Below are 111,013 nucleotides of genomic sequence, written 5' to 3'. Positions count from 1 at the left end.
TCGGGCTGGATCGTGAGCCCGAAGATCTTCTTGCGATAGGGCATCAAGGCCGGCGGCAGCTGGCGGCGCTCGAAATCTTCCGGAATCAGCGGGTAGTTGGCCGCCTTCAGGCCATGCTGCATTGCCAGATAGAGAGACGTGGGCGTCTTGCCGCTGCGGCTCACGCCCACCAGGATCACGTCGGCACCCTCGAGGTCGCGGTTGCTCTGGCCGTCGTCGTGCGCCAGGCTGAAATCGATGGCTGCAATGCGGGCGTCGTATTCCTTGCTCTTGCTGGCGTCGCTGAAGCGACCGATGCGGTGATTCGACTTGACCGCCAGCTCGATCTCGAGCGGCCGCACGAAGGTGCCGAACATGTCGAGCAGCATGCCTTTGCAGCCGGTTTCGATGACTTCGAGCACCTCCATGTTCGCCAGAGTCGTGAAGACGATGGGGCGCACGCCTTCCAGTTCGGCCGTGTGGTTGATCTGCCGCACCGCCTGATGCGCCTTGTCGACCGTATCGGTGAAAGGCAGCCGGACGTGGCGCGGCTTCATCTCGAACTGGGCCAGCACGGCGTTACCGAAAGTTTCGGCGGTGATGCCGGTACCGTCGGATATGAAGAAAACAGTGCGTGTATGCATGGTGTTGCTCTTGCGGCCTTGTCCTGCGGCGCATGCAACCTCGCCGCGCCTACAATCCGGGCCATTATCGGGAATCCGCTTTCCCTTGCCCCCAATTCTTTCCATGCACACCGCGCCCGCACCCAAAGCAACGAGAACGATCGTGCCGCGCCGCCTGCATGCAGCACCGGTTTCAACTTCTGGAGCTTTCCCATGTCTGCACTTTTCGACGCGACCGCCCTGGTCGTACCGTTTGAAAACCTGAGAATGACCGACGTCGAGTCGGTCGGCGGCAAGAACGCCAGCCTCGGCGAAATGATCTCCCAGCTGCCGCAGGGCGTGCGGGTGCCCACGGGTTTCGCGACCACGGCACACGCGTTCCGCCAGTTCCTGGCCCACGACGGGCTGGCCGACAAGATCAGCAAGCGGCTGGCCGCGCTGGACACGGAGGACGTGCGGGCGCTGGCCGCGGCCGGCGCCGAAATCCGCGCCATGGTCGAGGCCCAGCCTTTTCCGGCCGACTTGCAAAAAGCCATTGCCGAGGCTTTTGCGAAGCTGAGCGCCGGCAACCCGGCGGCTTCGTTCGCCGTGCGTTCCTCGGCCACGGCCGAAGACCTGCCGGACGCTTCTTTTGCCGGCCAGCAGGAGACCTTTCTCAACGTGGTCGGCATCGACGACGTGCTGCACAAGATGAAGGAGGTCTTCGCCTCCCTCTACAACGACCGCGCCATCAGCTATCGCGTGCACAAAGGCTTTGCGCACGACGTGGTCGCGCTCTCGGCCGGCGTGCAGCGCATGGTCCGTTCCGACCTCGGCGCCGCCGGCGTGATGTTCACCATCGACACCGAATCGGGCTTTGAAGACGTGGTGTTCATCACCTCCAGCTACGGGCTCGGCGAGACGGTGGTGCAGGGCGCCGTGAACCCCGACGAGTTCTACGTGCACAAGCCCACGCTGCGCGCCGGCAAGCGGGCGGTGATCCGCCGCAACCTCGGCTCCAAGCTGATCCAGATGGAATTCGCGACGCCCGAAGAGAAAAAGGCGACCGGCAAGCTGGTCAAGACGACCGACGTCAAGGCCGAGCAGCGCAACCGCTATTCGCTCAGCGACGCCGATGTCGAGCTGCTTGCCAAATACGCGCTGGTCATTGAAGAACACTATGGCCGCCCGATGGACATCGAGTGGGGCAAGGACGGCACCGACGGCCAGCTCTACATCCTGCAGGCGCGGCCCGAAACCGTGAAGAGCCAGCAGCAGGGCAAGGCCGAGCAACGCTACAAGCTGCTGGGCAAGGGGACCGTGCTCGCCGAAGGCCGTGCCATCGGCCAGAAGATCGGCACCGGCCCGGTTCGCATCGTGCACAACATCAGCGAGATGGACAAGGTGCAGGCCGGCGACGTGCTCGTCACCGACATGACCGACCCCAACTGGGAACCGGTGATGAAGCGCGCCGCTGCCATTGTCACCAACCGCGGCGGGCGGACCTGCCATGCAGCCATCATTGCGCGCGAACTCGGCATTCCGGCCGTGGTGGGCTGCGGCGATGCCACCGACCTTCTGAAGGAAGGCACCCTGGTGACCGTGAGTTGCGCCGAAGGCGACACCGGCTTCATCTACGACGGCCTGCTCGAGACCGAGGTGACCGAGGTGCAGCGCGGCGTGATGCCGGAGATCGACATCCAGCTGATGATGAACGTGGGCAACCCGCAGCTTGCCTTCGACTTCGCGCAACTGCCTAACCACGGCGTCGGCCTGGCGCGGCTCGAGTTCATCATCAACAACAACATCGGCGTGCACCCGAAGGCGATCCTCGACTATCCGAACGTCGACAACGACCTGAAGAAAGCCGTCGAGTCGGTGGCCCGCGGCCATGCTTCGCCGCGCGCCTTCTATGTCGACAAGGTGGCCGAAGGCATCGCGACCATCGCGGCGGCCTTCTGGCCCAAGAAGGTCATCGTTCGCCTGTCCGACTTCAAGTCGAACGAGTACCGCAAGCTGATCGGCGGCAGCCGCTACGAGCCGGAAGAAGAAAACCCGATGCTCGGCTTCCGCGGTGCCGCACGCTACCTGAGCAAGGATTTCGGCGAGGCCTTTGCCATGGAATGCGAGGCGCTCAAGCGCGTGCGCAACGACATGGGCCTGACCAATGTGCAGATCATGGTGCCTTTCGTGCGCACGCTCGGCCAGGCCGAACGCGTGACCACGCTCCTTGGCGAGCACGGCCTGAAGCGCGGCGAGAACGAACTCAAGCTGATCATGATGTGCGAGGTGCCGAGCAATGCCATCCTGCCCGAGGAGTTCCTGAAGTTCTTCGACGGTTTCTCGATCGGCTCGAACGACCTGACCCAGCTCACGCTCGGCCTCGACCGCGACTCGGGGCTCGAGCTTCTGGCTGCTGATTTCGACGAGCGCGACCCGGCCATCAAGGCGCTGCTGAGCCGCGTCATCAAGGCCTGCAAGGCCGAGGGCAAGTACGTGGGCATCTGCGGCCAGGGCCCCAGCGACCATCCGGACTTCGCGCTGTGGCTGGCGGAACAGGGAATCGAGTCGATTTCCCTCAATCCGGACAGCGTGATCGACACCTGGCAGCAACTCGCCAAGCGTTGACGGGATGGGGGCCATCGCGCCCCTGTCGCGCGGCAGCCACTACCGGCGCCCCCACCGGGAATTCCCGCGCCGGTGCCTGCAAGAATTGAATCAGAATGTGTTACTAGTGCCAGGCCTGTGAATTCATGGGCTGGCCGGTCGCTTGCGGACTGCGCATGGCGAAACCGCTCGTCGCCGCACCCGCCGGCATTTTGCGGAAGAAACCATCATGATTCTTGTCAAGACAGAAGCTGGGCAGCAGGTTCTCAAAGATCGTTCGGTGCCCCTTTCGCCCCGTCAGCGTACCGCGTTCATCCTGTTCGACGGCAAGCGCTCGGTCGACGAGGTGCTTGCCGGAACAGGCATCGCGCGGGAGGAAATCGATCAGCTCGTCACGCTGGGGCTGCTCGGCCCGGCGGCGGGCAGCAAGGCGGCCGTTCCCGCCAAGGCTCCTGAAGCGCCGGCCGCAAACCAGGCAGCACCTGTCTCGCCAACGCCTAAACCAAGGCCAGCCGAACCCGCGCCGTCTTCGGGGCGCAGCAGGCAGCAGCGCTACAAGGACGCCTACCCGATCGCCACCCAATTGACGGGCGCTCTCGGGCTGAAAGGGTTCCGCCTCAACCTGCAGGTCGAGGGGACCGCCAGCTACGAAGATCTGGCGGCGCTGGCACCCAAGATACGTGCCGCCGTCGGCCCCGAGAAGGCCGCCGCGCTCGACAAGGCCTTGAACGACTGACGCTGGACAGGCGCCGCGCCAGCAGTGCTACAATAGCCGGCTTTGCCTTGCCACACTGCGCCCGACGCTGCAGGTGGCTTTTCCTCTTCCACGGAAGAATCCACAAGGAGTGCCATGCGTCACTACGAAATCATTTTGCTGATCCACCCGGATCAGAGCGAACAAGTTCCGGCCATGCTGGAGCGTTACAAGGGCCTCATCACGGCCGGCGGTGGCAAGATCCACCGCGTTGAAGACTGGGGCCGCCGCCAGCTGGCTTACCAGATCAACAAGCTCAACAAGGCGCACTACCTGTGCGTCAACATTGAAGCCGAGCAAACCGTGATGGGTGAACTCGAACACGCGTTCAAGTTCAACGACGCGGTGCTGCGCCACCTGACCGTTCAGAAGAAGAAGGCCGAAACCGGTCCTTCGTCGATGATGAAGACGGTCGAGCGCGAAGAAGCCCGCAAGGCCCAGCAGGCCGAATACGCCGCCAACAACAGCTGATGGCGTGACCGCTGCCGCTGCTGCGGCAACCGGGGTCAACCAGCTTCTGCTGACAGCCTCTGTTGCCGAACTCGGAGCCTTGCGATACACGCCCGCCGGCCTTCCCGCCATCGACCTGAAGCTCGAACACGAGTCGACGCTCCAGGAGGCAGGAAAAGCCAGGCAGGTGAAAACGGCCCTCAAGGCCGTTGCCTTCGGCGCCATCGCCGAACGGCTCGCAACGCAGTCGATGGGAAGCCTCTGGCGTTTTCAGGGTTTTCTCGCGACACCGGGCAACGGCAAGCATCCGGTCCTGCACATCCAGGATTTTCAGCAAGATTAATTTTCGACAAGAGGTCCCCAAATGGCCACGTTCAAGAAATTCAACAAAGACAAGCGCCCGAAGCGCAACACCCAGTCGCTGCTGTTCAAGCGCAAGCGCTTCTGCCGTTTCACCGTCGCTGGCGTCGAGGAAATCGACTACAAGGACATCGACACGCTGCGTGACTTCATCAGCGAAAACGGCAAGATCATCCCCGCACGCCTGACCGGCACGCGAGCGATCTACCAGCGCCAGCTCAACACCGCGATCAAGCGCGCGCGCTTCCTCGCGATGGTGCCGTACAGCGACCAGCACCGCGTCTAAGGAGCCGTACCATGCAAATCATTCTTCTGGACAAGGTTCTGAACGTTGGCGGCCTGGGCGATATCGTCAAGGTCAAGGACGGCTACGCCCGCAACTTCCTGATCCCGACGGGCCGCGCCCGCCGCGCCACCGCTGCCAACAAGGCCGAATTCGAAGCCAAGCGCGCCGAACTCGAAAAGGCTGCGGCCGCCAAGCTGGCCGAAATGCAAGCCCAGGGCGAGAAGCTCGGCGGCACGACCGTCAAGCTGACCCAAAAGGCCGGCGTTGACGGCCGTCTGTTCGGCTCGGTCACCAACGGCGACATCGCCGAAGAGCTCGGCAAGCAAGGCTACAAGGTTGCGAAGTCGCAGGTGCGCCTGCCCAACGGCCCGATCAAGGTCGTCGGCGACAGCACCGTGAGCGTTGCGCTGCACACCGACGTGGTGGTCGACATCACCGTCACGGTCTACGGCGAAACCGCCTGATCGTCCACAGCGCCTTGCGCGCTGCCGCAAAAGCCGCCCTCGGGCGGCTTTTGTCTTTTTGCGCACCGGTTCTCCCGGCCGGTGCACTGAAAGATCACCGCTTATTCACAACCTTGTCCACACACGCCAGCGCGTGTGCGGCTTAGCATGCAGGGTTGCAAGGGAAGTCCATGTCCGCCGTTTTCTCCTATGCCGACAATGACCCGTCGGCCGATCGCCAAGTCGCCCAACTTCGAATTCCGCCTCACTCGATCGAGGCCGAGTCGAGCGTGCTCGGCGGCCTGCTGCTCGACAACGGCGCGTGGGACCGCATGGGCGACCTGCTGGTGGACGGCGACTTCTACCGCCATGAGCACAAGCTGATCTACGCCGCCATCGGCGGGTTGATCAATGCCAGCAAGCCGGCCGACGTCATCACCGTCTACGAGCAGCTGCAGGGCCTTGGCAAGGCCGAGGAAATCGGCGGACTGGTGTACTTGAACTCGCTCGCGCAATACGTGCCGAGCGCGAGCAACATCCGCCGCTATGCGGAGATCGTGCGCGAGCGCTCCATCTTGCGCAAGCTCGTCTCCGCGAGCGACGAGATCGCGACCAACGCCTTCAACACGCAAGGCAAGTCGGTCGACAAGATCCTGGACGAGGCCGAGCAGAAGATCTTCAACATCGGCGAAGAAGGCACGCGGATGAAGCAGGGCTTCCAGAGCATGGATGCCCTGGTGGTCGAGCTGCTCGACCGCGTGACCGAGATGGCGGAGAACCCGAACGACATCACCGGCGTGCGCACCGGCTTCTACGAGTTCGACAAGATGACCTCGGGCCTGCAGCCGGGCGACATGATCGTGCTGGCCGCGCGTCCTTCCATGGGCAAGACCTCGCTGGCCATCAACATCGCCGAGCACGTGGCCCTCAACGAAGGGCTGCCGGTGGCGGTCTTCTCGATGGAAATGGGCGCTTCGCAGCTGGCGGTGCGTATCGTCGGCTCGATCGGCCGCATCGACCAGGGACACCTGCGCACCGGCAAGCTCAGCGACGAAGAGTGGCCGCGCCTGACCGAGGCCATCGAGAAGCTGCGCAACGTGTCGCTGCACATCGACGAGACGCCGGGCCTCACCACCAGCGAACTGCGCGCCAATGCGCGCCGCCTGGCGCGCCAGTATGGCCGGCTCGGCCTGATCGTGGTCGACTACCTCCAGCTCATGAGCGTGTCCAGCAGCATGAGCGACGAGAACCGGGCCACGGCCGTGGGCGAAATCTCGCGCGGCCTGAAGATGCTCGCCAAGGAGCTCAAGTGCCCGGTGATCGCGCTGTCGCAGCTCAGCCGCGGCGTCGAAAGCCGCACCGACAAGCGCCCCATGATGAGCGACTTGCGCGAATCCGGCGCCATCGAGCAGGATGCGGACATCATCATGTTCATCTACCGCGACGACTACTACGACAAGAACAGCAAGGAGCCGGGCGTGGCCGAGGTGATCATCAGCAAGCACCGGAACGGGCCCACGGGCACGGTCAAGCTGGCCTTCCTGAAGCCGCTCACCAAGTTCGAGAACCTGGCCGGCTACGGCAGCGGCGACGACTACTGACGCTGCCTGGTCTATTGCTGCTGCTGTTCGAGCAGCTTCGCTTCCGCCGAGCGGGCCTTCACCTGGCGCAGCATGTCGGCCAGCGTCTTCCCCGCTTCGTCGCGAAAGCGCTCGGGCAGCACGTCGACGGCCTCCATGCGGTCGATGCGAAAGCCCCGGAAGTCATTGCGCAGTTCGCACCAGGTCGAAAGCGTCCAGACCTTGCCCCAGTAGAAACAGCCGAGCGGGCGCACGGTGCGTTCGCTCGCATCGCCTGACACGTCGCGGTAGTGGAGGCGCAGCTTGTGGCGCGCCTCCACCGCTTCGCGCAAGGTCTGCAGCCGGTTGCGCATGGCGTCGTCCAGGCCCAATGCGGGCGCGTAGAGCGCCAGCGCTTCCGCCGAGACCCGCGCCGCCGGGGGCAGCACCGAGAGGATCTTGCCCAGCCCCGTCTCGATGTTGCGCGCCAGCGCCGGATCGACCCAGCTCTGCGCGAGCCGCGCCGCGGCCACGAGCGCTGAAGCTTCCTCCTGGGTGAACATCAGCGGCGGCAGCTCGAAGCCTGCGCCGAGCCGGTAGCCCACGCCAGCTTCGCCTTCGATCGGCACACCCTGGTGCTGCAGATCGGCCACGTCGCGGTACACCGTGCGCTCCGACACCTCCAGGCGCTGCGCGAGGAAGGCGGCCGTGGTGAGCCGGCGGCCACGGATGAGCTGCACGAGCTGGAAGAGGCGGTCGGCGCGGCGCATCAGCGCGCTCCTTCGAATTTGGGGGCGACCTCGCCGGGCCAGCCCTGGGGTGTACTCATGAAACTCCGATGTGGATCGCCACCTTGTCAGGCCCCTCGTAGGCCTCGAAATCGCTGCGGTAGCGGCGCGTGATTTCCGGGTGCGCCTCGAAATACTGCCAGATGCGCTCCCAGGTGGCGATCACCATCCGCGGCATTTCACCCTGGCCCTCAAAGACGAGGTAGTTGCCGGGCTCGATGGCCACGCTGCCCGTTGCGTCCGAGACGGCCACGCCTACCGTCACGTCGAAGGCGCCATGAGCGTCGGATTCGTAGTTGGAATAGACGCCGAAGATGCGGGCGTCGCTCGTGCGGCCGGGCGTCGAGCGGTACGTCTCTTCGCCGAAGAAGCGGTTCCACAGCGCGCCGATGCGGGCGCTCGCGGGATCGTTCTCCTCGCGGTTGGTCGTGCGGGCCGCGAGGCCCGCAACGTGGAAAGCGCCATGATGCTGGCGGACGGGGTTCATCGGGTTTGTCTTCTGCATGGGTGATGTCGGGATTGTGGTGCTCAAAGTGCGAGCGCCTTCAGGTCGGCTTTCATGGTTTGGGCGATCAGCATCATGTCGGCATCGCTGACGTCGAACATGCCGAAGCGAAACTTGTAGCCCCACTGGCTCGGGTTCTCTACGAAGGCAAGGCGTCCGATCAAAGGCGCGATGGGCGCCTCGTGCGAAGCCGCATAGGCCACGTCGCGGCGCCAGGGGACGAAGCCGCCGCCCATGTCGAATTCGTAGGGTTCGCCAGGCTGCACGATGCCGATCGACACGAAGCTCTGCAGCTTGTCCGTGCCGCCGAACGCAGTGGCCGGCGCATAGTAGGCCACGCGGTCGCCCGCCGAAACGCGCTTGAGCGGCCCCGGCTTGCCATGGCCGACCTGCATGAACCCGACCGGCTTGTGGTCGCGCCCGCGCCGGGCGTGCTCGGCGCTGGCAACGGCGATCCAGTTGCGCTGTGCCATTGCGGTTCAGTCCAGGGCGTGAAGGCCGACTTCGTTGCCTTCGGTGTCGCGCAGATGGGCGATGAAACCCATGCCCGGCGGCAGCGCTGACTTGGGCGCCACGATCTGCCCGCCGGCCGCCTCGACGCGCGCGAGCACGGCGTCGATGCTCGGCATGCAGTCGAGATAGATGCGAATGCCGCTGCCCGCGCGTGCGCTGGCGTTCGCACCGGCCTGCAGCGCGCCGCCCGTGGCGGGATCGTCGTAGGGGAACACAGCCAGCGTCTCGCCGCCGAAGTTTTCGCGGCGAAGCTTGCGGCCGAGCACCGTTTCGTAGAAGGCCTGGGCGCGGTCGATGTCGGCGACGGGGATTTCGAACCAGCTGATGGCGTTTTGCATGAGGGACTCTCTTTCGTTTTTGCGTTGGAAGGAGCCTCGATGGTGCGGACCAACTCCTGACACCGTCTTGTCAGGAGCCTGTCACCGCGGCCAAAGAAAAAGCCCGCGATGCTCCGGGGAGCATGCGCGGGCTCGATCGGCCGCAGGCCGCGAAGAGGGCGGTTAGAGCACGTCGCTTGCGAAGTCGGCCAAGCGCGAGCGCTCACCGCGCGCCAGCGTGATGTGCCCGCCGTGCGGCCAGCCCTTGAACTTGTCGACCGCGAAGGTGAGGCCCGAGGAGCCTTCGGTCAGGTAGGGCGTGTCGATCTGTGCGAGGTTGCCCATGCAGATGATCTTGGTACCCGGGCCGGCCCGGGTGATCAGCGTCTTCATCTGCTTGGGCGTCAGGTTCTGCGCTTCGTCGATGATCACGTACTTGTTCAGGAAGGTGCGGCCGCGCATGAAGTTCATGCTCTTGACCTTGATGCGGCTGCGGATCAGCTCGTTGGTGGCCGCGCGGCCCCATTCGCCGGCGCCGCCGCCGTCGCCCTTGGCCAGGAACTCGAGGTTGTCGTCCAGCGCGCCCATCCAGGGGCCCATTTTTTCTTCCTCGGTGCCCGGCAGGAAGCCGATGTCCTCGCCCACGCTCACCGTGGCACGGGTCATGATGATCTCGGTGTAGCGGCGGTCGTCGAGCACCTGCGTCAGGCCCGAGGCCAGCGCCATCAGCGTCTTGCCGGTGCCGGCGGTGCCTGTGAGTGTGACGAAGTCGACTTCGGGGTCCATGAGCAGGTTCATCGCGAAGTTCTGCTCGCGGTTGCGCGTGTTCACGCCCCACACGGCGTTCTTGCCCGAGCTGTAGTCCTTCAGGGTCTTGAAGACCGCGGTCTTGTCGCGGATCTCGGTGACGCGTGCGTACATGCTCGGCTCGCCCGGGGCCTCGAAGTAGACGAACTGGTTGATGTACAGGTTGGGCACCAGCGGCCCGCTGACGCGATAGAAGGTGTTGCTGCCGCTTTGCCAGCTCTCCACCGTCTTGCTCTGGCGCGTCCAGAAATCGGGCGGCAGCGCGAGCGAGCCTGCGTAGAGCAGGTCGCCGTCTTCCAGCGTCTTGTCGTTCTGGTAGTCGTCGGCGGCCAGGCCGAGGGCGCGCGCCTTGACGCGCATGTTGATGTCTTTCGACACCAGCACCACTTCCTGCTTGGGACGGCCGGGCTGGTCCTTGGCGTAGACGTCGCGCAGGGCCTGCACCACGCCCAGGATCTGGTTGTCGGCTTTGCCTTGGGGCAGGCTGATCGGCAGCGAGTAGTCGAGCGGCGCGGTCTGGAAGAACAGCTTGCCGCCGGCCTCGCGGTGGCCCGTGGTGTCGAGCTTCAGGCCCTTGGCGATGTCGGCGTCCTGCGCTGCGGCCAGGGCGTCCAGCGTGCGGCTGGTCTGGCGGCCGTTGCGCGCCACTTCGGTGGTGCCCTTCTTGTGGCCGTCCAGTTCCTCCAGCACGATCATCGGCAGGAAGATGTCGTGTTCCTCGAAGCGGAACAGGCACATCGGGTCGTGCAGCAGCACGTTCGTGTCGAGCACGAACAGCTTGGCCGGACCGTTCGATTTGGCGCGCTTGGCACGGGCCGGAGCCTGCGGCGCCGCAACTTGCGCGGGAGCCGGCACATAGACGGCGGGCGGCGCCTCGGGTTCGCCGCGGGCGGCGGGCCTGTGATCCTGGTTGCGGTCCTGGCTGCGTTCCTGATTGCGGGAGGGCGCAGTTTTCGACCTGCCGCGGGCCGCGGGCGCAGCCTCGGTACTGCCGCCTACCGCCTCTGCGGCGTTGCGGTCGAACAGTTCAAGCGGCTGGGAGCCGCTCGATGAAGCCGAATCGGCGCGCGATTCGCCCGAGCGGCGCGAGCTCCTGTGGGAGGAGCGGGCGGGTGCATCGTGCGCATCCGGCGAGAGCAATGCGGCGCGTTTCGTGGGGGCGGGAGGCAATGGCATGTGTCAGATCGCTCGCAGGAAGTGGAAACCAGAAAACGAAAAAGCCGCCTGTAGACCAAGGCGGCTTTGTTCGGGGGATGCGGTCGTGGAGCTCAACGGCATGAGGCCATTATGCACACCCGCGGCGACACGTCTCGCGCTCTTTGCACAGTCCGTTGGGCATTCCCCACGGGTTGAGGCAAAAGCGCACAGGCCGCGCTTCTTGCAACGGTCAGGCGGCCTTCTTGAGCGCCTTGACGGCCTTGAGCACGTCGTCCACATGGCCGGGGACCTTGAGGCCGCGCCATTCGGCCTTCAGGATGCCGTCGGCGCCGATGAGGAAGGTGCTGCGCTCGATGCCCTTGACCTTCTTACCGTACATGATCTTGTTCTTGACCACGCCGAACATGTGGCACATCTTTTCTTCGGTATCGGCGATGAGTTCGAACGGGAGTTCGAGCTTGGCCTTGAATTCGTCGTGCGACTTCATGTTGTCGCGGGATACGCCGAACACCGTGGCGCCGGCCTTTTCGAAGTCTTTGTAACGATCGCGAAACTGCATGGCTTCGGTCGTGCAACCCGGAGTGTTATCTTTCGGGTAAAAATACATGACCAGCACGTGGCCGAGATGCGAGGTATTCGAGACTTTCAGGCCACCCGTGGCGTTGGCGTCGAATTCAGGAATGGGTTTGTTGACAACGATCGCCATGAAACTTGTTTTCTCCGTTGGTTTCCATTGGATCGAGCGCTTTGAGGCACACTCGACGAAATGGAGGATTGGTCGTTGCTAACTGAGGGCAGCTGGCCTGTTCGCAACCCGGTATTTTACCCCGAAAACCTCCCCCTCAGCCATCGTGGGGCGGTTCGACCAGCAGGGCGGCGATCACGTGGCGGCCTTCGCCGGCCAGGATGTTGTAGGTGCGGCAGGCCGCCGGGGTGTCCATGGTCTCCACGCCGGTGCGTCTGGCCATGAGGGGCTGCAGCCAGGCCGGCTGTGGAAACCGGATGCGGGATCCGCTCCCGAAGATGACCAATTCGGCGCCCAGCGACGCGAGCTGGGCGAAATGTTCGGGCCCCAACTGGTCGAAGCGGGTGCAATTCCACTCGAAGCGCTCGCCGCGCGAGCCGACCACCACGCTGCCCTCGACTTTTTCGTTGTTGATCGCGACCCACCCGGGGCCGTGTGCGGTGAGGGACTGGGCGTCGGATTTGTCGGGCTGGAGCTTCATCGGGGCACTGGGAACTGTGGTCAAATTATAGGTTTTCCCCAGTGACACGAGCCCTGCAAGGGCCTTTCGACATCGAGTAACCCGCGCCCGGGAGGGCCCTTTGAAGCAGTTCAAGAAATCGGCCAAGCTGGCCAACGTGCTCTACGACATCCGCGGCCCCATCATGGAGGCCGCCCAGCGGATGGAGGAAGAGGGCCAGAAGATCATCAAGCTCAACATCGGCAACCTCGCCGTGTTCGGCTTCGATGCGCCCGAGGAAGTCCAGCAGGACATGATCCGCAACCTGCCGGGCTCGGCGGGTTATTCGGACAGCAAGGGCATCTTCGCGGCGCGCAAGGCCGTGATGCACGAGACGCAGAAGCAGGGCATTGCCGGCGTCACGCTGGACGACATCTACCTTGGCAACGGCGCCAGCGAACTGATCGCCATGGCCACCAACGCGCTCTTGAACGACGGCGACGAAATGCTGCTGCCGGCGCCCGATTACCCGCTGTGGACCGCGGTGACCAGCCTGTCGGGCGGCAAGCCGGTGCACTACCTCTGCGACGAGGACAACGGCTGGATGCCCCACCTCGACGACATCCGCGCCAAGATCACGCCGCGCACCAAGGGCATCGTGGTCATCAACCCCAACAACCCGACCGGGGCGCTCTATTCCGATGAGCTGCTCAAGAGCATCGTGGCCATCGCGCGGGAACACCAGCTGGTGATCTTCGCCGACGAGGTCTACGACAAGGTGCTGTACGACCACGCGAAGCACACCGCCATCGCGAGCCTTTCGACCGATGTGCTCACGCTCACCTTCAATTCGCTTTCCAAGAGCTACCGTTCGTGCGGCTATCGCGCGGGCTGGCTCGTGGTGTCGGGCGACAAGAAGCGCGCGGAGGACTACATCGAGGGCCTGAACATGCTCTCGAACATGCGCCTGTGCGCCAATGTGCCCGGGCAATGGGCCATCCAGACCGCCCTTGGCGGCTACCAGAGCATCAACGACCTGGTGGGCGACGGCGGCCGCCTGCGGCGCCAGCGGGACCTGGCCTACGAGCTGATCACGGCCATTCCGGGCGTGAGCTGCGTCAAGCCGACTGCCGCGCTCTACATGTTCCCCAAGCTCGACCCGAAGGTCTATCCGATCGCGGACGACCGGCAGTTCTTTCTCGATCTGCTGAAGGAAACCAAGGTGATGCTGGTGCAGGGCACCGGCTTCAACTGGGCCACACCCGACCATTTCCGGATCGTGTTCCTGCCGCACGAGGAAGACCTGCGCGAGGCGATCCACCGCATTGCCAAGTTCCTGGAGCTGTACCGCTTGCGCAGCCAGGCAGAGCCATGAAATCCGCATGTGCCGCGGCTTTGCCGGCGGCGCCTGGAGCCTGCCGCGCTGCGTGAGCCGCGCCGCGAGCGCGTCGCCTGCCACCCCATTCAAACCATGAACGCGAATCTCCCAATGAAACCCATCCAAGTAGGCCTGCTCGGCGCAGGCACGGTCGGCAGCGGCACCTTCAAGGTTCTGCTGCGCAATCAGGAAGAAATCAAGCGCCGTGCAGGCCGCGGCATCGAGATCACGATGGTGGCCGACCTCGACACGGCGCGCGCACGCGAGGTGGCGGGCGAGGGCGTGAAGGTGGTCAGCGACGCGCGCGACGTCATTGCCAATCCGGATATCGACATCGTCATCGAACTCATCGGTGGCTACGGCATTGCGCGGCAACTGGTGCTCGAGGCGATCGCGGCGGGCAAGCACGTGGTCACGGCCAACAAGGCCCTGCTCGCCGTGCATGGCACCGAGATCTTCGCGGCCGCCCATGCCAAGGGCGTGATGGTGGCCTTCGAAGCCGCGGTGGCCGGCGGCATCCCGATCATCAAGGCGCTGCGCGAGGGCCTCACGGCCAACAGCATCCAGTGGCTGGCCGGCATCATCAACGGCACCACCAATTTCATCCTCTCCGAGATGCGCGACAAGGGGCTGGACTTCGCGACCGTGCTCAAGGAAGCGCAGCGCCTGGGCTACGCCGAAGCCGACCCGACCTTCGACATCGAAGGCGTCGACGCCGGCCACAAGGTCACGCTGATGAGCGCCATCGCCTTCGGTATTCCGGTGCAGTTCGACAAGGCCCACATCGAAGGCATCACCAAGCTGGCCGCGCAGGACATCAAGTACGCCGAACAGCTCGGCTACCGCATCAAGCTGCTCGGCATCACCAAGCGCACCGCGCAGGGCATCGAGCTGCGCGTGCACCCGTCGCTCGTGCCGTCGAAGCGGCTGCTTGCGAATGTCGAAGGCGCCATGAACGCCGTGGTGGTGCATGGCGATGCCGTGGGCACCACGCTCTACTACGGCAAGGGCGCGGGCAGCGAGCCGACCGCCAGCGCGGTGATCGCCGACCTCGTCGACATCACGCGCCTGCACACGGCCGACGCCGCGCACCGCGTACCGCACCTGGCTTTCCACCCCGACGCCATGAGCGACCTCAAGGTGCTGCCGATGGCCGAGGTCGTCACCAGCTACTACCTGCGCCTGCGCGTGGCCGACCAGGCCGGCGTGCTCGCCAAGGTGACGGGCCTGCTGGCCACTGCCGGCATCAGCATCGACGCGGTGCTGCAGCGCGAAGCCGACGAAGTGGGCGGCGAAGGCTCCACCCAGACCGACCTGATCATCCTCACGCACGACGCGCGCGAAGGCACGGTGAATGACGTGCTCGCCGAACTGCAGGCATTGCCCACCGTGCTGCAGCCGATCGTGCGCATCCGCAAGGAAGAGCTGTCCTGAGGGCGGCGCAAGAGAAATACCGTGAACTACCTGAGCACCCGCGGCCACCCCGACCGCAAGCGTTTCTGCGAAATCCTGCTTGAAGGCCTTGCACCCGACGGCGGGCTCTACCTGCCCGATCACTATCCGCAGGTCGACAGTGCCACGCTCGCGAAATGGCGCAACCTTCCGTATGCCGAACTGGCGTTCCAGATTCTGTCGCTCTACATCGACGACATTCCACCGGCCGACCTGAAGGCGATCTGCGCCAAGACCTACACGCCCGAGGTGTTCGGCACCGAAGAAATCGTGCCGCTGCGCGAGCTCGAAGACGGCGTGTACCTCGAAGCCCTGTCCAACGGCCCCACGCTGGCCTTCAAGGACATGGCAATGCAGCTGCTGGGCAACCTGTTCGAGTACGAACTGGCCCGCCGCGGCGCCGAACTCAACATCCTCGGCGCCACCAGCGGCGACACCGGCAGCGCGGCCGAGTACGCCATGCGCGGCAAGAAGGGCGTGCGCGTCTTCATGACCTCGCCCGACGGCCGCATGAGCCCGTTCCAGCAGGCGCAGATGTTCAGCCTGCAGGACGAGAACATCCACAACATCGCGATCACCGGCGTGTTCGACGACTGCCAGGACATCGTCAAGGCGGTGTCGAACGACCTGGGCTTCAAGCGCAAGTACCGCATAGGCACGGTCAACTCGATCAACTGGGCGCGCCTGCTGGCGCAGGTGGTCTACTATTTCGCCGGCTACTTCCAGGCGACGGCAAGCAACGACAAGCCGGTGAGCTTCACCGTGCCATCGGGCAATTTCGGCAATGTCTGCGCCGGCCACGTGGCGCGCATGATGGGCCTTCCCATCCAGACGCTGGTGGTGGCCACCAACGAGAACGACGTGCTCGACGAGTTCTTCCGTACCGGCATCTACCGCGTTCGCGCCGCGGCCGATACGCACGAAACGTCGAGCCCGTCGATGGACATCAGCAAGGCCAGCAACTTCGAGCGCTTCGTGTTCGACCTGGTGGGCCGTGACGCCACCAAGCTGCGCTCGCTGTTCGTGGACGAACTGGGTGGCCAGGGTCGTTTCGACCTGAGCGGCGATCCTGCCTTCAGGCAGGCCGCCGAGCGCTTCGGCTTCAAGAGCAGCCGCAGCACGCACGCCGACCGCCTGGCCATCATCCGCGACACCGACAAGCGCTTTGCCACCTTGGTCGATCCGCACACGGCCGACGGCCTCAAGGCCGCGCGCGAACACCTGGCCCCCGGCGTGCCGATGGTGGTGCTCGAAACCGCGCTGCCGATCAAGTTTGCAGCCACACTGGTGGAGGCGCTCGGCCACGAGCCCGCGCGGCCGGCCAGGTTCGAAGGCATCGAGGCACTGCCCAAGCGGGTCGTCAAGCTTCCGGCCGATGTGGAAGCCGTGAAGGCCTATATCGCCCAGAACTGTGATTGACCTTTGCCGCACGCAGGCACCGCGCATTGCAGTGGCTGCCTCGCATTTGCGTTTGCATTCGGCTGCCGCGTAGACGGCAGCCACAGGAACTCGACATGAAGGTGATCGGCTTTTCCGGGTATTCGGGTTCAGGCAAGACCACGCTGGTCGAGCGCCTGATTCCGGTGCTCAAGCTCCATGGCCAGCGCGTGTCGGTGGTCAAGCATGCGCATCACAAGTTCGACATCGACCATCCCGGAAAGGACACCTACCGCCATCGCGAGGCGGGCGCTTTCGAGGTGGTCGTGGCGTCCGACAAGCGGCTCGCGCTGATCCGAGAATTCGAGCAACCCGCGCAGCTCACCGTGCACGACCTCATTGCCGAGCTCCATGACGGCGTCGACTGGGTGCTGGTCGAAGGCTTCAAGCACAGCGACCTGCTCAAGATCGAAGTCTGGCGCGCCCCCGAGGCAGGCCAGCCGCCCTGGCCGTCGAAGTACATCGACGACGCCTTCGTGACCGCCATTGCCACCAACGCGCCCGCGAACCTGCCGGCGCCCACCAATCTGCCCCTGTTCGACCTCGACGACATCGAGGGCATCGCGCAGTGGTTGATCGACAGCGGCAGCCGCTTCGAATACAACCCCGAACACCATGGCTGATTCCGTGACCCCTGCGCGCCCGCCGCTGATGGCGCTCGACGAAGCGCTGGCAAGCCTGCTCGAGAAGGCGCAGCCAAGGTTGCCGGCCGAAAGCGTCGCCACCTTCGAAGCGGACGGCCGCGTGCTCGCGCAAGACCTGGTGTCCGCGCTCACCGTGCCGCCCCGCGACAACAGCTCTATGGACGGCTATGCGGTGCGCGTGGCCGACTGCACCGCGCCTGGCGCCCTGTTGCAGGTTGCGCAGCGCATTCCCGCCGGTACCGTGGGCACGCCACTGGCGGCCGGCACCGCGGCACGTATCTTCACCGGCGCGCAGATTCCCGAAGGCGCGGATGCCATCGTCATGCAGGAAGACACGCAGGCGTTGCCGCAGGAAGGCACCCTGGGCACGGTGCGCATCCAGACCGTTCCCGCCGCCGGCCAGTGGATTCGCCGCGCGGGCGAAGACGTGGCGTCCGGCGACGTGGTGCTGCGCAAGGGCGAGCGCCTGACGCCCGCCGCGCTCGGGCTTGCCGCCAGCGTGGGTTTCGACCGGCTCCAGGTGGCACGGCGGCCGCGCGTGGCCCTGCTGTCTACCGGCGACGAACTGGTCATGCCCGGCGAAGTCGCGCCCGAGGCCATGAAGCCGAGCGCGATCTACAACTCCAACCGCTTCTTCATGCGCGCCTTGCTGCACCGGCTGGGTTGCGAGGTGAACGACCTCGGCATCGTGCCCGACAAGCGCGAAGCCACCATCGAGGCACTGCGCGGCGCTGCCGAAAGCAGCGACCTGATCATCACCACCGGCGGCGTGTCCGTGGGCGAGGAAGATCACATCAAGGCCGCGGTGCAGACGCTCGGCGAACTGCAGCTGTGGTCGCTCTCCATGAAGCCGGGCAAGCCCTTTGCCTACGGCTCGATCCCGAGGGGCGCGGGCGGCGCGCAAGGCCGCTGCCACGTCACGGGGCTGCCCGGCAACCCCGTGTCCAGCTTTCTGACCTTTCTGCTGCTCGTGCGTCCCTTCCTGCTGACGCTGCAGGGCGCCACGCGCGTGGCGCCCGAGCCCGTGCAGATGCGCGCCGATTTCGACTGGCCGCGCGCCGACAAGCGCCGCGAGTTCCTGCGCGCGCGGCGCAACGCCGCAGGCGGGCTCGACCTGTTCACCAACCAGAGCTCGGGCGTGCTGACGTCGATGGTCTGGGGCGATGGCGTTGTCGACAACCCGCCGGGCCAGGCCATCCAGGCTGGCGACACGGTGAAATTCATCCCCTTGGCCTCGCTGCTGGCCTGAAGCCCACCCATGAAGGTCCAGATCCGTTACTTCGCTTCCGTGCGCGAGGCGCTCGACACCAGCGGCGAAACCGTCGACACCGGCGCCGGCACGCTGGCCGCGCTGCGCGACGAACTCATTGCCCGCGGCGGGGCCTACGCCACGGCGCTTGCGCGCGGCAAGGCCGTGCGCATGGCGCTCGACCAGGCCATGAGCGACGAGTCGGCCGCGCTGCGCGAAGGCTGCGAGGTCGCCTTCTTCCCGCCCGTCACGGGCGGCTGAGCCGGGCGTCCAGCGCCACCAGGCGCTCGCCCAACGCGTCGGATGCGCGGGTCATCGGCGAGCGCAGCTCGTCGCGCATCGACCCGCCATGTGCCAGCAGTGCCTTGAGCGGCCCGGGGTTCGGTTCGGCAAACAGCATCTCGATCAGCGGCTGCAGCGGCTGCCATTCGGCGCGCGCTTCCGCGAGCCGGTTCTCGGCCAGGAGGCGCAGCACCTTCACGAAGCGGCGCGTCTGCACATGCCCGCTCGCCGCGATGGCACCCACGCCGCCCTCGGCCACCGTGCCGAAGATCTGGTGGTCTTCACCGGAGAGGACCTGAAGCCTGCCGTCGGCGATCACGGCGCGTGTCTTGGCCATGTCGCCGCCGCAGTCCTTGATGCCGCGGATGCGCGGGTGCTCGGCCAGGGCCAGCAGCGTTTCGCGCGCGAGGGTTGCGCCGGTGCGGTAGGGAATGTCGTAGACCAGAACCGGCGCGGCGCTGGCATCGGCGATGGCGCAGAACCATTCGAGCAGGCCGGCCTGCGAGGGTCGGATGTAATGCGGCGCGGGCACCAGCAGCCCCGCCAGTGGGCGTTCGGCCAGCCGGCGCACCCAGGCCGTCGTCTTGCCCAGGTGGTAGCCCGACAGGCCCATGACGATCGGCAGCCCCCCGGCGGCGGCCTGCACCGTGTCGAGCGCGGCGAGCTGTTCCGCCTCGTCGAGTGCAGCGGCTTCGCCGGTCGAACCGCAGACGACGAAGCCGGCCACGCCGTCGCCCGCGAGCCGGTGGGTCAGCGCCGAGAGTGCGGCATGGTCGATGGCGCCGCCGCGAAACGGCGTGACGAGAGGAATCCAGAGGCCCGAGAAATCAGGGCGGGAGGAGGGGTGAGATGGTTGCGGCACGCGAGGCTTCCTTAGGGGAATCGACCGATGGAAAAGAACCGTCGTTCGATGCGCGCGCAACCCAATCGGGGGCCAAGGCCTTTGCAGGTTCCGTCGCTCATCCGACGACGGAACCGCAGCTCCGGTCAGACGAGCTTGGGTTTTTTGGCTTTGCTGCCCTGGCGCGCACCGCTGCTTTCAAGGCGCGAAAGCACCGTGGAGAGCGTGGCGAGGCAAGGCATTGCCGAAGTCTAGCGCGGTGCCACAATCCCGGCATGAGTGGTGCACGCGTTTCGATCCAGACAGCCGATTTCGACCTGGGACAGGAGGTCGCCGCGTTGCGTGCCGGCGACAAACGCGTGGGCGCGGTCTGCAGCTTTGTCGGCACCGTAAGGGATCGCAATGACGGCAGCACCATTGCCTCGATGGAACTCGAGCACTACCCGGGCATGACCGAGAAGGCCATCGAGGCGATGATCGACGAGGCACAGAGGCGCTTCGACATCCTGGGCGCACGCGTGATCCACCGTGTCGGCCTGCTGCAGCCGCTCGACCAGATCATGATGGTGGCGGTGGTCTCGGCCCACCGCGGCCAGAGCTTCGAGGCCTGCGAATTCCTGATGGACTACCTGAAGACCCAGGCCCCGTTCTGGAAAAAGGAACAGACGCCCGAAGGCGCCCGCTGGGTGGATGCACGCGTCAGCGATGACGCGGCGCTGGCGCGCTGGGGCATTACGGCAAGCAACACCTGATCTTTTTCCTCTCCCTCTGGGAGAGGGCAGGGTGAGGGCAGCGGCCCTGGTTAAGCACTGCGCTTCATCGGCGGCACAGTGCCCTCACCCCAACCCTCTCCCAGAGGAGAGGGGGCAAGAAAGGTCAGAGGGGCTTGAACCCGCTCGACTGGATGATCCGCTCCCAGGTCTGCGTGTAACTGCGCACGCGGCCCGCGAACTGCCCTTGCGGCTCGTACGCCACGGTGAGGCCCATCGTGGTCAGCTTCTGCTTCACGTCGGGCATCGCCAGCACTTTCTGCAGCGCCTCGCCGTACTTGTCGATGATCGGCTGTGGCGTGCCCACGGGCGCGAAGATGCCGTAGTAGGGCAGGTCTTCAAGATTGGAGAAGCCGAGCTCGGTGAAGGTCGGCACGTTCGGCAGCACGGCCTGGCGCTTGGCGCCGATCGAGGCCACGATGCGGACCTTGCCGGCCTTGTGGTTCTCGATGAAGTCGGGCACCGAGGCGATGCCCGCGGTGATCTGGTTGCCCAGCATGTCCGCCGTCATCGGCGCGCTGCCGCGGTAGGGCGCGGGCTGAACGTCGATCTTGTATTTTTCCGAGATCATCTTCACCAGGAACTCGGGAATCGAGGCCGGCGCCGGGATGCCGATGGTTTCCTTGCCGCCGCGCTGGGTGCGAACCCATTTCACGTACTCGTCGATGCTCTTGGCCGGCGTGCCGCCCGAGACGGCCAGCACGTTGGCGAAAGTGGCGAATCCGGCCACGGGCACGAAGTCGGTCGCGGGGTTGAAGCCTGGGTTCTTCACCACCTGCGGCAGGATGGAAATGGAGTGGTCGTGGGAGAGGAACAGCGTATGGCCGTCGGCCGGCGCCGCCTTGAGCGCCTGCGCCGCGATCTGTCCGCCCGCGCCGGCGCGGTTCTCGACCACCACCGGCACGCCCAGCACGTCCTTGAGTTTTTCGCCGAGTGTGCGTGCAATGGCGTCCGAGCCAGCACCGGCCGGGAACCCGACCAGCAGGCGGATGGGCGTGCCTTGCGCTTGCGCAAGACCCGCAAGGCCCATGGCCGCTACAAAGAGGCCGACGCCGAGCGCCCGGCGAACCGGATGGGCGCGCTGCATTGAAAAAACCATGATCGACTCCATTCGAAATTTGAGCAGGCACAGTGCAATAGCCGTGCCCGAAGCGCCGGACACCTTGAATCGCGCCCGAACAGTCCTATTTTGAGTGCAGGAACACCACCATGCGACAAGACAAACTCACCACCAAATTCCAGGAAGCGCTGGGCGATGCACAGACGCTCGCGCTCGGCAACGACAACGCCTACATCGAACCGGCCCACCTGCTGGTTGCGATGCTGCGCCAGGAAGACGGCCCGCGCGCCTTGCTGGAACGCGCCGGCGTCAACGTCCACGGTCTTGCGAACGCGGCCGAAGCCGCCATCAAGAAGCTGCCGCAGGTGCAGGGCCACGACATCGTGCAGGTCGGTCCCGAGCTCGGCAAGCTGCTGCAGGCTACCGAGAAAGAGGCCATCAAGCGCAACGACCAGTTCATTGCGGGCGAGCTCTTCCTCCTGGCCGTGGCCGACAGCAAGTCGGACATCGGGCGCATCGCGAGGGAAAACGGCCTGACCCGCAAGTCGCTCGAGTCCGCCATCGATGCCGTGCGCGGCGGGCAGGGCGTGAACAGCGCCGACGCCGAAGGCCAGCGCGAAGCCCTCAAGAAATACTGCCTCGACCTGACCGAGCGCGCCCGGCTGGGCAAGCTCGACCCGGTCATCGGCCGCGACGAGGAAATCCGCCGCGCCATCCAGGTGCTGCAGCGCCGCACCAAGAACAACCCGGTGCTCATCGGCGAACCCGGCGTGGGCAAGACCGCCATCGTCGAAGGCCTGGCGCAGCGCATCGTCGCCGGCGAGGTGCCCGAGTCGCTCAAGGGCAAGCGCGTGCTGTCGCTCGACATGGCCGCGCTGCTGGCCGGCGCCAAGTTCCGCGGCGAATTCGAGGAGCGCCTGAAGACCGTGCTGAACGAACTGGCCAAGGACGAAGGCCAGACCATCGTCTTCATCGACGAGCTGCACACCATGGTCGGCGCCGGCAAGGCCGAGGGCGCGATGGACGCGGGCAACATGCTCAAGCCGGCACTTGCGCGCGGCGAGCTGCACTGCGTGGGTGCCACCACGCTCGACGAATACCGCAAGTACATCGAGAAGGACGCCGCGCTGGAGCGCCGCTTCCAGAAAATCATCGTGGGCGAGCCTTCGGTCGAAGCCACCATCGCCATCCTGCGCGGCCTGCAGGAAAAGTACGAGGTGCACCATGGCGTGCAGATCACCGACCCGGCCATCGTGGCCGCGGCCGAGCTGAGCGACCGCTACATCACCGACCGCTTCCTGCCCGACAAGGCCATCGACCTGATCGACGAGGCCGCGGCCAAGATCAAGATCGAGATGGACTCCAAGCCCGAGGTCATGGACCGGCTCGACCGCCGTCTCATTCAGCTGCAGATCGAGCGCGAAGCCGTGCGCCGCGAAAAGGACGAAGCCTCGCAGAAGCGCTTCGGCCTCATCGAGGACGAGGTTGCGCGCCTGCAAAAGGAGATTGCCGACTACGACGAGATCTGGCAGGCCGAGAAGGCGCAGGCGCAGGGCAGCGCGAAGATCCGCGAGGACATCGACAAGATCAAGTTCGAGATCGAGGAATGGAAGCGCAAGGGCGACTTCAACAAGCTCGCCGAACTGCAATACGGCCAGCTGCCGGCGCTGGAAAAGCGCCTGCGCGAGGCCGAGGAAAGCGAGGCGAGCAAGGGCAAGTCGAGCGCGCCCACGCTGCTGCGCACGCAGGTGGGTGCCGAAGAAATCGCCGAGGTCGTGGCGCGCGCCACCGGCATTCCGGTCGCCAAGCTGATGCAGGGCGAACGCGACAAGCTGCTCGTCATGGAAGACAAGCTGCATGAGCGCGTGGTGGGGCAGGACGAGGCCATCGGTGCCGTCGCCAACGCGATCCGCCGCTCGCGCTCGGGCCTGTCCGATCCGAACCGCCCGACCGGCTCCTTCCTGTTCCTCGGCCCCACGGGCGTGGGCAAGACCGAGCTGTGCAAGGCGCTTGCAGGCTTCATGTTCGACAGCGAAGACCACCTCATCCGTATCGACATGAGCGAGTTCATGGAGAAGCATTCGGTCGCCCGCCTGATCGGCGCGCCGCCGGGCTACGTGGGCTACGAAGAAGGTGGCTACCTCACGGAAGCCGTGCGCCGCAAGCCCTACAGCGTGGTGCTGCTCGACGAGGTCGAGAAGGCCCACCATGACGTGTTCAACGTGCTGCTGCAGGTGCTCGACGACGGCCGCCTGACCGACGGCCAGGGCCGCACCGTGGACTTCAAGAACACCGTGATCGTGATGACCAGCAACATCGGTTCGCCCATCATCCAGGCCATGGTGGGCCGGCCGGCGGAAGAGATCAAGGAAGCGGTGTGGGACGAGCTGAAGAACTACTTCCGCCCCGAGTTCCTGAACCGCATCGACGAGACGGTGGTGTTCCATGCGCTCGACGCGAAGAACATCGAATCGATTGCCGCGATCCAGCTCAAGGTGCTGCAGGCGCGTCTCGCGAAGATGGACCTGGGGCTCGAGGTGTCGCCCGCGGCGCTGGCCGAGATTGCCAAGGTCGGCTTCGACCCGGTGTTTGGCGCACGGCCGCTGAAGCGCGCCATCCAGCAGCGCATCGAGAATCCACTCTCGAAGCTGCTGCTCGACGGCAGCTTCGGGCCGAAGGACACGATCGAGGTGAATACCGACCCGATCCGCACCCCTGGCCAGTTCTCGTTCACCAAGGCCGGGGAACCATCGGAGGCCATTGCGGCCTAAAGTCGGATGATGAATTTTATTTTTCGCGTCATTCTTCTGCTCCTGGGGCTGGTTTTCGCGGCCAGCCTGGCGGTGGCGGTCATGCTGCTGGCGGCCGTGTGGGGCGTGCGCTACGCCTGGGGGCGCATCACGGGCAAGCCTGTGACGCCCTGGGTGGCTTCGATGGGCGGGCGCTTCAACCCGCGCTCGGGCTTCGAGCGTTTTCGCAATGCGGCACAACCGGCCGAACCCACTGCCGCGGACATGGCCAATGCGCGTGCGCGCGGCGAATCGGTGCGCAGCCCGCTGGCACTGCGACCCGCGGGCGACGTGACCGACGTGCGGGCGCGGCCTGCGCGCGGCGAGTAAGCACGCGGCGGTCTTCGAGCGCGTTTGAAGGCACACTTGCCTTCATGCTCCGCCCACCCCTCCTGATCGACCCCGACGAGGTCGAGATCAGCGCCATCCGGGCGCAGGGCGCGGGCGGGCAGAACGTCAACAAGGTGTCGAGCGCGGTGCATCTGCGCTACGACATCCACGCGAGCTCACTGCCCGCCGACGTGAAGGAGCGGCTGCTCGCGCTGCGCGACAGCCGCATCACGCAGGAAGGCGTCTTCGTGCTGAAGGCGCAGCAGCACCGCACGCAGGAGATGAACCGGGCCGACGCGTTCGCACGCCTGCAGGCGGTGGTCGACAGCGTGGCCACGCCGCCGCGCGTGCGGCGCGCCACCAAGCCGACCTACGGCTCGAAGCAGCGCCGGCTCGAGGGCAAGAGCCAGCGTTCGCAGATCAAGAACCTGCGCGGACCGGTGCGGGACTGACCGGCTTGCCGCCGCGCAGCCGCCTGATCTGCAGCGTCACGCCGACCAGATACAGCACGCCAAGCACCGCGGTGATCGCCTTGAGTTCAGGCGCGTCGGCGTTCGGCAGCAGGGGCGCGCCCAGGGGCAGGCGGGTCAGGGTTTCGGTGAAGGCCGGAATCCAGTGGAACAGGAAGCTGGCCGAGAACGCCACGGCTTCGACGTAGCGCGAGGCCTGGCCGAAGAAGGCGCCGCGGCCGGCTGCTGCACCCACGGCCAGCGCCGCGAGCGTCAGGATGCCCAGCGCATGCGCCTTGCCGAAGCCGCCGTGCTGGAAGATGCCGAAGCCGGTCAGGCAGGTGAGCACGGTGGTCCACACGAAGACCTGGCCCAGGCCGGTGCGCAGCGTGATTTCCTTGTAGCGGAACAGGGCGACCAGCCCCGCAATGACGGCGATCAGGCTGATCGCGGTGTGAACAATGCCAAGGGACGTAAGTCCCAGCCATCCTGTTGCTGCCATGCGGATCTCCTCAGAGTCGTGGTGGCGCGATTCTGGCCGCGCGTGGGCAATTTGTCTCCATCGTTAAGGCTCCACTAAGCTGGGGGACATGGGGCGCAAGCACAATGGGAGCCATGAGAGCCTTCTTCCGCCGCGCTTTGCCGGCCTTTCTGCTGGCACTGGGCGCGGCTGCCCTGGTGGGCTGCGGCCCGGCTGCCGACACCAGCCCGGCTGCCATGGGCGCGGTGCAGGAACTCAAGTGGGAAGAGCTCGTCCCCAAGAACTGGGACCCGACCAAGCGCTACCGCAACCTCAGCCTGGAGGCGCTGCGCGACAACGACCCGCGCGCGATCCAGATGCTCGACGAGATGCGCGCCGTCTGGGACAACGCGCCGGTCAACGTGGCGCTCGACGGCACGGCGGCGCGCCTGTCGGGCTTCGTCGTTCCGCTCGACAACACGCAGGGCGGCATTCGCGAATTTTTGCTGGTGCCGTATTTCGGTGCCTGCATCCACACCCCGCCGCCGCCCGCCAACCAGATCGTGCATGTGGTTGCGGCCGACACCGTGAAGGGCCTGCATGCGATGGACACGGTGCGCGTCAGCGGGCTGCTGAAGGCGGCGCGCTATTCCTCGGTGGACATGGGCGTGAGCGGCTACGAGATCAAGTCGGCTTCTGTGGAGCCTTTTGTCGCGGCGCGCTGATCCTCTTGCCGCTGTGCCAGCGCCGCCAGCGCCTCGGCGTCGGTGCGGTAGCTGAAAAGCATCGGTCCCGGCCCGAGCAGGCCGGCACGCTCCAGCACCTGCATGGCCGGCAGCTTCAGGCCGCTCAGGTGCAGGCGCACTCCCTTGGCCTCCACCATCCGGCGGATCGAGCCGAACACTTCGGCGCCCGTGATGTCGATGCGGTTGATGGGCTGTGCAAAGAGGCACACGTCCGTCAGGTCGGGGCGCTCGGCCAGCGCAACCGTGAGCGCGCGCTCGAGTGTGGAAGCCGATGCGAAGTCGAGTTCGGCATCCATGCGCAGCGCGTAGAGATGCGGTGCCAGCGGCGGCAACTTCCAGAGGTGGCGGTCGCGCAGGCTGCCGTCGGGATGCAGGCCCACTTCGATGATGCGCGGATGCAGGTGGCGGTACATGTAGTGCGCCATGCTCGCGAGCAGCCCGCCCAGCACGCCCCAGTAGATGCTCGGCGCGGTGGCAATGGTCAGCGCGAAGGTGCTGAATGCGATGCCGGCCTCGATGCGCGACACGCGCCACAGCGCAGCGAAGCTCGCGGGCTTGACCAGCCCGAGGATGGCCGTGACCACCACCGCCGCCAGCACCGCCTGCGGCACGTGATAGAGCAGTGGCATCAGCCACAGCAGCGCACCGGCCACCACCATCACGCTGAACAGAGTGGCCCACCCGGTCTGCGCGCCCGCGTAGAGGGTAATGGCCGAGCGCGAGAAAGACGAACTGGTGGGAAAGGCGCCCGAGAAGCCCGAGGCCAGCTTGGCGAGGCCCTGGCCGATCAGGTCCTGGTTCTCGTTCCAGAGTGTGCCGGCGCGCGCGTTGTCGACCTTGGCGCTCGAGGCGGTTTCGAGAAAGCTCACCAGCGTGATCATCAGCGCGGGCAGCACCAGCGCGCTGAACGTGTGCAAAGGCAGCAGGCCCGGCCAGTAGAAAGAGGGCAGGCCCGAAGGCAGGCTGCCCACCACAGCCCCGCCGCGCAACGCGTAGTTGGCCGTCCAGCTGATGGCCGCGGCGCCCGCCACCAGCGCCATCGTGGTCGGAAAACGCGGCGCCAGCCGCTTGCCCAGCCACAGCACCGCGATGCTGCCCAGCCCGAAGGCAATGGCGACAAGGTCGGGCAGCGGCCCGCCCTGAAGCACCTGCACAATGGTGCGTCCCGTGAAGCCGAGCAAAGCCGGCAACTGCGAAATGGCGATCAGCACCGCCGCGCCCTGCGTGAAACCGATCAGCACCGGCGAATTCACCAGCCGCAGCAGCCAGCCGAAACGTCCCGCGCCCAGCACCATCTGTATGGCACCCGACATCAGCGTGAGCCACACCGCCATGGCCACCCATTCGGTGCTGCCGGGCACCGCCAGGGGCGCGAGCGAGGCGCCCACCAGCAGGCTCGTGAGCGCGGTGGGCCCGACCGACAGCCGCTGCGAGGAACTGAAGATCACCGCAACCAGCGCCGGGAACAGCGCCGCGTAGACGCCGGTGACCAGCGGCATGCCGGCCAGCGCTGCGTAGGCCACGCCCTGCGGAATGACCATCAGCGCCACCGTGATGCCCGCCATCGCCTCGTTGCGCAGCAGCGCGCCGGACGGGCGGGGCCATGCGAGGCAGGGAATCCAGCGCGCGAGGCGGCGGCGCAAAGAAGAAGAGGAGGAGGGGGCTGCCGGATTCATGAAGCGTTACGAGCGCACGGAAGAGAACGGGAGAGCACGTGCGCGGTGCGCCGCGCGCGTGGCACGCAGGCGCGTGGTCAGATCAGCGACGTGGCGTTTTTCAGCACATAGTCGCAGGCCTTCACCTTCAGCTTCGACGAGAGCATCTTGAGGTTGAGCGTCTGGCCGTCGCCGCCTTTCAGCAGACCCTTCGCGCCGCTCTCGAAGTTCTTTTCCTGCTGCTTCTGGCCGGTGATCTTGGCCAGGAGCTTGTCCTTCACCGAGGCCGCATCGCCGCCCAGGTAGTTGTTCTTGACGCAGTACTGCAGCACGCCGGCCGCGCTGCCGATGGTGCTCGAGCCGATGGCGGGCATCTTGAAGCCGAGGTTGCCGAGCGCGGAGCCGCTGCCTTGCGCGCCGGCAGCGGGACCGGCCCGGTCCTTCAGCTCGTCGAGCAGGTTGTTGGCCGCTGCCGAGGCGCCCGCGGCGAGCAGGGCGAGGGCGATGAATGTGGAGCGAGCGTGCATGGTGGTCTCCCGTGGCAGGCGAGGGTGGAGAAGCGCCCACCAGCATACCGGAGAGTCCAGGCCTTGCTCTGCGCGAAACACCGCGGAACCGGCTCCACGGTGCCGCCAGTTGCCTCCCGAGCCTAGTCCCTGCGGGGGGCGCGCTTTTCCAGCAGCGGCGCGCTCGTTCCCTGCACGCCGACCAGGCCCAGCACCGTGACGAGCGAGTTCTGCGCGCCCTTCCAGCCGTCGGTCACGTCGATCCACTCCGACAGCGCATGGAAGCCGCCGGTCTTGCCGCCGGCCCCGATGATGATGGCCGGGATGCCGAGCGACATCGGCACGTTGGCGTCGGTGCTCGCACCCGACAGCAGCGTCTTGTGGCCGAAAGCCGTGTTCGAGCGGATGGCCGCTTCCACCATGACCGAGTCGGAGGGCGTCCGGCCGCCTGGCCGGTCGCCGATCAGCTTGTTGCTTGCGCTGAGCGTCGTCACGTTCCAGCGCTTGTTCTCTTCGGCCACCGCTTCGTCGATGGCCGCGAGGATCTTCTTCTCGGTCTCGAGCAGCGGCGCCATTTCGTCGGAGCGGATGTCGATGGCCATGCGCGCATCGGGCGCAATGGTGTTGACCGAGGTGCCGCCGCCCACGGTGCCGACCGTGAAGGTGGTCTTCGGGAAGCTCGGCGTGCGCACCTCGGCGATCTTGGCAATGGCGCGGCCCATGCCGTGGATTGCGCTGGGCACCTGGCCGAAGGCGCCGAAGCTGTGGCCGCCCGGGCCCTTGAACGTGACTTCGTAGCGGTGGCTGCCCGTGCCGAGCATCAGGACCGTGCCGTCGGCTGCGGGTTCGAGTCCGACCATGCCGTCGATGTCCAGGTGGTTGCGGAAGATCGCCTTCATGCCGCGCAGGTTGCCCAGTTCTTCCTCGCCGACATTGCCGACGAACAGCAGGTCGCCCACCGTCTGCACCTTGTTGTCGTTGAGCACCTTGAGCCACGACAGCAGCACCGAGAGGCCGCGCGTGTCGTCCGAGATGCCGGGTGCGTAGAGCTTGCCGTCGCGCTCCTTCACCTTCACGTCGGTGCCGGCGGGAAACACGGTGTCGAGGTGGGCCGAGATCAGCAGCTTGGGCCCGTTGCCCGTGCCCTTGCGCAGGCCGACCACGTTGCCTTCGGCATCGATCTTCGCGTCGGCGAGGCCCAGCGCCTTCATGCGCGCGAGGAAGGCTTCGGCGCGCTTCTGCTCCTTGAATGGCGGTGCCTCGATCTCGGTCAGCATCTTCAGGTCTTCGACCGCGCGGTCATGGTCGGCCTTGACCGCGTCGAGCAGCTTCTGGATCGCGGGCGCCGCCATCAGCTGGGTGTAGGCCTTGTCGACTTCGGGCCGGACCTGTGTGGGCGTGGCTGCGACGGCGCCCGTCTGGGCGTGGGCGACGCCAGCGGCGCAAGCCAGGGCGAGGACGATCGGGGCAAGGCGAAACGATGCGCGGTGAGGCATGGCGGAGGACTTTTCTTGAAGCTGGGGAAGGAGCGGTGAACGAGGCGCGCCGGCGCGGCGCCGTCAGCAATTCTTCCGGTCATCGTGCGCGCCTGCTCTGGTTTAATCTTTACTCATGTCAGTTTTTCTAACGAGCCAGCCATGCGCCGCCACATCCCCAGCACCCGTGCGCTGCTGATCTTCGATGCGGTGGCCCGCCACCACGGCGTGGGCAAGGCGGCGGAGGAGTTGTGCCTCACCCACAGCGCGGTGAGCCAGCAGTTGCGGCTTCTCGAATCGCAGATCGGCGTGCGGCTGGTGCAGCGCACGGCGCGCGGCACCGAGCTCACCGATGCCGGACGGCGCTACCACGGCCAGATCGCCGGCGATCTGCTGCGGCTGCAGAACCACACGCTCGAAGCCATGGCGCAGCGCGTCGACGGCCTGCGCCTGATCGTGGGTGCGGTGCCGGTGCTGGCGGAGGGTTGGCTGACGCCGCTGCTGCCGCAGTTCATCGCACGGCATCCAGGCTGCAGCCTGCACCTGCAGGTCTTTCCCACCGATCTCTACATGGAGGACATGCCTTTCGACGTGGGCGTGCAGTACGACGACGCGGTGTGGCCCGGTGCCAATGCGCGGCCTCTCATGGACGAGTTCTGCGTCGCGGTGTGTTCGCCCCGCGCGAAGGGCCGGGCCGCGATGGCGCGTGGCGACTTTCGCGCCGCGCCGCTGCTCCAGCTGCGCACCCGCATGGGGGCGTGGGAAGAATGGTTCGGGCAGACGGCGCATGCACGGCCGCCCGAGAATCTGGTGACGGGGCATCGCTTCGATCTCTTCTCATCGCTGGTGGCCGCGGTGCGCGCCGATCTCGGCGTGGGGCTGGTGCCGCACTATTTCGTCGAGCGCGAACTGCGTTCGGGAGAGCTGGTGCTGGCCTGCGCCCACCGGGCGCCGTCGAGCCGGGGCTACAGCGTCTTCATGGCGCCGAACAGGACGGCGGATCCGCTGGCAGAGGCGTTCCTGGCGTGGCTCTGCGAGGCCGGGGCGTCGTCGCAGCGATCGCCGGCTTAGGCGCGGCGAAAGAGCAGCACCGAATTCGTGCCGCCGAAAGCGAAGGAGTTGCTCATGGCCGCTTCGAGCGCAGGCGCGTTCGTGTCGTTCTGCGTCACCAGGTTCAGGCTGCAGGCCGGATCGATCTCGCTGCAGTTGGCATTGGGCGGCAGTTGCCGGCGGTGCAGCGCAAGCACTGTGATCAGCGCCTCGATGGCGCCCGCGGCGCCGAGCATGTGGCCGTGCAGTGCCTTGGTGGAGCTGACGCGCAATTGGTCGAGGTCGTTGCCCCAGACCTCTGCCAGCGCGTTGCGTTCGACCACGTCGCCGATGCGCGTGGCCGTGCCGTGCGCATTGCAATAGCCCACATCGCGCGGCTGCAGCCTGGCCTGGCGCAAGGCGGCGCGCAATGCGCGGGCCTGGCCGGGAGCGTCGGGCTTGGTGAGGTGGGTGGCGTCGCTGCTGAGGCCCCAGCCGGCCAGGGTGGCGTAGCTGCGGGCGCCGCGGTTGCGCGCGCGTTCGGCAGATTCGAGCACCAGGAAGGCCGCGCCTTCGCCCAGCGCGAACCCGCTGCGGTCGCTCGCGAAGGGCCGCACCGCGCCGGCCGCTTCGCCGGGCTGGAAGGCGGCCAATGTCTGCATTGCCTGCCAGGCCAGCACCACGCCCGGCACGATGAGCGCCTCGCTCCCGCCGGCAATGGCCACGTCGACTTCGCCGCGCTGGATGGCCTTGGCGGCCTCGGCAATGGCCACCGACGACGAGGCGCAGGCGACGGAATAGGTGAGCACCGGGCCTTGCACGCGCTGGCGCATGGCCACATGGCCGGCGGGCGCATTGGGCATGAAGGCGGGAATGGTGAGCGGCGACACGCGCCCATTGCCGCGGTAGGCCGCCTCGAGTGCCGCGGCACCGCCCATGCCGCAGCCGGCATAGACGCCCACGCGCTCGGGATCGGCGTCGCTCGTGGCAAGGCCCGCGTCGTGCATCGCAAGGTCGGCCGCCGCCACGGCAAGCTGGCTCACGCGGTCGACACCCGCAAGCTGCAGTTTGGTGAACCAGCGTGTTTCGTCGAAAGCGACCGTGGCCGCGGCGGCGGGCTTGGGCAGGTCGGGAAAGACGGGCTGGATGGCCGATTGGCCGTCCAGCAGGGACTGGAACAGCGTGCCGGGATCGCCGCCATGCGGCGCCACGACGCCCAGTCCGGTGACGCAGACCTCGTGGTTCACGCTGTCTTCGCGGACCTGACCTTGTCGACCAGCAAGGCCAGTTCGCCCAGGGTGTCGATGTTCGCGTCGTCGTCGGGCATGGTGATGCCGAAGTGGTCTTCGATGGCAAACAGGAACTCGGCCAATGCCAGCGAGTCGAGCCCGCCGGTTTCGCGCATCGATGCGTTGGGGTCGAGCTTCGACGGTTCGATACCGTACTTCTCGTGGATCAGGTCCTGCAATTCCTTCAGCGAACTCATCGTGCGATGCCTGTCGTCTAGTACTAGCCGCTGATCGATCGCCGCCCTGGGGGCGCTCCATGGGATCGACCCCTTCCTCGCTCGGCTTGTGGGTCAGTGATGGCCAATGATATCCGCTCCAACCAATGTATTGCCCCGGCTCCTGGCCTCCGGACGCCAGCGCAGCGAAGGGAGTGCAAAGGCCATTCCCAGCAGGGCGCCGGCCAGCGCGTCGAGCACCACGTGCTGCTTGACGGCCAGCGTCGACCAGGCAATGGCGGCAAACCAGGCCCAGTTGGCCAGGCGCAGAAACAACGGCGTGCGCGCCTCGCGCAGCACGTGGTCCAGGCGGATGGCGGTGAAGATGGCCACGGCCACGTGCATCGAGGGGCAGGCGTTGCCCGCGGCATCCACGCCCTGCAGCATGGCAAAGCCGGGAAAGCCCGACACGTCGATGGCAAGCGGCGGTATCTGCGTGGGCCAGAAGTAGAAGAGGCCGAGGCCGGTGAGGCACAGTGCGCCGATCCACAGCCCATAGACCACCAGTTCGCGAAAGCTCAGCTGCAGCCCCGGCGCGATGCCCACGTAGAACCAGAGCGAAAGGTAGGCGCCCAGCGCATAGGGCTGGAACGGAATCAGGCGGTCGAGGGCCGTGAGCGGCATCACCGCGACCGGATAGGCCGGGTTGCGCAGCAGGTGAAAGTAGCCGATGAAGAAAAGCCAGGTGAAGACCGTGGTCCCGATCGCCTTGAGCCAGAAGAGGCGGCGAATCCGCTCGCCGACGTCGGTGGTCCAGGCCTGGGGGCGATGCGATCGGGGAAGGGGCGCCATGGGCAAGTCGGTCGGATGGTCCGTGATTCTTCAGCCCTTCGATCTTGCCAGAGCGCCGTGACGGCTTGGCGCCATTCAGGAGAGGGCGGCGGATCGCTTCCGGTGCTGGAACGAAGTGGGCGAGCGCCCCGTGGCCGCCTTGAACATGGCGCAGAACGCGCTGTCGGTGGCATAGCCGCTGGCCGCCGCCACCTGGCTCACGGCCATGCCGCGCGCCAGCAGCGGCAGCGCGTGCGCCATCACGGCCTGTTGCCGCCATTGCTGCCAGCTCATGCCGAGCTGGTCGCGGAACAGCCGCGCCACGGTGCGCTCGCTGGCGCCGATGGCCGCGGCACGCTCGGCCAGCGTGGCCCGGTCGGCCGGATTGCGCAGCAGCGTTTCGCACAGCTGGCGCAGCCGCTTGTCGGTGGGCAGCGGCACGTCGATGCGGATCTGCGTGGCGCGCTCCAGCTCGTCCACCAGCAGCGGGGCGATCATGCGTTCGCGCTGCGGCGCATGCGGGTCGGCCGGTGGCAGTCCATCGGGCGTGGTGTCGAGCGCGAGCATCAGCGCGCGCAGCAGGGGGCTGATTTCGAGCACCTCGCACTTTTCCCACGGCGGTCCGAGCCAGGCATGCAGGTACACGGTACGCAGCTCCGCGTCTTCTATCAGCATGATGCTGTGCGGCATGTTGGCCGGCACCCAGACCGCGCGCGACGGCGGCACGATGTAGCTGCCGTCCTGCGTGCTGAGCCGGATCACGCCGCGGGTCGAGAAGGTGAGCTGCGGCCACGGATGCTGGTGCAACTCGACGAAAGTGTCGGCGCTCAGGAAGTGTTCCTTCGCGCGCAGCGGCCGCACGGCATCGGGTGCGTAGAGATGCGGCGTGAGCGAGGCCACGCTGGTGACCGGGGAAGGGGTGGAAACGGCGCTTGGCATGGTTTCGACAAATGTTGTCGCTGTATCGCCATTCTGCCGCGCCGAGCGCGCATAGCATCGGTGCCTGCCCCGGTTTTTTGTAGCAATCCATGTCTTCAACTTCTTCTCCGACAGCCGCTTCTTCCACCAACTTGCGCGGCGACGCGCAGCTGATCGGACTGGTCGGCCTGGCCCATGCCATCAGCCACTTCAGCCAGCTGATCCTCGCGCCGCTGTTTCCCTGGCTGAAGGACGCGTTCAATGCCAGCTACACCGAGCTTGGTGCAGTGCTGACGGTGTTCTTCGTGGTCTCCTGCATCGTGCAGGCGGCCTCGGGCTTCATCGTCGACAAGCTGGGGCCGCGGCCGGTGCTCTTCGTGGGGCTCGGTGCGCTGGCGCTGGCGGCTTTCGGCTACGCCCTGGCCCAGAGCTACTGGATGCTGCTGCTGTGCGCCATCGTGGGCGGCATCGGCAACGGCGTGTTCCACCCGGTCGACTACACGCTCTTCAACCGCAAGGTCGCGCCGACGCGGCTCGGCCACGCGTACAGCGTGCACGGCATCACCGGCAGCCTGGGCTGGGCGCTGGCGCCGGCCTTCGTGGTGCCGATTGCCATCGCCTTCTCCTGGCGCGTGGCGCTGGCGTCGGCGGGGGTGCTGGCCATCGTGGTGCTGCTGGTGCTCTGGGCATACCGCAGCGTGCTCGCGCTCGACGTGAAGACGGTGCAGAAGGCCACCGGACACGGCGAGCCGGCGCCCATCGGCGGGGAGTTCGACTTCCTGCGCATTCCCGCCGTATGGATGTGCTTCGGCTTCTTTTTCTTCTATGCCGTCGTGATCAGCGTGGTGCAGACCTTCGCGCCGGTGGCGGCAGGCCACCTGCATGCGGTGCCGGTGGCGCTGGTGGCGGTCTGTCTCACGGTGTACATGGTGGCAAGCGCGGCTGGCATGGTGGTGGGCGGCTTTCTCGCCTCCGACCCGTCGCGCTGCGAACGCATCGTGGGCACCGGCTTCGGCATTGCGGCCGCGTTGGCGCTGGTGCTCGCCTTTGCGCAGTTTCCGCCCGTGATGGTGCCGGTGCTGTTCGGCGCCATGGGCTTCGTCTCCGGCGTGGCCGGGCCTTCGCGCGACTTGCTGGTCAAGCGCTCGACGCCGCCCAACGCCACCGGCCGCGTCTACGGCGTGGTGTACGCGGGCCTCGACATCGGACAGGCCCTGGCCCCGCTGGTGTTCGGCCGCCTCATGGACCACGCGCAGTACACGAGCGTGATCGTCGGCCTTGCACTGGTGCAGGCCGTGCTGATTGCCAGCGCCTTCAACGTGACGCGGGTGCGCCGCACGGCGCTGGTGCCGGCCTCGGCCTGACCCCGGCTCGACGGGCGGTGCACGGGATGCGGCCGATATCATCGGCCGCATGCAGGCCTTGTATGTGTATGTGATCGCCGGCGCCGTGCTGGCGGGTTTTGTGCAGGGCCTGTCGGGCTTTGCCTTCGGAATGGTCGCCATGTCGGTCTGGGCCTGGACCCTGGAGCCGCAACTGGCGGCGGTCCTCGCCCTGTTCGGCGCGCTCACCGGCCAGGTGATTGCCGCCGTCACGGTGCGCCGCACGTTCGACAGGCATGTGCTGTGGCCCTTCCTGCTCGGCGGGCTGGTTGGCGTCCCTTTCGGCGTGTGGCTGTTGCCGCACCTGGACCTCGTGGTCTTCAAGGTCTGCCTCGGTGTGCTGCTGGTGCTGTGGTGTCCTGCCATGCTGATGTCGCAGCACCTGCCGAAAGTCACCTTCGGCGGACGAATCGCCGACGGCATCGCGGGGAGCATCGGCGGTGCCATGGCAGGCATCGGGGGCTTCTCGGGCACCATTCCCACACTGTGGTGCACGCTGCGCGGCTTTCAGCGCGACACACAGCGCGCGGTGATCCAGAACTTCAATCTCTCGATGCTGATGGTGGCGTTCGCGATCCACCTCGCAAGCGGCAGCATCGGCCGCTCGATGGTGCCGCTGCTGGGGCTGGTGGCGCTGGCCGTCGCCGTGCCGGTGCTGCTGGGGGCGCGGCTCTATATCGGCATCAGCGAGACCGCATTCCGCAAGGTGGTGCTGGGCCTGCTGACCGCCTCGGGCGTGGCGATGCTGGCCTCGGGCGTGCCGGCGCTGCTGCAGCGCGGCTGAAGCGCCGGCTCGGCCTACGCCGTGGGCAGGATCTCGCGCACGCGCGCCCAGGGCCGGCACATCAGCGTGCCGCGCGGAGAGACGACGATGGGCCGCTGCAGCAGGATCGGGTTCTCGACGATGAAGTCGAACAACTGGTCGTCGGTCCATTTCGGATCGGACAGCCCCAGCGCTTCATAGGGCGCTTCCTTCGCGCGCAGCAGGTCGCGCGCGCCCATGCCCATGGCCTTTGCCAACTCGCGCAGCTTCTTCTTCGTGGGCGGCGTCTCCAGGTAAAGAACGATCTCGGGTTCCACGCCGCTCTCGCGAATCAAGCCCAGCACATTGCGCGAGGTGCTGCAGTTGGGCTTGTGGAAGATGGTCATCGGGTAGGCGGCGGTCGGGGTGCGTGCGGTCATGTTTCCGGGTCCATCGAAAAAGGAAAGCGGGCCGCCCAGAACTCGGCCAGGCGCGGATCGGCATCGACGCGCCGCACCACGCCGGCCATGCGGGGTGCTTCGCGATAGAAGCGTTTGCGATGCGGGGTCCAGCGCGAGAGCACCGTGACGTACAGGTCGAGCATGCTCAGCTTCTTGCCGAGCAGGTAGGGCGCGGGTTCGTCGATCTGCGTGTCCATCAGGTGCCAGCAGTGCGCAATGCGCTCGGCCGTGCGTTCGAGCATCACGGCCTGCGCTGCCGGGTCGGGCGTGAGGCGCGTGGGTTCGTCGCGCACCCAGTACATCGAATAGATCGCCGCCGGCAAGTAGACCATCCATCGCAGGTAGCGCGCGCGCAGCGGATCGTCCGGCGCCGGGCAAAGCCCCGCTTCCGGATAGCGGTCGCCTAGCCAGATCAGGATGGCCGCGCTCTCTGTCATCACTTCGCCGGACGGCAGCACGAGCGCGGGCACCTGGCGCATCGGGTTGACGCCCGCCACGCGTTCGCGCTCGGACTCGCCCTCCCAGGGGGCCATGTCGACGGTCTCGACCTGCGCGCCGATCAGCGTCAGCGCTGCATGGACGGGCGTGGCGCCCGAACCTGGAGCGCCGTAGAGGGTGTAGTGGTCGTTCGAAGCGGATGCAGAAGCCATCCGCCCAGATTACTGCAGCTGCGTGCCGGTTGTCACGCAGCCAGCAGAGCGTCGACCTTCTTCAGGCCTTCGAGCGTCTTCACGCAGGCTTCGGCCACTTCGGTGCCCTTGACGGCGAAGTGCCGGTGGAAGTATTTGCGGTGCTCCACGTGCTCATGGAAATGGTGCGGCGTGAGCACGGCCGAGAAAATCGGCACGTCCGTTTCGAGCTGCAGCGACATCAGCGTGCTGACCACGGTGCTGGCCACGAACTCGTGCCGGTAGATGCCGCCATCCACCACCAGCGCGCAGCCGACGATGGCCGCGTACTTGCCCGAATTGGCGAGCCGCTTGGCATGCAGCGGGATCTCGAAAGCGCCCGGCACGTCGAACACGTCGATGAGGTCGCGCGCCACGCCGAGCCGTTCCATTTCGGCAAGGAAGGCGTCGCGCGCCTGGTGGACGATGTCGGAGTGCCACTGTGCCTCGACAAAGGCGATGCGCTCGCCGCGCGGATTGCCCGACGCGTTGATGGCGGAAAGGGGAAGGTCGTTGATCTGACTCATGGTGTGCCTCTTGAAAGCAGGTTTCCTGAATCAGGGCGCACGAAACCGCAAGCCAGACCGCGCGCCATTGCAAGAGACTGCAAAGCGCGCGGGCCGGCCCGCATTTCGCGCTCTCTTTCATCCGGACTGTGACCGTCGGCTTCGGAATTGCACCGAAATCTGCTGACCCCGCAGCCCATTGCAGGCCACGGGCGCTCGCGGGCTCGTGCGGTCCCTCTCTCGAAGAAGCCGCCATTACCGCCGGTGGGGAATTTCACCCCGCCCTGAGAACGCTTGCCATCCGGCATGCCGGACGACGGGGCGATTCTAGAAGCGAGCGGCGGCGCGGGTTGTCGCCCGTGCGCCAGACCTTCAGCGGCGCGGGGGTTCTGCCGGGGCGGCTCAGCGGCCGGCGAGGAACTGCGTCATGCGGTGCAGCTCCTCATCGAGCGCTTCGCGAAACGCCGCGTCGCGCGGCTTCTTGTCGACGTAGCCAAAGGCCGGCTGCAGCCGGCCCTCCGGTGCGCTCACGTTGGCCCAGCCGATCACGTGGTCGTGCCAGAGCACCGGCAGCGCGTAATAGCCGAACTGCCGCTTCGGCGCCGGCGTGTAGGCCTCGAACTTGTACGTCCAGCCCCACAGCAGTTCGAAGCGGCGGCGGTCCCACACCACGGGATCGAAGGGGGCGAGCAGGCGCACTGCGTCGTCGGGTGCGTGGCGCTTCGAGGCCGGGTTCTCGCCGGCAGGCCAGTACCAGGCGGTGCCGTCGATCTTGCAACTGGCGAGTTGTTCTTCGCGCGCCAGGCGCAGCGCGGCCTGCGTCTGCGCCGAGAGATGCGGGGCGCCGTAGCGAGCAGCCGCACGAGGTAGGTCAGGCTTGCCGCGGGCAGCGGTGCGTATTTGCGCACCACCAGGTCGATGAGCGCGGCGGCGCGTTGCGCGCGGCCGGCAGGACTCTCGTCGGCGGGCAGATGGGTCACGGCCTCGTAGACGCGCGTGCCGCTGTCGCGCCGCACTACGCGCAGCATGCCGCGGTAGTGCAAGCCGTCGAGCAGGCGCGTGGTGGCGTTGCTCGACCCGCCCCAGTAGTTCGTGACGCGGCCGTGCGCGAAGTGCTGTTCAACTTCGCGCGGATGCACCGGTCCGCGTTCGCGCACGAAGGCCAACACATCGGCAGCCTTGCGGCGGGTGTCCGCATCCCAGGGCTGCCTGGCTTCGCGCGGATGCATCAGCGCCAGGTGCTCGCGCGGCAAGAAGCCGTAGTTCACGAGGCAGTCTTCTTCGACGGCAAGCCGCGTGTAGCGGTTTTCGAGATCGCCCGCGTGGTAGTCCTTCACGCGATGGCGCAAGGTCAGGTCTTGCGCGCGCGCCGGGGCGCGGATCGGGTCGGCCTGGACGAAGCCGAGTTGGCGGATCGCGCTCGGCAGCGTGGTCGGCTTGAACAAGGTGCGCGCTACTGCATAGCGGCGCAGGTCGTCGAGGGTCGGGGTCGCCATGAAGCGAATTGCAGCACAGATGGCGCCGCAACCGGATTCAGACGGCTTGCCTGTGCCGCTCGATGCAGACGTGCAGCGTTTCGCTCCCGGGCCGCTGCCACCAGTTCAGATTCGAGAAGATCTCGACCTCGCTGAACCCCGCAAAGCCCGCATCCTCCACCCAGCCGCGGATCTTCTTGAGTTCGACCACGCCGTCGCCCATCATCCCGCGGTCGGAGAGCAGGTCGCGCGTGGGGGTGAGCCAGTCGCAGACGTGGTACGCCAGCAGGCGCTCTTTGCCGGCGCGGGCGATCTGCCGCTGCAGCTTCGGGTCCCACCACACGTGGTAGATGTCGAGCGCCACGCCGAGCATGCCGCTCCTGCCTGCGTCGAGTTCGTCGCAAATGTCGAGCGCGTGTTCGAGCGTGTTGATGCAGGCCCGGTCGGCGGCTTGCATCGGATGCAGCGGCTCGATGGCCAGCGGCATGCCGACCTCGCGGGCATATTCGAGCGAGGCGGCGATGCCGTCGCGCACCTCGTTGCGGGCGCGGGCAATGTCCTTGTACGCCGCCTTGCCTTCGAGCGCGCCGGGCAGGGCGCCGACCACCAGCACGAGGCAGGGCGCATCGAGCGTCTTCGCCTCGTCGATGGCGCGGCGGTTGTCGTCCAGCGCAGCCTTGAGGCCTGTTGCATCGGCCGCAGGGAAGAAGCCGCCGCGGCAGTAGCCCGAGAGGCCGATGCCATGCGCCTTCAACTGCTTCGCGACCTTGTCGAGCCCGACCGCGGCCACCTGGTCGCGCCAGGGGCTGATCGCGCGAATGCCGTGCTCGGCGCACTGGTCGATGATGCGGTCCAGCGGCACCTCTGCGCCCAGCTGTTTGCGAATGGTCGCGGTGTTGATCGACAGCCAGTCGTGGTTCTGCGAGAAGTCGCGCATGACTAGCCTTCCACGCCGTGCAGGGCCAGCAGCGTCTTCATGCGCAGCACCGCCAGTTCCGGATGTTCCAGCAGGTTGGCCGCGTCGGCCAGGCGGAACAACTCGGCAAAGTGCTGCAGCGAGCGCGTGCTCTGCTGCCCGCCGACCATCGTGAAATGCTTCTGGTGGCCGTTGAGCCACGCCATGAACACCACACCGGTCTTGTAGAAGCGCGTCGGCGCCGCAAAGATGTGGCGCGACAGCGGCACCGTCGGGCCGAGGATCGCGTGGAACTTCTCGGTGTTGCCCTGCGCCAGCGCGCCCAGTGCGGCGCTCGCCGCCGGGGCAATGGCGTCGAAGATGCCAAGCAGCGCATCGCTCTTGCCGTGCGTCGGCTCGCGGCCGTTGCCGTCGCCGGCAATCAGCTCGGCGTAGTTGAAGTCGTCGCCGGTGTACATGCGAACGCCTGGCGGCAGGCGGCGCCGCATCGCGATTTCCTTGTCCTTGTCGAGCAGCGAAATCTTGATGCCGTCCACCTTGTGCGGATGCGCGGCAATGACCGCGAGCGCCGTGTCCATTGCCGCATCGGCGTCCTTGCTGCCCCAGTAGCCCGCGAGGGCCGGGTCGAACATGTCGCCCAGCCAGTGCAGCACCACGGGCTGCTTCGCCTGGCGCAGGATGCGGTCGTACACGCGCTCGTAGTCGGCCGGGCTCCTTGCCACGCGGGCCAATGCACGGCTCGCCATCACGATCAGCTTGCCGCCCAGCGCCTCGATGGCGGCCATCTGCTCTTCGTAGCCGCGGATCACGTCATCGACGCTCTTCACATCGTCGATGTTCAGGTGGTCGGTGCCGCAGCCGGAGGCGACCAGCGCGCCCGGCACGTCCTTGGCCGCATCGAGCGAGCGGCGGATCAGTTCGAGCGAGGTCGGCCAGTCCAGGCCCATGCCGCGCTGCGCGGTATCCATGGCCTCGGCCACGCCCAGGCCCAGCGAGAACAGGTGGCGGCGGTAGGCGATGGTCGCGTCCCAGTCGACCGCGCATTGCAGCCACGGGTCGATCGCGGCCAGCGGGTCGGCCACCACGTGCGCCGCCGAGTAGGCGATGCGGTTGAACTTGACGCCCGCATCGGGCTTCACCGGCGCGGTGCCGCGCAGGGCGTAGGGCGCGAGCGAGCCGCTCGCGGTGGGGAGGTTCAGGGTGAGTGCCATGCCCGCCGCCTCAGATCTTCAGCTGCGGCACATCGATCCAGCGGCGGTCCTTCCACGACTCCAGCGCGGCCTCGACCAGCTGCACGCCCTTGGCGCCCTCGGGCAGCGTCCACTTGTAGGGCTCGTTCTCGACCACGTGGCGAATGAAGTGCTCCCACTGGATCTTGAAGCCGTTGTCGTACACCTGAGAATCCGGAATCTCCTGCCACTGGTCGAAGAAATTCATCATCTGCTTCTCGTCGGGGTTCCACACCGGGCGCGGCGTGGCCACGCGCGACTGGGCGCGGCAGCTCGACAGGCCCGCCACGGCCGAGCCGTGGGTGCCATCGACGTGGAAGGTCACGAGGTCGTCGCGCCGCACGCGCGTGACCCAGCTCATGTTGATCTGCGCGATCACCGGCTCGCCGTTGTGGCCCGTGAGTTCGCAGGTGGCATAGGCCGCGTCGTCGGCGGTGGCTTCATAGGGCTTGCCGGCTTCGTCCCAGCGCTTGGGAATGTGGGTGGCACCCAGGCACGAGACCGACTTCACCTCGCCGAACAGGTTGTCAAGCACGTAGCGCCAGTGGCACATCATGTCCAGGATCATGCCGCCGCCGTCTTCCTTGCGGTAGTTCCAGCTCGGGCGCTGGATGGGCTGCAGGTCGCCCTCGAACACCCAGTAGCCGAACTCCAGTCGCACACTGAGCATGCGGCCGAAGAAACCGGCGCGGCGCAGCATGTCGAGCTTGCGCAGGCCCGGCAAGAAGAGCTTGTCCTGCACGGCGCCGTGCTTCAGGCCCGAGCCTTCCGCCAGGCGGGCAATTTCGACGGCCTCGTTCAGGTTGGTGGCGATCGGCTTCTCGCAATACACGTGCTTGCCGGCGCGGATGGCCTTGGCCAGCAGCGTGGGGCGCATCTGCGTGGTGCCCGCGTCGAAGAAAATCGTGTCGTCCTTGTTCTCGAGCGCCTTGTCGAGGTCGGTGCCCCAGCGCGCGATGTTGTGCGTCTTGGCGAGCGTTTCCATCTTCTCGGCGTTGCGGCCGATGAGGATCGGGTCGGGCATGACCTTGTCGCCATTCGACAGCGTGACACCGCCTTGCGCGCGGATCGCGCAGATCGAGCGGATCAGGTGCTGGTTCATGCCCATGCGGCCGGTGACGCCGTGCATGATGATTCCGAGTCGTTGTGTAGCCATGTCTTCAGCCGAAAAGAGTTGGGGAAAGAGGAGGAGAAAGGAAGGGGGCGGATTACTGCGTCGGCGTCAGGCCGGCAGCCTTGACCAGCGTTGCGTTGGTCTTGATCTCGTCCTTGATGTAGGCGTCGAACTGCTCGGGCTTGAGCGTCCAGGCGTCGGCGCCGAGCTTCAGGAAGCGCTCCTTGACCTCGGGCGAAGCCAGCGCCTTTGCCACTTCGTCGTGCAGCCGGTTGACGATGTCGCGCGGCGTCTTGGCCGGTGCCATCATGCCGATCCAGAAGTTGAACTCGGAGCCGGGCACACCGGCCTCGGTGGTAGTGGGCACGTCGGGCAGGGCGGCCGCGCGCTTGGGCGAACCCACTGCCAGTGCGATCAACTGGCCTTCCTTGATCTGGCCGATGACCGGCGCGATGGGCGAGAAGTAATAGTCGACCCGGCCCGACAGCACTTCCGTCACGGCCTCGGCCGAGCCCTTGAACGGGATGTTGGTGGCGTCGATCTTCGCGGCCAGCTTGAACTTCTCGGCGTTGAGGTGGGTGGCGCTGCCCTGGCCCGCCGAGGCGAAGTTGATGGTGCCGGGCTTGGCCTTGGCCGCCGCAACCAGCTCCTGCAGCGTCTTGATGTTCTTCGAGGGCGAGATCACCAGCGCATTGGGCAGCGACGAAATGGGCGTGACACCGGCGAAGTCGTTCACCGTGTCGAACGGCAGCTTCGCGAAGGTGGAAGGGCTCACCGTGTGCGACGACGAGTGAATCATGATCGTGTAGCCGTCCGGCGCCGCCGTGGCCACGGCCTGCTGGCCGATGGTGCCGCTGGCGCCGCCGCGGTTGTCCACCACCAGCGTCTGGCCCATGCTCTGGCCCATCTTGTCGGCGATGGCGCGGGCAATGATGTCGGTGGTGCTGCCGGCCGCGAACGGCACGATGACGCGGATGGGCTTGTTGGGATACCCGCTCTGTGCCGGCGCCAGGCCCGGCATCAAGGCGGCGAGGCAGGTGAGCGTGGCGAGTGCAGTGGTGCGTACAAGTTGCTTCATGGGTTGTCTCCGTGCGGTCGGGCCGCCTTGTCTTGCCGATTAATTCACCAGTGAGTGAATTGTGGATTCTAGAAAGGCTGCCGCCGCAGCGCAACCGCTGCTGATCGGTAAATACCCGGAGATGCAGGAAGGCGCCCGCAGGCTCAGTGCAGGACGTAGCCCAGCACGAGGTCGGTCATGTGCGAGAGGCGCTGGGCCATCGCTTTGGGCGCGCGCAGGTCACGGCCGAAGACGGCCGAGAGCGTGTGGTTGTTCGAGAGGTAGAAGTAGCACAGCGAGGCGATCGAGATGTACAGCTGCACCGGGTCGACGCCGGCGCGGAACAGCTTGTCGCGCTTGCCGCGTTCGAGCACCGTGTCGAGCAGCTGCACCAGCGGCGAGTTCATTTCCTGGATGCGCTCGGAGCGCTTGAGGTGTTCGGCGCAATGCAGGTTCTCGCTGTTCAGCAGCGTGATGAACTCGGGATGCTCGAGGTAGTAGTGCCAGGTGAACGAGACCAGCTGGCGAATGGCCTCGACCGGGTCAATCTCGTCCAGGTGCAGCTGTTGCTCGGCCTCGCGGATGTCGGCGTAGGTGCGTTCGAGCACTGCCAGGAACAGGTCGTCCTTGCTGCCGAAGTAGTAGTAGATGAGGCGCTTGTTCAGGCCTGCGCGCGCCGCGATGCTGTCCATGCGCGCGCCGGCCAGGCCCCGTTCGGCGAACTCGTCGCGCGCCGAAGCAAGAATCGCGAGTTGCGAGCGGTCGGCGTCGCGCGAGCGCGGCTCGACCGTTTCGGGCGGGAAATCCTTGGAGGCCTTCATGGCGCGAATTTAACCAATTGGTGAATTAACACAAGGCGTTGGGAGCGGACGCACATAATTGCCGGAGACATTTGCAGCTGAGGTTCGACTTCTCATGAGTACATCACAACCCGCCGGCCACCTGATCGTCGAATGCCTGATCGAGCAGGGCATGGAGATCGCGTTCGGTGTTCCGGGCGAAAGCTTTCTGGCGGTGCTCGACGGCTTTCATGCCTACCGCGACCGCGCCCGCTTCATCGTCAACCGGCAGGAGGGCGGCGCAGCCTTCATGGCGGAGGCGCACGGCAAACTCACCGGCCGGCCGGGCGTGTGCTTCGTCACCCGCGGGCCGGGCGCCACCAACGCATCGATCGGCGTGCACAACGCCTTCCAGGATTCGACGCCGATGGTGCTGTTCGTGGGCGACGTGGGCAGCGACTTCCGCGACCGCGAGGCCTTCCAGGAGGTGGACTACGGCAGCTTCTTCGGGCCGAGCACCAAGGGCTTTGCCAAGCGTGTGGAGCGCATCGACGACGCGAACCGCATCCCCGAGTACGTGGCGCGCGCTTTTGCCACGGCGATGAACGGGCGGCCGGGGCCGGTGGTGCTGGTGCTGCCCGAAGACATGCTGCGCGCGCAGACCGCATCGCGGCCGCTGCCGCGCGTCGAAGCCGTTCAGCCCTGGAGCGACCCCGGCGCACTGCGCACCCTGCGCGAACTGCTGCTGAAGTCGCAGCGGCCGCTGGTGATCGCGGGCGGCGGCGGCTGGACGGCGCAGGCCGCGCAGGCGCTGCAGCGCTTTGCCGAGAACTGGCGGCTGCCGGTGGCCAACGCCTTCCGCTTCCAGGACACCTTCGACAACCACCATCCGCTGTACGCGGGCGACGTCGGCATTGCCATCAACCCCAAGCTGGCGCAGCGCGTGAAAGACAGCGACCTGATCATCGCCATCGGTCCGCGGCTGGGCGAGATGACCACCGGCGGCTACACCCTGCTGGAGGCGCCGAAGGCCCGGCAAAAGCTGGTGCACATCCACGCCAGTGCCGAGGAGCTCAACCGCGTCTACCAGGCCGACCTTGCAATCAACGCCGGCATGAGTGCGGCCGCGCGCAGCCTCGAGGTGCTGAGCGCGCCCACCACCCTGCCGTGGGAAGAGTGGGCCGTACAGGCCCATGCCGACTACGAGGCGAACCTGGAGCCGCAGGCGCTGGCTGGCATGCCGGCCGAAACTCCGCGAGGCCTCGTCGACATGGCGGCTGTGGTCGCGCTGCTGCAGAAGCACCTGCCGCCGGATGCGGCCATCACCAACGGCGCGGGCAATTTTGCGAGCTGGGTGCATCGCTACTTTCGCTATCACGGGCTCGCGAAGGGCCACAAGACGCAGCTCGCGCCCACCAGCGGCGCCATGGGCTATGGGGTGCCTGCGGGCATCGCGGCCAACCTGGCCACCGGCCGCGTGGCCTTCACCATTGCGGGCGACGGCGATTTCCTGATGACGGGGCAGGAGCTCGCGACGGCTTCGCAGCACGGCGGCAAGAGCATCATCGTGCTGCTGAACAACGGCATGTTCGGCACCATCCGCATGCACCAGGAGCGTGAATATCCGGATCGCGCGAGCGGCACTGCGTTGCGCAACCCCGACTTCTGCGGCCTTGCGCGGGCCTACGGCTACGTTGCCGAGCGCGTGACGGAAACCTCGCAGTTCGAAGCCGCGCTGCTGCGCGCGCTGGCGGCCGACACCGGCACGCTGATCGAGATTCCACTCGACCCCGAGGTAATCACCACCCGCGGCACGCTCGCGTCGATCACGCGTGCGGCCCAGGCCCGGGCGTGAGAAGACCGGCGGAGGAAGCCGGCATGCGCGCCGGCCGCGGACAAAAAAAAGCCGGCATGTGCCGGCTTTTTGATTCGGGAGCGCGATGGACGCGCAGTGCCCGAGCGCTTACTTGACGTGCTTGCCGATCAGCGCGGCCAGTTCGAACATCGACACTTGCGGCTTGCCGAAGATTTCCTTCAGCTTGGCGTCGGCGTTGATGTTGCGCTTGTTGGCCTTGTCTTGAAGGTTGTTCTTCTTGATGTAGTCCCACAGCTTGCTCACCACTGCGGTGCGCGGCAGAGGCGTCGAACCGACCACAGCGGCGAGTGCCGGGCTGGGGGTCAGGGCCTTCATGAACGCGGCGTTGGGCGTGCGCTTCTTGGCGGGAGCGGCCTTCTTTGCGGGAGCAGCCTTCTTCGCCGGAGCAGCCTTCTTCGCAGGAGCAGCAGCCTTCTTTGCGGGAGCAGCCTTCTTGGCCGGTGCGGCCTTCTTCGCAGGAGCCGCAGCCTTCTTTGCGGGAGCGGCCTTCTTTGCCGGAGCTTTCTTGGCCGGAGCCTTCTTTGCAGTTGCCATGGTTGATTTCCTTTTTTGGTTGAACGTTCACCAATGAAAAACTTGCGTCTCCAGTGGCATTGCGGATGCTAAAGGAGAAAAAACGCGTTTCCAAGGGAAAAAGCGCTTTTTTCATTGGGAGCTGTTGTTTTTTCAGAGGGGAGAACCCGTGGTTTTCAGCTTCGGCGTTCGGGCCACGTCGCCAGCACCACGCCAATGAGCGCAAGCGCGAACGCAATGAGCTGTGCCCAGGAGAGGCTCTCACCGAGCACCAGCACGCCCACGAGGGCCGCGCTCACGGGCAGCATCACCGCGAAAACACCCGCTTGCGCGGCAGGCACGTGGCGCAGGCCCGTCATCCACAGCCACACGGTCCAGATGCTTGCGGCAAGCGCGTAGACCACGAGCAAGGCCCAGGTGCCCAAGCGCACGGCCGAGAAGTCGAACTGCAGTGCGAACCAGATGCCGAAGGGCATCGACAGCACGAAGCCCCACAGGTTGATGAGCGACGAGATCCGCTTGGGGCCGAGGTGGCCGGTGAGCGACTTGCCGATCACCGCGTAGGCCGTTTCGCAAAGCACCGCGCAGAACACGAGCAGGTTGCCGAGCCAGGGCATGGACGAGCGCGCAGAGCCCTCTGCGGTGGCTGGAGCGTGCGCCGGCGTGAGCGCGAGCAGCCCGATGCCGACCGCTGCGCAGCCGATGGCCAGGCCGATGCGCACCGTGATGCGCTCGCGCAGGAAGAGCCAGCTCGCAACCGCCACGGCCGCCGGAATGGACGCCATGATCACGCCGGCCGACACCGCACTCGTGAGGCTCACGCCGAACAGCATGCAGATCGAGAACAGGAAGTTGCCGAGAAACGATTCGAGAAAGACCAGGCCGCGGGTGCGACCGCTCATGGGCGGTTCGCCCGGTGGGCGCTGCAGCCAGTGCGGCATGGCGAGCGCGGCGATGCCGAAGCGAAGCCACGCGAGCAGCAACACCGGAAAGGCGGCGACCAATGGTTTGGAGAGGGCGGCATAACTGCCGACGAGCGACATGCTCAAGGCCAGGCAGCCATAGGCGACGAGCCGGCTGGAGGCGGGGACAGCGGTGTTCAATAGACTCGATGGCTTGTTGCTGGAACGATGGATTCAATGATGCCGCAGTCGCCGAAATCCGATGGCTTGCCAGGTGCACGCACTTCGCGTCACGTGTTTGTCTACGGCACGTTGCGCCGCGGCGGGCGCAACGACATCGCGCGCTTCCGGCCCGAACCATTCCACGTGGCCGATGCCGCCATTGCGGGCACGCTGTACGACCTGGGCGCCTACCCCGGCGTGGTGCTGGGCGGAAAAGGGCGCGTGGTGGGCGAGATCTACCGCATCGAGCCCGAGGTGGAAGCGGCGCTCGACGTGCTCGAAGAAGTTGCCGACGACGACGCCGGCGAATACATCAGGCGCCATGTGACGCTGGAAGCGGGCGCGCAGCAGTTCGAATGCCTGGTCTACGAGATCCATCCGTCGCGCATCGCAGGCCGTGCGGTGATCAGGAGCGGCGACTGGATCGCGCACGCGGCGGCCAGGTAAGGCCAGTCTCGCGGGCCTCGTTTTCACGCCTGAAAGGCCCGTTGCACATCGTGAAATTGGCGACTGCTGCGCCGCAATATTTTTTCTCGATATGAGAAAAATAATTTTGCATTGAGAAATCTATCCGTAAGTCATTGATTTTGCTGTGATAAAAATATGTCTTCTATAAGACATAAGAGTCCGAGATCGGTTTACAGTGACTCCACGGCCGCAGCGCCCATCTTTCAATCAACCTCACGGAGTGACCATGCCCCAGACCCTCACCGAACAACTGAGCCGCGAACAGCAAATTGCCGCCCTCGAGAAAGAATGGGCCACCAATCCCCGCTGGAAGGGCATCAAGCGCGGCTACAGCGCCGCCGACGTGGTGCGCCTTCGCGGTTCGTTCCCCATCGAGCACACGCTGGCACGCCGCGGCGCCGAGAAGCTCTGGGAGCTGGTGAACAACGAGCCCTACGTCAATTGCCTCGGCGCGCTCACGGGCGGCCAGGCCATGCAGCAGGTGAAGGCCGGCGTGAAGGCCATCTACCTGTCGGGCTGGCAGGTTGCCGCGGACGCCAACACCTACTCGGCCATGTACCCCGACCAGTCGCTGTACCCGGTGGACTCGGTGCCGACCGTGGTCGAGCGCATCAACAACACCTTTCGCCGCGCGGACGAAATCCAGTGGTCCAAGAACGTGAATCCCGGCGACAAGGGCTATGTCGACTACTTCGCGCCCATCGTTGCGGACGCTGAAGCCGGCTTTGGCGGCGTGCTGAACGGCTTCGAGCTGATGAAGGCCATGATCAAGGCCGGCGCCGGCGGCGTGCACTTCGAAGACCAGCTCGCCTCGGTCAAGAAGTGCGGCCACATGGGCGGCAAGGTGCTGGTGCCCACCACGGAAGCCGTGCAGAAGCTCGTCGCCGCGCGCATGGCCGCCGACGTTTGCGGTACGCCAACGCTCGTGATTGCCCGCACCGACGCCGAAGCGGCCGACCTCATCACCAGCGACTACGACGAGAACGACAAGCCGTTCCTGACCGGCGAGCGCACCGCCGAAGGCTTCTACAAGACCAGGAAGGGCATGGACCAGGCCATCAGCCGCGCTATCGCCTATGCGTACTACGCCGACCTGGTGTGGTGCGAAACCGGCACGCCCGACCTCGAGTTCGCCCGCAAGTTCGCCGAAGCCGTGCACAAGGTGCACCCCGGCAAGATGCTGGCCTACAACTGCTCGCCTTCGTTCAACTGGAAGAAGAACCTCGACGACGCCACCATTGCCAAGTTCCAGAAGGAACTGGGCGCCATGGGCTACAAGTACCAGTTCATCACGCTGGCCGGCATCCATTCGATGTGGTTCAACATGTTCGACCTGGCCCAGGACTACGTGCAGCGCGGCATGTCGGCCTACGTCGAGAAGGTGCAAGAGCCCGAGTTCGCGGCGCGCGACCGCGGCTACACCTTCGTATCGCACCAGCAGGAAGTGGGCACCGGTTACTTCGACGAGGTGACCACGGTCATCCAGGGCGGCAAGTCCAGCGTCACGGCGCTGACCGGCTCGACCGAAGAAGAACAGTTCCACTGACCCGCTGATCGCCGACAAAGACGATTCGCTGTCACCATCCAGCCCGGCCTAGCGCCGGGCTTTTTTTGTGGGAAACCGCAAAACCCGGCAGCCAATGGGCTCGCACGGGCAGCGGATAGAATTGCGGCTCTCTGCACCCAACAAGAGCGAGAAAGGCACCTTGGTTATGACACCGCGAACTACTCCGCAAGGATCGAGCGGCTTTTTCTTCGTCTTCGAAGGAAAGAGCCGGTAGCCCGCGCTCGCTGGTTTCTGCCAGCTCCCAAACCAAGCAAAGCGCGGCCAGTCACCGCGCTTTTTGTTTTTTCGCCCCGAGGTTTTTCATGATCCAGATCACGCTTCCCGACAACTCGCGCCGCGAGTTCCCCGGCCCGGTTTCGGTGGCCGAAGTTGCCCAGTCCATCGGACCCGGGCTCGCCAAGATGACGGTGGCCGGCAAGGTCGACGGCAAGCTGGTCGATGCCAGCGACGTCATCGACCGCGACGCCAAGCTGCAGATCATCACGCCCAAGGACGACGAGGGCCTGGAGATCATCCGCCACTCGACGGCCCACCTCGTCGGCCACGCCGTGAAGCAGCTCTACCCGACGGCCAAGATGGTCATCGGGCCGGTGATCGAGGAGGGCTTTTATTACGACATCTCGTACGAGCGCCCCTTCACGCCCGAAGACATGGCCGCCATCGAGGCGCGCATGAAGGAGCTGATTGCGCAGGACTACGACGTGGTCAAGAAGATGACGCCGCGTGCCGAAGTCATCGAGGTCTTCAAGTCGCGCGGCGAAGACTACAAGCTGCGCCTCGTCGAAGACATGCCCGACGAGCAGGCCATGGGCCTCTACTACCACCAGGAATACGTCGACATGTGCCGCGGCCCGCACGTGCCGAACACGCGCTTCCTGAAGGTCTTCAAGCTCACCAAGCTGGCCGGCGCCTACTGGCGCGGCGACGCCAAGAACGAGCAGCTGCAGCGCGTCTACGGCACGGCCTGGGCCGACAAGAAGCAGCTCGACCAGTACATCCAGCGCATCGAAGAGGCCGAGAAGCGCGACCACCGCAAGCTCGGCAAGGAGCTCGACCTGTTCCACATCGACGAAGTGGCGCCGGGCGTGGTGTTCTGGCACCCCAAGGGCTGGGCCGTGTGGCAGGCGGTGGAACAGTACATGCGCGGCATCTACCGCGACACGGGCTACTGGGAAGTGAAGGGCCCGCAGATTCTCGACAAGAGCCTGTGGGAGAAAACGGGCCACTGGCAGAACTACCGCGACAACATGTTCACGACGGAGTCGGAAAAGCGCGAATACGCGCTCAAGCCGATGAACTGCCCCGGCCACGTGCTCATCTTCAAGAGCGACCTGCGCAGCTACCGCGACCTGCCGCTGCGCTACGGCGAGTTCGGCCAGTGCCACCGCAACGAACCCAGCGGCGCGCTGCACGGCATCATGCGCGTGCGCGGCTTCACGCAGGACGACGGGCACATCTTCTGCACCGAAGACCAGATCCTCGACGAATGCATCGCCTACACGGAGCAATTGCAGAAGGTCTATGCCGACTTCGGCTTCACGGACATCCTCTACAAGGTGGCCACGCGGCCCGACAACCGCGTGGGCTCCGACGAGCTGTGGGACAAGGCCGAGCATGCGGTCATGGAAGCGCTGCGCCGCTCGGGCGTCGACTTCATCATCTCGCCCGGCGACGGCGCCTTCTATGGCCCCAAGATCGAGTACACGCTGAAGGACGCGCTGGGCCGCCAGTGGCAGTGCGGCACGATGCAGGTCGACTTCAACACGGCCGAACGGCTGGGCGGCGAATACGTCACCGAGTCGAGCGGCCGCGCGCACCCCGTCATGCTGCACCGCGCCATCGTGGGCAGCCTCGAGCGCTTCATCGGCATGCTGATCGAACACCACGCCGGCGCACTGCCCGCGTGGCTCGCTCCGGTGCAGGTGGCGGTGCTCAATATCAGCGAAGGGCAGGCCGATTACGCCGCTTCAGTGGCGAAAACGCTGGAGAATCAAGGGCTTAGGGTTCAGCTGGATCTGCACAACGAGAAGATTACGTATAAAATACGGAAGCATTCGTTGCAAAAGCTCCCTTACATCATTGTCGTAGGCGACAAAGAGAAGGAAGCTGGTGCCGTCGCAGTGCGCGCCCGGGGCAACCAAGACCTCGGTGCAATGTCCCTCGAATCGTTCAAGCAGCGGCTCGACCAGGATATTGCTGACAAGCGTTGATTAGTCCCAGAAGCACCCCAACTTGTGTTTCTCGACCAAATCATGCCGCTTGTCCGCGAGGACTGACCCGGCTTCCGCTACAGATTTTGTAGCAATTTTTGAAGGATTCTGACCATCGCTACTGCATTTCGCGACCGCCGCCACCGCGAGGAACGCCAACACCGCCTGAACCGGGAAATCATGGCCCCGGAAGTCCGCCTTGTAGGCCCGGAAAACGAGCCATTGGGTGTTATGAGTCTCTCCGAGGCCTTGCGCCTTGCCGGTGAGGCTGACGTGGATCTGGTGGAGGTCGTCGCCGCGGCCAATCCGCCAGTGTGCCGCCTGATCGAGTACGGCAAGTTCAAGTACCACGAGCAGAAGAAGGCGGCCGAGGCGAAGTCGAAGCAGAAGGTCATCGAGGTCAAGGAAATCAAGTTCCGGCCCGGTACCGACGATGGCGACTACAACATCAAGATGCGCAACATCAAGCGCTTTCTTGAAGAGGGTGACAAATGCAAGATCACGCTGCGCTTCCGCGGCCGCGAGATCACGCACCAGGAACTCGGCCTGGCCTTGCTGCAGCGCATTCGCGATGAGCTGGGCGACCTGATCGTCGTGGAGCAGTTTCCCAAGCTCGAAGGCCGGCAGATGATCATGATGATCGCTCCGGGCCGCAAGAAACCGGGTGGCGGTGGTACCGCCAAGCCCGTGTCGTCGGAAACGTCGGCGCCCGCGGCAGCCTGAAAAGGCTGGTTGGGTGACAGAGAGATAGATAGCAGGGTTTTAAAGAATTTCGCCGTTGCCGGCGCTTCGCAAGAAGAGCAGGCAGGGGCGAGATAAAGAAGTGTCTCGGGGCCAACAAGTCCGTGGAGTATCCGCGGCGCCTCACGAGCACAAACTAAAGGAGCATTCACATGCCCAAAATGAAGACCAAGAGCAGCGCGAAAAAACGTTTCCGCGTTCGTCCCGGTGGCACCGTCAAGCGCGGTCAAGCCTTCAAGCGTCACATCTTGACGAAGAAGACCACCAAGAACAAGCGTCACCTGCGTGGTGCAGTCGCAGTGCATGAAACCAACATGGTTTCTGTCGCCGCCATGCTGCCCGGCCGTGGCATTTAACTCAGACGAACAAGGAGTACACACATGCCTCGCGTCAAACGTGGTGTAACGGCTCGCGCCCGCCACAAGAAAGTTCTCGCACTCGCCAAGGGTTTCCGCGGTCGCCGCGGTAATGTCTTCCGCATCGCCAAACAGGCGGTGATGAAGGCTGGGCAATATGCCTACCGTGACCGCCGCAACAAGAAGCGCGTTTTCCGTCAACTGTGGATCGCGCGTATCAACGCCGCCTCGCGCGAACTGGGCCTGACCTACAGCCAGTTTGCAAACGGCATCCGCAAGGCCGGAATCGAGATCGACCGCAAGATGCTTGCGGACATCGCAGTGCACGACAAGGCCGCTTTTGCCGGCATCGTGGAGCAGGTCAAGGCCAAGCTGGCTGCTTGATCCTGTAAAGCAAGGGCGGCTGCCTTCGTGGCAGCCTCCTGCGCCCACGACACAAGGGCTGGCGCTTGAAAAGGCTCCAGCTCTTTTTTTATTTCCCCGCCTATTTTCTGTTGCTATGAACGAGTTGGACTCCCTGGTCGCCACCGCACGCGCCGCCTTCGCCGAAGCGAAAACGCCCGCCGAGCTCGAGAACGCCAAGGCGCAGTTCCTCGGCAAGTCGGGCCGCATCACCGAGCTGATGAAGGGCATGGCCGCGCTCAGCGTCGACGAGAAGAAGTCGCGCGGCGCCGCAATCAACGTGGCCAAGCAGGCCATCGAGTCCTCGCTGACCGAACGCCGCCAGCAACTGGCCGACGAAGAGCTTTCGCTGCAGCTGCGCGCCGAGGCCCTCGACGTGAGCCTGCCCGGCAGCCGCCGCAATCCGGGTGGCTTGCACCCGGTGAGCCGCACCCTGGAGCGCATCGAGGAGATCTTCTCCAGCATGGGCTTCGACGTGGCCGACGGCCCGGAGATCGAGAGCGACTGGCACAGCTTCACCTCGCTCAACAACCCGCCGAACCATCCTGCGCGTTCGATGCAGGACACCTTCTATGTCGACCTGAACGGCGACGACGGCATTCCGTACAACCTGCGTCCGCACACCAGCCCGATGCAGGTGCGCTATGCGCATCAGCACATCAAGAAGTACGCGGCCGAGTTTGCCGCCGCGGCAGCCGACACCACCGGTGCCGTCAAGGCGCCCGAGATCCGCGTGATTGCGCCCGGCCGCACCTACCGCGTCGACAGCGACGCCACGCACTCGCCCATGTTCCACCAGTGCGAAGGCCTGTGGCTCGGCGAAAACGTGAGCTTCAAGGACCTGAAGGTCGTCTTCACCGACTTCTGCCGCACCTTCTTCGAGAGCGATGACTTGGTGTTGCGCTTTCGCCCGAGCTTCTTTCCTTTTACCGAGCCCAGCGCCGAAATCGACATCCAGTTTGCGAGCGGCCCGCTGGCCGGCCGCTGGCTCGAAGTCGCCGGTTCGGGCCAGGTGCACCCGAACGTGGTGCGCAACATGGGGCTCGACCCCGAGCGCTACATCGGCTTTGCCTTTGGCATGGGGCCCGACCGCCTCACGATGCTGCGCTACGGCGTGAACGACTTGCGACTGTTCTTCGACGGCGACTTGCGCTTTCTCTCGCAGTTCCAGTAAGCACCCATCCATAGAAAAACCGAATACGAGATCGAAGAGATGCAATTCCCGGAATCCTGGCTGCGCGAGTTCTGCAACCCGCCTCTCGGCAGTGCCGAGCTGGCCGAAACGCTCACCATGGGCGGCTTCGAGGTCGAAGAGCGCCGCCCCGTGGCGCCGCCCTTCAGCCGCATCGTGGTTGGCGAGATCAAGGAAGCCGTGCAGCACCCCAACGCCGATCGCCTGCGCGTGTGCCAAGTCGACGCGGGGCAGGGCGCCTTGCTCAACATCGTGTGCGGCGCACCCAATGCGCGCGTCGGCATCAAGGTGCCCTGCGCGCTGGTCGGCGCCGAACTGCCGCCGGGCGAAGACGGCAAGCCCTTTCTCATCAAGCTTGGCAAGCTGCGCGGCGTCGAAAGCCAGGGCATGCTGTGCTCGGCCCGCGAGCTCAAGCTGAGCGAAGACCACGGCGGCCTGCTCGAGCTCGACGCCGACGCGCCCATTGGCGCCGACGTGCGCGACGTGCTCAAGCTCGACGACGCGCTCCTTACGCTGAAGCTCACGCCCAACCTCGCGCATGGCCTGAGCGTGTACGGCATTGCACGCGAACTCTCGGCCCTCACCGGGGCACCGCTCAAGACGCCCGCCATTGCGCCGGTTGCAACATCGTTTGCCGACGTGCTGCCGGTGAAGGTGGAAGCGCCCGAACTCTGCGGCCGTTTTTCGGGCCGCATTGTGCGCGGCGTGAACACCAAGGTCGCCACGCCGGCCTGGATGGTCGAACGCCTGGCGCGCTGCGGCCAGCGCAGCGTGACGCCGCTGGTCGACATTTCGAACTACGTCATGTTCGAGTACGGCCAGCCCAGCCACATCTTCGACCTCGACAAGATCCACGGCGGCCTCACCGTGCGCTGGGGCAAGGCGGGCGAGCAGCTCAAGCTGCTGAACGGCAACACCATCAGCGTCGACGACAAGGTGGGCGTGATTGCCGACGACCAGGCCGTCGAATCGCTTGCCGGCATCATGGGCGGCGATGCCACCTCGGTGTCCGACGACACGCGCAACATCTACGTCGAGGCCGCGTTCTGGTGGCCCGAAGCCGTTCAGGGCCGCTCGCGCCGCTTCAACTTCTCGACCGATGCCGGGCATCGCTACGAGCGCGGCGTCGACCCGAGCCGCACGGTCGAAATCATCGAGCGCATCACGCAACTCGTCATCGAGATCTGCGGCGGCCAGGCCGGCGCCATGGACGACAAGATCCTGAACGTGCCCGAGGCCATGCCCGTCACGCTGCGCGTGGCGCGTGCCGCGCGCGTCATCGGCATGCCGCTCTCGCAGGCGCAATGCGCCGACGCACTGCGCCGCCTGGGTTTTGCCCTTGGCGAAGGCGAGGGCACATTGACCGTCACGCCGCCGCCGCACCGCTTCGACCTGCTGATCGAAGAAGACCTCATCGAAGAGGTGGCGCGCCTGATCGGCTTCAACAACCTGCCGACCACCGCGCCGCTGGCGCCCATTACCGCCCGCGTGCGGCCCGAGGCCCAGCGCAGCCGCTTCGCGGTGCGCCGCAGCCTTGCGGCGCTCGGCTACCAGGAAACCATCAACTTCAGTTTTGTCGAAGCGCACTGGGAGCAAGACCTGGCCGGCAATGCCAACCCCGTCAAGCTGCTGAACCCCATCGCCAGCCAGATGAGCGTGATGCGTTCGTCGCTGATCGGCTCGCTGCTGCAGGTGCTCAAGTTCAACCTCGACCGCAAGGCCCCGCGCGTGCGCGTGTTCGAAGTGGGCCGCGTGTTCTTGCGCGACGACAGCGTGGCCACCACCGACAGCACCGTGCGCGGCGTTCACCAGCCCATGCGCGTGGCCGGCCTTGCCCTGGGCGACGCCGAAGAAGCGCGCTGGGACGGCAAGCCGCACCGCGTCGATTTTTATGACGCCAAGGGCGACGTCGAAGCGCTGCTCGCACCGCTGGTGCCCAGCTTCGAGGCGGCCGAGCATCCGGCCCTGCACCCCGGCCGCTCCGCGCGCGTGCTGATCGACGGCAAGGCCATTGGCTTTGTCGGCGAGCTGCATCCGCGCTGGCGCCAGAAGTGGGACTTTGCCCTGGCGCCCGTGGTTTTTGAACTCGACCTCGACGCAGTGACCGCGCGGCCCGTGCCCGTGGCCCAGCCGGTGCCCAAGCACCAGGCCGTCGAGCGCGACATTGCCGTAGTCGTGGCCGAATCCGTCACGCACAATGCGTTGATGCAGGCCATTCAATCGGCGGCCGCGGCGCAAGGGCTGCTGCGCGACGCCACGCTGTTCGACATCTATCGCCCACAGCCTGCGCGCGACGGCGCGGCGCCCGCATCGGGCGGCCTGGCGCAAGGGGAGAAGAGCATGGCGGTTCGCCTGAGCTTCCAGGACGACAACGCCACGCTCACCGACGAGCAGGTGGAACCTGCCGTGCGCGCCATCGTCGAACAATTGAGCGCCAGACTCGGCGCGCGCCTGAGGGGGTGATGAGAATGAACGCCGCGGAATTCACGCTCGAAGCCCTCGAAACGCCCGCACTCACCAAGGCGCACCTGGCCGACCTGCTGTTCGAGCAGATCGGCCTCAACAAGCGCGAATCCAAGGACATGGTCGAGGCCTTCTTCGACCTCATCGCCAACAGCCTGATCGAAGGCACCGACGTCAAGATTTCGGGCTTTGGCAACTTCCAGATCCGCGTGAAGGCACCGCGGCCGGGCCGCAATCCGCGCACCGGCGAAGCCATTCCCATCGGCGAGCGGCGCGTGGCCACCTTTCACGCAAGCGCCAAGCTGAAGGAGCAGATCCACGGGAGCATCGAGCCCAGCGGCACTTCCGAGGTCGAGTGGAGCCTGGGCGCCGAATAAGTGCTTGGCGCTGCGCGGGTGCGTAGAGTAATCTCTAAGGTTTCCCGCGCACGGTCTTGATTTCAATGGAGAAAACGCTCCCGCCCATTCCCGTCAAACGCTACTTCACCATCGGTGAGGTTGGCGAGCTGTGTGGCGTCAAGCCGCACGTGCTGCGCTATTGGGAGCAGGAGTTCACGCAACTGCGCCCCATGAAGCGGCGCGGCAACCGGCGCTACTACCAGCACCACGAGGTGCTCATGATTCGCCGCATCCGCGATCTGCTCTACGACCAGGGCTTTACCATCAGCGGCGCGCGCAACAAGCTGCAAGAACTCGTGCAAGGCGAGCGCGAGCGTCGCAAGGCCGGCATCGTGCCGCTCGAGGGCATGGAAGCCGTCGAGATCGACCAGGAAGAGTTCGATGCCGCCATGCACCAGGACGAAGACGCCCACAACCCCGAACTCCGGCAAGCCACGGCCCGCATCGTCGATCCGTCGCAGCTGATGCACCTGCGGCGCGAGCTTTTTGAAATTCGTGAGCTGCTGACCATCGGACGGTGATTTCAGCCGGCTATAATTGAGAGCTTCGGTGTGTGGCGCAGCCTGGTAGCGCACTTGCATGGGGTGCAAGGGGTCGAAGGTTCGAATCCTTTCACACCGACCAATATCGTCAGATAGATCAACGGGTCAGAGCCACAAGCTCTGACCCGTTTTTTTTGCCCGGCGACGGGGTCAGTCGTCAGACCGCGCGACGAAGAGCAGGCACATGCTCACAACGCCTAGTAACGTGCCGGCCACAAATATTCCGATGTCGAGTGCGAGGGTGTACATAGGTTTTCAAAACAAGTGCCCTTCCGATACTTTTGAAGTATTGAAGCTTGTTCACCTGACCCGCTGCTGAGTAGCGGATTAGAGGCATCTGCCCAAACATAAGTTGTCCGGAAAACGATAGATATTGGTACACGGTTTCGCCCGGTGGCCCAGCCCGCAACAAGGCACAACCGAAAGCATGCATGGAGGCTCGTCTGGCAGGCACCAAATGCAGTCGACCTCATGCACCAAAACGTGACATCCATCACACTTCCGCCAACTCATGGGTAGCAAACTGTAAATTTCGCTATTTATGTCTAAAAAGGTGATTTCCGTCTCTTTTTACGAATCGCAACGTTTGGCGGCAAAAGTTAAACTCTGTGAACAAGAGGGGGCATCGAGCGACAGGTAGTCCTCTGTCGCCTCTGTCGGGCTTTCACCCGGAGTGAAACAACACAGAGGTTTGCTTTGAGACGTCAAGTCAACGCGGCGGCGTGGTCCGCCGCCCTATTTGTGGGTACCCTGGGTCTAGGTACCCTGTTGCTCCAGGGCTGCACCATCGTGCCCGGCATGGGTACCGTGGAGCCTTACCAGAGTGCGGAAGATCTGCCGCCCAAGTTCCAGTACCTGCCCGACGCAGCGCCTGAGGACCGCATCACCCCCATCACGCCGGCCCTTGTGCGCACGCTGGCCAAAATGACGCCCAAGAGCGTGCCGCCGGAAGTGCAGGCGCTCTTCGGCAAGTCGCAGCGCTACACCATCGGCCCTGGAGACGTGGTGGGCGTCATCGTGTATGACCACCCCGAGCTGCTGCCCAATGCCGGTGCAGTCATCTCGCAGCAGTCTGACCCCACGGGCGTGAGCGTCGCGCCGGGCTTCATCGTCGACTCGTCGGGCGAAATCGCCTTTCCGTATGTGGGCCGCGTCAGGGTTGCCGGGCTCACCGAGGCCGAGGCCGGCGAGCTCATCTCCAAGTTGATCGTCACCCAGGTGCGCGAGCCCCAAGTGACGGTGCGCATTCAGTCGTTCAGAAGCCGCCGCGCCTACGTAGAAGGCGAAGTGCGCGCACCGGGCTCGCAGGTCTTCACCGACTTGCCCATGACGCTGTCCGAGGCCATTAACCGGGCCGGCGGCATCACCGCAAACGGAAACTTTGCGGCCGTGACCCTGGTTCGTGATGGCAAGTCCGTCGACATCAACCTGACGCGCCTGCGCGAAGCCGGCCGCGATGGCAACGACATTCCACTGAGGAGCGGCGACACCGTTCGCGTGGGCCACCGCGAAGACGCCAAGGTGTACGTGATGGGCGAAATCTTGCGCCCGTCGGCCCTGACGGTGCGCGGCAACGGGCGCCTCAACCTGAACGAAGCGCTGGGCGAAGCGGGCGGGCCGGTGCTCACCACCTCCAACCCCGGCCAGATCTACGTGATTCGCCAGGGTGCCACCGGCTTGCCCGCGATCTTCCATCTGGACGCCAAAAACCCCGCCGCCATGGTGCTGGCCAGGCAGTTCAGCCTGGAGGCGCAAGACGTGGTCTACATCGACCCGGTGCCGCTTGTGAAGTGGAACCGCGTGATCAGTTTGATTCTGCCGGCTGCCCAAGTGGTGAATCTGGGAAGCGAAACGGCGGATCGGTTCCGCTGATAGCGGCCCGGGTTGGTCGCGGCGATGCACAACGGCTTATTAATTTTCGCATCTCCTCTCGGCGTGGAGGGAAGGTTGCGCGCGGTCGATGCAATTCCTTCGGTTGTATTCGCGATTCCAATAATGCTGAATCGACCTTGATGGTGGTCGTTCCCAAATGAATACAAAAATAGCAGTGGTCGGAACCGGGTACGTTGGGATATCTAACGCTATCTTGCTGGCTCAGCACAACGAAGTCGTAGCGCTTGACATTATCCGGTCGAAGACCGACATGCTTAATGACAGGTGTTCGCCTATTGATGACGCAGATGTTAAGGACTATCTCGCAAACAAGTCACTGAATTTGCGCGCAACCTTGGATAAGGAGCAGGCGTATTTGGGTGCTGAGTTCGTTCTGGTCGCGACGCCAACGAATTACGATCCAGCCACGAATTTTTTTAACACGGAATCTGTCGAAGCGGTCGTCCGAGATGTGATTGCAATTAATCCGCGCGCGACTGTGGTGATCAAGTCAACTGTTCCGGTTGGCTACACAGCCAACTTAAGGGAAAAACTTGGCTGCAGCAATCTGATATTTTCCCCGGAATTTTTGCGGGAAGGGAAAGCTCTGCACGATAACCTTTACCCAAGTCGTATTGTAGTGGGTGGAAAATCCGAGGCCGCGCGGCGGCTTGCTCAGCTTTTGCAGCAAGGCGCGATTAAAGAAGATGTGCCGGTGCTATTTACCGAGAGCTCAGAAGCGGAGGCGATCAAGTTATTCGCGAATACGTATTTGGCCATGAGGGTCGCATACTTTAATGAGCTCGATACCTATGCCATCACTCACCAGCTAGATTCGCGGGAAATTATTAGCGGCGTATGCCTTGATCCCCGTATTGGGCTTCACTATAACAATCCAAGCTTTGGATACGGCGGATATTGTCTTCCAAAAGACACCAAGCAGCTTTTGGCCAATTATCAGGATATTCCTCAAACTCTAATCAGCGCCATTGTCACTGCCAATACTGTTCGCCAAGAATTCATAGCCGAAGATATTCTTCGCCGGCGCCCGAGGTCGGTTGGAGTTCATCGACTCATCATGAAGTCCGGCAGTGATAATTTTAGAGAAAGCAGCGTGCAAGGAATAATTGGTCGACTTAAAGAAAAAGGTGTATCCATATCAATCTACGAGCCTGTGTTGCAGCAGGGCGAGTATTTGGGTTTCCCTGTAATTCGCGACCTAAGAGTTTTTAAAGAGCGTTCCGATTTAATTTTGGCTAACCGCCGCGTGCCAGAGCTCGCTGATGTTTCCGAGCGCCTCTACACTCGTGATGTCTTCGGAAATGATTAAAAATAAAAGTGCGCCGCTCCACCTCGATCCTAAAAGTGAGGGAGCGTCAATAGGAGGCGGAATTCTGTTGGGTGATAATTTGCCGGTCGTAATCAGGTGAAATCGACTTCTTTGCAAATAATAGGAGGACAGGCGCTATGGGCATTAACGCAAGCGCTAGTCATACTTCTATTGGCGAGACAAGCTGGTGGTGTGGAGCTTATTGGAACATTTACCTTGGCCTTGGCGATTTTCACGCCATTGTGTTTGGTGGGTGGCTTAAATTTAAGAAACTTGATCGCGATTGACGAAGGGAAAAGGATCGATATTGCTGCGGCTTTGATTCTCCGCGCTATTGTTGTAGTTGTGGCACTCGCGATAACGGTCGTCGCTTTGCAATGCACCGGGAATTTAAACAGCCAGTGGCTGATAGTCGTTGCTCTTCTAGCCACGCGCGCTCTCGATCATGTAAGCGATGTCGCCGCGGGCTTTTATCAGAACAATAACCGACTTGGAAAAATAGGCACCTCTTTTTTTGCCAGAGGCTGTGCAAGTTTCTTGCCTCTGATCGCCATTTGGAGCCTAGGGGGAGGATTGGGTTGGGCCGCGGTTGCCTCCTTCTTGACGACATTGGCCGCTGTTATTGTTTTTGACCTGATATCCATAAGAAAAATAAAAGAAATTAACAAAGATAAGGGAAATCCAAAAATAGGTGTTCTTTTCAAAGCACTTATGCCTTCTTTGTCTGCGTCGCTATTTCCATTTTTTGATAGCTTGCACTCCAACAGTCTGCGCTACGTGGTGTTTTTCTTATTTTCAAGTTCTGTGTTGGGATTGGTCGGAATTGCTCAGACCTTGTTTGCGCCGGTTCAATTGCTAATTAGTGCGCTGGGGTATTCTTATTTGCCAAAAATGAGAATGCTCGTCAAAGCGGGCGATCGCGACAAAATAATTTCCCTTGTTAGAGAGGGAAGTTTGCAAGGGCTGCTTCCCACGGCCGCCTTTTTGATTCTCTCTTTGATTGTCCCTGAGTCCTTGCTTCGCGTTGCATTTGGGAGTGTCGATCTGAACGGTCTGCGGGAAGCGTTATATATGGTGTCAATTGCAATGCTGTTCTTTGGCGTGACTGGCTACTTGGCGCAATCTGTACTGGCAATGAGGCAGGAACGATATTACCTATTGTCGCCTTTGATTGGCTCTCTGTCTTTCTTTGCTTTAACTGCCGTGTTCTATAGTTTCGAGCCAAAAATTGAGTTAATTTTCGTTGGGATCCTTTTTGCTTCTAGTTTTTTCTCAAGGATGGTTTGCAATTTGATGGGATTGAATTCCAAACTCGGGAGCCAGGCATGAGCTACACGGGTGGGAGAGTGCTGTTTCCTGTTAGATTGGCCAAGAAAATCTCACTGCATATTGCTGGGGTGATAAATACCGTTTTATATCGGATCGCATGCAAGTCTTTTGGAAGAGGGAGCCGGATTCAGGGCAGCATATTTGTTGCCGAACCCAGAGTTGTTGAATTCGGGGAGAATTGTTTCATTAGCCAGGGTTTGATTGCATCGTCCGAAATCGCGGGAAAGACGCTAAAGATAGGGAATGGAGTACAAATAAACTCGGACGTGAAGTTGGACCATACGGGTGGATTAACCATAGGGGATAAAACACTCATTTCGGAGCAGGTAATAATCTATAGCCACGATCATGGCTTGAACCCCCGCTCGAAGCCTATCCCAATTCAAAAAATAATAGGGCGCGAAGTTTGGATTGGCGCCCGCGCAATAGTGATGCCCGGTTGCAAAGAGATTGGAGACCGCGCAATTATTGGGGCTGGCGCATTGGTGACGCGCGACGTGCCTGCGGGTTCTATTGTCGCGGGGAATCCAGCAAAGGTTATAAGAATGGTGGAGGACTAGCATGCTGGCCCTATTGATCTTGTTGCTGGGTTTTGTTCATCTCCTGCCTTGGCTGAATTCGAGGCGAGATGGAGTAGGAAAAAATCCGGCAAAACTGATTTCCATTATCAGTGGAGTCATGTCAATGCCATATCTCTGTGTCATTGCATGGGATGGAGAAAAGTCAGCCGTCAAGCCGATCTTAAAAAGCGGTGACTTTGAATATCTTTTGATGGTATTCATTATTTATTATTGCATCGGAATGCTTTGCCTGTTTGGTGGCATTTATCTCGGCGCAAGAATTAAATTAACTGCCCTCAATGTGTTTTCCTTTAACAAGCCGGTGGGAACGAGGTTTTATCGAAGATTTTCGCATTTTTTTCTTGCGTTGGTTCTCCTGCTTTCTGCATTGAAGTTGCAGCAGGTAGGAGGGTTGTTGGAATTTTGGGCCAATATCGGCATGCGAGCCCAAAACTTATCCGGCACGGGAATTCTGGATGCGTTTATTTTGCCCTCAAGTTATTTGGCAATTTTCTTTGCACTTTATGCAAGGTCAATAGACGGCCGGCCAAGTCGCTATTGGATAGTTTTTCTGGTTGTTGTCATGTTTGTTGCGCTATCGTTGTTCGGCGGGCGCAAGAACTCAATAATGCTGGTGATTTTCTCGTTGCTTGCAGCCAGTGTATTCAATCTGCGATTCAAATTAATGTCCTTGAAGGCTGTGATTGCCTATGCTTTTCTCGGAGTGTTTTTCGTTGCAATATTGATATTTCGATTGAATAGTCAACCCGATTCGTCGAACGTTTCGTTGGATCTTTTGGATACGATTCAAAATGCCAGTTACGTTGATACCTATCTATTCATAATAGATCATTTTTCCGATCGCCCGTTTTGGTATGGGATTGGCTTTGGTGATTTGGCAATTAGATTGTCGAGTGGCGGAGATCCAAGTTTCCTGCCTCCAATTGATGACGGCGTCTATATTAGATCGCTCGTGGAAGGGTGGAGTGTTCAGCCACCCATGCCTTTCAACGAGCTATATCCTAGTTCTTGGCCGCCTGAGACTTTCGGCTCCGGATATGCCAACTTCGGACTCTTTGGTGTTGTGTTGTTCTTTTCTCTCAAAGGACTCATTTCCGGAGTGCTCCTTCGATGGGCTCGGGGGCGTGGCTTTGCTCCTATTCCATTGTTTTTGATGATTTACGTCTCTGCGAACTTCCATTTTTCGAATTTGAGAATTGTGCAGACGGGATTTTTGTTTGCTGTTATTTTCATTGTCGTGATGTTTTTGAAGATTTCGACAGGTGGAAGAAAAGTGAAGTTGGCTCATTGATATGCGTCCAGTTGTTTTGATTTTTATTGCGCATTATCTTCCTGGATTTAAGATCGGCGGGCCTCTGAGAAGTATCGCAAATCTAATAGATCATCTTTCCGGGGAGTTTGATTTCTTTGTTTTCACGAGTGATCGGGATTTGGGTGATGTTCGTCCATATCCCGATGTGATTGCGGATTGTTGGACGCAAGTCGGCGGTGCGAAGGTTTACTACGCTTCCCCAAAGATGAAAACATTGTCTGGTATCGCGAAGGTATTGAAGCGAACTCCGCATGATTTGCTGTATATAAATAGTTTTTTTTCATTTCAAAATTCAATGCTGCCAGTGTTGGCTTTGCGGCATGTTCGGCGTTCTTCCGTACCGGTCGTTATTGCACCACGTGGGGAGTTTTCACGTGGTGCGCTGGCGCTCAAGGCGTGGAAAAAGAGGCCATACACCGCCATTGCAAAGATGAGCGGCCTTTTGCGAGGACTAATGTGGCAGGCATCAACTGAGTATGAAGCTGAAGACATTAGAGCTGCGGTGGGGCCCACCGCAAAGAAAATTGCGATCGCGCGAAACTTAGCGACCCGATTGCCTGTGGTCCCTCCTGACCACTCACCTCGTGCACTTGGAGAGCCTCTTCGGCTCGTTTTTCTATCTCGGATATCACCGAAGAAAAATCTAGACTTTGCCTTAAGAGTTCTGGCTCGGGTGCGAAAGCCTGTGAACTTTCGGATTTATGGTCCCCCCGAAGACCTCGCATACTTGAATGAATGCAAAGTACTGGTGGAAGCATTGGCCGCTCACATTACTGTTGAATGGCACGATGCCGTTGCGCCTGAATGTGTGTCCACAGTAATGGCTCAGCATGATCTTTTCTTTTTTCCGACCAAGGGCGAGAACTTCGGCCATGTAATCGCGGAAGCACTCGGAGCTGGGACACCTGTACTAATTTCGGACACTACGCCTTGGCGAGGACTGGCTGTAGAAGGTGTGGGGAATGATTTTCCTCTCGCGGACGCCGATGCGTTTGCGTCGCGAATAGAAGAGCTTGTTGAATTGTCGCCGCAAGAGGCGCTAAACCTTCGTGCGCGGGTGTCCAAGTACGCGAGGAGCTTGCAGGACCGTGATGAGAGTGTTGAATCTCATCGAAATTTATTTCACCAGTCGCTAGCTGGTCCAGCTAGTCATTGATTTTGATTATATTTATATGAAACCGGAAAAAGTTTTGATTACCGGCGGAACCGGTTCGTTTGGTAAGACGATGCTGCGTGATTTATTGAAGTCTGATATTTCAGAAGTGCGAGTGCTGAGCCGAGATGAAGAGAAGCAGGATGCCTTACGGAATGAATTAAAGGACGGTCGGGTTCGCTTTTACATTGGAGATATCCGTGACCGCGAAAGCGTTGATCGAGCCATAAATGGAGTCGACTGTGTCTTTCATGCGGCTGCACTTAAGCAAGTTCCATCCTGTGAGTTTTTTCCACTGGAGGCTGTGCGGACCAACATAGTTGGCTCTGAAAATGTGCTCCGATCCGCTGTGGCTGCAGGCGTTCGAAGCTTGGTATGTCTTTCTACGGATAAGGCGGTTTTTCCTATTAATGCAATGGGTATCTCCAAGGCAATGATGGAAAAACTGGCGCAGGCTATCGCGCGCTCAATAGGATCCACTGGTGATACAACGGTCTCTATTGTGCGATATGGCAATGTTATGTATTCGCGTGGATCAGTTATCCCGCTATTCGTCAAGCAGCTAAAGGCAGGGCAGCCAATAACCATCACAGAGCCAACCATGACGCGATTTTTAATGCCTTTGCTTGATTCCGTCTCGTTGGTGCACCATGCCTTTCTTAATGCCCGGCAAGGTGATTTATTTGTAAGAAAAGCCGCTGCGGCCACGATTTTGGATTTGGTTGCTGCATTGAAGGAATTGTTTAAGCTGCCCGATCACCCGGTGAAGATTATTGGGTGGCGACATGCAGAAAAATTGTACGAAACTTTGGTTAGTGCGCAAGAGCTCGCGCAAAGCGATGACATGGGGAATTATTTTCGAATTCGAATGGATGCGCGTGACTTGAATTATCAAGCTTATTTCAGCGAAGGCGACCGGGGAACGGCAAGGCTGGAGGACTATCACTCCCACAACGCGGAGCGTCTCGATGTCACAGGCATTAAAAATTTGTTGCTGACGCTGCCTGAAATCCGAGCCGAATTGGAGGCCTGGAGCTCATAGGTATGAAGATACTGATCACCGGGCCTGACGGTTTTATCGGCAAAAATCTGCGCCTGCACCTGGCCGAGCGCAAAGATGTGCAGGTGGTCTGCTTCACCCGCGACGACAGCGTGGAGCAACTGCCGGCGCTGCTGCAGGGGGTGGACTTCGTGTTCCACCTGGCGGGCGTCAATCGCCCTCAAGACCCACAAGAGTTTGCTACCGGCAACGCAGAACTCACACAGAGCCTGTGCCGTGCCGTCTGCGCCGCGGCCGAATCCACCGGCAAGAAGGTGCCTGTCGTCTACACCTCGTCCACTCAGGCGGGTTTCGACAACCCTTATGGCCGCAGCAAGCGCGGAGCGGAAGAGACGCTGCAGGCCGCCGCCCGCACCCATGGCATTCCGGTGCACGTCTTTCGGCTGCCCAACGTGTTTGGCAAATGGTGCCGGCCCAACTACAACTCGGCCGTCGCCACGTTCTGCCACAACATCTCGCGCGGGCTCCCCATCCAGATCAACGATCCGTCCGCGGCCGTCACGCTGGTGTACGTGGACGACGTCATCGAACGATTCGTTCAGTTAATGGACGGTGCAGATGCGCAGGTAAACGCGGATGGTTTTGCCACCGTGGCGCCGCAATACACCACCACGGTGGGTGAGCTTGCCCGGCAAATTCAGTCGTTCAGGGACAGCCGCAGCACGCTCATGACCGATCGCGTGGGAACGGGGCTGGTGCGGGCGCTCTATTCAACCTATGTGAGCTACTTGCCACCCGAATCGTTCGCCTACCCGGTGCCGCAATACGGAGACGCGCGCGGCGTGTTCGTCGAGATGCTCAAGACGCCGGACGCCGGCCAGTTTTCGTTCTTCACCGCGCACCCGGGCATTACCCGAGGCGGCCATTACCACCACAGCAAGACCGAGAAATTCCTGGTCATCAAGGGGCAGGCGCGCTTCAAGTTCCGGCACATGCAGACCGGCGAAGCACATGAGCTGGTCACCGCGGGCGAGAAGCCTGAAATTGTCGAGACCGTGCCAGGCTGGACGCACGACATCACCAACATCGGCGCTGAAGAAATGGTCGTCATGCTTTGGGCCAACGAGGTGTTCGACCGGGCGCGGCCAGACACCTTTGCCTGCCCGCTGTAGCCCCTTCGATTACTGATTGTTCCCATGAAAAAACTCAAGGTCATGACAGTGGTGGGCACGCGCCCCGAGATCATTCGCCTGTCGCGAGTGCTGGCGCGTCTCGACGAGCATTGCGACCACGTGTTGGTTCACACCGGCCAGAACTACGACTACGAACTCAACCAGGTCTTCTTCGACGACCTCGGCGTTCGCAAGCCAGACCACTTCTTGAACAGTGCGGCAGATTCGACGGGTGCCGCGCACACCATTGGCAATCTCATCATTGCGGTCGACAAGGTGCTTGGGCAGGAGCAGCCCGAGGCAATGCTGGTGCTGGGCGACACCAACAGCTGCCTCTCAGTCATCCCAGCCAAGCGGCGCAAGATTCCGATCTTTCACATGGAGGCCGGCAACCGCTGCTTCGACCAACGCGTGCCGGAAGAAACCAACCGGCGCATCGTGGACCACACGGCCGATGTGAATCTCACCTACAGCACCATCGCCCGTGATTACCTGCTGCGTGAGGGGCTGCCGCCAGACCTGGTCATCAAGACTGGCAGTCCGATGTTCGAGGTGTTGTCGCACTACCGTTCGAACATCGATGCATCCGATGTGCTCACGCGGCTGAGCCTTGAGGCAGGCCAATACTTTGTGGTGAGCGCCCACCGCGAGGAGAACATCGAGTCTCCCCAGTCCTTTGCAAAGCTGGTCGATGTGCTCAACGCAGTGGCTGAAGATCATGGATTGCCGGTGATTGTCTCAACGCACCCGCGTACCCAAAAGCGCATCGACGCGACGGGCGCTTGCTTTCATGCCAATGTCCGCCTGCTGAAGCCTCTTGGCTTTCACGACTACGTCAAGCTGCAGATGTCTGCCCGCGCGGTTCTTTCAGACAGCGGCACCATCAATGAAGAGTCGTCCATCCTCAACTTTCCGGCGCTCAACCTGCGCGAGGCGCACGAGCGGCCCGAAGGAATGGAAGAGGGCGCGGTAATGATGGTGGGGCTAGAGGTGGCTCGGGTGCGCCAAGGCTTGGCCATCCTCAACACCCAGCCTCGCGGAGAGCTGCGCGGCTTGCGCCAGGTTGCGGACTACAGCATGCCGAATGTCTCGGACAAGGTGCTGCGCATCATTCACAGCTACACCGACTACGTGAACCGGGTCGTGTGGAAGAAGTACTGATCCCATGGCCACTCGTGTATTGCTGCTGACGCAATGGTTCGATCCCGAACCAACCTTCAAGGGCATTGTGTTCGCGCGCGAGCTCGTGCGGCAGGGCTTCGAGGTAGAGGTGGTGACAGGCTTTCCAAACTACCCGGGTGGAAAGGTGTACCCCGGCTACCGCATCAAGTGGCTGCAGCGCGAAGTGATAGATGGCGTGCAGGTCACTCGCTTGCCGCTATACCCCGACCACGGCCAGTCCGCCATCAAGCGTGTGTTGAACTACGCGAGCTTCGCAGCCTCCGCGTTCGTCTATGGCTTGTTTTTTGCCAAGCGCCCAGCGGTGATGTATGCCTACCACCCGCCGCTGACGGTGGGTGTGGCGGCTGGGTTGATTCGCCTTCTCCGCCGCATTCCTGTCGTCTATGACATCCAGGACATGTGGCCGGACACCTTGCGCGCAACCGGCATGCTCAACAACAACCGGGCTCTGGGCATCGTGGCATCGGTCTGCCAATGGGTCTACAAGCGTGTAGATCACATTGCGGTGCTTTCGCCCGGCTTCAAGAAGCTGCTGGTGCAGCGCGGTGTGCCTGAAGCAAAGATAGATGTGATCTACAACTGGGCCGACGAGGCTTCGTTGAAGGCGCCTAGCGGTCAATTGCCAGCAGCGTTTCCAACGGAAGAGAAGTTCCGCATCCTGTTTGCCGGGAACATGGGCAAGGCACAGGCGCTCGATGCCGTTTTGAACGCGGCTGTGCTGCTGCAGCAACGCGGGTCGCGTGTTTGCTTTGTGTTGCTGGGCGGCGGCGTGGAGGTGAGTCGTCTTGTCGAGCGGGCTGCGGACCTGCACCTGGGCAATGTGGTGTTCTTGCCGCCGGTGCCAATGGCCGAAGTTGGAACTCTGCTGAACGCGGCCGATGCCTTGCTGGTGCATCTGCGCAAAGACCCGCTGTTCGAAATCACCATCCCCTCAAAGACCCAGGCCTACATGGCGGCCGGCAAGCCTTTGTTGATGGCGGTAGATGGCGATGCTGCCAGTCTGGTGCGCGAGTCTGCTGGCGGGGTAGTCGCTGCGTCTGAAGATCCGCAGTTGTTGGCGGCCTCCGCCGAAGCTTTGGCGGCCATGGCCCCGGAGGCCCTGGCTGAAATGGGAGCGAAAGCCCAACGCCACTATCGCGAACATCTGTCGCTGCAAATCGGCGTCGAGCGTTTCGGCGCGCTCTTCAATCGGCTGGGTGCCGCAAGGACGTTCGACGTGAAGCGCGTGTTTGATGTCTTCTTGGCCGCGGCGGCATTGCTGCTGCTTGCCATCCCTCTTGCATTCTTGACCTGGCAAGTAAGCCGCAAGCTCGGCAAGCCGGCCTTTTTCCGTCAAGTACGGCCGGGGCGAGGAGGGCGGTCTTTCGAACTGGTCAAGTTCCGCACCATGACAAACGCGCGCGACGCCAACGGGCAGTTGTTGCCTGATGTCGAGCGGCTCACGCCATTCGGCCGCTTCCTGCGTTCGAGCAGCCTCGATGAGCTGCCCGAGCTATGGAATGTCCTCAAGGGCGAAATGAGCTTGGTGGGACCGCGCCCCTTGTTGACGGAATACATGCCGCTGTACTCGGCGGAGCAAGCGCGACGCCATGACGTGCGCCCCGGCATCACCGGTTGGGCGCAGGTCAATGGCCGCAACGCGCTGAGCTGGGAAGAAAAGTTCAAGCTCGACGTCTGGTACGTCGACAACCGCACGCTGTGGCTCGACATCAAGATACTGTGGCTCACGGTGCGCAAGGTGCTGATGCGCGATGGGATCTCTGCGGCAGGCGAGGCGACCATGCCACGTTTCACCGGCTCTGCTGCCGCCTCGCCTGGAGGTGAGTCGTGACACAGCCCTTGTTCGCCGTCTACGGTGCCAGCGGCTGCGGCCGGGGCGTAATGCCGCTGGCGCGCGCGCAACTGGCGCGGCAGGGCATCGCCGAGGCGCGGCTTGTTTTCATAGACGACGCTCCCGCGGCAGCAGTGGTCAATGGCCAGCGGGTGCTGCGCTACGTGGAATTTCTGCAAGAAGAGGCGAGCGAGCGTTACGCCGTGCTGGCCATTGCCAACAGCAAGGTGCGCGAGCAGTTGGCCGTGCGTTGCCATGCAGATGGCGTGCGCCCCTGGACGGTGAGCGCGGACAACGTGGTGCGCATGGACGACGTGGTACTGGGCGAAGGCGCGGCTCTCAGCCCGTTCGTCACCATCACTTCCAACATTCGAATCGGTCGGCACTTTCACGCCAACCTTTACAGCTATGTCGAGCACGACTGCGTGATCGGCGATTTCGTCACGTTTGCGCCGAGTGCCAAGTGCAACGGCAATGTGGTCATCGAAGACCACGCCTATATCGGCTCGGGCGCCGTCATCAAGCAGGGCCAGCCCGGAAAGCCTCTTGTCATTGGGCGCGGTGCCGTGGTCGGCATGGGCGCCGTGGTTACGCGCGACGTGCCGGCCGGCGCCACGGTGGTAGGCAATCCGGCTCGTCTCTTTTCTCCCAAAGGTTGATTGTGCTGAATACCTCGTTCTCTCCCTGGCCCAGCTTCACCGCCGAAGAGGCCGAAGCCGTGCAGCGCGTGCTGCTCTCCAACAAGGTCAACTACTGGACCGGGCAAGAGTGCCGGGAGTTCGAAAAAGAGTTCGCCTCGTGGTCGGGCACCACGCATGCGGTGGCGCTGGCCAATGGCACGCTGGCGCTCGATGTGGCGCTGAAGGCGCTGGGCATTGGCCCGGGCGACGAAGTGGTGGTGACGCCGCGCACCTTCATGGCAAGCGTGTCGTGCGTGGTCAATGCGGGGGCCACGCCGGTGTTTGCGGATGTCGATGCCGAAAGCGGCAACCTCTCGGCGGCAACCATTACGCGGGTGCTCACGCCGCGCACGCGCGCGGTCATCTGCGTGCACCTGGCCGGTTGGCCCTGCGACATGGATCCGATCATGGCGCTGGCCGAACAGCATGGCCTCAAGGTCATTGAAGACTGCGCTCAGGCGCATGGCGCGTACGACAAGGGCCGGCCGGTCGGTTCCATCGGGCATGTGGGTGCCTGGTCTTTTTGCCAGGACAAGATCATGACCACGGGCGGCGAGGGCGGCATGGTCACCACCAACGACGAATCGCTGTGGCGCGCCATGTGGGAATACAAGGACCACGGCAAGAGCCACGACGCGGTGTTCAACCGCGAGCACCCGCTGGGCTTCCGCTGGTTGCATGAAAGCTTTGGCACCAACTGGCGCATGCTCGAGATGCAGGCCGTCATCGGCCGTATTCAATTGCGCCGCATGACCGAGTGGACGGTGCAGCGCACGCGCCATGCAGAAGCGCTGTGGGCGGCCTGCCGGCCCTACGCAACAGTGCGCGTGCCAGAGCTGCCTGAAGACAGCGTGCATGCGCACTACAAATGCTATGTCTATGTGCAGCCCGAGCGGCTGGCACCCGGTTGGAACCGTGATCACATCGTGAATGCCATCCAGGCCCAGGGCGTGCCTTGCTATCAAGGCTCATGCTCGGAGGTGTACCTTGAAAAGGCTTTCGACGGCACCGGCTGGCGGCCGGCCGAGCGTCTGCCGGTAGCACGTGCCCTGGGCGAAACCAGCATCATGTTCCTGGTGCATCCCACGCTGACGGCCGCTGAGATCGAGTCCAGCTGTGTGGCCATCAAGCGGGTATTGAAAGAAGCGAGCGCCGCATGAGCTTGCACACTGCGCGCAGTTGGTTGCCTAAGCCTGGAGCCGCGATCTGGCGGTGGCTACTGGCGCTGGCCATGCTCGTGCTGCTGGTGTTGAGCCTGGCGCCGTCCTCACTAGCCTTGCCTACCACCGGCTGGGACAAAGCCAACCATGCCTTGGGTTTTGCCGTGTTGGGGCTGCTGGGTCAATGGGCTTGGCCGGGGCGCACGGCCATCGTCCTGACCGCATTGCTGGCCTATGGCGGGCTCATCGAACTGCTTCAATCGTTCACGCCCGATCGCGTTGCCGAGGCTATCGATCTGCTGGCCGATTGGGTGGGGCTGCTATTGGGCGCCGGCTTGGCGTTTTTGCTGGAGCGCCGGCGCCCCGCGGAGCCGGGGGCGCAATGATGGATTCACAGCATTGCCGGTTTGACGACCATTTTTCCAGGGGGTCTGCATGATCGATCGTATGGCTCAGCCCGTGTTGGCACTGCCGCGACCCGTAAAACGGGTGTTGGCCTTGTTGGTGGACACCGGCCTGTGTGTACTGTGCGTGTGGCTGGCCCTCAGCCTGCGCTACGAGCGGTGGATTGAGCTGACGGGTGCGCATTGGCTGGCGGTAGCCGGCGCGGTCATGCTGGCGCTGCCGCTGTTCGTGGTCTCGGGCCTGTACCGTGCAATCTTTCGCTATGCCGGCAGCGCGGCGCTGATGGCTGTCGCGCGCGCCTGCTCCCTGTTCAGCGTGGGTTATGTCCTCATATTTACCGCGTTCGGCGTCGAAGGCGTTCCGCGCACGGTGGGCCTCTTGGTGCCTGCGCTGCTGCTGTTCACGGTGGGCGCTTCGCGCCTCTTGGCGCGCTATTGGTTGGGCGGCCTTTACTCGCAGGTGCTGCGTGGCAAGGCGCTGCCGCAGGTGGTGATCTACGGTGCTGGCAAGGCCGGCCGCCAGTTGGCCGCGGCGCTCGCGCACAGCCCGGAGATGGTGGTGCGGAGATTTGTCGACGATTCGGTGCAATTGCAGGGCAGCACGCTCAATGGGCTGCCCATCGATCCGCCGTCCTGGCTCAAGGCCCACGCTGCCGCCGAGGGCATCACCGACGTGCTGCTGGCGCTGCCGTCGGTCTCGCAAGGCCGCAGGGCGCAAATTTTGAACGAACTCTTGTCGCTGCACCTGCACGTGCGCACGCTCCCTGGCATGGCCGATCTGGCGCAGGGCAGGGTGCAGGTCAAGGATTTGATGGAAGTCGACATCGAAGACCTGCTGGGCCGCGACCCGGTGGCGCCGGTCGAACATCTGCTGCATCGCCACGTGCGTGGCAAGGTGGTGCTGATCACCGGCGCAGGTGGTTCCATTGGCAGCGAACTGTGCCGCCAGATTGCGCAGTTGAGGCCCTCGGCGCTGCTGCTGGTGGAATGGAGCGAATATGCGCTCTACGCCATTCACCGCGAGCTTGAGCAACAAGCACCGGCGCTCAGCGTGGTGCCGCTGCTGGCATCGGTGAGCGATGCCGTGCGCATGCGCCAGATCATGAGCGTGTGGCGGCCCAATACGGTCTACCACGCCGCGGCCTACAAGCATGTGCCGCTGGTGGAGCACAACCCCGTAGAAGGCCTCATCAACAACACGCTGGGCACGCTCACAACGGCATTGGCGGCGCGGGACAACGGCGTCAGCCAGTTTGTGCTGGTCAGCACCGACAAGGCGGTGCGGCCGACCAACATCATGGGCGCAAGCAAGCGCCTGGCCGAGATGACGCTGCAGGGCCTGGCCCAGCAGAAGCCGCGCACCTGCTTTTCGATGGTGCGCTTCGGCAATGTGCTGGGCTCCAGTGGCTCGGTGGTGCCGCTGTTTCGCCAGCAAATCGAAGCGGGCGGGCCCATCACGCTCACGCACGAAGACATCACGCGCTATTTCATGACCATTCCCGAGGCGGCCCAGTTGGTGATCCAGGCCGGTGCCATGGCCGAGGGCGGTGATGTGTTTGTGCTTGAAATGGGCGCGCCGGTGCGCATCATCGACCTGGCGCGCCGGTTGGTGGAACTGTCGGGGCGCACAGTGTGCGACGCGCGCAACCCGGAAGGTGACATCGAGTTGTTGATCACCGGCCTGCGTCCCGGCGAAAAGCTGTATGAAGAACTGCTGATTGGCGACAACGCCATGCCCACCGCGCATCCGCGCGTGATGAAGGCGCATGAAGCCTGCCCGCCGTGGGCAGAGCTGGCGACACAGATCGATGAGCTTCGCACACTGCTTGCGCTCAACGACGTGCCCGCGATCAAGCGCAAGCTGCAGCAGCTTCTGGGCGGCTACCGGCCGCATGCGGAAGTGGTCGACTGGGTGCACCTGGAGCGTGAGCGCCAGAGTGGGGCGCTGCTGGCACCGGTTGCAAGCACGCCCGGTGCCGCGGCCCCAGTTGCTGCAGCCTCGCCTTCGGTGCTCGCTCCAGTCTAATCCGGTCTTTTGTTGGAGCGCCGGGGATGCCCCGGCACCATACAACCCGACTTCTGACCCGCGGCTTTACTCGTTGTACTTGTACTTCGTGTACCTGTAGCCGCCGTAGCGGTACCCTTGGCTGCCATAGTGGCGCCGCGTCAGGTCAATGCCGTTGAAGATCACGCCACTGACTGCCTTGCCACCGTGTGAAAGGCGCTTGGCGCTTTCGTTGAGTTCGCCAAGCTGGGTTTGATCCGCGCGTGCCACCAGCAGCACCGCGCCCATGTACGGCGCCACCGCGGCCGTGTCGGCGGCCACCAGCACTGGCGGCGTGTCGATGACGACCAATTCATATTGCGCGGACAGCACGTCGAGCAGGCGCACGAAGCTTTCCGACATCAGCATGTCAGCCGGATTGGTCGGCAGCTTCCCGGTGGTCAGCACGTCGAGGTTGGGCAGCACCTGCGGGCGGATCGCCTGCTGTGCCGAAAGCTCGCCGGCCAACAGTTCCGAGAGGCCGTTCTCGCGAGGCAGGCCAAACTGCTTGTTCAAGTGGCCTTTGCGCATGTCGGCGTCGATCAGCAGCACCCGCTTGCCGGCATGGGCCATGATGGCGGCAAAGTTGCCCGAAACAAAGCTCTTGCCAATGCCCGGCGTTGCACCGGTAATGAGCACGCGGTTGTTGCCGGCTTCCAGTGTGGCAAATTGCAGCGCAATGCGCAGGCTACGCAATGCCTCGATGGATGGGCTGTCCGGGTGGGTCACCGCCAGCAGCTGAATGCCCTTGGCACCTGCGGCAATGCTTTGGTCGAGGGCCATCTGTTCAGGCGTGAAGGGCACTACTGAATAGACCGACAGGCCGGTGTGCGCCTCGATCTCCTGTGGATCCTGAATGCCCCTGAAGAACCAACTGCGCATGAGGGCCAGTGCCGCGCCGGCCAAGAGGCCCAGCACCAGCGCCAGCGCCACGATCAGCAGCTTCTGCGGCTTGACCGGCTTCTTCGGCTTCACAGCCTTGTCGAGCAGGCGCACATTGCCGGTCTTGCCTTCTTTCACTAGGCGCAGTTGCAGTGCATTGTTTTGCAGCGACTGGTAAAGGCCGCTGTTCACCCGCACGTCGCGCTCGAGGCGCAGCGCATCTTGCTGCAGCGTGGGCATGCGGCTTACGCGTGCGTTGAGGCCGCCAATCTCTTTTTCGATGGCGGCAATCTGCCCATCGATGGTCTTCACACGCAGGTTGGCGTCGGCAAAGTGCGCGACCAGTTCGCGGCGCTTCTGCTGGGCTTCGAGCAGCTTGGTCTGCAGCTCGATGGTCTGGGCCAGCACGCCCTTGGCTTCTTCGTCGAAGGCCACGGTGCCGTTCTTGTTGCGAAAGTGCGTGTAGGCGTCTTCAGAGGCTTCGAGCTGGCGCTTGAACTCAGGCAACTGCTCGTCCAGGAAGACCAGCGTCTTCTGCGCTTCGGCCGCCTTGCGCTCGACGTTTTGCTGCACGTACTGCTCGCCAATGGCATTGAGGATACGGGAGAGTCGGTCGCGGTCGCTGTCTTCCAATACCACGCTGATCACGTTCGATTGCTTGCCCTGTTCGCCGAGCTGCAGGCGCTTTTGCAGGTCCTCGATAGTGCGCAGCTGCGAGGCGCGCGACACGACAAATTGCGCGCCGGGCTTGCCTTCGAGTTTGTCGATGAGCAGGTCGATGGCACCGTCTTCAAGCGCCTGGTGCAGTGGCTGGCCGACAGTGCCGATCAGTGGCCGTTTCAGTGCTTCGTGCGTCAGCGTGTATTTGCCTTCGCCTTGCGCGGTGATCATGAAGGGCTCGTCATCTTCAAGCTCCGGCGGCACGTCGAAGCGGGCAACGCCGATGCTTTCGTTGCCATTCACATATCCACCAATGCCAAAAAAGCCAGGATTTGAAAGCCCGTCGGCCCGCCGAGCCAGCCAAGTGCCGAGCACCGGCAGGTAGCGTGGGCTAGCATCGATATAGAAGTGTGTTTTTTCTACTGCCGCCCCAAGCACCATGCGCGAGCGGATGACTTGGATCTCACCGCTGGCAGGGGTCTTTACATCGAAGAGGCTGGACGCCTCGCCAAGGAAGCCCTTCGCATCGGGTGCAGCGTCCTCGACCTGAACCAGCAAGTTGGACTGGTAGATAGGGGTGGACACCAGCGCATAGGCCACACCGAGCACTAGCGCTAGCGCAGTGACGGCCGCAACCAGCCACTTGCGGTCGATCAGGATGTCGATCCATTCCGACAGGTTGATGTCGTCGTCGTACGTCGCTGCAGTCGAGGCCGCGGCAGGCTGGCCGGCGCGCGCGGCGTTGGAAGTGGTGACAGCAGGAGTGTTCATTTGAATTGCCGAATGCGTTCGGCCCAGGTCTTGACGCCAGAGTCGATGAGTTGGAGTGCGTGCTCGAAGGCTTCCTGACCCATGCGGTAGGGGTCGGGAATATTGAGCTTGGCGGTTTCGGCAAGGCGAAAGACCCTGCCGCGCGTCAGCGGATAGTTGTTCTCGATGTGTCGGCGCTGACCTTCGTCCATGGTGAGGATCAGGTCGGCCTCAACGCAAATGGATTGGGTGATCTGGCGCGCGCGGTGGTAGCCAAGGTCGAGCCCTCGCTCGGCCATCAACGCCTGGGCAATAGGGTCCGCAGGGTGGCCAATCAACGCACCTGTGCCGGCCGAAGACACGGTGATCTGCGGCAGGGCCTCGGCGAGCAGGGCTTCGGCCATCGGGCTTCGGCAGATGTTGCCTATGCAAACGACAAGAACGGAGTTCATGGGCTGCGATCGAAATTCAAGATGTTGTCTCCGGCACGAGGCTTTTTGTCTTCCGGCGGCGCAAAGTTGAAGGCGCCCCTGTCGCGCACGGAGGTCAGTTCATAAAGGGTATTGCTGCGGCCCAGGCGGGCGCCGCCATCGCGCGTGAGCGGCGACCATGCAAAGCTCAGAGCAAACTTGCTCGACCGGGGCAGCAGCGCATCCAGCGGAATCGAAAGATAAATGCCCTTGTCGAAATCGCCTTCGCCAAACCGCGCGGAAGAGACGTTGGTCTTGGTTGCATAAGCGCCAAGCACAAAACCGTTGTCAAAGCGGCGAATCACTTCAAGCGTCACGCCGCGGTCGCCCGCAAGGTACTGGCCCGCACTGATCTTTGCCATGACGCCGTTCCAGCCGGTGTCCCAATACAGGGTGGCGTGGCCGGTGGTCACCTTGTAGTCGCGCAGGCCAAAGTCCTGGTTGAAGTCGCGCTGCCGCACGCGGTTGATGTCGACGCCAAAGGCCACCGGCGAGCGCGCCGGCCGGTACATCCATTCGGCGCCGACGCCGGCAAACATGGATTCGAGCAGGCCGCCATACATGCTGTAGTAGTGGTTGCTCGACATCTGCCCCACGTGCGTGAGCTGCAGCGAGGGAATGGTGAAGCGCTTGGAGGTGACGTACTCGCGCTGGTAGGTGCGCACGCGCGGCAGGTCGCTGGGCGCGGTGTAGGTGAACTTGTCGTAGTTGTCGGCCAGGCGCAGGTTCACCGCGCCGCTGAGCCACGTGCGCGGGGTAAAGCGGTATTCGGCTGTGGCCTGAATGCCGAGCTGGTACAAAAGAAACGCGTCCGGCCCGCCAACGATCTGGCCATAGCTCGGCGCAATGCCAAAGGTGAGCTTGTCGCGGGGGCGCACCCAAGGGGCCTGCGTCTCGGTGGCGGCAGTCTTGGTGGCAGCGCCGCTTTCGGCAGTGTTGCTCTTGTCGTCGGGCCGGGCCAGTTCGGGTTCGTAGTCGCGTTTGGACACGGCGCGCGCGGCATGCGGCGGCAGGGCCTGGATGCGCACGGCCACCCATTCGGCGCGATCGATGGCCTGTGCATGCACTGCGAGGCCGCGCTCGGAGTAATGAAAGACAAAGCTCTTGATGGTGTCCGGCGCATCGTGGTGGAGCACCGCAATGGCTTTTTCCACGCGCGCGGTGCGGTAGACGGTGTTGCTGTCGCTCACCCACACATGCAGCACGTCGTCCTTGGGCGCAATGCGCTCGACGGTCCACTCGGTCAGTGCCTCGATCTCTGCCGCGGTTGCCGCCCAGCCGGGCGAGCGCTCGGCCGCCTGGGGCCTGAATTCCGGCAGCGGCCGGTCGGCCGGCTTGGGCGACTGCGACGCCGCCAGGTTGCTTGCCAGCGTAAGGCCAATCATGAACTTGTCGCCACGCTCGAAGCCGGCGGACAGCGTGACCTTGGGCGACACGCGGTACGCGAGGCCGATGTTGAAGGGCGAGCGCTGGCGCTGGTTGTTGTTCTGCGGCTCGCTTTGGTAGTCGTTGCCGTCGTACTCGAGCTTGAGCGTGAGCGGCTCCCACGGGGTGCGCCACTGCACGCCGCCAAAGAGGGCGGCCGGGCCACGGAAGAAGGAGCCGAAACGGGCCTGATTGCTGCTCGCGCTGGTGCGGGTGTCGAAGCGGCTGCCCAGCAGCTTGAAGGGGTTGCTGATGTTGCCGCTCGTGCCCAGGTAGCCCCACCCGATGCCAAGGCTGAAATCGAAGTCGTGCCAGCGCTTGCTGGCCACCAGGTACTCGCCGGAGAAAAGGCCGGTACCGCCAAGGTCGCGAAAGCCCAGCGCAAGCTCGGGCACGTGGGCGCTTTCCTTAAGCAGCCGCAGCTTGATGTCGATGCTCTTGTCCTTGTTCGACTGGCCGGTGGTGCTGGCTGTGTACGCGCGGTTGGAGATCGACGTGTAGCGAAAGCCCGCTTCCAGCCAGTCCAGCGGCTGGAACATGAAGTTCAGCCGCGTGTAGGGCCAGATCGACGTGAGCGAGGTGCGCATGTCGCCGGCCAGCCCCATGCGGGCCGTGGGCGTTTGCAGCAGGCCGGTTTCGCCCCAGTCGTTGCCGCTGATCTGGAGCGGGAGCGGCTGCGAGGCCACTGCCTCCGGGAGGGTGCCGGTGACGGTGGGTGCCGCGAACACGGCCGCGTTGGCGGCCGGGGGCGCATTGAACTCCTGCGGCGACGGGCCTTGCACCGCCAGGAACTTGATCATGCCTTCCGACAGGTTCGCCAGATCGGGCATGCGGCTCGGCGGGGCCCAGATCCAGGCGCCGGGCGAGGGTTCATCGGCGGGCTCGGCGGTCCAGGCCCCAATGCCGGCGCGCGCGGTGCGGCCGTCGGGCTGCGCGATCCAGGCCCAGTCGGCCTGGCCGCCGAGCCCGCAGGCGCTGAGGTAGTCGAGCACCGAGCGTCCGCTTTCGTGCGGCACACGGCAAAAGCTGCCGTCCGGCTGCACCACGGTCACCGTTCGCAGCGGGGCAGGCGGCACGGCGAGCCGCTGGCCTTCGCTGAGCACCGGGTCTTCTTTCGGATTCGCCTGCAGCCAGCGCGGATCGACGATGCCCAGTGCCACGCGGCCGGTTGCCGGGAGGCTGTTCAGCATGGCCAGGAGCCGCTCGCGCGGCGCGCGTTCTTCGGGCGAGGCCGATCGGATGGCTGCTTCGACGCCGACCAGCAGCGTGTCTTTCAGGAACTGCTGGGGGAGCACTTCCTGCGGCACCTGCCACGCCAGGCCCGGGCCGGCCGCTTGCTCGGGCTGGCGCAGGAGCCAGTCGCTGAGCCGCTCGCCCGGGCGCACTTCCGCGGCGTCGGCAGGGGCGCTCGATGCGGCGTGGGCGGGGGACATCATCAGCACGCTCGCTGCGGCCAGCAGAGTGAGGTGAAGTGGGTTGATGACCGTGCCGGGCGGAGGCGGGGTCATGAACCAGCGCTTGTCGAAGCAACGTCGGCTGGCACTGACGGATTCCACCGTTCGAAGCTCAAGCACAGATCACGGGAAAGGCACTGCTCGGAATAGACCACTTCGAGCCTGTCGCCCACCTGGGCAAGGCCAAAGCGGGCTGGCGGCAGCGAGGCCGAAGCCGGGCGCGTGCTGCTGCGTTCCTCGATCCAGCGCAGCGAGCTTGCCGTCCTGCCGGCGAGCATGCTGTCGGTGGGCGGCTCGATCGGCCGCTGTTCGATGTCGTCGCGTATGCCCGAGCGGTAGCCGGGCATCAGGTCGCGCTCGCGCTGAAAGCGCGTTGCCGCACGCTCGGAAGCGGTGGCAGAGGGCCAGGCGGGTGTGTTGAACAGGCGCACCGCGCGCCAGTCCGTCGCGAGGCCGGCCGTTCCCACAAGGCGCCCGTGGCGCAAGCGCACCGCTTCACCCGAGGCGCTGTACCAGACCTCTGTAGGACCTTCGGGGTGGGGGTCGACGTTTCCGAGCACGAGAAAGACGGTGCGGCCCTCGAAAGTGGCGCGCAAATAGCTGAATTCCGGACGAAATGTGTGGGAGTCCGAGGGCGAGGCGTTGTAGAGGTGCCGAGCCGTGGCAAGCATTGCCGAGGAGCCCGAAGAGCATCCGCCCAAAAAAAAGGATGATGCGAGTACGCAGCATCCTAGTTTTCGCACTGCGCCAGCGGTGCGTTGGACTCTCGCTGGGAACCCCCCCTTGCGGAGGGCTCCGGTCATTACCTGGTGCCGGTACTGCCGGTGGTTCCGGTCCCGGTGCCGCCTGGGCCGCCGGGAAGGATGAAACCGCCACCACCGCTACCACCACCGCCACCAGCGGCAGCCGCCAGCAGCACGCCGCCGCCAGCGATGAGTCCGACCTGTTGCCCCGTGAGGCTGCCACCGCCTGCTGCGCGCACGGCAGCAGCAGCGTCGACTGGCGGCGTAGGCAGTGTTTGGGCCAGTGCAGGCGCGGCCGCAAAGGCTGCGATGGCCATGGCTGCGATCAGGTGACTATGTTTCATGGATGTTCCTGTTCGGACGAATCTTGGAAGTGAACGGGGCGCTACAACTGCCAGTAACCTGCGATGCGCATTGTTACCCGTCAACAGGGCGAATGTTACCACTTTGTGAGAGAGGGGATAGGCAGAAATAGGTAACAGCGGGTGGGGGCGTTGCGCCAAAACGGCACCTCTGCCGCAGCTGGCAAGTTGCATCTTGAGGCTGACAATTCAAATAAAAATTAGAACTTCGGAATTCTTTTAAGCGTCGATTTTTAAGAATGGCAGGCAGTTGAATCGGAAGAATTGCCTTCTGTTGAAATTATTGGTTTCAATAAATGAACGAAGCTTTTCCTGGAATTGGGCGTCCCAGGTGGCCTGGGGTGCTTTGTTTTCACTGAAGCGGGCGGTCGGGCGCGCCGTGCACGAGGCGCTCGAACACATCCTCCGAGCCCATCTGGCCGCCCTTGAGCATGATCTCCATGCCGTCCAGCGCGGCATCGTCACTGTGAATCCGGCATAGCGACGCGCCGGCGCCCATGTCCGCCACGTAGGAAAGTGCCCAGGCATGGAGCGCCTGCACGGCGTGGCTCGAGGTGTCGCCTCCGGCGATGCCGATGCGTTGCAGCGGAACCTTTGCCAGCACTTTCGCCAGCAGGTCGCCTCCGGCGCGCGCGAGCGCCTGGGCGTCGACCTTGCCTTCCGTGAGTTCCTGTTCGGCGGGCCGCGTGCAGGCGAGCACATTGCGGCCGCGCGCGAGCCCCTGGGCGATCTGGTCCGCGTGGCGCGCCAGCGCGGCCGGGTCTCGTCGCGCAAGCCTGGGCGCATCGAGCCACACGGTATCGAAAGACCGTGCTGCCGCCACCTGTCGTGCCGTGACGGGTGACAGGCTCCCTGCGAGCACCAGCACGGGGCCGCGGGCTGGCGTCACGTGGCGCGGGTCGGCCTGCGCATCGCCGCGTGCGCCCAGCGCGGTCGCCAGCGCATCGACCACGCTGCTCGCGCCCACGGCAAGCAGCGTGGCGCGCCGGGCCTGTGCCCACAGCACTTGGCCGATGGTTGCCAGCTGCGGGGCATCGGCCACGTCGAACAGCACAGCCTCGGCGTGGGTGTCGGCGTCAGGGGAGGGCTGGCGCAGTGCGCGCTGCAGCGCCTCCTCGAGCGCGGCCGGGCCCTGCGAAACGGCCGTGAAAGGAACGGAGCGCACGTCGGCCAGGCCCTGCCTGGCCAGATGCAGCCGCAGGTCCGCCTCGTGCATCGGCGTGACGGGGTGGCGGCTCATCGTGGGATGCCGGTCGATGCGAAACACCTCGCCGCCCGCGCCCGCCGCGGCGAACAGGTTGCCAAAAAGGCAGTACCGCCCGAGGTTGGGTTGCCCGCCGACGATCGCGGTCCACGGTTGTTCGACGGCGCCGCGCAGCGCGCGCACGGCCGCGCCAATGGAGCCGATGTGCGGCGCGCTGTCGAAGGTCGAGCAGGTCTTGTAGTGCAGCACGCGCGCGCCGAGCGACCGGAACAGCGCGGCCACCGGCGCCAGCTCGCCTTGCATGGCGTTCGGCGTCATGGCGCGCGCCGCGCCTGCAATGCCCAGCACGTCGAGCGGCCCGGCTTGCGCGAGCCGCGCGGCGTCGGGCGTCTTCAAAAAGAGCAGGGCACGCAAACCGGCGCGCGCAGCGGTGCCGAGCGTGTCGGTGGCGCCGGTGAAATCGTCGCCGTAGTAGACGACTGCCGGATTCATGGCTTGCCGAAGAAGGCCAGTGCGCGGGCCAGTTCGGGCGCGCCGCGGGCGGCTTCTTCCAGCGTTGTGCCCGCGCGCGCGGCCGACCAGGCCTGGCAGATGCTGGTCACGCCGGCCGCCGCGCCATCGGGATGCGCGAGGATGCCGCCGCCGGCCATGAAGAGCAGGTCGTCGTTGCCGATGGCCGCCCAGGTGGCGGGCACCGTGCCCGCCCACTGGCCCGACGAGAAAGCGGGCATCACCCGGTCGTCCGCGGCATCGGTCAGCGGCGTAAAACAATCGCGTGCCGATTCGACGACTTCGCTGTCGGACTGCGAGAACTTGCCTTGCAGGCCGTGCACGTGCATGTGATCGACGCCGGCCAGTCGCCAGAGCGTTTGATAGGCCTGGAACGAAATTCCCAGCAGCGGATGCCGCGACAGCGCGCCGTAGCCGTTGCGATGGCCGTGCAGCGCGAGGCCGGTGTGGCGCCGCAGCGTCTGGATGCCAGAGTGCCCGCACCAGTTGAGGCTGGCCATCACGCACGATCCGCCCTCGCGTTCGACCAGGTCGGCATGACGCTTCATCGCATCGGTCTCGTCGGTGATGTTGAAGGCCACCATCACATGCTTGCCGGTGCGCTCCTGGTGCGCGCGCACCACGGCCATCACGGCCGGCACGCGCTCGGCGAGCGGCGCATGCGCGGGGTCGGCGCAGACCTCGTCGTCCTTGATGAAATCGACACCCGCAGCGCAGAGCCTGGCGACCAGCTCGGCGGTCTCGCCTGCGGACAGCCCCACGTTCGGCTTGATGATCGTGCCGACCAGCGCGCCGCTTGCCACGCCGGTGGCGCGCCGCGTGCCCGCGATGCCGGCGCGCGGCATCTCGAAGCGTGCGCGGTAGGGGGCAGGAAGCTGCAGCGATTCGAGCCGCAGGCCCGTCACTTCGCCCAGGTCGTAGAGGTTGCCCGACACCGTGGCCGCGAGCGTCGGCAGGTTGGCGCCGATGTTGGCCACGGGAAAGGAAATGTCGACATGCGCACGCCGCCACGGGCCGCGCGTGCCCTTGCGCTCGAGCAGCGCGTTCGGCAGGCTGGGTGCTTCGGCGGGCGCGAGCTCGGTGATGGCCTCGACCGTGGCGCGCGCGCGTTCGCGCAGCGCATCGGTCTCGCCCTCGACGCGCGTGAAGGTGCCGCACGATTGCTCGCCGGCCATCACCTCGGCCACGGCGGCCGGGTCCAGCGGCGTCTCGATGAGGTAGCGCGCGCGGATGCGTTCGGCGGACAGCATCGCCACGCTCACAGCTTGCTCAGGTCCGGAAATGGCCGCACCGGCTCGCTGCCGTCCCAGCCCTCGGAGGCGCTGCGGATCAGGTCGAACATCTTGCCCTTGGGTCCTGCGACTTCCGACAGTTCGATCACCGTGCCCGGGTGGTACTCGGTGTCGAAGTAGATGAAGCGCCCGCGCTCGCCCACCTCGCCGCTCATCACGGGCTTGAAGCCCTGTGCGGTGAGGCGCGCCAGGTCGGCGTCGTAGTCGGCCGTCCAGTAGGCGACGTGTTGCAGTCCGGTGCGTCCGGCCTGCAGGAAGTCGCGGTACATCGAGGGCACGTCGTTGCGCGTCTGGATGAGCTCGACCTGCACATAGCCCGAGTTGGCCAGCGCCACCGAGTTGTGCGGCTCGTGCGCCTCGCCCTTGTAGCGGTAGTTCTTGATGGGCACCTTCGGGTTGTAGAACCAGGGGCCCACGCCCAGCGTGGTGCTCCAGTAGTCCATGGCGGCCTCGATGTCGTGCACGACATAGCCCAGCTGGCGAATCTCGCCGAGGAATCGACTCATTGCGGTTGGCTCCGTTGGTGTGAGTGTGTTGTTGTGATCAGAACTTGAGAAAACCGGTCGAGAACCAAGGGAAGGCCGCCACGATCACCAGGCCCACCAGCATCGCGCCGATGTAGCCCCAGATGTGCTTGATGCCTTCGTCGGGGTTGACCTTGCTCACGGCGCAGGCGCCGTAGTAGCCCACACCGAAGGGCGGCGCGAAGAGGCCGATGCCCATCGCAAAGATCACGACCATGGCGTAGTGCACCTCGTGCACGCCGGCCGCCTTGGCAATGGGAAACAGCAGCGGCCCGAACAGCACGATGGCCGGAATGCCTTCGAGCACGCTGCCCAGCACGATGAAGGCGACGATCGACACCGCCAGAAAGCCGTAGGCGCCACCGGGCAGGGCGCCCATCACGCGCGCCAGGTCCTGCGAGAAGCCCGACTGCGTGAGGCCCCAGGCCATGGCCGTGGCGCAGCCGACGATGAAGATGATCGCGCCCGAGAGCGAGGCCGTGTCGACCAGCATCGGCTTGAGCCGCTTCCAGTCGAACTGCCGGTACACGAAGAGTCCGACCAGCGCCGAGTAGACGATGCCGATGGTCGACACCTCGGTGGCCGTGGCCACGCCCTCGACCACGGCGGCGCGGATCACGAAGGGCAGCAGCACCGCGGGCAGCGCGACCAGCAGCAGCTTGCCGATCTCGCGCTTGCTGTGGCGCTGCACACCGCGGAGGTCTTCGCGCCGGTAGCGCCACCACACCACCACGCACAGTGCGGCGCCCAGCACCACGGCCGGCAGCAGCCCGCCCGTGAAGAGCGCGGCAATCGAAATGCCGGTGACCGAGCCGATGGTGATGAGCACGATCGACGGCGGAATGGTCTCGGTCTGCGCCCCCGTGGCCGAGAGCAGGGCGACCAGGTCGCCGGGCTTGGCGCCGCGCTTGACCATCTCCGGAAACAGCACGGGCGCAATGGCTGCCATGTCGGCGATCTTCGAACCCGAGATGCCCGACACCAGGTACATCGCGCCGATCAGCACATACGAGAGGCCGCCGCGCACGTGGCCCAGCAGGCTCGCAAGGAACTGGATCATGGCGCGCGCCATGCCCGTCATCTCGATCAGCGCACCAAGAAAGATGAAGAGCGGCACCGCGAGCAGGATGAGGTGCGACATGCCCTCGTCGAGCCGGCCGACCATCACCAGCAACGGCGTGCGCGTGGTCAGCGCCAGGTAGCCGAAGGTGGCGAGCGCGAACGAGAACGCGATGGGCACGCCCGAGAGCACCGTGGCCGCCACCACCACCACGAAAAAGATCACCAGGTTGAACTTGCCGAGAGTCGCGAACAGCGGCGCGGCCAGCCAGAAGGCTGCCACCAGCGCGCCCATGCCGAGCACCGCGACCGCAATCTGCCGCCCGGTGCACACGCGCAAGAGGCGCAGCAGCGCCATCACCACCATGATGCCGATGCCGGCTGGAATGGCGGCGGCGCGCCAGGCGTTGCTGATCTCGAGCGCGGGCGTGACGATGAACGACTCTTCGTGCGCATAGTCGATCGACGGCCAGATGATCAGCACCAGGAACGCGACCGAGGCTGCGATGGCAAAGGCATCGAGCATGGCCCGCGTGGGCGGCTGCACCTTCTGCAGCAGCGCTGTCATGCGCATGTGCTCGCCGCGCCGCAGCGCGACCACGGCACCGAGCATCGACAACCACAGGAAGAGAATGGACGCGAGTTCGTCCGACCACACCAGCGGCGCATGGAACACGTAGCGCGACACCACGCCCGCGAACAGCACGCAGATTTCGGCCAGCACCAGCAGCGCGGCCACGGCCTCGACCAGCCCGCCGAGCACGCGGTCGGCGCGCCCGGCCATGCCGCTCAGTGCGTTGGCCGACGGCCCTGCGCCCACGAACGGGGCCGCTTCGAAAGTGGATTCATGCACCATGGGCGATCAGGCCAGCTTGCCGACAGCGCCTTCGAGCAGCGCCCACGCTTCGGGGCCGAAGCGGCCTTTCCACTCGCCGTAGAAGCCCGAGTCGCGCAGCTTGGCGCGAAAGCTGTCGGCCGCCGGCCGGTTGATGCTGAGGCCCTTGGCCTGCAGGTCGCCGACGACCGATTCGTTGAGCTTCCTGATGTCGTCGCGCTGCTGCATGCCGGCATCGTTGATGGCGCGTGCGACGATGGTCTTCAGATCATCGGGCAGCGCCTCCCAGGCGCGGCCGTTGGCAATGAACCAGTAGCCGTCCCAGATGTGGTTGGTGAGCGAGCAGAACTTCTGCACCTCGAACAGCTTGGCCACCTGGATGATCGGCAGCGGGTTCTCCTGTGCGTCGACGATCTTGGTTTGCAGCGCCGAATACACCTCGCTGAACTGCAGGCTCGCGGGTGCGGCCCCCAGGCCCTTGAACATCGAGATCGACAGCGGGCTCACGGGCACGCGGATCTTCAGGCCGTCCATGTCCTTTGCATTCGTGACGGGGGCCTTGCTGCTGGTGGTCTGGCGGAAGCCGTTGTCCCACATCTTCTCGAAAGCGTAGAGGCGCGACTTGGCAATGGCGCCGCGCACGTGTGCGCCGAGCTTGCCGTCCATCGCGCCCCACACCTGGTTGTAGTCGCTGAATGCGAAGCCCACCGCATTGATGGCCGCCACCGGCACCAGCGTGGCAATGACAAGCGCCGAGGGCGTGAAGAACTCGATGCCGCCAGAGCGCACCTGCGCCAGCATGTCGGTGTCGCCGCCGAGCTGGTTGTTGGGAAATATCTTGATCTCGACGCGGCCCTTGGTTTCCTTGGCGATGCGGTCGGCCGCCTCTTGCGCGCGGATGTTCAGCGGATGCGTCAGCGGCAGGTTGTTGCCGTACTTGTACGAGAACTCCGCAGCGCGCGCGATGCGCGGCAGGGCCGCCACGATGCCGGCGGCGGGGAGGGCGGAAAGCGTGCGCAGGGCACTGCGGCGGGTCAGCGATGTCATGTCTTGTCTCCGTGATGCGGTTGATGCAATCTGATGCATCCTTGTATTCGAGGCACAGTGAAGATAAAAGCCTGCATGATCCGGGTCAAACTTCGGCTTGATGGTTTTTGATGTATGCGGGATAACCCTTCACTGTCTTCTGCGCCTGTGGATGCGCGCCGTGCCCGCGTGGTCGACATTGCCCGCGCGGCGCAGGTGTCGACCGCCACGGTCGACCGCGTGCTCAACCGGCGCCCTGGCGTGCGCGACGCCACGGTACAGCGCGTGCTCAAGGCCGCGGGCGAGCTCGACTACCTTCCCGGCCCCGAGCTCTACGCAGCGCTCACGCCGCCGCCGCTCAAGCTGGTGTTCCTGCTGCCTGCCGGCACCAACCGCTTCATCCGCATGCTGGGCGACATGGTGGGCTATTCGCAGGAGCACTGGGCGCCGTTCAACGTGCAGTGCCGCACGGTGTTCATCGAGAGCTTCAACCCGCACGAGCTGGCGAACGCGCTGCGGCGCCATGGCCAGCGCTGCGACGGCATCGCGATGATGGCACTGGAGCACCCGGCGGTGCGCGAGGCCGTGGCGGCGCTGGCCGCGCGCGGGCTGCCGGTGGTCACGCTGATTTCCGATCTGTCGAACTCGGAGCGCGCCGCCTTCGTGGGGCTCGACAACCGGGCGGCCGGGCGCACGGCGGGCTATCTCATCGGCCGCTTCATCGGTGCGCGCGCCGCGAAGGTCGCGCTCATTGCGGGCAGCCTGAGCTACAAGGCGCACGAGGAGCGGGAGGCCGGCTTCCTCCACGTGATCGACGAGATGTTTCCGCGCCTCGAAGTGGTGGGCCTGCGCGAAGGGCAGGACGATGCCGGCAAGAACTACCGGCAGACGCGCGCGCTGCTGGAGCAGTACCCCGACATGGGCGGCATCTACAACATCGGCGGCGCGTCCGACGGCGTCGCGCGGGCGCTGAAGGAAGCCGGGCGCGAGCAGAAGGTGGTCTTCATCGGACATGGCCTCACGCCCGATACGCGCACGCTGCTGATCGACGGCAGCATGGATGCGGTAATCACGCAGAGCCCGCACACGACGCTGATGAACTGCGTGCGCATCTTCGCCAATCTGCGCGACAAGCGCGAGGCGCTCAGCGGCGTGGAGACCACGCGCAGCCAGGTGATCTTTCGCGAGAACCTTCCCTAGTTCTTTTCCGGAGCTGCGTTCAGTAGGCAGCGCGCGAGACGGGCTCCGCTGCGGGCGGCGCTCCGGTGAAGTCGGCGGCCAGCTTGCGGGCGGCGCCCGCATACAGCAGCACGTCGACGCCCACCGCGACAAAGGTGCAGCCCAGTTCCAGGTAGCGCCGGGCCAGCTTCGGGTCCGAGGTCAGCGTGCCCGCGGCCTTGCCGGAGGCCACGATGGTGCGCATCGCGGCTTCGATCGCGGCCTGCACCTCGGGGTGGCCGGGCCGGCCCCGGTGGCCCATCGATGCGGCCAGGTCGGCCGGGCCGATGAAGACGCCATCGATCCCGTCCACATCGCATATCTGCGCCAGGTTGGAGAGCGCCGCCACGGTTTCTGCCTGCACCAGCAGGCAGACCTCCTCGTCGGCGATGTCCAGGTAGTCGGTGCGCGAGCTCCACTGCGACGCGCGGCCCACCGCGCTGCCGACGCCGCGAATGCCCAGCGGCGGATAGCGCGTCGCCGAGACCAATGCGCGCGCCTGCTCGGCTGTGTCGACCATGGGCACCAGCAGGTTCTTGGCGCCAATGTCGAGCAGTTGCTTGATGAGTGCCGTGTCGCCCTGCACCGCGCGCACCACCGGCTGGGCGGCGTGGGGCGCCACGGCCTGCAGCGCGGCCAGTGTTGAGCGCAGGTCGTTGGGCGCGTGTTCGCCGTCGATCAGCAGCCAGTCGAAGCCTGCGGTGGCGCTCACCTCCGCCATGTACGGGTCGGCCATCGAGAGCCAGAGGCCGATCTGCGGCCGGTGTGCGGCCAGGGCCGTCTTGAAAGGGTTGTTGGCGGGCATGGAGTTCTTCAGTGGTGTTGCGTATGTTGTCAGTCCAGCTGGCCCTGGCAAACGTATTTGGTGTGCAGGTAGTCGTCGAGGCCGTGGACCGAGCCTTCGCGGCCGTAGCCTGAATCCTTCACGCCGCCGAAAGGCGCGGCCTCCGCGGCCAGCGCGCCTTCGTTGATGCCGACGATGCCGGCTTCCAGTGCGTCCGCCATGCGCCAGATGCGGCGAACGTCGCGCGAATAGAAGTACGCAGCCAGGCCGAAGGGCGTGTCGTTGGCCTGGGCGATCACCTCGGCTTCGTCGGCAAAGCGCGTCAAGGGAACGACGGGCCCGAAGGTCTCTTCGCATGCGCAGGCCATCGTGGCGTCGGCGTTCACGAGGACGGTGGGCGCGAAGTAGTTCGGTCCCAGCGCGGCCAGCCGCGCCCCGCCGGTGAGCAGGCGCGCGCCGCGGGCCACGGCGTCCTGCACGTGGCGCTCGATCTTTTCGATGGCGCGCGCGTTGATCATCGGGCCGATCTGCGAACCCGTGTCGCTGGCCGGGCCCACCCGCAACGCCGCGACGCGCGCTGCGAGCAAATCGGCAAAGCTGTCGTGCACGGCCTCATGCACGAACACGCGGTTAGGGCACACGCAGGTCTGGCCGCCGTTGCGGAACTTGGCCGCCATGAGGCCGTCAACCGCCGCGTGCAGGTCGGCATCCTCGAACACGATGAAGGGCGCATTGCCGCCCAGTTCGAGCGACAGCTTCTTGAGCGTGTCGGCCGAGCGGCGCGCCAGGTGCTTGCCGACCGGCGTGGACCCGGTGAAGGTGATCTTGCGCACGCGGGCATCGTCCAGCCATACGTCGACCACCTCGGGTGTGCGCTCGCGCGAGGCCGTGACGATGTTGAGCACGCCCGGGGGCACGCCGGCCTCCGCGGCAAGTGCCACCAGCGCCAGCGAGGTGAGAGGGGTGTCTTCGGCCGGCTTGCAGACCACGGTGCAGCCCGCCGCGAGGGCGGGCGCGATCTTGCGCGCGATCATCGCGGCCGGAAAATTCCATGGCGTGATGGCGGCCACCACGCCGACGGGCTCCTTGATGGCAAACATGCGCCGACCGGGCACCGGCGCGGGAATCACATCGCCGTTGGCGCGCGTGGCGTCTTCGGCAAACCACTCGATGTAGCTGGCCGCGTAGGCGACCTCGCCGATGCCCTCGGCCAGTGGCTTGCCCTGTTCGCGCGAGATGATGCGGCCCAGGTCGTCCTGATGCGCGAGCACCAGGTCGTTCCAGCGCTTGAGGATCTGTGCGCGCTGCTTGGCCGGCGTGCGGCGCCACGCGGGAAACGCGGCGTGCGCCGCATCGACCGCGGCCCGGGCGGCGTCCGCGCCGGAATCGGGCACCTGCGCGATGAGTCCGCCGGTGGCCGGATCGGTCACGTCGAGCGTGCGGCTGTCGGTGGCGGCGCACCATTCGCCGGCAATGAAGTTGGCCGTGCGCTGCAGTTCGGGGCGGGAGAGGGTGAGCATGTCTGTTTGCGTCAAGGATGGGTCAGAAGTCCAACGCGCTATCCGGCCAAGGCCAGGAACACCGCGGAACCGGCTTTGCCGGGCCGCCGGTGTTGCCCCCTTGAGGGGGGAGTCGAGCTACACGAAGTGAGCGAGGGACGGGGGTGGGTTTCAATTCAGCTCACGATGCCAAGGTGCCAGGGCACGAACTCGTGGTCGCCGAGGCCCAGCGTTTCGCTGCGCGTCCGCTCGCCGGAGGCGTGGCGCAATATCTGCTCGAAGATCTGTTGCCCCAGTTCGGGCACCGAGAGTTCGCCGTCGATCACCACGCCGCAATTGATGTCCATGTCCTCTTCGAGGCGCTTGAACATCGGCGTGTTGCTGGCCAGCTTGATGGTCGGTGCCGGCTTGCTGCCGAACATCGAGCCGCGACCCGTGGTGAAGCAGATCAGCTGCGCGCCGCTGGCGATCTGCCCGGTCACAGCCACCGGGTCGTAGCCCGGCGAATCCATGAAGACGAAGCCGGCCTGGTCGATCGGCTCCGCGTACTCGTACACGGCCTGCAGCGGCGTGGTTCCGCCCTTCATGGCCGAGCCGAGCGATTTCTCGAAGATGTTGGCCAGCCCGCCCGCCTGGTTGCCGTGCCCGACGACGCCGTTGAACTGTGCGTTCTGGCCCGCCGCATAGCGCTCCCACCAGGCCAGCCGGTCGAGCAGTTTCTGGCCGACCTCGGGCGTGACGGCGCGCCGCGTCAGCATGAATTCGACACCGTGGATTTCGGGTGTCTCGGAAAGAATGGCCGTGCCGCCGTGGCGCACCAGCACGTCCATGGCCGCGCCCAAGGCGGGGTTGGCCGTGATGCCTGAGAAGCCATCGGAACCACCGCACTCCAGCCCGATCTTCAGGTGGTTGGCGCCGACGCGGGTGCGCTGCGCGGCGTTGGCTTCGGGCAGCATTTCCTCGATGGCGCGAATGCCCGCCTCGATGGTGTGGCGCGTGCCGCCCACGTCCTGCATCACCATCGTGCGCATCAGGCGGCCGCGCTCGAGCCCTTGCGAGTCGACCAGTGCATCGACCTGGTTGCGCTCGCAGCCCAGGCCCACGATCAGCACGCCGGCCAGGTTGGGATGGCGCGCGTAGCCCGCCAGCGTGCGGCGCAGCACGTCGAAATGCTCGCTCGGCGAAGACATGCCGCAGCCGCTGGTCTGCGCAAAGGCGGCCACGCCGTCCACGTTGGGAAAGGCCGCCAGCCGCTCGGGCGTGAAGTGCGCCGCGATGCGCTTGATGACGGTGGCCGAGCAGTTGACCGACGACAGGATGCCGATGAAGTTGCGCGTGCCCACGCGGCCGTCGGCGCGCACGAAGCCCATGAAGGTGGCGCGCTCCGCATCGGACACGTAGGCCACCGGCCGCACGTCCTGGCAGAAGGCCGGATCGCGGTAGGAGTCGACCAGCGTGAGGTTGTGGCTGTGCACGTAGTCGCCCGCCTCCAGGTCGCGCGAGGCCACGCCAATGACGGTGTCGTACTTCTTCACCTGCTCGCCGGCCGCAATGGCGCGCGACGCGATCTTGTGCCCCGCAGGAATCTGCGCACGCGCGCGCACGCCGAATTCGGCAATCGTTTCGCCCAGGGCGATCGGGCTCTTGGCAACCAGCACGTTGTCGTGCGGGTGCAGGCGAAGCAGGGGGCTGTCGTTCATCAACCCTTCTCCATCAGTTCCTTGAGATTGAGCTTGCGGATCAGCTCGGTCTCCTGCTTGTAGACGGCTTCGACGTACTTCTGGTAGTCGGGGCCGTCCTGGTACATGACCGGCGCATCGATGCTGTCGGCGACCTTCTTGAATTCTTCGCTGTTCACCGCCACGCGGAACGCATCGCGCAGCTTTTTTTCCACCGCGGGCGGCAGCCCGCGCGGCGCGCCGATGCCGTTGGGCGCTTCCACCACCACGTCGTAGCCCATCTCCTTGAGCGTGGGCGTGTCCTTGAAGCGCGGCGTGCGGGCCTCGCCCCAGGTGGTGAGCAGGCGCAGCTTGCCGCTTTCCACGTGCGGTGCCCAGGAGCTGCTGTCGGCCAGCATGTCGACCTGTTCGCCCAGCACGTCCTGAAGCGCGGCGGAGCCGCCCTTGTAGGCGATGGCGTTGAACTTCACGCCGGCCGCCTGTGCGAACTGCTCCATGCCCACGTGCGTGGCGCCGCCGATGCCGGCATGGGCATAGGTGATCACGCCCGGCTTGGCCTTGGCCTGCGCCACCATGTCGCGCAGCGACTTGAACGGCGAACTGGCGGGCACCGCGATGCCGAAGGTCTGGCCCGAGGTGCGGGCCAGGTAGCTCAGGTCCTTGAGCGGATTGATCTGCACGGTGCCGATCTGTGCAAAGCGCGTCACGGAGATGGGAATCTGTCCGATCGTGTAGCCGTCGGGCCGGGCCGAAGCCAGCGCCTTGGTGCCGATCATTCCGGACGCGCCGGCGCGGTTCTCCAGCGCGATGGGCTGGCCGAGTTCGCGCGCGGCGATCTGGCAGATGGCGCGCATCGAGCGGTCCGCGGTGCCACCGGCGGGCCAGGGGCAGATGAAGGTGATGGGGCGGTCGGGATAGTCGGCGGCCAATGCGCGGCCGTGTACGGTGGCCAGTGCGGCGGCACCGAGGCCGCCCAGCATCAGTTGGCGTCGCTGCAGGGAGCGATTGAAGGTCATGTGAGTTTGTCTCCGACGATTTGTAGTTCGATGAAAGCAGAGCGCATTCTTCAGTAGACAATCATTGCTATCCAATGAAATAGCGGACTCTCTTCATAGCCTGGAGGTTATGTAGCCAAGAACGGACCGCAAGAACCACGATGAGCCAGATCGACCGCGTCCTGCGTTCCAACCTCAAGCTGCGCCACCTGCAAATGCTGGTGGCGCTCGACCAGTTCCGCCACCTGGGGCGCGCGGCCGAGTTCCTGTCGGTGACGCAGCCTGCGGTTTCCAAGTCGCTGGCAGAAATCGAGCGGATGTTCGGCCTCGCGTTGTTCGAGCGCTCCACGCGCGGCACCGAGCCCACACCGTATGGCGACAGCGTGGTGCGCTTCGCGCGCTCGGTGCTCGCCGACTACGACCGCACGCGCGACGAGATTGCCGCGGTGGCCAGCGGTGCCGCGGGCCGCACCAGCGTGGGCGCGATGGTGGTGGCCATGCCGGTGCTGATGGCTCGCGCGGTCGAGATGCTCAAGACGCACTCTTCGCAAACCACCGTGCTGGTGGAGGAGGGCGATCTCACGCGCCTCTTGCCCAAGCTGCGCCTGGGTGAACTCGACTTGTTCGTGGGACGCCTGGAGCCCGGCTACGCCGCGCCGGACCTGGAAACCGAGGCGTTGCTCGCTGAGCCCATGACGGCGGTGGTGCGGCCCGGGCACGCGCTCGTCGCCAAGCGCCGGCTGGGCTGGGCCGACCTTGCCAAGGAGCGCTGCGTGATGCCGCCCCCCTGGGCGTCGCTTCGCGTCAAGCTCGACCAGATGTTTTTTCGAGACGGCGTGCATCCGCCGGCCGACATCATCGAATCGGCGTCCTTCCTCGCGCAGATCAGCTTTCTGCAGCAGCGCGATGCCGTGGCCTTCATGGCGCGCTCCGTCGCGCGGCATTTCCAGCAGCAGGGGCTGCTGAAGGTGCTGTCCCTCAAGGTGCCGATCGACCTGCCGCCGGTCGGCCTCATCACCATGCGCGGCCGCAGGCGCACGCCCAGCACGCAGCAACTGATCGAATGCTTGCGACGCGCTGCCAGGATGAAGTGATGCGGCAAGCGAAGCGGGCTGCCGGCGATGCCCGGCCGGCACCGTTGCGTTTGCCCGCTTTTACTGGGAGAATCGCGACAATTAACAATAGTTAACACTTTGGTGGTATTTTCTCGATGAACCGCGGCATCTCTTTGCCGGGTGTGCATTCCACGCTGCAGAACGGCATTGCCTACAGCCGTTTCAGCGTGGCCGCGGAACCGCCGCAGCGGCGGCTGACGGCGTGGAGGGAGCGCGTGGGGCACGTGATTGACGTGCTGCCTTCGTGGTGCGACCTCGAGAAGCCGTTCAACGCGTCGATCGACCGCTATGAACTGGAAGGCCTGACCTTCACCGATTGCCGCTCGGACGCCATGTCGCTGGACCGTTCGCTGGCCCGCATCTCGCGCGACAGCGTGCGCAATTTTGCTGTGCATGTGTTCGTCGAGGGAGAGGTCCGGGACGTCTCGGTTCGGTCGCTCTCGCGTGCCGCCGCGCCTTTTGCCGCCAAGGTGCTCGCGCTCGACTTGGGGCAGCCGGTGCGCATGCGGCGCACCGATTGCCGGGTGCTCACCCTGTTCGTGCCGGCCGCCATGGTGGAAGAAGTGTTTCCCGATCCGGAAGCCATCCACGGGCTTGCCATCCAGCAGGCCACGACGCCGATCGCCAGGCTGGCGGTCGAACACATTGCCGCGCTTGCCAGCCGCGTTGGGCGCATGAGCGCCGCCGCTGTGCAGGCCGATGCGCGTGCGGGCGCGCAGCTTCTCGTCGCGGCCTTGGGCAAACAGGCGCGCCTGGGCGACAGTGGGCGTGCAGGCGCCCGTGCCGCCATGTTCGGCCAGGCCCGGCGCTACATCCAGGCCAACCTGCATCGCGCGGACCTTTCGCCCGACGACGTGATCGCGGCGTTGCGGCTTTCGCGCCCGACCGTGTACCGGCTGTTCCAGCATGAAGGCGGCCTGGGTTCCTACATTCGGCACCTGAGGCTGCGCCATGCAGCCGACGAACTGGCAGGGCACCCGAACGCGATGGTGGCGGACGTTGCCTATGGCGCCGGCTTCAGGAGCGCATCGGACTTCTCGCGGGCCTTTCGACGCGCCTTTGACGTGGCGCCGCAGGATTTCCGGGCCCTGTCGAGAAAGGCCGCCTAGGTTGCGTGCCGCGGGGTCATTCGATGGCCTCCTCGGGTTCAGCTGAAAAAATCGTGGAAAATCGTGAAAAAGTTCCTGTTCTCGCCGATTTTTGTCGGGGATTGAGACGCACGGTCAAGCCCGTGGGCCAATAACGCGCAATCTTGTGCCTGCGCGAGTGGCCCGGAGGGGCCGCCGCCAAGCCTGAAGACAAACGTCGCCGCCATGTACCTGCATCCTCTTTTCGCCAACGTGCCGCCGGCCGAACGCGCGGCGTTGGTCAAGTGCAGCGAACTTCGCTCCTATCGGCGCAGCGAGACGGTGATGGCGGCACAGGAGTGGACGGACCGGATCTACTGCGTGACGAGCGGCTTGTTGCGCGTGGTCGAACATGGCAGCGACCCCAGCGGGGACGTGACGACCGACTTCATTCGCCGAAACGACTTTTTCCTGGGCCCCACTCTCCGCGAAGACCGCTACATGGCCAGGCAGACACTGGTCGCCGCGCTGCCGTCGTCGGCATACCTGGTCCCGATTCCGGCGGCTCGCAGGCTCTGCGAAGCCTATCCGGAGGTTGCAATGGGAATGTTCGAATTCGCGGCAACGCGCATCCGCTCGCTTCGCAGCCAGCTTCGCAAGATCTCCGCGCTGTCGTCCGAGGATCTGGTGAGCCGGGTGCTCCACCAGCTGACCCAGCTCGCGCCGGCAAGTACCGGCGGCTTCGACAAGCGCATCACCCAGGCGGTGATCGCGTCTTACACGGGGCTCTCGCGCGAAGTGGTCAACAAGATCATGCGCGACATGGAGAGCCGCGGCCTCGTCTGGCGCGACGAACACGCTGTTCATGTGCCGGCCGATTTCGCGTCGACGGACATCGGCGGCTTGCAGGCGAGCGGGCCGCAAGCCGACGAGTTCCAGGGAGGAGCGAGGACGCAGGCGAATTCGTAGCCACCCGCCGGGTGGGCTCCAGAGTTGGATCCGCGCTGCATCCCCAATTCATGGGTATGCGTCAGGCGGTGCCGTCCCTCATCATGTGGATATGTATTTGAATAGCTTGGTCTCGGTGTTGCCGCCCGCAGACCGTGCGGCATTGGTCAAGGCCAGCGAACTGCGTTCCTACCGCCGCAATGAAACCGTTCTTGCCGTCGACGAATGGACGGATCGCTTCTACTGCGTGGCAAGCGGGCTTCTGCGCGTGGTGGAACACGGACGCGGCCACGGCGGCGACGTCACCACCGAATTCATCCGGCGGGACGATTTTTTTCTCGGTTCCTCTTTCACCGAAGACCGCCACCAGGCCACCCAGACACTGATTGCCGCGCTGCCTTCGTCGGTGTACCTCATCCCCATCGCCGCGATGCGCAAGCTGTGCGAGCGCCATCCGCAGCTGTCCCTGGCGCTGCTCGATATCGCCATGAAGCGGGTTGGCGTGATGCGGGGGCAGCTGCGCAGGGTTTCCGCGCTGTCGTCCGAAGATCTCGTGGGCCGCGTGCTTCATCAGCTCACCCAGCTGGCGCCCGCAAAAACGGGTGGGTACGACAAGCGCATCACCCAGTCGGTCATCGCGTCCTATTCGGGCCTCTCGCGCGAGGTGGTCAACAAGACCATGCGCGACATGGAGAACCGCGGGCTGGTGCGCCGCGACGACCACGGCGTGCATGTGCGCGCGGATTTCGTGGCAACCGACTTCGATCTGCCGCTGGCCGAACCGGGTTCGGGCGGGCCGGGAGCGGCTTCGCTGCTGCCGTGTTCCTGAGACGGCGAGAACCTTTGTTCTCGTTCCTCTCCGGCGTCAGTTCACACTTGTGACCTGCGCCACATCTGCGGCCCGAAAGCAAATGCCACCGACCGTTGCCGCGTAGCATCGCATCTGTTTCATCCATGTTCTCCGAGGCTTGCAGCGTCTTCAGTTGCCTGTCTTGCGGGACGCCAGAGACAGCGAGCTTTTGAAATGTCCAGCGCAAACACTGAAACACGAGCGACGTGGCACCCATCCTGGCAGCAGGGGGGCCGGTTCACGATCGGCAGGTTTCCAGCCGCGATTGAAGATCGGCGCGTGAATTCCGCTGCGGCCGCGAGGGCTGTGCGCGATCTCTTCGCGAAGGCGAATGCAACGGACCTCGCTTTGCTGATGCGCTCCATCGAACTGGGCGACTCTTCCGCAGCATCGCAAACTGCGCGGCGTATCCTCCGTTCCCTCTGCGCGCCCGCCGAGCCGCAGGCCCCCGCGGAACCAAGGGGGCTGTTGTCGCCCCGTGAACTGAAAGTGCTTCGGCTCATCTCGCAGGGCCGGAGCAACCGGCAGATCGCCGAAGAAGCCCATCGCTCGATCAACACCATCGAGGCGCAGCTCAAGAGCATCTACCGCAAGCTGAACGTCAGGTCGCGCACCCAGGCGGTCTGCGTGGCCACGCAGTGGGGCCTCATGAGCTGGGACGAATCCTCCTGAGATGCTCAGGCCGCGGCTTTCGCGCGCTCGATGATTTCATGCACCGTGTGCGAAAGGTTCGAGAGATAGAGGGCATCCGCTGAAAACGAACGCCTCATGGCACTGATGAGCTGGCCGAAATCCTCGTCCGCGGGGCCGTTGCCGGCATCGATGCTCCCGCGGGTCAGCAATCCGTCGATCCGGTTCTGCACCCGCATGTAGTCGGCGCGCAGCAGCACGCTGCGCGCAAGCAGAACATCCAGCGTCAAAAGGTCCGATGTGGTCATGGGATGTTCCTTTCGTGTTCTGCGAACGACTGGATTCCTACACTTCAGTCCAACGCGGTATCGAGCATCATCGCCACCGGAAAAAAAGCGACGGCCGTGCCGGCCGCCGCCCAAACTCGCACCTATGGGAACAAGCTCGTGGAGCCAATGGTGTTCACTCGATCAGAGTCGCGTGCGGCCCTGGCACGACGCGTAGGAACCTTTCTCGTGTGTACCGGCTGGACAGACTACAAGCGAAGGAAAAGCGCTCTCGCGCGGTGTTCTCCTCAGAGCTGGCCCCGGCCGTCCCCCGTGCGGTCGTGTACCCAGCGCATGGCTTGCTGCTGCGCGTGCCGCAGCGCCTCTGCTTCGGTGGCGTAGGCGATCTCGTCCGTGTCGTTGGGCAACATCGTTTCCTGTTCGTCCGATCCCTGGCCAAGGCAAATGACCACGGGGCGGTACACGCCCGTGTTCATGCGGGGGGCGCTGTAGGCAAAGCGCCACCCGCGGTAGACAAAGAGGTGGCGTTGCTTTTCGTCCCCGGCTGTCGAAGCGGGGACGGGCCCCGTTGGGGACTGGTCCTGCGTGCTCATGGTGCGTACTCCTCCGGTCCGGGTGAATCGGAACTGCGGGTGTTGCGAATGGCCTTCCCGCGGGTTTCGCCTTGTGAGGAGGATGCTCGCCGGCCGCGTCAGCGCCAGAAACCGGGCCACCTTGGCCCGCCAGGCGACGCGGTCTTTGCGCTCACCGCCCGGTGGCGTGGCAGGTACCGGGAGTTTCGGCTGGCTCAAGGTGAGCGACACGGGCTGCGGGCATTGCACCGAGTTTCTTCCTCATGTGTTCGGCATGTTCAACCAGGCGGGGCGGCGACGTCACGCCGCCCAACGGTGGGCTTGGCATTGGCCTGGCCCCGGCGTCGGCGGTCCGTCAGCCGATGCGCCGGAAGATGAAGCCGCTTGCCGGCGCGATCCACTCGACTTCGTCGCCCACGTGCGCGGCCGGCATTTCGGCGGCACCGGTGAAGAGGGTGTGTTCCTCGGCCAGCAGAAACTGTCGCGCGGCTGCGCCATCGTCCGCCGGCCCCGGCTGCAGGACGCGCAACGTGGCGCCACCCAGTTCGAGGGTGTCGCCAGCTTCCGGCCACAGCACCGTGGCGTCCGGCCATGATGACGATTGGAGTTCTTCAAGCGCTGCGGCCGATTCCTGCGTACGCGCCGCGGTCGAGAGCAGCCAGCGCACAGGTCCCGGAGCCGCCTGGCCCTGCCCCGAAGCGCGCGGAGTGGGGTCGATCAATGCCCATGGTCCGCCGTCGCCGCCGACGAAGTAGCTGTGCGGCGAGCCGGCCTCGCCGGCCACGCGGCGGACGCGTGCCGACAGCTGCGTGACCAGGCCGGCCTCGAGCGCATAGCGTGCGTCGCCCCGGCCATCGGGGTCGAGGCGGCCGATCTCCTCATAGGCGGCTTCTTCGATGTTCACGGCGCGGCGCCCTGCGGGCCCATCGGCCACGCGCGGCATGTTGAGCGCAATCCCGGTGAGGGCGCGCACATGGGCCATGCAGTGGTCGGCGCTGTCGAAGCGTGCCAGTTGTTCGAGCGTGCGCCGCGTCACGTTCATCAGCTTGAGGCCGCGGCGAGGGTCCACCGCTTCGGCCGGCTTCAGCCACATGTGTTCGACGATCTCGCGGCCATCGGGCTTCACGCTTTGCGCGGGCGGCATCTGCGCGATGAAGAAGCGGGTGTCGAACCGGCGCGGCATGCCGGGCGGCGTCAGCCAGTGGCTGAAGTAGGCCAGCCGGTCCATCGCGAGATGCCAGCCTTCCGCGTCGCACATGGCAAGCAGCGCATCGGTGCCTTGCTCGGCCGCATGGCGCATGGCCTCGAGCCGGCCGGCAGGCAGCTGGTCAAGCTCGACCAGGCGGTCTTCACTGTCGCTCGCGAGCAGGATGCCGGCTTCCTCGAAGCATTCGCGCACCGCGGCGGCGTAGTAGTCGAGGCCGCCCTCGGGCATGCCGAGGCGCGTGCTGGCCGCCCGGTCGTCCAGGCCCTTGCTCCTCAGGTGCAGGCTGCGGTCATGCGTGTCGACCACGCCGCCCGGAAATACGCTGGCGCCGCTGTTCTGGTCGTTGGCTTTTTCGGCGCGGCGCAGCAGCAGCACTTCCAGGCCGCGGGCGCTGTCGCGCAGGAGGATCAGACTGGCTGCAGTGCGGATGGGGCGCGGCACGGACGATGGCGGGGCCGGCGTGGCCGTCGGAGGCTTGGCGTTCATGGGCGCCGATTGTCGGGCCAACGGTCGCCTTGCGCCGCCAGGCGAAAGCCTCAGATGGCGCGCTGGTTCACCCGTTTCGAAAGCTGCTCGGCGCTTTCCTTGCGCTCGCTGTAGCGGTCGACGAGATAGCCGGCCGCATCGCGCGTGAGCAACGTGAACTTCATGAGTTCTTCCATCACGTCGACCACCCGCTCGTAGTAGGAAGACGGCTTCATCCGGCCGGCTTCGTCGAATTCGAGAAACGCCTTGGCGACGGACGACTGGTTGGGAATGGTCAGCATGCGCATCCAGCGCCCGAGCACGCGCAGCTGGTTCACCGCATTGAACGACTGCGACCCACCCGACACCTGCATCACCGCCAGCGTCTTGCCTTGCGTCGGCCGCACGGCGCCCACGCTCAGCGGAATCCAGTCGATCTGCGCCTTCATGATGCCGGTCATGGCGCCGTGGCGCTCGGGCGAGCACCACACCATGCCCTCGGCCCATTGGGCGAGCGTGCGCAGCTCCTGCACCTTGGGATGATCGTCCGGTGCGCTGTCCGGCAAGGGCAGGCCGGCGGGATCGAAGATCCGCGTTTCTCCGCCCATGGCCTCGAGCAGCCGCGCGGCCTCTTCGGTCAGCAGGCGGCTGTAGGAGCGCTCGCGCAGCGAGCCGTACAGCAGCAGGAAGCGCGGCGCGTGGCGCGAAGGCGCCGCACTGGCAAGGCGCTCGGGCGAGGGCCGGTCGAACAGCTCAGCGTCGATGTTGGGGAGATCAAGCAGGGCGATCGACACGGCGGCCCTCCGCATCGATGACGACTTCGCCGTCTTCCTTGGTGAACGCGCCTTTTTGCGGCGCCGGCAGGATGTCGAGCACCTCTTCGGAGGGGCGGCACAGCCGCGTGCCAATGGGCGTCGCCACGATGGGGCGGTTGATGAGGATCGGGTGCGCGAGCATGAAGTCGATCAGCTGCTCGTCCGTCCATTTCGGATCGTCCAGGCCGAGTTCCTCATACGGCGTGCCCTTCTTGCGCAGCAGAGCGCGCGGCGCCATGTTCATCGCGGCGAGCAGTTCGCGCAGCGTCTCCTTGCTGGGCGGCGTCTTCAGGTATTCGATGACCTGCGGCTCTTCGCCGCTGTTGCGGATCATCGCCAGCGTGTTGCGCGAGGTGCCGCACGCCGGGTTGTGAAAGATGGTGATGGAGGAGGTCGGTGATTGCATTCTTACAATTATGCAACTATTATTGAAATATGGAAGAACAAGACATCGTCAAGTCGCTCGCAGCGCTGGCCCAGCCTATGCGCCTTCAGGTGTTTCGCGCCCTGGTGGTTGCGGGACCGGCGGGGCTCACGCCCGGCGCGCTGGTCGATGCGCTCGGCGTACAGGCCACCAGCCTGTCGTTTCACCTGAAAGAGCTGACTCATTCGGGGCTGGTGACGCAGGAGCGCAGCGGCCGCAATCTGATCTACCGCGCGGCGTTCGGGCAGATGAACGCGCTCATCGGCTACCTGACCGAAAACTGCTGCCAGGGCGAGGCGTGCCTGCCGCAGGCGGCACAGGCTTGTGCATGCTGAAGGTCCACAACATCACCAAGAACCAGAAAGCCGCGCAATGACGGTCAATGTGTTGATCCTGTGCACGCACAACTCGGCGCGCAGCGTGCTGGCCGAAGGCATGCTCAACCACCTGGCGCAGAAGGCGGGCAGGGACGTGCGGGCCTACAGCGCCGGCAGCGCGCCGAGCGGGCGGCTGAACCCTTTCGCGTGCGAGGCGCTCGTCAATGCGGGAGCGGACGTGTCGGCGTACCGCAGCAAGAGCTGGGACGAGTTCGTCGGCGACGAGAAACCGGTGATGCGCATCGTCATCACGGTCTGCGACAGTGCGGCGCAGGAGACCTGCCCCTATTGGCCCGGCAGTCCGGTGAAGGTGCACTGGGGCTATCCCGATCCTTCGAACGCACCGGGCGACGACGAAGGCAAGCGGGTGGCTTTCGAGCTGACGCGCCAGGCCCTTGCGTACCGGCTCGTGCAATTGCTTGCGCTGCCGCTCGAGTCGATGCCGGACACCGAACTACAGGCGGCGCTGACCGCCATTTCCGAAAGCTGACCTTTTCATGAGCTCCAATACCGCCGTCGCCGTGGCGTCGTCCGCACCCCCACCCGCCATCGGATTCTTCGAGCGCTACCTCACGATCTGGGTCGCGCTGTGCATCGTGGCCGGCATTGCGCTGGGCCAATGGCTGCCGGGCATGTTCCGCGGCATCGCATCGCTGGAAGTGGCCAAGGTCAACGTGCCGGTGGGCGTGCTCATCTGGGTGATGATCATCCCCATGCTGCTGAAGATCGACTTCGCAGCGCTCGGCCAGGTCAAGGCGCATTGGCGCGGCATCGGCGTCACGCTTTTCATCAACTGGGCGGTGAAGCCTTTCTCGATGGCGCTGCTCGGCTGGATCTTCATTCGCCACGTGTTCGCGCCGCTGCTGCCGCCGGCGCAGCTCGACAGCTACATCGCGGGCCTCATCTTGCTGGCCGCGGCGCCTTGCACGGCGATGGTGTTCGTGTGGAGCCAGCTGTGCAAGGGCGATCCGTACTTCACGCTGTCGCAGGTCGCGCTCAACGACGCGATCATGGTGGTGGCCTTCGCGCCCGTGGTCGCGCTGCTGCTCGGACTCTCGTCGATCACGGTGCCGTGGGACACGCTGCTGACTTCAGTGGGCTTGTACATCGTGGTGCCGGTGATCATTGCGCAGCTGTTGCGCAAGCAGTTGCTCAGGAAGGGCGCGGCTCACTTCCAGGCCGTTGCGGCGCGGCTGGGGCCGTGGTCGATCTCGGCGCTGCTGCTCACGCTGGTGCTGCTGTTCGCCTTCCAGGGCGAGGCCATCCTGCGGCAGCCGCTGGTGATTGCGCTGCTCGCGGTTCCCATCCTGATCCAGGTGTTCCTGAACTCCGGACTGGCCTATGTGCTCAATCGCAAGCTGGGGGTGGCGCATTGCGTGGCGGGCCCGTCGGCACTCATCGGCGCCAGCAACTTCTTCGAGCTCGCGGTGGCCACGGCCATCAGCCTGTTCGGCTTCCAGTCGGGCGCCGCGCTGGCCACGGTGGTGGGGGTGCTGATCGAGGTGCCGGTGATGCTGCTGGTGGTCGCGGTGGTCAACAGGTCGCAGGGCTGGTACGAAAAGGGCGCGAAGACGGCCTGACGACGGGAGCAGGCGATCGGCAGGGGGCGCCGGGGCTCCCCGCAGGGCGTATTCTCCGACATGGCCGGCGCGGCTTCAGGGCCATGATCCGGATTCCGGTTCTTCTTCGGTGCAGGGTTCATGAAGATCGCGACCTTCAACGTCAACGGCGTGAACAGCCGGCTGCCGCGCCTCCTGGAGTGGCTGGCCGAGTCCCGCCCCGACGTCGCCTGCCTGCAAGAACTCAAGGCGCCCGATATGGGCTTTCCCGCGGCCGCGATCCGCGAGGCGGGCTACGGCGTGGTGTTCCATGGGCAGCGCTCGTGGAACGGCGTGGCCATCCTGGCGCGCGGGCGCGAACCGATCGAGACCGGCCGCGGCCTCGACGGGAACTCCGAAGACAGCCAGAGCCGGTACATCGAAGCCGTGGTCAACGGCGTGATCGTCGGCTGCCTCTACCTGCCCAACGGCAACCCGCAGCCCGGCCCCAAGTTCGACTACAAGCTCGAATGGTTCGAGCGGCTGAACGCCCATGCAGCGCGCCTCTTCGACTGCGGCATGCCGGCGGTGCTGGCCGGCGACTTCAACGTGGTGCCCACGGACGCCGATATTTACAACCCGGCCTCATGGCAGGGCGATGCGCTGCTACAGCCCGAAAGCCGCGCCGCCTTCGCGCGACTGCTCGAGCAGGGGTGGACCGACGCCATCCGTACCCGGCATCCGGGCGAGGCGATCTACACCTATTGGGATTACTGGCGAAACCGATGGCCGCGCAACGCGGGGCTGCGCATCGACCATCTGCTGCTGAACGACGAACTCGCGCCCCTGCTGGTCGATGCGAACGTGGATCGCGAGGTGCGCGGCCGGCCCGGGGCAAGCGATCACGCGCCAGCGTGGGTCGAACTGGCGCTGCCCGCGCGCTGGGCTTGAGCACGGAAATCGGCAACTGCGGCGGAAAAACGACGGTTAACCGGAGTGGTGACAGACAGGTTACATTTAAAGACTGTGCACTATTCAATTACTTGGCCCATTCCTGAGGATCCATTCCAGTGATTACCGGAGCAACGGCCGATGCCAGCTTTTACCGGGGTTTCGACGCCGGGTTTGTCATGGCTTTCCAGCCCATCGTGGATTTCGAGCGGCGGGAAGTCTTTGCGCACGAAGCGCTGGTGCGGGGCGCTTCGGGGGAGGGCGCCCTGGAAGTCTTCTCGCGCGTGAACCCGCAGCAGCGGTTCGCGTTTCATGAAGCTTGCCGCGTGAAAGCCATTGAAACCGCATCCGAGCTGGGCATGCAATCGAAGCTCAGCCTCAACATCATGCCCAACGACGTGGCCGGGCAGACAGAGTGCTTTCATACGGCCATAGCGGCTGCCGAGCGCTGCAACTTTCCGGTCCACCGCCTGATGTTCGAGATTACCGAAGGCGAACGCGTGGCCGACCTGCCGGCATTGGCGGCCGCCTTTCGCACCTACAAGGGCTACGGCTTCACCTCGGCCATCGATGACTTCGGCGCCGCCTATGCGGGCTTCGAACTGCTTGCGGGGTTCCAGCCCGACGTGGTGAAGATCGACATGGGCCTGGTGCGCAACATTCACAACGACCCGGTCCGGCTCAGCATCGTGCGGGGTTTTGTCGGCACCTGCCTGGAACTCGGCATCCGTGCCGTGGCGGAAGGCGTCGAGTCTTCCGACGAAGTGCACGCGCTCCAGTCGCTGGGTGTGGAACTGTTCCAGGGATTCCTGTTCGCCCGCCCCGCCATCGCCACGCTGCCGCCGGTGGCGTGGGACGCCGCCTGAGCGGGGGAATGCCCGAATGCCACTTCGTCCTCGGCACTGAGCTTGCCCTCGGCGCGGACGCAAGTGCCGTCATCACGGCACCGGTCTGCGCCGGCGATCTTCGGGCTCGCCCAAACCCGAGTCGCTTTGCCACTCCTTGGGAAACCTCGGCCAAGTGCATGTGGCTTGGCTCAGCATTTGGCAGGTCGTCTCCAGGAAGCCCAGGTTTATTTCACGAAGTCGCGGGCGAGGCCCCACCATCGAGTCCTGGATCGAACTCGACAGTAAGGTCGATGCGATAGTCCAGAAAATCTCTGCCACATATGACTGCCTTGGATAGACGATAGACGTCCATCCCTGTCCAACAAAGCCCGGCCCGGCGTCACTGCCGCGCTGGGCTTTGTGCTTCGCCCCACCTGTCTCCATTCGCCCCTGAGCGCTCATCTGCATTCTTCAGCTTATGGACCACGACTTCACATCCACCACTTTCGACGACGAACCACTCTATCTGGGCGAGGCATCCGCAACATCATCGAACTTCGTCTGCTGCGTGATGGAGAAAAGGTGGCGGCAAAGGCGCGCGGATTCCGGACAGCTGAAGCTAGGCGCCGGCTTTGACGAGTACTGACATTGCCACCTCGGGCTGCTGTTTGCAACCGCGACACCAGTCCAAATAAAACAAGACGTCCATATACCGCTCGCCGCGCTCAACTTTAGACACATACGATTGGTCCACCTTGAGGCGTACTCCCAGTTCTGCCTGCGTCAGTCCGGCCGATCGCCGCAGTGCACGCAGATGCTTTCTTAGCACCTCGTATCGGCGATGGTGAATGGAGTGCGGCATCGCCCAATGGTCTGAGTCCACGCCATAAAGGCCATTCCGGCCTATTTTTGATATCATGTGTCGTAGCGAAAGATGCCGTTGTGGCCTTTCCCATAAGTCCCGTTGACACGAAATACAATGGTTCGTCGACAGATTGCCTCACCGCTACCGACCGCCCGGCCCTTGCGCCTGCCGGTCTCGGTCACGCGTGTCCGGCCGCGGCGGCCAGCACCTGTTTCGCGCAGCGCGTCCGCGGCGCTCGTCGGTGCGCAGGTGAGGGCGCTTCGGATGGCTGCTGGCGCATCCGCCAGGGGGTTGGCACAGGTGTCGGGGATTTCCGCCTCGATGCTCTCGCGCATCGAGCGTGGCCTGGTCTCGCCTTCGGTGGAGACGCTGGACCGCATCGCGCAGGGCCTGCATGTGCCGATGTCGCGCTTCTTCGGCGACCAGGCCCGCCGCACGGACTTCTGCCATGTACGTGCCGGGCAGGGCGTGGTCGTCGATCGCGTCGGTGCGGTGGCGGACTACCGCTACGAGCTGCTGGGCCATTCGCTGTCGGGCAACCTGTTCGTCGAGCCCTATCTGGTCACGCTGCTGCCGGACGCTGCGCCTTATGTGACGTTCCAGCATCCGGGGCTCAAGTTCGTCTACTTCCTGTCGGGGGAGGCCACGTACCGCTATGGCGCGAAGTCGGTTGCAGTGAGGGCAGGGGACTCGCTGCAGTTCGATGCCACCGTGCTGCATGGGATCGAGGCGATCCAGACCCAACCCGTGTCTTATCTGTCCGTGGTGTTCACGTTGCGCGAGTGAGGACGAAAGCGGCGCAGTGAACACAGTGGAGCGTTCGAATCATCGAGGAGCTGAAGGGCGCCCACGCAGTCGCGCCCGATGGCGTGTAGAAGGTCGAAGGCGTCTACCGAGCCCGTCTTGAAGCGCGCCGCCACGCGCTTGCCGTCAGAGGTAGAGGCTTGTTGGCCGTCAAGCTCGCCTATGGATCTACGACTATCTATCGCGACCGCATAGCGAAACCACAGGGTTTGAACCCTCGAGCGCGAGCTGCGGAGCAACGACAGCTAGGCCTTTTTTCAGCTCTGCGACGTTCGGCGCAGATATCGCCGTCGACCACCTCCACCGGCGCTAGCTTCAGCAGCTGCTTCGCCTCTTCGATGGTGCCGGCCAGCCAGAGGTCGAACTCGTGCACCTCGAGCGGGATCACCGAGCGCTTGTCCTGCTCGTTCAGCGGTAACTTCGGATCGGGCTTGTGCATGCGGCTCATCAGCGGATGCGCGTCGGCGTTGATCGTCAGCATCGTGTAGTTGTCCCAGACCTCCCCGGTTTCCTTGTCGGTCCAGGTGTCCCGGAGCCCCGCCAGACCCCAAGGCGCACCATCGGCGCTGGAATCGCCACCAGACGTTCTTGCCTGTCTCCCCATTCGGCTCATCGAAGCTGGCGGCCGGGATGATGCAGCGCTTGCCCCGGGCCCAGGCATCCTTGAAGGTGGGCGATTTCTCCATGCCCTCGGTGCGCGTGTTGACCGTGCTCAGGCGGGTACCGCGTGCGGTCGGCACCAGCGCGCGCGGAGTGAATCTTCTGACGTGAGCCTACCCTTACCCGCCTGGACGAATTTCACCCTAGCGGGTTTTCTTGGCGCGTTCCAGGCGGCGCCTCGCGCCATCCGGCGCTGACTCATACGTTGCTGGTTGCGCGGACCTCTTCGATGGTGGTCTTGCCCGCAAGAACCTTGTCGATTCCGTCCTGGCGCAGGGTGCGCATGCCCTCCTGCATGGCGGCATCCTGCAGTTCCTCGGCGCGGGCGCCGTTCTGGACCAGGCGGCGCAGCGACCTGGAGATCACCATCAGTTCATGAATGCCGACGCGCCCGTTGAAACCGGTGCTGTCGCAGTGCGGGCATCCGGTGCTCGTGAAGGCTTGCAGCTGCCCGTCGCGGCCATACTGGCCGAGCCAGTGCTTGTGTACCGCTTCGCGCTCGGCCTGCATGGCATCGTGCGCGGCGAATGAATGCATGTAGTCGGCCAGCAGTTCCTCGACCTCTTCGGGGCGCATGGGGCGGCTCTGGATGCAATGGGTGCAGAGCCGGCGCACCAGCCGCTGCGCCAGCACCGCCAGCAGCGAATCCGCGAAATTGAACGGGTCCATGCCCATGTCCAGCAGCCGCGTCACGGTTTCGGGCGCGCTGTTGGTGTGCAGCGTCGACAGCACGAGGTGGCCGGTGAGCGAGGCCTCGATGGCCGTCTTGGCGGTTTCCTCGTCGCGGATTTCGCCGACCATGATCACGTCGGGATCGGCGCGCACGAAAGCCCGCAGCGCCTTGGCAAAGGTCCAGTCGATGCGTGGATTGACCTGGACCTGGCGCAGGCCGGGCTGGGTGATTTCGATCGGGTCCTCGGCCGTCCAGATCTTTCGCTCGGGCGTGTTGATGTGCATCAGCGCCGAGTGCAGGGTGGTGGTCTTGCCCGAGCCCGTGGGGCCCACGCAAAGCACCATGCCGTAGGGGCGCTCGACCGCCTTCGTGAACTGCGCGAGGTTGCGCTGCGAGAGCCCGAGCTTGTCCAGCGCAATGGGCTGGGCCGAGGCCAGGATCCGCATCACGACGTCTTCGAGGCCGTTGGCCGTGGGAATGGTGGCCACGCGCAGCTCGATGCGGTGCTGCGGCGAATACTTGGCAAAATTGATCTTGCCGTCCTGCGGCTTGCGCCTTTCGCTGATGTCCAGGTCGCACATGATCTTGATGCGCGCCACGACCACGTTGCGGTAGGTGGCCGGCAGCTCGAGATGCGTGTGCAGCCGCCCGTCCCGGCGAAACCGGATACGGGTCTTCTCCTGCCCCGGATAGCTTTCGATATGGATGTCCGACGCGCCTTCGCGGTGTGCGTCGATGATCATGCTGTTGATCATCCGCACCAGCGAGTTGTCCGACTGCTCGATGGGCGCCTCTTCGACCGCGGGAGCGCGCTCTTCCTTCTCGAGGGTTACCAGCAGTTCACTGCTGGTGCCTGCCGGGTCGAATTCGAGCGGCCGCGAGGGATCGTGGACGATGGTGGGGTCGGTGCTCTCGCTGCCGAGCTTTCCGTAGGCCTTGTAGAGCACCGTGTCCAGCACCAGGCATTCCCCGATCACCGGCACCACCTTCATCTGCGTGATGAACTCCACTTCGTCGATTGCCGCATGCCGGCTGGCCGGATCGTCGAGCGCAAGAATGAGGCGCCCGTCGTGGATCAAGAGCGGCATGACCTGCAGGCGCCGCGCCACGCCGTGGCTGATGGTTCGCAAGGCGTCCACTGCCACCGGAAACACGTGCAGGTTCACGAGCGGGTAGCCCATCTTGCGCACGAGCGCCGCCTGCAGCTGGGCGCGGGTGACCACGCCCATGCGCACCAGCGTTTCGCCGAGCGGCACGCTGCGGTCGAGCTTCTGCTGCT

107 protein-coding genes, 1 tRNA gene, 4 pseudogenes and 1 riboswitch (2 of these 113 running past the window's edge) are annotated in these 111,013 nt (G+C 64.5%); of the genes and pseudogenes, 60 read left to right on the top strand and 52 right to left on the bottom strand.

From position 1 onward, the window contains the following. On the bottom strand, positions 1 to 623 hold the 5' portion of the coding sequence (locus tag ACAM55_RS15940; protein WP_093011873.1) for a pyruvate, water dikinase regulatory protein. The gene continues 199 nt to the left of window position 1, outside the view; 623 of the gene's 822 nt are visible here — the first part of the coding sequence; its start codon is at positions 621 to 623; its stop codon lies beyond the left edge, outside the window. 192 nt (positions 624 to 815) lie between these two features. Between ACAM55_RS15940 and ppsA the strand changes: the two genes are divergently transcribed. The 7 genes from ppsA to dnaB all read left to right on the top strand — a co-directional run bounded on the left by ppsA (position 816) and on the right by dnaB (position 7,082). Next, positions 816 to 3,209 (top strand): phosphoenolpyruvate synthase, encoded by a 2,394-nt coding sequence (ppsA, locus tag ACAM55_RS15935; protein ID WP_369652486.1) that lies wholly within the window; start codon positions 816 to 818, stop codon positions 3,207 to 3,209. A 208-nt stretch (positions 3,210 to 3,417) separates the two neighbouring features. Further along, a complete protein-coding gene (locus ACAM55_RS15930) occupies positions 3,418 to 3,924 on the top strand; it encodes a hypothetical protein (protein WP_369652485.1) in 507 nt (168 codons plus the stop codon). A 114-nt stretch (positions 3,925 to 4,038) separates the two neighbouring features. After that, a complete protein-coding gene (rpsF, locus tag ACAM55_RS15925) occupies positions 4,039 to 4,413 on the top strand; it encodes a 30S ribosomal protein S6 (protein ID WP_028258846.1) in 375 nt (124 codons plus the stop codon). Positions 4,414 to 4,417: 4 nt separating this feature from the next. Continuing rightward, the gene (gene priB / locus ACAM55_RS15920) at positions 4,418 to 4,735 is read left to right on the top strand and encodes a primosomal replication protein N (RefSeq protein WP_235505142.1); all 318 of its coding nucleotides are present in this window, start codon (positions 4,418 to 4,420) and stop codon (positions 4,733 to 4,735) included. Positions 4,736 to 4,756: 21 nt separating this feature from the next. Further along, positions 4,757 to 5,038, top strand: a complete 282-nt coding sequence (gene rpsR / locus ACAM55_RS15915; protein WP_007830781.1) for a 30S ribosomal protein S18 — start codon at positions 4,757 to 4,759, stop codon at positions 5,036 to 5,038. A gap of 11 nt (positions 5,039 to 5,049) precedes the next feature. Continuing rightward, the gene (rplI, locus tag ACAM55_RS15910; protein WP_369652484.1) at positions 5,050 to 5,502 is read left to right on the top strand and encodes a 50S ribosomal protein L9; all 453 of its coding nucleotides are present in this window, start codon (positions 5,050 to 5,052) and stop codon (positions 5,500 to 5,502) included. Between the two features lie 170 nt (positions 5,503 to 5,672). Next, positions 5,673 to 7,082, top strand: a complete 1,410-nt coding sequence (gene dnaB / locus ACAM55_RS15905) for a replicative DNA helicase (RefSeq protein ID WP_369652483.1) — start codon at positions 5,673 to 5,675, stop codon at positions 7,080 to 7,082. An 11-nt stretch (positions 7,083 to 7,093) separates the two neighbouring features. On the opposite strand, the gene ACAM55_RS15900 is transcribed toward dnaB, so the two are convergent. From ACAM55_RS15900 to ACAM55_RS15870, 7 genes are all read right to left on the bottom strand, one after another. Further along, positions 7,094 to 7,810: a helix-turn-helix transcriptional regulator gene (locus ACAM55_RS15900; protein WP_369652482.1), complete on the bottom strand. Its 717-nt coding sequence runs from the start codon at positions 7,808 to 7,810 to the stop codon at positions 7,094 to 7,096. 55 nt (positions 7,811 to 7,865) lie between these two features. Continuing rightward, a complete protein-coding gene (locus ACAM55_RS15895; protein ID WP_369652481.1) occupies positions 7,866 to 8,315 on the bottom strand; it encodes a GyrI-like domain-containing protein in 450 nt (149 codons plus the stop codon). Between the two features lie 41 nt (positions 8,316 to 8,356). Beyond that, entirely contained in the window at positions 8,357 to 8,806 is a 450-nt protein-coding gene (locus tag ACAM55_RS15890; RefSeq protein WP_369652480.1) for an EVE domain-containing protein, read from the bottom strand. Between the two features lie 6 nt (positions 8,807 to 8,812). Beyond that, positions 8,813 to 9,184, bottom strand: coding sequence for a VOC family protein (locus tag ACAM55_RS15885; protein WP_369652479.1), 372 nt, complete (start codon positions 9,182 to 9,184; stop codon positions 8,813 to 8,815). 162 nt (positions 9,185 to 9,346) lie between these two features. Beyond that, positions 9,347 to 11,146: a PhoH family protein gene (locus tag ACAM55_RS15880; protein WP_369652478.1), complete on the bottom strand. Its 1,800-nt coding sequence runs from the start codon at positions 11,144 to 11,146 to the stop codon at positions 9,347 to 9,349. Between the two features lie 211 nt (positions 11,147 to 11,357). After that, the gene (locus ACAM55_RS15875; protein ID WP_007830801.1) at positions 11,358 to 11,834 is read right to left on the bottom strand and encodes a peroxiredoxin; all 477 of its coding nucleotides are present in this window, start codon (positions 11,832 to 11,834) and stop codon (positions 11,358 to 11,360) included. Positions 11,835 to 11,970: 136 nt separating this feature from the next. After that, the gene (locus ACAM55_RS15870; protein WP_369652477.1) at positions 11,971 to 12,354 is read right to left on the bottom strand and encodes an Mth938-like domain-containing protein; all 384 of its coding nucleotides are present in this window, start codon (positions 12,352 to 12,354) and stop codon (positions 11,971 to 11,973) included. 100 nt (positions 12,355 to 12,454) lie between these two features. On the opposite strand from ACAM55_RS15870, the gene ACAM55_RS15865 reads away from it, so the two are divergent. The 6 genes from ACAM55_RS15865 to moaD all read left to right on the top strand — a co-directional run bounded on the left by ACAM55_RS15865 (position 12,455) and on the right by moaD (position 18,733). Beyond that, on the top strand, positions 12,455 to 13,687 hold the full coding sequence (locus tag ACAM55_RS15865; RefSeq protein WP_369652476.1) for a pyridoxal phosphate-dependent aminotransferase: 1,233 nt from the start codon (positions 12,455 to 12,457) through the stop codon (positions 13,685 to 13,687). Positions 13,688 to 13,801: 114 nt separating this feature from the next. After that, complete coding sequence (locus ACAM55_RS15860; protein WP_369652475.1) at positions 13,802 to 15,124, top strand: homoserine dehydrogenase; 1,323 nt, start codon at positions 13,802 to 13,804, stop codon at positions 15,122 to 15,124. Positions 15,125 to 15,145: 21 nt separating this feature from the next. Further along, a complete protein-coding gene (gene thrC, locus ACAM55_RS15855; RefSeq protein ID WP_369652474.1) occupies positions 15,146 to 16,561 on the top strand; it encodes a threonine synthase in 1,416 nt (471 codons plus the stop codon). A gap of 95 nt (positions 16,562 to 16,656) precedes the next feature. Then, complete coding sequence (gene mobB / locus ACAM55_RS15850; RefSeq protein WP_369652473.1) at positions 16,657 to 17,202, top strand: molybdopterin-guanine dinucleotide biosynthesis protein B; 546 nt, start codon at positions 16,657 to 16,659, stop codon at positions 17,200 to 17,202. Next, entirely contained in the window at positions 17,195 to 18,472 is a 1,278-nt protein-coding gene (glp, locus tag ACAM55_RS15845; RefSeq protein WP_369652472.1) for a gephyrin-like molybdotransferase Glp, read from the top strand. Before mobB ends, glp begins: the two co-directional genes overlap by 8 nt. 9 nt (positions 18,473 to 18,481) lie before the next feature. Next, entirely contained in the window at positions 18,482 to 18,733 is a 252-nt protein-coding gene (moaD, locus tag ACAM55_RS15840; RefSeq protein WP_369652471.1) for a molybdopterin converting factor subunit 1, read from the top strand. Here the strand turns inward: moaD and ACAM55_RS15835 are convergent. Continuing rightward, positions 18,720 to 19,616 carry a 4-hydroxy-tetrahydrodipicolinate synthase gene (locus ACAM55_RS15835; protein WP_369652470.1) on the bottom strand — a complete coding sequence of 299 codons (897 nt, stop codon included), beginning with the start codon at positions 19,614 to 19,616 and terminating at the stop codon, positions 18,720 to 18,722. The two genes, moaD and ACAM55_RS15835, sit on opposite strands and share 14 nt — an antisense overlap. Positions 19,617 to 19,870: 254 nt before the next feature. On the opposite strand from ACAM55_RS15835, the gene ACAM55_RS15830 reads away from it, so the two are divergent. Next, positions 19,871 to 20,347, top strand: a complete 477-nt coding sequence (locus ACAM55_RS15830) for a molybdenum cofactor biosynthesis protein MoaE (protein ID WP_369652469.1) — start codon at positions 19,871 to 19,873, stop codon at positions 20,345 to 20,347. Between the two features lie 124 nt (positions 20,348 to 20,471). Here the strand turns inward: ACAM55_RS15830 and ACAM55_RS15825 are convergent, their stop codons facing one another. Beyond that, positions 20,472 to 21,464 (bottom strand): Bug family tripartite tricarboxylate transporter substrate binding protein, encoded by a 993-nt coding sequence (locus ACAM55_RS15825; protein ID WP_369652468.1) that lies wholly within the window; start codon positions 21,462 to 21,464, stop codon positions 20,472 to 20,474. Positions 21,465 to 21,574: 110 nt separating this feature from the next. Here ACAM55_RS15825 and clpB point away from each other — a divergent pair, with 110 nt between their 5' ends. From clpB to arfB, 3 genes are read left to right on the top strand one after another with little or no spacing between them, the layout of a single operon-like run. Then, positions 21,575 to 24,196 carry an ATP-dependent chaperone ClpB gene (gene clpB / locus ACAM55_RS15820; RefSeq protein ID WP_369652467.1) on the top strand — a complete coding sequence of 874 codons (2,622 nt, stop codon included), beginning with the start codon at positions 21,575 to 21,577 and terminating at the stop codon, positions 24,194 to 24,196. Positions 24,197 to 24,205: 9 nt separating this feature from the next. Beyond that, positions 24,206 to 24,544 (top strand): hypothetical protein, encoded by a 339-nt coding sequence (locus ACAM55_RS15815; RefSeq protein ID WP_369652466.1) that lies wholly within the window; start codon positions 24,206 to 24,208, stop codon positions 24,542 to 24,544. A gap of 44 nt (positions 24,545 to 24,588) precedes the next feature. Then, positions 24,589 to 24,996 (top strand): alternative ribosome rescue aminoacyl-tRNA hydrolase ArfB, encoded by a 408-nt coding sequence (gene arfB / locus ACAM55_RS15810; protein WP_369652465.1) that lies wholly within the window; start codon positions 24,589 to 24,591, stop codon positions 24,994 to 24,996. Here the strand turns inward: arfB and ACAM55_RS15805 are convergent. Next, on the bottom strand, positions 24,965 to 25,495 hold the full coding sequence (locus tag ACAM55_RS15805) for a hypothetical protein (protein ID WP_369652464.1): 531 nt from the start codon (positions 25,493 to 25,495) through the stop codon (positions 24,965 to 24,967). The two genes, arfB and ACAM55_RS15805, sit on opposite strands and share 32 nt — an antisense overlap. A 113-nt stretch (positions 25,496 to 25,608) precedes the next feature. Between ACAM55_RS15805 and ACAM55_RS15800 the strand changes: the two genes are divergently transcribed. Further along, positions 25,609 to 26,178 (top strand): DUF3299 domain-containing protein, encoded by a 570-nt coding sequence (locus ACAM55_RS15800; protein WP_369652463.1) that lies wholly within the window; start codon positions 25,609 to 25,611, stop codon positions 26,176 to 26,178. Here ACAM55_RS15800 and ACAM55_RS15795 read toward each other — a convergent pair. From ACAM55_RS15795 to ACAM55_RS15785, 3 genes are all read right to left on the bottom strand, one after another. Next, a complete protein-coding gene (locus ACAM55_RS15795; protein WP_369652462.1) occupies positions 26,130 to 27,875 on the bottom strand; it encodes a SulP family inorganic anion transporter in 1,746 nt (581 codons plus the stop codon). The two genes, ACAM55_RS15800 and ACAM55_RS15795, sit on opposite strands and share 49 nt — an antisense overlap. 77 nt (positions 27,876 to 27,952) lie before the next feature. After that, positions 27,953 to 28,381, bottom strand: coding sequence for a DUF2501 domain-containing protein (locus tag ACAM55_RS15790; RefSeq protein ID WP_369652461.1), 429 nt, complete (start codon positions 28,379 to 28,381; stop codon positions 27,953 to 27,955). A gap of 122 nt (positions 28,382 to 28,503) precedes the next feature. After that, positions 28,504 to 29,856, bottom strand: coding sequence for a M20/M25/M40 family metallo-hydrolase (locus ACAM55_RS15785; RefSeq protein WP_369652460.1), 1,353 nt, complete (start codon positions 29,854 to 29,856; stop codon positions 28,504 to 28,506). Positions 29,857 to 29,997: 141 nt separating this feature from the next. Between ACAM55_RS15785 and ACAM55_RS15780 the strand changes: the two genes are divergently transcribed. Then, complete coding sequence (locus ACAM55_RS15780; protein WP_369652459.1) at positions 29,998 to 30,906, top strand: LysR substrate-binding domain-containing protein; 909 nt, start codon at positions 29,998 to 30,000, stop codon at positions 30,904 to 30,906. Here ACAM55_RS15780 and ACAM55_RS15775 read toward each other — a convergent pair. The 4 genes from ACAM55_RS15775 to ACAM55_RS15760 all read right to left on the bottom strand — a co-directional run bounded on the left by ACAM55_RS15775 (position 30,903) and on the right by ACAM55_RS15760 (position 34,078). Further along, the gene (locus ACAM55_RS15775) at positions 30,903 to 32,111 is read right to left on the bottom strand and encodes a beta-ketoacyl synthase (RefSeq protein ID WP_369652458.1); all 1,209 of its coding nucleotides are present in this window, start codon (positions 32,109 to 32,111) and stop codon (positions 30,903 to 30,905) included. The two genes, ACAM55_RS15780 and ACAM55_RS15775, sit on opposite strands and share 4 nt — an antisense overlap. Then, on the bottom strand, positions 32,108 to 32,350 hold the full coding sequence (locus tag ACAM55_RS15770) for an acyl carrier protein (protein ID WP_369652457.1): 243 nt from the start codon (positions 32,348 to 32,350) through the stop codon (positions 32,108 to 32,110). The genes ACAM55_RS15775 and ACAM55_RS15770 overlap by 4 nt, the downstream gene beginning before the upstream one ends. A gap of 93 nt (positions 32,351 to 32,443) precedes the next feature. After that, the gene (locus ACAM55_RS15765) at positions 32,444 to 33,160 is read right to left on the bottom strand and encodes a phosphatase PAP2 family protein (RefSeq protein ID WP_369652456.1); all 717 of its coding nucleotides are present in this window, start codon (positions 33,158 to 33,160) and stop codon (positions 32,444 to 32,446) included. Positions 33,161 to 33,235: 75 nt separating this feature from the next. After that, positions 33,236 to 34,078: a helix-turn-helix domain-containing protein gene (locus ACAM55_RS15760; RefSeq protein ID WP_055804758.1), complete on the bottom strand. Its 843-nt coding sequence runs from the start codon at positions 34,076 to 34,078 to the stop codon at positions 33,236 to 33,238. A gap of 89 nt (positions 34,079 to 34,167) precedes the next feature. Between ACAM55_RS15760 and ACAM55_RS15755 the strand changes: the two genes are divergently transcribed. Next, entirely contained in the window at positions 34,168 to 35,421 is a 1,254-nt protein-coding gene (locus tag ACAM55_RS15755; protein WP_369652455.1) for an MFS transporter, read from the top strand. A 49-nt stretch (positions 35,422 to 35,470) separates the two neighbouring features. Beyond that, positions 35,471 to 36,223 (top strand): sulfite exporter TauE/SafE family protein, encoded by a 753-nt coding sequence (locus ACAM55_RS15750; RefSeq protein ID WP_369652454.1) that lies wholly within the window; start codon positions 35,471 to 35,473, stop codon positions 36,221 to 36,223. Between the two features lie 14 nt (positions 36,224 to 36,237). Here ACAM55_RS15750 and arsC (ACAM55_RS15745) read toward each other — a convergent pair whose 3' ends face one another. The 9 genes and pseudogenes from arsC (ACAM55_RS15745) to ACAM55_RS15705 all read right to left on the bottom strand — a co-directional run bounded on the left by arsC (ACAM55_RS15745) (position 36,238) and on the right by ACAM55_RS15705 (position 44,428). Further along, positions 36,238 to 36,621: an arsenate reductase (glutaredoxin) gene (gene arsC, locus ACAM55_RS15745; RefSeq protein WP_369652453.1), complete on the bottom strand. Its 384-nt coding sequence runs from the start codon at positions 36,619 to 36,621 to the stop codon at positions 36,238 to 36,240. After that, the gene (locus ACAM55_RS15740) at positions 36,618 to 37,292 is read right to left on the bottom strand and encodes a glutathione S-transferase family protein (protein WP_369652452.1); all 675 of its coding nucleotides are present in this window, start codon (positions 37,290 to 37,292) and stop codon (positions 36,618 to 36,620) included. The genes arsC (ACAM55_RS15745) and ACAM55_RS15740 overlap by 4 nt, the downstream gene beginning before the upstream one ends. Positions 37,293 to 37,324: 32 nt before the next feature. Continuing rightward, the gene (locus ACAM55_RS15735) at positions 37,325 to 37,837 is read right to left on the bottom strand and encodes a 6,7-dimethyl-8-ribityllumazine synthase (RefSeq protein WP_369652451.1); all 513 of its coding nucleotides are present in this window, start codon (positions 37,835 to 37,837) and stop codon (positions 37,325 to 37,327) included. A 105-nt stretch (positions 37,838 to 37,942) separates the two neighbouring features. Next, positions 37,943 to 38,112: riboswitch (FMN riboswitch) on the bottom strand. Between the two features lie 106 nt (positions 38,113 to 38,218). Further along, positions 38,219 to 39,312: pseudogene (locus tag ACAM55_RS15730) on the bottom strand (crosslink repair DNA glycosylase YcaQ family protein). Between the two features lie 37 nt (positions 39,313 to 39,349). Beyond that, positions 39,350 to 40,228, bottom strand: coding sequence for a sugar phosphate isomerase/epimerase family protein (locus ACAM55_RS15725; protein ID WP_369652450.1), 879 nt, complete (start codon positions 40,226 to 40,228; stop codon positions 39,350 to 39,352). 2 nt (positions 40,229 to 40,230) lie between these two features. Continuing rightward, positions 40,231 to 41,418, bottom strand: coding sequence for a dihydrodipicolinate synthase family protein (locus ACAM55_RS15720; protein ID WP_369652449.1), 1,188 nt, complete (start codon positions 41,416 to 41,418; stop codon positions 40,231 to 40,233). A 10-nt stretch (positions 41,419 to 41,428) separates the two neighbouring features. Further along, the gene (locus tag ACAM55_RS15715; RefSeq protein WP_369652448.1) at positions 41,429 to 42,592 is read right to left on the bottom strand and encodes a Gfo/Idh/MocA family protein; all 1,164 of its coding nucleotides are present in this window, start codon (positions 42,590 to 42,592) and stop codon (positions 41,429 to 41,431) included. Between the two features lie 52 nt (positions 42,593 to 42,644). Further along, positions 42,645 to 43,628, bottom strand: coding sequence for a tripartite tricarboxylate transporter substrate binding protein (locus ACAM55_RS15710; RefSeq protein WP_369652447.1), 984 nt, complete (start codon positions 43,626 to 43,628; stop codon positions 42,645 to 42,647). Between the two features lie 143 nt (positions 43,629 to 43,771). Next, positions 43,772 to 44,428, bottom strand: a complete 657-nt coding sequence (locus ACAM55_RS15705; RefSeq protein ID WP_369652446.1) for a TetR/AcrR family transcriptional regulator — start codon at positions 44,426 to 44,428, stop codon at positions 43,772 to 43,774. A 94-nt stretch (positions 44,429 to 44,522) separates the two neighbouring features. On the opposite strand from ACAM55_RS15705, the gene ACAM55_RS15700 reads away from it, so the two are divergent. Continuing rightward, complete coding sequence (locus ACAM55_RS15700) at positions 44,523 to 46,241, top strand: thiamine pyrophosphate-binding protein (protein WP_369652445.1); 1,719 nt, start codon at positions 44,523 to 44,525, stop codon at positions 46,239 to 46,241. 108 nt (positions 46,242 to 46,349) lie between these two features. Here ACAM55_RS15700 and ACAM55_RS15695 read toward each other — a convergent pair whose 3' ends face one another. Next, the gene (locus ACAM55_RS15695; protein WP_354398537.1) at positions 46,350 to 46,796 is read right to left on the bottom strand and encodes an SWIB/MDM2 domain-containing protein; all 447 of its coding nucleotides are present in this window, start codon (positions 46,794 to 46,796) and stop codon (positions 46,350 to 46,352) included. Between the two features lie 155 nt (positions 46,797 to 46,951). Next, the gene (locus ACAM55_RS15690; protein ID WP_369652444.1) at positions 46,952 to 47,878 is read right to left on the bottom strand and encodes a DMT family transporter; all 927 of its coding nucleotides are present in this window, start codon (positions 47,876 to 47,878) and stop codon (positions 46,952 to 46,954) included. 39 nt (positions 47,879 to 47,917) lie between these two features. On the opposite strand from ACAM55_RS15690, the gene ACAM55_RS15685 reads away from it, so the two are divergent. The 26 genes and pseudogenes from ACAM55_RS15685 to ACAM55_RS15560 all read left to right on the top strand — a co-directional run bounded on the left by ACAM55_RS15685 (position 47,918) and on the right by ACAM55_RS15560 (position 75,270). After that, positions 47,918 to 48,346, top strand: coding sequence for a gamma-glutamylcyclotransferase (locus ACAM55_RS15685; RefSeq protein WP_369656411.1), 429 nt, complete (start codon positions 47,918 to 47,920; stop codon positions 48,344 to 48,346). Between the two features lie 247 nt (positions 48,347 to 48,593). Next, on the top strand, positions 48,594 to 49,913 hold the full coding sequence (aceA, locus tag ACAM55_RS15680) for an isocitrate lyase (protein WP_369652443.1): 1,320 nt from the start codon (positions 48,594 to 48,596) through the stop codon (positions 49,911 to 49,913). Between the two features lie 323 nt (positions 49,914 to 50,236). Further along, on the top strand, positions 50,237 to 52,144 hold the full coding sequence (gene thrS, locus ACAM55_RS15675; protein WP_369652442.1) for a threonine--tRNA ligase: 1,908 nt from the start codon (positions 50,237 to 50,239) through the stop codon (positions 52,142 to 52,144). Positions 52,145 to 52,249: 105 nt separating this feature from the next. Continuing rightward, positions 52,250 to 52,867, top strand: coding sequence for a translation initiation factor IF-3 (infC, locus tag ACAM55_RS15670; protein WP_369656410.1), 618 nt, complete (start codon positions 52,250 to 52,252; stop codon positions 52,865 to 52,867). A 170-nt stretch (positions 52,868 to 53,037) separates the two neighbouring features. After that, a complete protein-coding gene (rpmI, locus tag ACAM55_RS15665; RefSeq protein WP_007832497.1) occupies positions 53,038 to 53,241 on the top strand; it encodes a 50S ribosomal protein L35 in 204 nt (67 codons plus the stop codon). Between the two features lie 24 nt (positions 53,242 to 53,265). Beyond that, positions 53,266 to 53,625 (top strand): 50S ribosomal protein L20, encoded by a 360-nt coding sequence (rplT, locus tag ACAM55_RS15660; RefSeq protein ID WP_055804712.1) that lies wholly within the window; start codon positions 53,266 to 53,268, stop codon positions 53,623 to 53,625. A gap of 115 nt (positions 53,626 to 53,740) precedes the next feature. Then, a complete protein-coding gene (gene pheS, locus ACAM55_RS15655; RefSeq protein ID WP_369652441.1) occupies positions 53,741 to 54,817 on the top strand; it encodes a phenylalanine--tRNA ligase subunit alpha in 1,077 nt (358 codons plus the stop codon). A 39-nt stretch (positions 54,818 to 54,856) separates the two neighbouring features. Next, positions 54,857 to 57,298, top strand: coding sequence for a phenylalanine--tRNA ligase subunit beta (gene pheT / locus ACAM55_RS15650; RefSeq protein WP_369652440.1), 2,442 nt, complete (start codon positions 54,857 to 54,859; stop codon positions 57,296 to 57,298). Positions 57,299 to 57,303: 5 nt separating this feature from the next. Beyond that, positions 57,304 to 57,675, top strand: a complete 372-nt coding sequence (locus ACAM55_RS15645) for an integration host factor subunit alpha (RefSeq protein WP_055804702.1) — start codon at positions 57,304 to 57,306, stop codon at positions 57,673 to 57,675. A gap of 65 nt (positions 57,676 to 57,740) precedes the next feature. Continuing rightward, a complete protein-coding gene (locus ACAM55_RS15640; protein ID WP_369652439.1) occupies positions 57,741 to 58,217 on the top strand; it encodes a MerR family transcriptional regulator in 477 nt (158 codons plus the stop codon). 26 nt (positions 58,218 to 58,243) lie between these two features. Next, positions 58,244 to 58,320: transfer RNA gene (locus tag ACAM55_RS15635), tRNA-Pro, on the top strand. Positions 58,321 to 59,036: 716 nt separating this feature from the next. After that, positions 59,037 to 60,110, top strand: a complete 1,074-nt coding sequence (locus ACAM55_RS15630) for a polysaccharide biosynthesis/export family protein (RefSeq protein WP_369656409.1) — start codon at positions 59,037 to 59,039, stop codon at positions 60,108 to 60,110. A gap of 157 nt (positions 60,111 to 60,267) precedes the next feature. Next, positions 60,268 to 61,440: a nucleotide sugar dehydrogenase gene (locus ACAM55_RS15625; RefSeq protein WP_369652438.1), complete on the top strand. Its 1,173-nt coding sequence runs from the start codon at positions 60,268 to 60,270 to the stop codon at positions 61,438 to 61,440. Between the two features lie 96 nt (positions 61,441 to 61,536). Beyond that, positions 61,537 to 62,769, top strand: a complete 1,233-nt coding sequence (locus ACAM55_RS15620; RefSeq protein WP_369652437.1) for a lipopolysaccharide biosynthesis protein — start codon at positions 61,537 to 61,539, stop codon at positions 62,767 to 62,769. Beyond that, the gene (locus ACAM55_RS15615; protein WP_369652436.1) at positions 62,766 to 63,329 is read left to right on the top strand and encodes a hypothetical protein; all 564 of its coding nucleotides are present in this window, start codon (positions 62,766 to 62,768) and stop codon (positions 63,327 to 63,329) included. The genes ACAM55_RS15620 and ACAM55_RS15615 overlap by 4 nt, the downstream gene beginning before the upstream one ends. Before the next feature lies 1 nt (position 63,330). Next, positions 63,331 to 64,641, top strand: coding sequence for an O-antigen polymerase (locus tag ACAM55_RS15610; RefSeq protein ID WP_369652435.1), 1,311 nt, complete (start codon positions 63,331 to 63,333; stop codon positions 64,639 to 64,641). A 1-nt stretch (position 64,642) separates the two neighbouring features. Continuing rightward, the gene (locus tag ACAM55_RS15605) at positions 64,643 to 65,818 is read left to right on the top strand and encodes a glycosyltransferase (protein ID WP_369652434.1); all 1,176 of its coding nucleotides are present in this window, start codon (positions 64,643 to 64,645) and stop codon (positions 65,816 to 65,818) included. A gap of 16 nt (positions 65,819 to 65,834) precedes the next feature. After that, entirely contained in the window at positions 65,835 to 66,857 is a 1,023-nt protein-coding gene (locus tag ACAM55_RS15600; RefSeq protein WP_369652433.1) for an SDR family NAD(P)-dependent oxidoreductase, read from the top strand. A 2-nt stretch (positions 66,858 to 66,859) separates the two neighbouring features. Next, positions 66,860 to 67,987 carry a capsular polysaccharide biosynthesis protein CapF gene (locus ACAM55_RS15595; RefSeq protein WP_369652432.1) on the top strand — a complete coding sequence of 376 codons (1,128 nt, stop codon included), beginning with the start codon at positions 66,860 to 66,862 and terminating at the stop codon, positions 67,985 to 67,987. 24 nt (positions 67,988 to 68,011) lie between these two features. After that, positions 68,012 to 69,148, top strand: a complete 1,137-nt coding sequence (wecB, locus tag ACAM55_RS15590; RefSeq protein ID WP_369652431.1) for a non-hydrolyzing UDP-N-acetylglucosamine 2-epimerase — start codon at positions 68,012 to 68,014, stop codon at positions 69,146 to 69,148. A 4-nt stretch (positions 69,149 to 69,152) separates the two neighbouring features. Then, a pseudogene (locus ACAM55_RS15585) lies at positions 69,153 to 70,235 on the top strand (glycosyltransferase family 4 protein); the annotation flags it as partial. Between the two features lie 150 nt (positions 70,236 to 70,385). Beyond that, complete coding sequence (locus tag ACAM55_RS15580) at positions 70,386 to 71,000, top strand: sugar transferase (RefSeq protein WP_369656408.1); 615 nt, start codon at positions 70,386 to 70,388, stop codon at positions 70,998 to 71,000. A gap of 50 nt (positions 71,001 to 71,050) precedes the next feature. Beyond that, positions 71,051 to 71,659 carry a NeuD/PglB/VioB family sugar acetyltransferase gene (locus ACAM55_RS15575; RefSeq protein ID WP_369656407.1) on the top strand — a complete coding sequence of 203 codons (609 nt, stop codon included), beginning with the start codon at positions 71,051 to 71,053 and terminating at the stop codon, positions 71,657 to 71,659. A 2-nt stretch (positions 71,660 to 71,661) separates the two neighbouring features. Further along, the gene (locus ACAM55_RS15570; RefSeq protein WP_369652430.1) at positions 71,662 to 72,840 is read left to right on the top strand and encodes a DegT/DnrJ/EryC1/StrS family aminotransferase; all 1,179 of its coding nucleotides are present in this window, start codon (positions 71,662 to 71,664) and stop codon (positions 72,838 to 72,840) included. After that, positions 72,837 to 73,226 carry a VanZ family protein gene (locus ACAM55_RS15565; RefSeq protein WP_369652429.1) on the top strand — a complete coding sequence of 130 codons (390 nt, stop codon included), beginning with the start codon at positions 72,837 to 72,839 and terminating at the stop codon, positions 73,224 to 73,226. Before ACAM55_RS15570 ends, ACAM55_RS15565 begins: the two co-directional genes overlap by 4 nt. 49 nt (positions 73,227 to 73,275) lie before the next feature. Then, positions 73,276 to 75,270, top strand: coding sequence for a polysaccharide biosynthesis protein (locus ACAM55_RS15560; RefSeq protein WP_369652428.1), 1,995 nt, complete (start codon positions 73,276 to 73,278; stop codon positions 75,268 to 75,270). A gap of 66 nt (positions 75,271 to 75,336) precedes the next feature. Here ACAM55_RS15560 and ACAM55_RS15555 read toward each other — a convergent pair whose 3' ends face one another. From ACAM55_RS15555 to ACAM55_RS15510, 10 genes are all read right to left on the bottom strand, one after another. Then, on the bottom strand, positions 75,337 to 77,601 hold the full coding sequence (locus ACAM55_RS15555) for a polysaccharide biosynthesis tyrosine autokinase (RefSeq protein ID WP_369652427.1): 2,265 nt from the start codon (positions 77,599 to 77,601) through the stop codon (positions 75,337 to 75,339). Then, complete coding sequence (locus ACAM55_RS15550; protein ID WP_369652426.1) at positions 77,598 to 78,032, bottom strand: low molecular weight protein-tyrosine-phosphatase; 435 nt, start codon at positions 78,030 to 78,032, stop codon at positions 77,598 to 77,600. Before ACAM55_RS15550 ends, ACAM55_RS15555 begins: the two co-directional genes overlap by 4 nt. Continuing rightward, positions 78,029 to 80,983: a YjbH domain-containing protein gene (locus ACAM55_RS15545; protein ID WP_369652425.1), complete on the bottom strand. Its 2,955-nt coding sequence runs from the start codon at positions 80,981 to 80,983 to the stop codon at positions 78,029 to 78,031. Before ACAM55_RS15545 ends, ACAM55_RS15550 begins: the two co-directional genes overlap by 4 nt. Continuing rightward, positions 80,980 to 81,525 carry a YjbF family lipoprotein gene (locus ACAM55_RS15540; RefSeq protein ID WP_369652424.1) on the bottom strand — a complete coding sequence of 182 codons (546 nt, stop codon included), beginning with the start codon at positions 81,523 to 81,525 and terminating at the stop codon, positions 80,980 to 80,982. The genes ACAM55_RS15545 and ACAM55_RS15540 overlap by 4 nt, the downstream gene beginning before the upstream one ends. A gap of 206 nt (positions 81,526 to 81,731) precedes the next feature. After that, complete coding sequence (locus ACAM55_RS15535) at positions 81,732 to 82,016, bottom strand: hypothetical protein (protein ID WP_369652423.1); 285 nt, start codon at positions 82,014 to 82,016, stop codon at positions 81,732 to 81,734. 370 nt (positions 82,017 to 82,386) lie between these two features. Next, entirely contained in the window at positions 82,387 to 83,730 is a 1,344-nt protein-coding gene (locus tag ACAM55_RS15530; protein WP_369652422.1) for a four-carbon acid sugar kinase family protein, read from the bottom strand. Further along, on the bottom strand, positions 83,727 to 84,998 hold the full coding sequence (locus ACAM55_RS15525) for a ribulose-bisphosphate carboxylase large subunit family protein (RefSeq protein ID WP_369656406.1): 1,272 nt from the start codon (positions 84,996 to 84,998) through the stop codon (positions 83,727 to 83,729). The genes ACAM55_RS15530 and ACAM55_RS15525 overlap by 4 nt, the downstream gene beginning before the upstream one ends. An 8-nt stretch (positions 84,999 to 85,006) precedes the next feature. Then, positions 85,007 to 85,546 carry a VOC family protein gene (locus tag ACAM55_RS15520; RefSeq protein WP_369652421.1) on the bottom strand — a complete coding sequence of 180 codons (540 nt, stop codon included), beginning with the start codon at positions 85,544 to 85,546 and terminating at the stop codon, positions 85,007 to 85,009. Positions 85,547 to 85,583: 37 nt separating this feature from the next. After that, positions 85,584 to 87,479 (bottom strand): TRAP transporter large permease subunit, encoded by a 1,896-nt coding sequence (locus ACAM55_RS15515; protein WP_369652420.1) that lies wholly within the window; start codon positions 87,477 to 87,479, stop codon positions 85,584 to 85,586. 6 nt (positions 87,480 to 87,485) lie between these two features. Then, a complete protein-coding gene (locus ACAM55_RS15510) occupies positions 87,486 to 88,505 on the bottom strand; it encodes a TRAP transporter substrate-binding protein (RefSeq protein WP_369652419.1) in 1,020 nt (339 codons plus the stop codon). A 114-nt stretch (positions 88,506 to 88,619) separates the two neighbouring features. Between ACAM55_RS15510 and ACAM55_RS15505 the strand changes: the two genes are divergently transcribed. Continuing rightward, positions 88,620 to 89,684, top strand: coding sequence for a LacI family DNA-binding transcriptional regulator (locus ACAM55_RS15505; RefSeq protein ID WP_369652418.1), 1,065 nt, complete (start codon positions 88,620 to 88,622; stop codon positions 89,682 to 89,684). A gap of 19 nt (positions 89,685 to 89,703) precedes the next feature. On the opposite strand, the gene hpaI is transcribed toward ACAM55_RS15505, so the two are convergent. The 4 genes from hpaI to ACAM55_RS15485 form a co-directional block, all read right to left on the bottom strand. Next, a complete protein-coding gene (hpaI, locus tag ACAM55_RS15500) occupies positions 89,704 to 90,507 on the bottom strand; it encodes a 4-hydroxy-2-oxoheptanedioate aldolase (RefSeq protein WP_369652417.1) in 804 nt (267 codons plus the stop codon). A gap of 29 nt (positions 90,508 to 90,536) precedes the next feature. Next, a complete protein-coding gene (locus ACAM55_RS15495) occupies positions 90,537 to 92,006 on the bottom strand; it encodes an NAD-dependent succinate-semialdehyde dehydrogenase (protein WP_369652416.1) in 1,470 nt (489 codons plus the stop codon). 155 nt (positions 92,007 to 92,161) lie between these two features. Next, entirely contained in the window at positions 92,162 to 93,685 is a 1,524-nt protein-coding gene (locus tag ACAM55_RS15490; protein WP_369652415.1) for a UxaA family hydrolase, read from the bottom strand. Next, positions 93,685 to 94,680: a tripartite tricarboxylate transporter substrate binding protein gene (locus tag ACAM55_RS15485; protein ID WP_369652414.1), complete on the bottom strand. Its 996-nt coding sequence runs from the start codon at positions 94,678 to 94,680 to the stop codon at positions 93,685 to 93,687. The genes ACAM55_RS15490 and ACAM55_RS15485 overlap by 1 nt, the downstream gene beginning before the upstream one ends. 140 nt (positions 94,681 to 94,820) lie before the next feature. On the opposite strand from ACAM55_RS15485, the gene ACAM55_RS15480 reads away from it, so the two are divergent. From ACAM55_RS15480 to ACAM55_RS15460, 5 genes are all read left to right on the top strand, one after another. After that, positions 94,821 to 95,753 (top strand): LysR substrate-binding domain-containing protein, encoded by a 933-nt coding sequence (locus ACAM55_RS15480; RefSeq protein ID WP_369652413.1) that lies wholly within the window; start codon positions 94,821 to 94,823, stop codon positions 95,751 to 95,753. A gap of 116 nt (positions 95,754 to 95,869) precedes the next feature. Next, complete coding sequence (locus ACAM55_RS15475; RefSeq protein WP_369652412.1) at positions 95,870 to 96,883, top strand: helix-turn-helix transcriptional regulator; 1,014 nt, start codon at positions 95,870 to 95,872, stop codon at positions 96,881 to 96,883. 204 nt (positions 96,884 to 97,087) lie between these two features. Further along, positions 97,088 to 97,810, top strand: coding sequence for a Crp/Fnr family transcriptional regulator (locus ACAM55_RS15470; protein WP_369652411.1), 723 nt, complete (start codon positions 97,088 to 97,090; stop codon positions 97,808 to 97,810). A gap of 91 nt (positions 97,811 to 97,901) precedes the next feature. Next, positions 97,902 to 98,618, top strand: coding sequence for a Crp/Fnr family transcriptional regulator (locus ACAM55_RS15465; protein ID WP_369652410.1), 717 nt, complete (start codon positions 97,902 to 97,904; stop codon positions 98,616 to 98,618). Positions 98,619 to 99,128: 510 nt separating this feature from the next. Next, positions 99,129 to 99,311: a response regulator transcription factor gene (locus ACAM55_RS15460; RefSeq protein ID WP_369652409.1), complete on the top strand. Its 183-nt coding sequence runs from the start codon at positions 99,129 to 99,131 to the stop codon at positions 99,309 to 99,311. A gap of 5 nt (positions 99,312 to 99,316) precedes the next feature. Here the strand turns inward: ACAM55_RS15460 and ACAM55_RS15455 are convergent, their stop codons facing one another. From ACAM55_RS15455 to arsC (ACAM55_RS15435), 5 genes are all read right to left on the bottom strand, one after another. Next, a complete protein-coding gene (locus ACAM55_RS15455; RefSeq protein ID WP_369652408.1) occupies positions 99,317 to 99,577 on the bottom strand; it encodes a hypothetical protein in 261 nt (86 codons plus the stop codon). A 266-nt stretch (positions 99,578 to 99,843) separates the two neighbouring features. Next, a complete protein-coding gene (locus tag ACAM55_RS15450) occupies positions 99,844 to 100,149 on the bottom strand; it encodes a hypothetical protein (RefSeq protein ID WP_369652407.1) in 306 nt (101 codons plus the stop codon). A gap of 334 nt (positions 100,150 to 100,483) precedes the next feature. Beyond that, positions 100,484 to 101,821, bottom strand: a complete 1,338-nt coding sequence (locus ACAM55_RS15445) for an NUDIX domain-containing protein (protein WP_369652406.1) — start codon at positions 101,819 to 101,821, stop codon at positions 100,484 to 100,486. Between the two features lie 50 nt (positions 101,822 to 101,871). Beyond that, positions 101,872 to 102,609 carry an arsenical resistance protein ArsH gene (gene arsH / locus ACAM55_RS15440; RefSeq protein WP_369652405.1) on the bottom strand — a complete coding sequence of 246 codons (738 nt, stop codon included), beginning with the start codon at positions 102,607 to 102,609 and terminating at the stop codon, positions 101,872 to 101,874. After that, positions 102,575 to 103,021 (bottom strand): arsenate reductase (glutaredoxin), encoded by a 447-nt coding sequence (gene arsC, locus ACAM55_RS15435; protein WP_369652404.1) that lies wholly within the window; start codon positions 103,019 to 103,021, stop codon positions 102,575 to 102,577. Before arsC (ACAM55_RS15435) ends, arsH begins: the two co-directional genes overlap by 35 nt. Positions 103,022 to 103,050: 29 nt before the next feature. On the opposite strand from arsC (ACAM55_RS15435), the gene ACAM55_RS15430 reads away from it, so the two are divergent. The 5 genes from ACAM55_RS15430 to ACAM55_RS15410 all read left to right on the top strand — a co-directional run bounded on the left by ACAM55_RS15430 (position 103,051) and on the right by ACAM55_RS15410 (position 106,771). Next, positions 103,051 to 103,374, top strand: a complete 324-nt coding sequence (locus tag ACAM55_RS15430; RefSeq protein WP_369652403.1) for an ArsR/SmtB family transcription factor — start codon at positions 103,051 to 103,053, stop codon at positions 103,372 to 103,374. A gap of 37 nt (positions 103,375 to 103,411) precedes the next feature. Beyond that, positions 103,412 to 103,906, top strand: a complete 495-nt coding sequence (locus tag ACAM55_RS15425; protein WP_369652402.1) for an arsenate reductase ArsC — start codon at positions 103,412 to 103,414, stop codon at positions 103,904 to 103,906. A 7-nt stretch (positions 103,907 to 103,913) separates the two neighbouring features. Next, the gene (gene arsB / locus ACAM55_RS15420) at positions 103,914 to 104,996 is read left to right on the top strand and encodes an ACR3 family arsenite efflux transporter (protein WP_369652401.1); all 1,083 of its coding nucleotides are present in this window, start codon (positions 103,914 to 103,916) and stop codon (positions 104,994 to 104,996) included. Between the two features lie 120 nt (positions 104,997 to 105,116). Further along, the gene (locus ACAM55_RS15415; RefSeq protein ID WP_369652400.1) at positions 105,117 to 105,905 is read left to right on the top strand and encodes an exodeoxyribonuclease III; all 789 of its coding nucleotides are present in this window, start codon (positions 105,117 to 105,119) and stop codon (positions 105,903 to 105,905) included. A gap of 119 nt (positions 105,906 to 106,024) precedes the next feature. Then, entirely contained in the window at positions 106,025 to 106,771 is a 747-nt protein-coding gene (locus ACAM55_RS15410) for an EAL domain-containing protein (protein ID WP_369652399.1), read from the top strand. Between the two features lie 580 nt (positions 106,772 to 107,351). Here ACAM55_RS15410 and ACAM55_RS15405 read toward each other — a convergent pair. Next, positions 107,352 to 107,594 carry a helix-turn-helix domain-containing protein gene (locus tag ACAM55_RS15405; protein WP_369652398.1) on the bottom strand — a complete coding sequence of 81 codons (243 nt, stop codon included), beginning with the start codon at positions 107,592 to 107,594 and terminating at the stop codon, positions 107,352 to 107,354. A gap of 267 nt (positions 107,595 to 107,861) precedes the next feature. Between ACAM55_RS15405 and ACAM55_RS15400 the strand changes: the two genes are divergently transcribed. Further along, positions 107,862 to 108,383 carry a helix-turn-helix domain-containing protein gene (locus ACAM55_RS15400; RefSeq protein ID WP_369652397.1) on the top strand — a complete coding sequence of 174 codons (522 nt, stop codon included), beginning with the start codon at positions 107,862 to 107,864 and terminating at the stop codon, positions 108,381 to 108,383. A gap of 38 nt (positions 108,384 to 108,421) precedes the next feature. Here the strand turns inward: ACAM55_RS15400 and ACAM55_RS15395 are convergent. The 3 genes and pseudogenes from ACAM55_RS15395 to ACAM55_RS15385 form a co-directional block, all read right to left on the bottom strand. After that, positions 108,422 to 108,523, bottom strand: a pseudogene (locus ACAM55_RS15395) (HipA N-terminal domain-containing protein); the annotation flags it as partial. Between the two features lie 56 nt (positions 108,524 to 108,579). Beyond that, a pseudogene (locus tag ACAM55_RS15390) lies at positions 108,580 to 109,129 on the bottom strand (SOS response-associated peptidase family protein); the annotation flags it as partial. A gap of 130 nt (positions 109,130 to 109,259) precedes the next feature. Further along, on the bottom strand, positions 109,260 to 111,013 hold the 3' portion of the coding sequence (locus tag ACAM55_RS15385) for a GspE/PulE family protein (protein ID WP_369652396.1). Its footprint extends 139 nt past the window's final position; 1,754 of the gene's 1,893 nt are visible here — the last part of the coding sequence; the start codon falls outside the window, past its right edge; it ends in the stop codon at positions 109,260 to 109,262.

Origin of the sequence: Variovorax sp. V213 (assembly GCF_041154455.1) — a bacterium.
In the GTDB taxonomy this organism is placed as follows: Bacteria; Pseudomonadota; Gammaproteobacteria; order Burkholderiales; family Burkholderiaceae_C; genus Variovorax.
Note: the sequence above shows the minus strand (reverse complement) of the source record. Positions and strands in the feature narration are given on the sequence as shown.

Excerpts from the sequence above, each read along its gene's own strand:
- ACAM55_RS15495 (WP_369652416.1), bottom strand. The coding sequence starts at position 92,006 with ATGCTCACCCTCTCCCGCCCCGAACTGCAGCGCACGGCCAACTTCATT.
- ACAM55_RS15790 (WP_369652461.1), bottom strand. The coding sequence starts at position 28,381 with ATGCACGCTCGCTCCACATTCATCGCCCTCGCCCTGCTCGCCGCGGGC.
- ACAM55_RS15515 (WP_369652420.1), bottom strand. The coding sequence starts at position 87,479 with ATGGTGCATGAATCCACTTTCGAAGCGGCCCCGTTCGTGGGCGCAGGG.
- ACAM55_RS15930 (WP_369652485.1), top strand. The coding sequence starts at position 3,418 with ATGATTCTTGTCAAGACAGAAGCTGGGCAGCAGGTTCTCAAAGATCGT.
- ACAM55_RS15470 (WP_369652411.1), top strand. The coding sequence starts at position 97,088 with ATGTACCTGCATCCTCTTTTCGCCAACGTGCCGCCGGCCGAACGCGCG.
- thrS (WP_369652442.1), top strand. The coding sequence starts at position 50,237 with ATGATCCAGATCACGCTTCCCGACAACTCGCGCCGCGAGTTCCCCGGC.
- hpaI (WP_369652417.1), bottom strand. The coding sequence starts at position 90,507 with ATGCCCGCCAACAACCCTTTCAAGACGGCCCTGGCCGCACACCGGCCG.
- ACAM55_RS15695 (WP_354398537.1), bottom strand. The coding sequence starts at position 46,796 with ATGGCAACTGCAAAGAAGGCTCCGGCCAAGAAAGCTCCGGCAAAGAAG.
- ACAM55_RS15815 (WP_369652466.1), top strand. The coding sequence starts at position 24,206 with ATGAATTTTATTTTTCGCGTCATTCTTCTGCTCCTGGGGCTGGTTTTC.
- ACAM55_RS15595 (WP_369652432.1), top strand. The coding sequence starts at position 66,860 with ATGAAGATACTGATCACCGGGCCTGACGGTTTTATCGGCAAAAATCTG.
- ACAM55_RS15640 (WP_369652439.1), top strand. The coding sequence starts at position 57,741 with ATGGAGAAAACGCTCCCGCCCATTCCCGTCAAACGCTACTTCACCATC.
- ACAM55_RS15455 (WP_369652408.1), bottom strand. The coding sequence starts at position 99,577 with ATGACCACATCGGACCTTTTGACGCTGGATGTTCTGCTTGCGCGCAGC.
- ACAM55_RS15740 (WP_369652452.1), bottom strand. The coding sequence starts at position 37,292 with ATGGCTTCTGCATCCGCTTCGAACGACCACTACACCCTCTACGGCGCT.
- ACAM55_RS15480 (WP_369652413.1), top strand. The coding sequence starts at position 94,821 with ATGAGCCAGATCGACCGCGTCCTGCGTTCCAACCTCAAGCTGCGCCAC.
- ACAM55_RS15520 (WP_369652421.1), bottom strand. The coding sequence starts at position 85,546 with ATGAGTCGATTCCTCGGCGAGATTCGCCAGCTGGGCTATGTCGTGCAC.
- ACAM55_RS15605 (WP_369652434.1), top strand. The coding sequence starts at position 64,643 with ATGCGTCCAGTTGTTTTGATTTTTATTGCGCATTATCTTCCTGGATTT.
- ACAM55_RS15575 (WP_369656407.1), top strand. The coding sequence starts at position 71,051 with ATGCCGCTGGCGCGCGCGCAACTGGCGCGGCAGGGCATCGCCGAGGCG.
- ACAM55_RS15785 (WP_369652460.1), bottom strand. The coding sequence starts at position 29,856 with ATGCCTCACCGCGCATCGTTTCGCCTTGCCCCGATCGTCCTCGCCCTG.
- ACAM55_RS15685 (WP_369656411.1), top strand. The coding sequence starts at position 47,918 with ATGCCGCAGTCGCCGAAATCCGATGGCTTGCCAGGTGCACGCACTTCG.
- ACAM55_RS15560 (WP_369652428.1), top strand. The coding sequence starts at position 73,276 with ATGATCGATCGTATGGCTCAGCCCGTGTTGGCACTGCCGCGACCCGTA.
- ACAM55_RS15545 (WP_369652425.1), bottom strand. The coding sequence starts at position 80,983 with ATGACCCCGCCTCCGCCCGGCACGGTCATCAACCCACTTCACCTCACT.
- ACAM55_RS15710 (WP_369652447.1), bottom strand. The coding sequence starts at position 43,628 with ATGAAGCAACTTGTACGCACCACTGCACTCGCCACGCTCACCTGCCTC.
- ACAM55_RS15490 (WP_369652415.1), bottom strand. The coding sequence starts at position 93,685 with ATGAACGACAGCCCCCTGCTTCGCCTGCACCCGCACGACAACGTGCTG.
- aceA (WP_369652443.1), top strand. The coding sequence starts at position 48,594 with ATGCCCCAGACCCTCACCGAACAACTGAGCCGCGAACAGCAAATTGCC.
- pheT (WP_369652440.1), top strand. The coding sequence starts at position 54,857 with ATGCAATTCCCGGAATCCTGGCTGCGCGAGTTCTGCAACCCGCCTCTC.
- ACAM55_RS15890 (WP_369652480.1), bottom strand. The coding sequence starts at position 8,806 with ATGGCACAGCGCAACTGGATCGCCGTTGCCAGCGCCGAGCACGCCCGG.
- rpmI (WP_007832497.1), top strand. The coding sequence starts at position 53,038 with ATGCCCAAAATGAAGACCAAGAGCAGCGCGAAAAAACGTTTCCGCGTT.
- ACAM55_RS15880 (WP_369652478.1), bottom strand. The coding sequence starts at position 11,146 with ATGCCATTGCCTCCCGCCCCCACGAAACGCGCCGCATTGCTCTCGCCG.
- ACAM55_RS15510 (WP_369652419.1), bottom strand. The coding sequence starts at position 88,505 with ATGACATCGCTGACCCGCCGCAGTGCCCTGCGCACGCTTTCCGCCCTC.
- ACAM55_RS15535 (WP_369652423.1), bottom strand. The coding sequence starts at position 82,016 with ATGAAACATAGTCACCTGATCGCAGCCATGGCCATCGCAGCCTTTGCG.
- ACAM55_RS15715 (WP_369652448.1), bottom strand. The coding sequence starts at position 42,592 with ATGGCTACACAACGACTCGGAATCATCATGCACGGCGTCACCGGCCGC.
- ACAM55_RS15750 (WP_369652454.1), top strand. The coding sequence starts at position 35,471 with ATGCAGGCCTTGTATGTGTATGTGATCGCCGGCGCCGTGCTGGCGGGT.
- ACAM55_RS15630 (WP_369656409.1), top strand. The coding sequence starts at position 59,037 with ATGGGTACCGTGGAGCCTTACCAGAGTGCGGAAGATCTGCCGCCCAAG.
- dnaB (WP_369652483.1), top strand. The coding sequence starts at position 5,673 with ATGTCCGCCGTTTTCTCCTATGCCGACAATGACCCGTCGGCCGATCGC.
- ACAM55_RS15400 (WP_369652397.1), top strand. The coding sequence starts at position 107,862 with ATGGCTGCTGGCGCATCCGCCAGGGGGTTGGCACAGGTGTCGGGGATT.
- ACAM55_RS15885 (WP_369652479.1), bottom strand. The coding sequence starts at position 9,184 with ATGCAAAACGCCATCAGCTGGTTCGAAATCCCCGTCGCCGACATCGAC.
- mobB (WP_369652473.1), top strand. The coding sequence starts at position 16,657 with ATGAAGGTGATCGGCTTTTCCGGGTATTCGGGTTCAGGCAAGACCACG.
- rpsF (WP_028258846.1), top strand. The coding sequence starts at position 4,039 with ATGCGTCACTACGAAATCATTTTGCTGATCCACCCGGATCAGAGCGAA.
- ACAM55_RS15800 (WP_369652463.1), top strand. The coding sequence starts at position 25,609 with ATGAGAGCCTTCTTCCGCCGCGCTTTGCCGGCCTTTCTGCTGGCACTG.
- ACAM55_RS15830 (WP_369652469.1), top strand. The coding sequence starts at position 19,871 with ATGAGTGGTGCACGCGTTTCGATCCAGACAGCCGATTTCGACCTGGGA.
- ACAM55_RS15615 (WP_369652436.1), top strand. The coding sequence starts at position 62,766 with ATGAGCTACACGGGTGGGAGAGTGCTGTTTCCTGTTAGATTGGCCAAG.
- ACAM55_RS15805 (WP_369652464.1), bottom strand. The coding sequence starts at position 25,495 with ATGGCAGCAACAGGATGGCTGGGACTTACGTCCCTTGGCATTGTTCAC.
- ACAM55_RS15550 (WP_369652426.1), bottom strand. The coding sequence starts at position 78,032 with ATGAACTCCGTTCTTGTCGTTTGCATAGGCAACATCTGCCGAAGCCCG.
- ACAM55_RS15425 (WP_369652402.1), top strand. The coding sequence starts at position 103,412 with ATGACGGTCAATGTGTTGATCCTGTGCACGCACAACTCGGCGCGCAGC.
- ACAM55_RS15900 (WP_369652482.1), bottom strand. The coding sequence starts at position 7,810 with ATGCGCCGCGCCGACCGCCTCTTCCAGCTCGTGCAGCTCATCCGTGGC.
- ACAM55_RS15415 (WP_369652400.1), top strand. The coding sequence starts at position 105,117 with ATGAAGATCGCGACCTTCAACGTCAACGGCGTGAACAGCCGGCTGCCG.
- ACAM55_RS15600 (WP_369652433.1), top strand. The coding sequence starts at position 65,835 with ATGAAACCGGAAAAAGTTTTGATTACCGGCGGAACCGGTTCGTTTGGT.
- ACAM55_RS15525 (WP_369656406.1), bottom strand. The coding sequence starts at position 84,998 with ATGCTGTCCGCCGAACGCATCCGCGCGCGCTACCTCATCGAGACGCCG.
- ACAM55_RS15765 (WP_369652456.1), bottom strand. The coding sequence starts at position 33,160 with ATGGCGCCCCTTCCCCGATCGCATCGCCCCCAGGCCTGGACCACCGAC.
- ACAM55_RS15860 (WP_369652475.1), top strand. The coding sequence starts at position 13,802 with ATGAAACCCATCCAAGTAGGCCTGCTCGGCGCAGGCACGGTCGGCAGC.
- glp (WP_369652472.1), top strand. The coding sequence starts at position 17,195 with ATGGCTGATTCCGTGACCCCTGCGCGCCCGCCGCTGATGGCGCTCGAC.
- ACAM55_RS15870 (WP_369652477.1), bottom strand. The coding sequence starts at position 12,354 with ATGAAGCTCCAGCCCGACAAATCCGACGCCCAGTCCCTCACCGCACAC.
- moaD (WP_369652471.1), top strand. The coding sequence starts at position 18,482 with ATGAAGGTCCAGATCCGTTACTTCGCTTCCGTGCGCGAGGCGCTCGAC.
- ACAM55_RS15760 (WP_055804758.1), bottom strand. The coding sequence starts at position 34,078 with ATGCCAAGCGCCGTTTCCACCCCTTCCCCGGTCACCAGCGTGGCCTCG.
- rplI (WP_369652484.1), top strand. The coding sequence starts at position 5,050 with ATGCAAATCATTCTTCTGGACAAGGTTCTGAACGTTGGCGGCCTGGGC.
- ACAM55_RS15700 (WP_369652445.1), top strand. The coding sequence starts at position 44,523 with ATGAGTACATCACAACCCGCCGGCCACCTGATCGTCGAATGCCTGATC.
- ACAM55_RS15610 (WP_369652435.1), top strand. The coding sequence starts at position 63,331 with ATGCTGGCCCTATTGATCTTGTTGCTGGGTTTTGTTCATCTCCTGCCT.
- ACAM55_RS15780 (WP_369652459.1), top strand. The coding sequence starts at position 29,998 with ATGCGCCGCCACATCCCCAGCACCCGTGCGCTGCTGATCTTCGATGCG.
- arsC (WP_369652404.1), bottom strand. The coding sequence starts at position 103,021 with ATGCAATCACCGACCTCCTCCATCACCATCTTTCACAACCCGGCGTGC.
- clpB (WP_369652467.1), top strand. The coding sequence starts at position 21,575 with ATGCGACAAGACAAACTCACCACCAAATTCCAGGAAGCGCTGGGCGAT.
- ACAM55_RS15450 (WP_369652407.1), bottom strand. The coding sequence starts at position 100,149 with ATGAGCACGCAGGACCAGTCCCCAACGGGGCCCGTCCCCGCTTCGACA.
- ACAM55_RS15735 (WP_369652451.1), bottom strand. The coding sequence starts at position 37,837 with ATGAGTCAGATCAACGACCTTCCCCTTTCCGCCATCAACGCGTCGGGC.
- ACAM55_RS15530 (WP_369652422.1), bottom strand. The coding sequence starts at position 83,730 with ATGAATCCGGCAGTCGTCTACTACGGCGACGATTTCACCGGCGCCACC.
- ACAM55_RS15445 (WP_369652406.1), bottom strand. The coding sequence starts at position 101,821 with ATGAACGCCAAGCCTCCGACGGCCACGCCGGCCCCGCCATCGTCCGTG.
- rplT (WP_055804712.1), top strand. The coding sequence starts at position 53,266 with ATGCCTCGCGTCAAACGTGGTGTAACGGCTCGCGCCCGCCACAAGAAA.
- ACAM55_RS15875 (WP_007830801.1), bottom strand. The coding sequence starts at position 11,834 with ATGGCGATCGTTGTCAACAAACCCATTCCTGAATTCGACGCCAACGCC.
- ACAM55_RS15795 (WP_369652462.1), bottom strand. The coding sequence starts at position 27,875 with ATGAATCCGGCAGCCCCCTCCTCCTCTTCTTCTTTGCGCCGCCGCCTC.
- ACAM55_RS15475 (WP_369652412.1), top strand. The coding sequence starts at position 95,870 with ATGAACCGCGGCATCTCTTTGCCGGGTGTGCATTCCACGCTGCAGAAC.
- arsC (WP_369652453.1), bottom strand. The coding sequence starts at position 36,621 with ATGACCGCACGCACCCCGACCGCCGCCTACCCGATGACCATCTTCCAC.
- ACAM55_RS15895 (WP_369652481.1), bottom strand. The coding sequence starts at position 8,315 with ATGAACCCCGTCCGCCAGCATCATGGCGCTTTCCACGTTGCGGGCCTC.
- ACAM55_RS15485 (WP_369652414.1), bottom strand. The coding sequence starts at position 94,680 with ATGACCTTCAATCGCTCCCTGCAGCGACGCCAACTGATGCTGGGCGGC.
- ACAM55_RS15725 (WP_369652450.1), bottom strand. The coding sequence starts at position 40,228 with ATGCGCGACTTCTCGCAGAACCACGACTGGCTGTCGATCAACACCGCG.
- ACAM55_RS15720 (WP_369652449.1), bottom strand. The coding sequence starts at position 41,418 with ATGGCACTCACCCTGAACCTCCCCACCGCGAGCGGCTCGCTCGCGCCC.
- ppsA (WP_369652486.1), top strand. The coding sequence starts at position 816 with ATGTCTGCACTTTTCGACGCGACCGCCCTGGTCGTACCGTTTGAAAAC.
- arsH (WP_369652405.1), bottom strand. The coding sequence starts at position 102,609 with ATGCGGAGGGCCGCCGTGTCGATCGCCCTGCTTGATCTCCCCAACATC.
- ACAM55_RS15505 (WP_369652418.1), top strand. The coding sequence starts at position 88,620 with ATGCGGGATAACCCTTCACTGTCTTCTGCGCCTGTGGATGCGCGCCGT.
- ACAM55_RS15825 (WP_369652468.1), bottom strand. The coding sequence starts at position 21,464 with ATGGTTTTTTCAATGCAGCGCGCCCATCCGGTTCGCCGGGCGCTCGGC.
- pheS (WP_369652441.1), top strand. The coding sequence starts at position 53,741 with ATGAACGAGTTGGACTCCCTGGTCGCCACCGCACGCGCCGCCTTCGCC.
- arfB (WP_369652465.1), top strand. The coding sequence starts at position 24,589 with ATGCTCCGCCCACCCCTCCTGATCGACCCCGACGAGGTCGAGATCAGC.
- ACAM55_RS15465 (WP_369652410.1), top strand. The coding sequence starts at position 97,902 with ATGTATTTGAATAGCTTGGTCTCGGTGTTGCCGCCCGCAGACCGTGCG.
- ACAM55_RS15565 (WP_369652429.1), top strand. The coding sequence starts at position 72,837 with ATGAGCTTGCACACTGCGCGCAGTTGGTTGCCTAAGCCTGGAGCCGCG.
- ACAM55_RS15625 (WP_369652438.1), top strand. The coding sequence starts at position 60,268 with ATGAATACAAAAATAGCAGTGGTCGGAACCGGGTACGTTGGGATATCT.
- rpsR (WP_007830781.1), top strand. The coding sequence starts at position 4,757 with ATGGCCACGTTCAAGAAATTCAACAAAGACAAGCGCCCGAAGCGCAAC.
- ACAM55_RS15405 (WP_369652398.1), bottom strand. The coding sequence starts at position 107,594 with ATGCCGCACTCCATTCACCATCGCCGATACGAGGTGCTAAGAAAGCAT.
- wecB (WP_369652431.1), top strand. The coding sequence starts at position 68,012 with ATGAAAAAACTCAAGGTCATGACAGTGGTGGGCACGCGCCCCGAGATC.
- ACAM55_RS15705 (WP_369652446.1), bottom strand. The coding sequence starts at position 44,428 with ATGAAGGCCTCCAAGGATTTCCCGCCCGAAACGGTCGAGCCGCGCTCG.
- arsB (WP_369652401.1), top strand. The coding sequence starts at position 103,914 with ATGAGCTCCAATACCGCCGTCGCCGTGGCGTCGTCCGCACCCCCACCC.
- ACAM55_RS15555 (WP_369652427.1), bottom strand. The coding sequence starts at position 77,601 with ATGAACACTCCTGCTGTCACCACTTCCAACGCCGCGCGCGCCGGCCAG.
- ACAM55_RS15430 (WP_369652403.1), top strand. The coding sequence starts at position 103,051 with ATGGAAGAACAAGACATCGTCAAGTCGCTCGCAGCGCTGGCCCAGCCT.
- ACAM55_RS15770 (WP_369652457.1), bottom strand. The coding sequence starts at position 32,350 with ATGAGTTCGCTGAAGGAATTGCAGGACCTGATCCACGAGAAGTACGGT.
- ACAM55_RS15755 (WP_369652455.1), top strand. The coding sequence starts at position 34,168 with ATGTCTTCAACTTCTTCTCCGACAGCCGCTTCTTCCACCAACTTGCGC.
- ACAM55_RS15645 (WP_055804702.1), top strand. The coding sequence starts at position 57,304 with ATGAACGCCGCGGAATTCACGCTCGAAGCCCTCGAAACGCCCGCACTC.